Below are 112057 nucleotides of genomic sequence, written 5' to 3'. Positions count from 1 at the left end.
CGGCCTCCCCTACTAAAGCCCCTTCCTACGCGCGCATTTCGCCCGAAAATAGCACGCGTGGGGAGGGGCTTTTTTACGTATCTTGCTCAAAGGCCTTTTCTCGCTGGGTAGCCCCGCCGAGGCGGAACTAAAGGTCTGCAGATTGGTTTGCTTACTGGCACGCTGCCCAGCATTTCAGCTCATGAACTCCGACCAAGAACGTACCAATAAAATTGGGGCCGGCCAGCCCGCTTCCGCCTTTCGGCGCATTGAGGGGGTACCTCCGCTACTGCTGATGCTTTACCTGGGCATGGTGGGCATCGGGGTGTTATTTCTGATGCTGTTGGTAGCCTACGCCTACACCCGCGGGCAAAGCGAGGCACCCACCGGAATCTACCCGTTGCCGCGCTTCTTCTCCCTGAGCACCATCGTGCTACTGATTAGCGGGTATACCATCAACCAGTCGCGGCGGTTGTACGCTCAGGATGATTTGGCGGGTCTGGCTCGCTGCCTGGGTGCCACGCTGCTGCTAAGCAGTGTCTTCGCCGGGCTGCAGGTGCTGGGATGGCGCGAGCTGATGGCTCAGGGCGTACTGCTTGATGGGGTAGCTAGCGGCACGTTTATCTACCTGCTCTCAGCCCTGCACGTGGCTCACTTGCTGGGAGGGATGCTGTTTCTGTTGGCTCTGCTGCTGCGCACCCACCATGCTTCCCGCGACGCGGTGCGCAGCTTGGTGTTCATCCGCAACCCCTACCGCCGCCTGCAATTACGCATGATTACCCTGTACTGGCACTTTATCGATGTACTATGGGTCGTGCTGTTCGCGGCATTTCTGTTTCTGTATTAACCGGTGATGCTCCTGTACGTACAATACGTACAATAAAAAGCCCGGCACGTGCCGGGCTTTTTCGTGGAAGCGGGTGCGGCCAACGGGTTAGTTGGCAATAGTAACGGTGCCCTTATAGCGCTTTTTATCCGTGAATTCAATAAGGTAATAGTACACCCCGGCCGGCAGGCCCCCGCCGTCCCAGCGGAAGCTGCGGTTGGTGGTCTGGTACACGCGGCTGCCCCAGCGGTTAAAGATTTCGAGGTCGGCAAAACGGGAGTCGCAGAAATCCGGGGGCAGGTTGTTCTTGATGTTGTCCAGTTCGAAGAAGTCATTCTTCTCGTCGTGCTGGTAGGGGGTAATGATGTTGGGCGGCGTGAAGGCGGCCACCGGCGCCTGCTCTACCTCGAAGCGCACTACCCGCGCCTGAGGCTGCGGGCGGCAGGTGCTTTCCTGCAGCGTGAACGTCACCTCCAGCCCACCCCGGCGCACGGCCTCGCAGTCGGCTTCCCAGCGGAAGGTAGCCGCCGCCTGCCCATTGCCATTGCGGGGCGTGAAGCGCATCCCGGCTGCGGCCAACTCGAAGCCAGTGCCGGCTGCAGCCAGGGCAAGCGCATCATTATCCAGGTCCAGGCCCGTAAGCGTGGCCTCGTAGACGCCCCCCAGGGGGTACTTGATGACTACCGGCGTGGTACTGCCGGCCGCCACCGGCGGGAACGTGCTACTCAGGGCCGGCGGGCGGTTCTGGTAGTCAATCTGCACGGGAATGATGAGGCTCGTGGCCTGACGGTCGGCGCAGGGTGTAGCGGCGGCGGTAAACTCAAATTCGTACAGGGAGGCATCCACCGCCCGGCAGTCGACGCGCCAAGTAAAGCGTCCGGTTAGCTGATTGCCCGTCGGCACCTGGGTAAGCTGCGCGCCCACGGCCGCCGGCGTAAAGCCGCGGCCCGTCATTTCCAGCGTCAGGGGGTCGTTGTCGGGGTCGGTGCTGAGCACATCGAAGGTAATCAGGTCGCCGGGGCGGGCTCGCAGGGGCAGGGCGGCCGTGGTGCGTAGCAGGGGCGGGGCGTTGGGGTCGGGCACAGCAGTGAAGGCTACCCGCACGGTGTCGCGCTTGGGCAGGCTGCACCCATCGTCGGCCACTATCACATCCAGCAGATACACCTTGCCTTTGGTGTTGAAACAGGTAGGGAAGCACAACTGCGAAACCAGGGTATCCGGCGTGCCGGGAGCCCGCACCAGGCCCTGCAAAATGCTCAGGGTCGGCAGCGGGGCCGAAAAGTTTACCGGGCTCAGCGACAAGGTCAGGGCCGAGGTCGGGTCCGGGTCGGTAAACTTCAGCGTAAAGCAGCGGCCGGAAGTAGGAGTCAGGCGCAACGTGTCGCGGTCCGGCTGGTAGGCCTGGGCGCGGCCGGCGGCTTGCATCACTACCTTGGGGGGCGAGTTGGTGGGGCAGGTAATCACCTTAAGCTGAAAATCGCGCCGGGTCTCGCCCAGGCGCACGCCCTTCCGGTACTCGGTGCAGCGCACTCCAAACACAAATAGGCCCAGACGGGTAGGCTGCACTTCCAGGCGGCCGCTTAGGCGCCCGATGCTCAGGGTAGGGCGCCCCGGAATCTGATTGGTTGTGGAGAGGCTGTCGAGCCACTGCACAGGCCGGTACGGAGCCGGTTGGGCGCGGGCCGGCTTGGGCAGGTTAGTGTCGGAGTAGCCATTGAGAGGCGTTACCAAGTCGTACACCAAGGAGTCGCCGTCCGTGTCCTCGCCGCCGAAATTGTAGTAAAACAGCTCCCCCCGGCAGGCGTAGTCGCTCAGGGGCGGGAAGATGCGCGGGGTAGAGTTGCGAAAGGCCTGCCCGTTGCGCACCACGGGCGGGAACTCCAGGTAAAAGGTTTGGGCTGCCCCGCCCGGGTCGACAATGTTGCTGATGCCGTTGTTACGGCAGCAGCGCTCCACGGCCACGTAGTACCCGGCTGCGTGGCCGTAGAGCTGGCTGCTGAGCGTAATAACCCGCGTGTATACCAAGCGACGCGTAATCAGACTAGGGGTGGTGCAGGCCGGATTGGTGTAGCTGACCAGGGTGTTGTTGGTGAGCGGCAACACCACGTCCAGCATCCGACGGTTGGTGCCTTTCTCGAAGATGCTGGCCGTCAGGTCCGTATCCAGGGCTCCGGGTTGCCCGTTCACAGCGTCGAAGTATAGGTTAAGGCTGAGCTGGTACGTATTGCCAGACAGGTACTGCAAGTCCAGCTCGCCCCCTACAATGTGGGTAGCGCGGGCCGCGGGGGCCAGCAGGCACACCAGCCAGAGCAGCAGCCCTCCCCGGAAAAAGAAACTAAAAGTAGAAGTTGGCATTAGGCTGCGCCGCTTATCAATGAGCAATGACGAAAGATACAATGCCCACTGCTGCGGGTAGGGTGGCTGGCGCTATTTTTCTGCGCTGGCTGCGTATCTTTCTTTCCTGCTGGTGACTGATTAGTTGCCTGGCTGTCGGCTTCGCTTCTACCCGATCCTATGCGCCCTATCTACTTTTTCTTTCTTGCGGGACTGCTCTGGCTGAACTGCTGGCCGGTCGTGGCCCAGTTGCCCTCCTACGAGCCAGTTCCGGCCGACCTGACGGGCGCAGCGGCGGCGGCCTGCGCCCGCACCCACCAGCGGGCGGCCGCACCGCGCCCGCACTACGCTAGCCTGAGCCACCGCCAGAAGATGGCCCGCTACGACGTGAAGTACTACAAGCTGGACCTGCACCTGACCAACACCAGCCGCGACGTGAGCGGCATCGTGACCATCAAGGGGGAGTCCGGACCTCAGGGCCTCGACTCCCTGGCCTTTGAGCTGTATTCTACCCTGTTGATTGATGGCGTGTACCTGGACTCCAGCCCGGCGCTGGGTCTGCGGCGGCAAGGCCTGGGTGATGTAACCGTAGGGCTGCGCCAGCCGGTGGCGCCCAATACGCTGTTCACGGCCCAGATAGCCTACCACGGCACGGCTCCTAACGGCAACTCGGCCGCCATCGGCAATGCGTACAACACGCGGGTGGCGCCGGGCTTCAACGTCAGCACCACGTGGAGCTTGTCGGAGCCCTATAATGCCTATGAGTGGTGGCCCTGCAAGCAGGTGCTCACCGATAAGGCCGACTCTTCGGACGTATGGGTTACCACGGCGGCTACCAACAAGGTTGGTTCCAATGGGGTGCTTCGGGCCGTAACGCCCCTGCCCGGTAACCAGGTGCGCTACGAGTGGCACTCTCGCTACCCCATCAACTACTACCTGATTTCGGTGGCCGTGGCCCCTTACGTAGAGTATATCAACTACGCCACCCCCGTCGGCGGCCCGCGCATCCCCATTCTAAACTACGTCTACAACCAGAATGCGCTGAACTTTTACCGCACGGAAATCGACCGGACGCCAGGCTTTCTGGAAAACTACTCGGAACTGGTAGGGCTGTATCCATTTGCCGCAGAGAAATACGGACACAGTATGGCCCCCATTGGCGGGGGCATGGAGCACCAAACCATGACTACCCAGGATGGCTTCACCTTTACCCTGACGGCCCACGAGCTGTTTCATCAGTGGTTCGGTGATAATGTAACCTGCGGGGCCTGGCAGGACATCTGGCTCAATGAAGGATTCGCCTCCTACGGGGAGTACTTGTCGCTGAGCCGATTCTCTTCCGCTACGGCGGCGCGGCAGTGGCTGGATCAGGCCCACGCCTCCGCCCTGAGCCAGCCGGGGGGGAGTGTGTTCGTGCCCGACACCAGCAACGTGGGCCGCATCTTCGACTTGCGCCTCAGCTACAAAAAAGGGGCCGCTGTGGTACACCTGCTGCGCTACCTGCTCCACGACGACACTAAATTCTTCCGGGCCCTGCGCACCTACCAGAGCACCTACGCTGGCCGCACGGCCCGCACCCGCGACCTGCAGCGCATCTTCGAGGCCGAAGCCGGTCGCTCTCTGCAGGCGTTCTTTACCCAGTGGTTTCAGGGAGAAGGCTACCCCTCGTTTGCCGTGCGCTGGAACCAAGTGAACGGTACGGTGCACCTGTCTACCACCGAAACCGCGTCGATGCCCACCGTAACGCCTTTTTTTGATACCGAATTGGACTACCTGCTCACCTTCGCGGATAGCTCTACCCGGCTCGTGCGCCTGCACCAGAATCAGCCGGTCGCAACTTACCGCTTCCCCGAGTCGCGCCCCATTAGCAGCATCACCCTCGATCCGGAGCAGTGGGTGCTGAACGGCGTAGGCACCATCACCCGCGACGCCGACCTGATAACCGCCAGCCAGGGCGCCCGCACCGCGCTGCCGCTCACAGTATATCCTAACCCCTGCCGCGACCAGCTGCGCCTGGCCAACCTGCCGGCCCCGCGGGTACAGGCCGAAGTACTGGATGCTACTGGTCGTGTAGTGCTGCGCCAGCCGGTTAGTGCGGCGGCACCGGTGCTGTACACCCAGTCGCTGGCCCCCGGCCTCTACCAGCTGCGGCTAATAGGGCCAGCCGGCGAAGTAACCCGCGCCCGGTTTGTGCGGGAAGCTACTTAACAGCCCTCGTCTGGGAGAATAAAGCTGCCCCCAACGCGCCTGCCCAGTAGGCGCGTTGGGGGCAGCTTTATTCTCCCAGGTGTATTACATCCGGGTGTATTTCCCAATAAGCTTTTCAACCTCCGGCGGAGCAGCGGGGAGGTTAAACACGGCGTCAATCAACTCATCGAACGAGTGCGCCGGCGTGAAGATAGAGTCGGCGAATGGGTTACTAAGCAGCCGCAGAAAACCAGGCTGCCCGTTGATGCTCACCAGATCCAGTGTGATGTTGCCGAAGCGCTGGTTGCAGCGGCCGGTGCTGGTGCAGTCGTTGGGCTGGGGCTTGAGAAAATGCTTCTGCGTCGACTCCGTGTAGTGCTCATGCCGCACGGTCCGGTGGCTGGAAGCGCCCAAGTGGTAACCCAGGGCCAGAATTCGATCCCGGATAAAATCAAACAAGTGGCGAAAATTCCCGGGGCCGATGCTGGGGTCATAAAGGAAAACCGCCCCGGGCCGGTCCTTTTCCCGGGCCAGTTGCACCCGAAACTGGCTGTTTGGGAGGCCCGCCTTTTGATAATGGTACGCTTTGAAGTAGGGGGCCATCCAGTTCAGGTACACTTGCTGGGCAACCCACTGCTTCCGCTCCTGCTCTTCGGCCGCGCTGCGCTGCAGCGGCTGCCAGTCGGCAGAAGCGGGAGCAGAGCCAGAAAAAAGCCGTTTGAACAGATTCAACAAGGTAGTAAGGATGGGTTTCAAGAGTAACATCGCCTTCGGCAAATGGTTTCGGCTCTGTTGGGAGTAGAGGCCTGCCGCAGCCGGGCAGCAGCTTGCCATACCAAACAACGCACCATTTCCGCCGGGGCCCGAATAGAAAAGAACGGGCGGCACTTCCGCAGGAGTGCCGCCCGTTCTTTGCGCTAGTTTCTGCGCCGGAGCCTTATTTCACCCGGGTCCAAGTCTGCGACTTGCCAATCAAGGAGAAGCCGATGTAGCCTTTTACTTCCATGCTGTTGGCATTGAGCATTTTCATGTAGCAGGAGTAGGTTTTGCCGCTTTCCGGATCGTAGATTTTGCCGTCGTCCCACTTGTTGTCGCTGTCGTACTCGAAGCCCTGCATGAACACCAGGCCCAGGCGCGGCCGGCTGCGCAGCTTAGGCTCCGGGTTCATGGTATCGGTTTTCGGTTTGCCGGTTTTGGGGTCGTTCGGAACCGTTAGGCTCACAATTTTGCCGCAGAGCTTATCGCCGCACTTGTAAATCTCGAAGGTGGCCTTCTTTTCCGAATTCGTCCACACGCCCAGCGGTGAAAGAGACTGGGCCGAGGCTGTTCCCAGCAGGCCTAACATCATGCTTAGGCACAGGAGCAGAAATTTTTTCATGGTGATGAAGTGGTAAGTGGGATTTTCTGGGAAAAAGATAGAGGAAAACTCGGGAATAAGCGCGCACAGGCGCCTTTTCTGTACAAATGGCGAAGGCAACTTTAGGGCCAAGTTGTAGCCAAGGCTTTTTTGTAAAAATTCCGGAGAATAAAAAAGGCTGATGATCAGCTACATGGAAAAAATAGGCGTCCGGAGCCATAAATAATGGTGTTTATATTTTGAACCATCCCGCCGGGTTTTAACTTTACCTACCGTAGCGAGTGCTACAGCCCCCGTCAAGCAGCCCTAAGGTGCTGGGTAGCGCGGCCGGGGTTATGTCGGATCTAAAGAAAGGAGGTACAAAATGTCTAGTAGTCCCAACCAAATCCTGCCAAGCCTGTCGAATGTAGTCCGCTTCACCGCCGGACGCGCTTAACAACAGCTTTCGCGCGGAACTCACTCCCATTTGAGTAGTTCCCGCATTCTGGCAAGGTCTTACTGGTTAAGTGGATGATGGGGCTGTACCCCAGACTCATCGCTTGGTAAGATTTGAAGGATTAGATGCCCGGTTCGCCCAGCAGCCTCGCTTAGAGGACCTGCATAGGCGGCCGGGCATCGCTCTTTTATATAGTACAATATACAAGTGGTGAGTTTGCTGTTCTAAGAGCCTAACCCGCGCCGGTTGCGCGAATAGGACGTTAAACGGACCAGTTCACTATTGCACTAGGTTACCACCCCGCTACAGCACCCGGCGTACTTGCATGAAGCGCCGCTCATAATCAGTGCCTTCCACCTGGCTGATTTTTACGCCTGACTCGCGGCGGGCCGAGGAGGAATGCACGAAGCGCAGCGGTAGCTCACCGGGCTTGCTAATAACGATGCCAGCATGCCCAGGAGTAGTAGAGGTAGCTGCCGTGCCCGTAAACACCACAATGTCGCCGGGGCGGGCCTGGGTGCGCTCTACCGCCCGGCCGGCACTGATGAGCAGAGCCGTAGAGTGAGGCACCGGAATACGGTACCGTGCAAACACATAATTCACGAAGCCCGAGCAGTCGAAGCCGGTTTCGGGGGTGTTGCCGGCGTAGCAATAGTTCGTGCCCAGCTGGCGCAGGGCAAAGGCTACCACGCTGTCGGCGCGGGGAGTTGGTTTGTTGCTGATAACGTAGGCCGTGGCATGAATGGGCACCACCGCCGCCGGACGTAGCTGGGCCACGGGCGGCGGCACCCGGCGCGTCCAGAGGGCGGAGCCAAGGACGATGCCCACCAGCAGCAAGAAAACAAGCCAGACGTAGCGCATAACAACCGCGGAAAACACATGATAAAGCCGTGCTGCTTTCGTAACGGGGTAGGCGCGGTGCGGGTTCCGTACGGTTGGGCTGCGAGCAAGAGGGCAGGGGCTATTTTCGGGGGTATCTTGCAGCCTTGGGCGCTTTTCGCCGTTCTTTGGCGACTAGCAACCACTTTCACTTCCTCATCCCCTTACGAATGCTCCTGACTCGTACCCGCCATCTGGCGGTAGCGGCCCTCGGATTGGTGCTGAGCCAAGCCGGCTCGGCTGCCGCGGCGGCGCCCACCTTGCGCTATACCCTCTCGATGCCTGCGCCGCAAACGCATTACTTCGAGGTAGAAATGAAGCTCGACGGCTTCAATAAAGCTTATACCGACGTGAAAATGCCGGTTTGGGCACCGGGCTCCTACCTGGTGCGCGAATTCGCGAAGAATGTGGAAGGCTTCAAGGCTACGGCGGGCAGTGAGAAGCTGCGGGTAGAGAAAATGACCAAGAATACTTGGCGCGTGTATCACCCCAAGGCCAAAAGCTTTGCGGTGCGCTACCGGGTGTATGCCTTTGAGCTAAGCGTGCGCACCAGCTTCATCGATGCGGCTCATGGCTACGTCAACGGTACCAGCGTGTTTATGTACCCCGCCGATGGCAAGCAGCTGCCCAGCACCCTGGAGGTGCAGCCTGCCCAGGGCTGGAGCCAGGTAAGCACCAGCCTAAAGCCAGCCGGTGGCACCTTTACCTACCGGTCGTCGGGCTACGATGAACTGGCCGACTCACCCATCGAAATTGGTAACCAGAAAATTTACTCGTTCACGGCCAACGGCACGCCTCATACGGTGGCCATGTTCGGCGACCCGAAAGTGGACGAAGCGCGCCTGACCCGCGACATGCAGCGCGTGTGCGAGGAGGCCCAGAAGGTAGTGGGCCAGAACCCTCTGGACCGCTACGTGTTTATCGTGCACAACATCGACCGGGGCACGGGCGGCCTGGAGCATTTGTTCTCGACTACCCTCTCCGTGTCGCGCAACGCCTACTCGTCGGAAGCCGGCTGGAAAGGGTTTCTCGGGTTGGTGGCCCACGAGTACTTCCACCTCTGGAACGTGAAGCGCATCCGGCCCGTGGCGCTGGGGCCTTTCGACTACGACCAGGAAAACTACACCCGCATGCTGTGGGTCAGTGAAGGAGGTACCGAGTACTTCTCCAACCTGATTGTGCAGCGCGCCGGCTTCGTTTCGCCCGATGAGTACCTGGGCGACCTGAGCAACGGTATCAACCGCGTAGAAAATACCCCCGGCAACAAGCAGCAGTCGGCCGCCGAATCAAGCTTCGACGCCTGGATAAAGTACTACCGTCCTAACGAGAACTCACAGAATACCGGCATCAGCTACTACGATAAAGGCGAGGTGATTGGGGCCGTGCTGGATCTGATGATCATCAACGAGACGAAGGGCCAGAAAAACCTCGACGACGTGATGCGCTACCTCTACGACCGGTACTACAAGCAGCTGGGCCGGGGCTTCACCGATGAGGAGTATCAGGATGCCGTGGCCAAAGTAGCCGGTCGTCGCTTCGACGATTTCTTCCGCCGCCATGTGTACGGCGTCGAAACGCTACCCTACGAGCAAGCGCTAGGGTATGCTGGCCTGAAGCTGAATGTAACGCCAGCGGCGGCTACCGAAGCCAGCCTGGGCGCCAGCATCAGCCCGGCCGGTGGCCGCCAAACGGTTAGCAGCATAGTGCGCGAGGGTAGCGCCTGGCAGGGCGGCCTCAGCGTAGGCGACGAAATTCTGGCCGTAGACGGTGCCCGCGTAACCGACGATGTAAACCGCCTGCTGGCCGGCCGCGCTCCGGGTTCAACCGTGAAGTTCCTGGTCAACCGCGACGGCCAGATCAAGGAGGTTTCCTTCCCGCTGCTGGCTAACCCGCTGCGTCGCTACCGCATTGAGCGGCAGGCCAGCCCCACCGCCGAGCAGCAAACCGTACTTGCCAAGTGGCTACCGGTGCGTAAGTAAAATCTGAAGCCTTCGGTGGTCAATGCAAAAGCCCCAGCCTGGTAACAGGTTGGGGCTTTTTTGCTTCCAGTTATTCTGGCAAACCGCGCGCAACTGCGCAAGCCAAGTAGATAAGGGTTGGCCATGAATACGGGGTAGCAAACCTGCCGGGAAGAATACAAAGCAACTTCACGGCAAGGTTCTGAAAGTCATCCTTGGACAACTGCTATACCAGCAAAAAGGCCCTACTGACTAGCAGTAGGGCCTTTTGTATATAATGTAAACCTATTGTAGGGTTAGCGAATCCGCTTCAGGGCTACCTCTCGAACCGGCGTAATAACCAGCGGCACCTTTTCCACTTTCACCGAGCTGGTATCGAGGCCAAAGTACTTGTCTTCCGAAGCAATGAACTGCTTGATGTAGAAGTACGCCTGCATCACCAGCTTCTCCACCATGGGGAATTCGTTTTCAACCGAGAGGAACTTCTCCAGTACCACGAAGCGGAAGTCGCCGGTGACGTGCTGCTTGCTCAGGGACTCGTAGCGCGAGGTAATGTCTACCTCCTTGTTGCGCACCAGGTCCTCCACCACTTTGCGGAAGTACAGGTTAATGCGCTGCTCCACGCGGAAGCCCAGGCGGAACGTGATGCGGAATACGTCGTCGTGCGCCAGCTCCGTTACCTTGTACTCCATCGTGTACGGCTCGTCGGTAGTGTCTACGTGCACAAACCAGTAGATGTCGGCACGCTTCGGACGCTTCTGAAAAATGGAGTAGATAATCTTCGACTCAATTTCCGACTGGCGCTCCGCCGACGACATAAACACCAGGTGCGTGGCGTATTTTGATATGGATTCATCATTGGAAAGCTGCTTCAGCGCTTCCACGTACGGCTCAATTTTCACGAACTCCGTGAGGCGGCGCTTAATAAAGTAAGCCCGCAGCCACACGTACATCACCGATATCAGAGCCAGGCTGATGGCCACCGATACCCAGCCCCCGTGCGGGAACTTGATAAGGTTGGCTACCAGAAAGGAGCCTTCAATTACGCCATATACCACCACAAACAGCCCTACTACCGGCAACGGCACGCGCTTGTTGTGCAGCAGCCACATCGAGAGCAGGATGGTAGTCATGAGCATAGTAACGGTGATGGCCAGACCGTAGGCCGCTTCCATATTTTCGGAGCGGCGGAAATACAGCACCACGGCAATACAGCCTAGTAGCAACAAGCGGTTCATGCTCGGTACGTACAGCTGGCCCTTCACATCGGTCGGGTAGTTGAGGCGCACCTTGGGCCACATATTCAGGCGGATGGCCTCGGCTACCAGTGTAAACGAACCCGTGATAAGGGCCTGCGAAGCAATGATGGCTGCAATGGTCGCAATGCCAATGCCGATGAGCAGAAACCACTCGGGCATGAGGGCATAGAAGGGGTTACGCCCGCTTAGCTGCTCGCCTTGGTGGGCTATGAGCCAGCCGCCCTGCCCGAAATAGTTCAGCACCAGGCAAAGCTTCACAAATATCCAGCTGATACGGATGTTGCCTTTGCCGCAGTGGCCCAGGTCGGAGTACAAGGCTTCGGCCCCGGTAGTACACAGGAACACCGAGCCCAGGAGCCAGAACCCGCCGGGCCGGTTGGCCAGCATGTTGTAGGCGTAGTAAGGGTTAATGGCCTTGAGAATCTCGGGGTGCTGCAGAATGCCGTACAAGCCCAGGGCCGCCAGCATGGAAAACCACAGAAACATAATCGGCCCGAAGGCCTTACCTACGATCTGCGTGCCAAAGCTCTGAAGCAGGAACAGGGCTATTAGGATAGCAATGACGATGGGCACCGTCTGGATGTCGGGGTAGACTGCCTCCAGCCCCTCAATAGCCGATGATACCGACACCGGGGGCGTAATAACTCCGTCGGCGAGCAGGGCCGCACCCCCCACAATGGCCACCCCAGACAGCCAGGCGCCGCGCCGCCGTACCAGCGTGTACAGTGAAAAGATGCCGCCTTCGCCGTTGTTATCGGCATTGAGGGTCAGCATCACATATTTGATAGTGGTTTGGAGCGTGAGCGTCCAGAGCACGCAGGAAATGCCCCCGTACACGAGGTCGGGGTCGATACGCCCGGGTACAATGGCCTTCATCACGTACAGCGGCGAGGTGCCAATGTCGCCGTAGATGATGCCCAGGGCAATAAGCAAGCCGGCCGTGGAAATGGCGGTGTGCTGGTGTTTGGCGTCCATGTGAAGAATAAAGGTGTAAGGGTGTCGCTTTTTGACAAGCGGGGCCAAAGGTAGGACTTGGGCGCTAATGCTAAGCAGGAACTTTGCCGGGCTTACGCAGGCTCCCGCGAAAAGTGACAAGGCCTTGCACAAATCAGAGGGTAGCAGGAGGCTCCGGCTCCGGCCAGGCGGGCAACTCTGCTGCCTGCAACCAATAAGCAGCCTCGGTGGCAGCCTCCTGGTGGCGCTGCCGGATGCGGTGGTTGGCTTCCTGAGCCAAGTGCTGCCAGCTGCGGGCAGGACCAGAAAACGCGAAGTGGCGCGGCTCGCGGCCGGGCAGGTGCAAGCGCCAGCGGTTGGTTCCGCGGGCGCCCCACACCAACAGCAAGGCCCCGGCTGCCATGCCCAGCGCTGCGGATGTGGTATGGAGCCAGAACTGCAGGTAGCCGAGCATAAAACCGCACAGCACGAAGCCACCCAGCAGCACCCCCAGAAGCCACCGTACGGGCTGCACATCCACCCCGGCCAGCTCCCGCCAGCCAAATACCTCCTCGTTAATTTCCAGAGCCTCGTTGGTCAGGGCTACCCGTCCGTCTTCGCTGCGGAGGGTAGGAAACTGCTCCGGCGGGGGTGGGGGCACGGGCCGGAAACCCAGCTCCGGTGGAAGCGGCTCCGGTGCCGGGCCCGGCTGGGGTAAAGCAGCTAGGGGAGAGTTGGAAGCAGGAACCGGGGGCTCGGGGGCAGGAGAAGTGGAAGGCAGATCAGACATAACCGAAAAGGCCCCGCCGGCCGTGGCTGTCCGGACCCACCACGGGGTTGGAACAACAAACACGGGCCTCAGCGGGGCCTTGCTGGAAGGGTTAAACATAGGGCGTAAGGTAGGCAGCCAGCCCGAACAGCAGACGTATGCTGCCGCATTCGGGGTAGTAAGCTACCTGCCAGCCGGCCTAGTTGTTTACTTTTAGCAGCTCTACGTCGAAGATCAGGGCCGAATCGGGGCCAATGTCGCGGCCGGCGCCACGCTTGCCGTAGGCCAGGTCCGAGGGGATGTAGAGGCGCCACTTCGAGCCTTCGGGCATCAGCTGCAGTGCTTCCGTCCAGCCGGCAATTACCTGGTTTACACCAAAGGTAGCGGGCTGGCCCCGCTGATAGGAGCTGTCGAACACGTTACCATTGATGAGGGTGCCGTGGTAGTGGGTAGTTACTGAGGAGCGGGGGCCTGGCTTAGGGCCGTTGCCTTGCTGTAGTACTTCGTACTGCAGGCCGCTGGGTAGGGTAGTGATGCCGGGCTTGCCAGCGTTTTGTTGCAGGAAGGCTTCGCCTTCGGCTTTGTTGTTGCTCATGTCCGTGGGGTCTTGGTTGTCGTCTTCCTGGGATTCCAGCTGCTGCTGGAGCTGTTGCATGGCGCTTTGCATCTGCTCGGGCGTGAGGCGGCTGGGTTCTCCGCCCAGGGCCTCCTTCATGCTCTGGGCCAGCACGTCGATGTCCAGATTCAGGCCCTGCTGGGCGAAGTTGCGCGCCATGTCGCGCCCGATGATGTAGCTGATTTGCTCTTTCAAGCCGGTCAGGTTCATATAACCACTATTTTTCGCTGAAGTAGCTTCCGCTGGCTGTTTTCTGAGCCAGCGCAAACCCTTCGGCACGTGAAAAGGAGAGTAACCAGCGGCCCACTGCGAGCCGCTGTTGCTGTGAAGTACCGAAAACCGCCCGGAATGGATGTGGTTTTTTTCAAGGGCAGCGGCTAATGCCCTGATTTTGAACCTTAGTTTAGTAGCCCCCAAACGCAGCGAACCCCGCCGGAAGGGCGGGGTTCGACGAAAAACAGGCGCTGAGCCGGCTAGCAGAAATGTAGTTCTTCCTCGTCGCGCAGATCAAAAAACAGGTTCAAATCCCGAACCTGGGCTGCCAGAAAGCTCAACGAACCTAAGCCTCCCAGAACCAGCAGCGAAGAAATGGCAGCAGTGCTCTTTTTCATGTGGTATGTTCTATGTAGATAGAAATCAGTTTGTTGAGTGCAAATATACAACACCAAGGTTAAAAAATTGTTATGCAAGCATCATTTATTTACGCATCGGCGCAGTGCACGTACTTATCTGTGGGGTTGCCCTGTGCTCAGCGCGCCGTATTCGGTTCATAAAAAAAGCCCTGCCATAAAAGCAGGGCTTGACGAAGCGAGCGGGGAGCTTAGTAATAATGGTCCGGATGAATATCGTCGTCGTCGTGCAGACTGACGCCCAGATTCAGGTTCTGCAGTTGCCGCAGCCAATACGCCAGAGCCCCAAGGCTACTAGCTAGCAGGAGCAGCGAAGATAGTTTGGTGATGGTTCGCATGACGGGCAAAGGTTAGAAGGTGGCTGCCAGTGGAGGTACGTAAGTATAGAGATTTTTGAATTAATTCCGTCTGCCTCTTGGCAGGAGTAGGGACAGGTAGCAGGCTTCCGCTACCCTTCATATCACCCGCAACTCTACCCACGCCTAGCGGAAAAGTTCTTCGAGCTCCTTTTTCTCGCGGGCCGAGAGGCTATCAATGCCTTGGCGGCCAATCTTATCGAGCAGCTCGTCGAGGTCGGCTTGCTGGCGCTGGCGGCGGTCGTGGTATCGGTCCTCGGTGGTTTGGTACTCAGGTCAGGTTCACGCTTCAGGAACTTGCCCCAGAGCCGGTGGTTCAGTTTATTCTATGGGCCGCACCGGCAGAGGTACCCTAGCCTACTCTGGCTTATTCCGCCACCCCACAGCCGGGTTTGGCCGGGCAGTTGCCCCCGCTAGCCGCCGGCTTTCCCCGAGGCAGCGCATTGCTGTACCCGAATTTTTTCTGCTACCTCCACCATAGGGGCTACCCAAATGTCTTTCTCGTGGGCCTTAAGGTAGCGCAGCAACTGGCGGTGCGCTTTCAGTTCGACGTTCAGCCCGTGGCCGCCGCCTACCCCGTGAAACAGAAACACCAGCAGCGTATGCGACTGCTGAGCCTTTTTCACCAACTCGATCAGGTAGTCGCCCGACTGCCCGTTGATCATGTAGCTATCGACGTTGGCCAGGTCTACCTCCGCGGCCGTTTGCAGCCCACCCGTTACGCCCCGGGCGGCCACGAAATCGTTCTTCAGCTGCTCATAGAAGTAGACGCCCCCGATTTGCCGGTCGCCGCAGGGGTAGGCAAACGTGCGGGTGGCTTTGCCATCAATGGCATTGAGCAGCACATTAGCGGCCCGCACCTCACTCACGGCTCGGCTCACGGTGTACTTGCTCAGGTCATTGTCGGGCGTCACGAAGCTGCGGCCCGGCAGACTGCCGTCGCAGGGGTGCATGAGGGCGTGGTTGCCCAGCTCATGTCCGCGCTGGGCGGCCCGGCGCCACTCGGGCAGGCGTTTTGCCACCACCGGCGAGGAGCCAATCAGGTAAAACGTGCCCCGTAGCTTCACCGAGTCGAGGGCCGGCACCACATTGTCCAGGTCCACATCAATGGCGTCGTCGTAGGTAAGCACCACGGCGCACTGCTTGTTATTCCAGGCGGCGGTTTGGGCACGGCTAGGGAAGTTGCCTGCTAACAGGAGGATAGCCGCGAGGGAAAGAAGCCGGTAGTTGAGCATTGAAATAGAAAGTAAAGCAGTTCCTGGGACCACGCCTGCCAGCTGGGCTGCACCTGGCAGCTAGGAAATATACCGTGGGCAATACGTCAGTCATCAAAGATAACCAGGCGGCTTACTCCTTTACCTCGCTAACCTCCACGCGCCGGTTGCGGGCATCGGGTGAGGGGTAGAGGGGGCGGGCGTCGCCGTACCCTACGGTTAGAATGCGCTCGGCCGCAATGCCCGCTTTTACCAGGTACGCCTTCACGGCCTCGGCCCGCTGCTCCGAAAGCACCTGATTTTTCTGCGGCTCGCCAATCTTATCGGTATGGCCGGCTACGCGCAGCTTCAGGGTGGGGCGGGCCTGTAGCTGCGCGGCCAACTCGTTGAGGGCCGGTAGTCCTTCCGGCAGCAATTCCGGCGTGCCCAGCCTGAACAGTACCGTTGGAAGCACCACGGGGGTAGGCGCTACCACCAGAGCGGGCCTCCGGGTTACAGTGTCCAGACGAGCCGTATCGGGCCGGACGGGGGCCGGCGCCGGCCGGGCCGGGGTGCGAGTAGCTGGTGTAGGGGTGGGCTTGGCGCCGGTAACCTGAATGGTAATAGGCACCACTGCGCTTTGGCTGGTGGGGTAGTAGCCCTGGGTGAGGTAGAACGTAGTGGTTTTGCTGAGCTTGGTGCGGTAGGAGTTGCCCGTGGTTACGGGCTGCTTTAGCGCGGCATCGGCGTACCAGAGCACGTTGCGGCCCGATACCCGGATGGTGGTTTCGGCGTTGGCCCGTACTGTAGCGGCCGATTTCAGCGTAATGCGGTAAAGCGTAAAGGAGCCGAAGTCGCACTCCCCCACGGGGCGGTAGGTAGCACGACCCGTAAGCTTTTCCTGGGCGGGGTCGTACGTAAACGTGATGGAGCCGTCGCACCAGTAGTGGAAGGGAGAGCGGCCCGTCTCGTTGAGCTTGCGCACATGCTCCAGGCGCAGGCTGCTACCCGTGCGGACTGCCTGTACCTGAAACGAAACCGAAACACCAGGCCGGTCGCCGGCTTCCTGGTAGAGCACGCCAAATAAGCGGCCTCCTTTGCCTTGTTGTAGCCGCAGCTCCGCGGGCCAGGTATACTCCGACTCGCCGGTATCTTTTTCTACTCCCTGCCATATTCCCGTCAGCGACTGTGCCCGGACGGGGCCAAGCAACAGCAGCATCCCACCGCTTATCCAAATGCTGAGTTTCGTCATCATCCTGCATACACCTGCTATGCTCACCAGAGTCGAAGAACGCTGGCGTAAGTTGCGTGGCCGCCGATACTTCTGCTACCCCAGATAGGCCATGTCTTCCGCCGTCAGGTGTATATTCTGGGCGCCCAGGTTTTCCCGCAGGTGGGCCAGGGAAGAAGTGCCGGGGATGGGCAGAATCCAGGGCGAGCGGTGCAGCAGCCAGGCAATGTTGATCTGGGCCGGGGTAGCGTTGTGGCGGCGGGCTACTTCCCCTATTGCATCAAGCTGCTTGGGCAGCGCGTGCAGGAGGGAGAAGAAGGGAATCAGCGGAATCTGGTGCTGCTCGCACAGGTCCAGTACTTCCTCGCCACCGGGGTTGGCACCGTGCGGCAGCTGCACGGTAGTACGCTGGGCGTAGCTGTACATATTCTCGACGGTGGCAATGTCGCCCAGCTGCAAGCCTGTTTCCAGCTCCTCCCGCGTGACGTTGCTGAGGCCTACATGCAGAATCTTGCCTTCGCGCTGCATCTCGAACATAGCGCCCAGCTGCTCCTGTAGCGGCACCGGGCCGTGGCCCATCAGGCGCAGGTGCACCAGCTGAATCTGCTCCTGCCCGAGGGTGCGCAGGTTGTTCTCGATGCTGGTGCGCAGGTTTTCGGGCGTGTTGAAGGGCACCCAGCTTTTATCGGGCCGACGGGTGGCGCCTACCTTGGTGCATAGCACCAGATTTGAGGGGTAGGGATGCAAGGCCTCACGGATAAGCCGGTTCGTAACGTCCTCGCCGTAGTAGTCGGCCGTGTCGATGAAGTTGACGCCCAGCTCCACGGCAGTGCGCAGAATCTGCAGGGCTTCGGGGCGGTTGGCGGGCTCACCCCATACTTCGGGGCCGGTTAGGCGCATGGTGCCGTAGCCCAGGCGGTTGACGGTGAGGGGATGGGCAGAGGTTGGGGCGATGGTGAGGGTAGCGGGCATGAAAAAGGATAGGATAAGGAAGATAGTCTACTACAGGCTACTCTCGGTTTTGTTCTTTGAGTGCCTGCTGTAAGAATTCATATGGTGCTGTTAGAAAACGAATAGTAGAAGACTGTTCAATTGAGGGTAATAAACTTGCTAGCTCTGGCTGCCAGACGTATCCTTCCGCGTCAACGACCATCCAATTCCGTTCCTCGCATATCCTAAGCATTGCCGAGAGAAAATAACGTGCCTTGGTTAGGTCTCAGAAGTCAGTTCTAAATGAAAATTCCTGAATAGTTTGGTTCTGAGGAGCAACAGCTAGCCAGCAGTCATAGTCTTCATTCTGCTTGTCATCTCCTTTCCACTCCAAAAAGTTAAGACTACTCCAGTCAGAACGAGGTAATAAAAGATCAATCTGCTCTGCTAGTGGAGCCATAAGGAGCCGGTTATTGGACCACGCCTCCTCAATATTCCTGGCATTGGTGTACGTTTTATCAGGCAGATGTCTGTTTGACTGGAGAGCCCTTAGTGAGTACTGCCAGACTGCCATTTGAGCATATGCTATCACTATAATATAAGGACGAGGTTTACTCCTTATAGTACTCTTTGATAGGGTAGGAGCGAGTAGTACTCATCCAGCGGCCGTTGGTTTTGCGGCGGGTTTTTACCAGCACTTTTTCGCCGCCGCGGGCATCCTCTTCCAGGGTCATTACCTCACTCAGGCCCTTGCCGGGTACTACCTCGTACTCTGTGGTCAGGTGCCAGCAGCAGCCATCTTTCTGAAACGTGATGAGGCGCTTACGGGCCTTGTCCACCTGAAACATGCCCAGGTTGTCGGAGGCCAGAGCCGTTAGCTCGGCGCTGCGGATAAAGCGGCGGGAGCGGCTGGCGTACACATACACATCGTAGGAGGGGCCGTCGTAGCTGCTGTGGTTGCCGTTGCGGATGGCTAGGTCCTCGGTGCCGTCGAAGTTGAAGTCTTTAAAGATGAGCGGGCTCTGCTCCCCGTACAGTTCTATCGTGTTTACGGTGGGTTGCCGGCCAGGCGCATCGAGGTAGAAGGCAAGGTCGGCGGAAGTGAAGGTCTGGACAAGCTGCTTGGTTTGCTTGCTGTAGAGCTTAATGGTGCCTGCCCCTTCGCAGTGGTCATTGGTGCAGTCGGCAACTGTGATGGTGGCGGAGTAGCGCGCTGAGCCCTGAACTACGGTAAAGCTGCGCGGACCCGAGCCAGCGGGGGCCGAACCTAACATGAGAACAAGCAGAAGGGCACGAAGCATGAACAAGTGGACAGCTTAGCTACTGAAGTGGCGGGTAGTAAAATGCTGCTGCGCAACACTCAGAAATTCCTCTTTCGATAAATAGCGGTTCAAGAATTCTTCTAAGCTGCCCATAACAGTTATTTCCTCGAAGAAAACCTCATGATCGGTGCCGTAGACGGTTGGGTTTTGTGGCCTGGGGTCACTCAGGCAAACAAAATAATGATCAGGAAAGCCGTAAGAATAGCAAATGCAATTGAATTCCAGCGGGTCGGTTCCAGCCACAAGGAGGTGAAGGTCTTCGGGAGTTACCAAGCCCTCCAGTTCGCCGTAATCGGGTGTATTCGGAGTAAAAGGAGTAAAGCGGAAGTTGCGGAAGAAATCTTGCCCGTAAGGCAGTTCGTGGTCGGCGAAGAAGTGTTGTAGTAAGGCCTCGTAGAAGGCCGTAGCATCGGTGGCGTACAGCGCCGAGTGCCGCTGGTAGAATTCGTCGAGGCCAAAGGGCTGTTCGGCGTAGCTGCGGGGGTAGAGCGGGTGCGAAAACGCAGTGGCCTGCAGAAACTCTGATAGCGTGGCATTGGCCGCGGCCGTGGTGGTCCCGCCGAGGCGATGAATTTGCTGCCTGATTTCGGGTGTCATACGCGCGGTGGGTAGCCTGCAGAGCCTACAAGAAGGAAAACACAAGTATACCGAGCAAACCGGACGTTTAGTTGTCTCACTAGCTGAACCGATGGCGCAACTGACTGCAAGGAAAAGTTCTTAACGCCCTCTTTCTCGCAGCCAATCGATGAGTTTAATCAGCAGAATGACAGCGAAGAATACCGCGAAGAATCGGATCAGGTAATAGCCGGCGGCAAGCCCAACAGCAAACAGTATAGGGCTGTAATAGGCCAGAAATGATCCGTGTGCAGGTTTTACGATGGCTATGCCACCAATCATCAGGGCTTCAAATACAAGGGATATAAACAAGCCTATGCCCGTAATTTTAAACCACCTTTCATTAGAAGAGCTTGACATCTATAGATAGGCTAAAGGATGTGCCAGAGGATAGCAAAGCCGCCCTTCTCATTAAACTACTCTGAGCATGACGTTCTACCTTTTAGGAACGCGGACGTAGTAGTTCATGCTATCTGTTAGTCTATTCCGTCTTTTTAGTAGCCGTGCCGAGCCCGGCTCTGAATACGCTTTTCCCAGCGTTTGCGCTTGGGTGCGATGTAGCCGCGCAGGTACTTCTCCATGACCATCACAGCGCAGGGGGCGGCAGCTGTAGCTCCGAAACCGCCATTTTCGAGGTATACCGCTACGGCTATTTTGGGATTGTCAGCCGGGGCGAAACCCACGAAGGCAGCGTGGTCGTCGCCCTCGTCGTTTTGCACGGTGCCGGTTTTGCCGGCCACCGTAATGCCGACATCAGCAAGGCTGGAGGCATCGGCGGTGCCCCCCTTCTGCATCACAGCCACCATACCGGGCACTAAGGCCGCGAAGTGGGCGCTGTCGATGAGGGTATGGTGCTTTTGGCGGAAGCGGGGCAAGGGGCCATTTTCGCCCACACTGCGCACTAGATGGGGGCGGTAGTACCAGCCGCGGTTGGCAATGATGGCCGCCATATTGGCCATTTGCAGGCCCGTCATATTGATTTCGCCCTGCCCAATGCTGAGCGAATAGATGGAACGGTAAGTCCAGCCCCGGGTGCGGCGGGCTTTGTCGTAGTAGGCAGGGGTAGGGAGGAAGCCAGGGGCTTCGCGCGGCAGGTCCACGCCCAGCACCGAGTCAAGCCCAAACGAGCGGACGTAGCGCCGCCACTGGGCCAGGTTGGCGTGGCGGGCGGCTACGTTGTCCTGTACCAGACTATCGGGCACGCAGTCAATCAGGTTCTGCATCACCTGATAGAAATAGGGGTTGCAGCTGTACTTCAGGCCCGCCGTGAGGCTGTTGGCGGGCTTGTGGTGGTGCACGCAACTCACCAGTGACTGGTCGCAGCGGAAGGCCGTGGCGGGCGTGATGGCGCTCATTTGCAGGGCCACGGCAGCATTCACCAGCTTGAATACCGAGCCGGGCGGATTGGCCAGCATGGCGGGCCGGTTCAGCAGCGGCATGTTTTCGTGTTCCAACAGCTCGGCACGTACTCCGGCCTGGTCGGGGGCGGTAATGGTGGCCGGGTCATACACCGGTGCCGAGACGTAGGCCAGTATTTCCCCGGTACGTGGGTCGAGGGCTACCAAGTAGCCTTTGCGGTTTCCCATCAGCTTTTCGGCGTAGGCCTGTAGCTTCACGTCGAGGGTCAGGTGCAGGTCTTGGCCTTGCTGAAAGGTGGTGTCAGGTGCCCAAGTGCCGTGCTGCTGGCCCTTCGCATCTACCAAGGGGTGCAGGTAACCGTGGCGGCCCTTCAGCAGACCATTGTAGTAGGCCTCTACGCCGCCGTTGCGCAGGCGGTAGAACCGGCCACGGCGGTAGCGCTGGGCTTGGCGGTAGAAGGCTTGGGCCTCGGCGCTCAGGTAGCCCAGCACGGGGGCGCCGGCAGTAGTAGTGTAGGTGCGCTGGTGGCGTTCCAGCAAAGTCAGCCCGGATACTGTCGTGCTACTGTCGCGGCGGACACGCTTGGCCTCGGCGGCCGTGAGGCGGAGCTGCACCGGGGTTTGGGGGCGGGCACCGGGGTAGGGCAAGGCCTCCGCAATACGCCGCCGTACAGTAGTAGAATCCCAGCCCAGTAGTTGGCCTAGCGCTAGGGTATCGAGCGGAGGGCGACGCGGCAGCCTCAAGACAAATTGCAGGCGAGTATCTACTAGCACTGAATCGTTGCGGTCGAGGATACGTCCCCGGATAAGTGAATCGGCTATTACCACGCGGCGCTGGGTGTACACTTCGCCGGTTGCCGGGTCTTGAGCAGGAGTATGGGTGTTTTGGTCAGGTGAGGAGCAGGCGGCCAGTGCGGCCAAGGATGCCAGCAGAACCTTTCCCCAACGAATAAAAGCGGTACGCATGGGGTAAAGCTAGACAATTGCCCTGCTTCGAAGCCGGGCTTTTCGGCGAACAAGCCGGGTTACTGGATTGGTAGCGGGGCCGGTGGCGCGGTACTGTGAGATATCAAAAACACCGACCCACAAAAAACGCCGCCCAAAGTAATCTGGGCGGCGCGTAGGGCCAAGTCAGTAAGCGTGGCGTTTACTCGTCGAAATTACCGGGGCCCTGAGGGCCGCCGCCAAACATGAGGGCCATGGTTTTTAGGCCGATTTGGGCAGCGTCTTTGGCGTAGTCGAGCACGGGCGCGGTGGTGCTGATTTTCAGGTCCTGGTCGGTAACGGGTTTTACCTGTACGTTGGTAAACTCGTAGCGCATCTGCTGTTTACGCTCCTTATCGAAGTACACTACTAGGCGTGTAATACCGTGGGCCTCGTTCACGTACACTGGGTGGGCGAAGTTCAGGCTCTGCGGAATCTGCTTGGATGTCCACACGTCTAGCGCCACAGGCTTATTGGGTAGCTGGCCAGGAACGTCAGAAGGGGTCGTGTCGGCGCCGGGCTTGATGGTGTAAGTGGTTTTCTGACTGGGGTAGCCGGCTACCAGTTCCGTTTCGGTGGTAGGGCGCAGGGTGTAGTCGGTGGTCGTTACCACGATGCTTTGCCAGGTTCTCTCCACCGAGGCCGCGTCGTAAGTATAGTTCACGTTCTGGGGCGCCGACTGCGACGCAATGCGCAGCAGGCCCTTATTAGTAGCGTTGTTGAAATAGTTCTCGAGGTGGTAGGTGAGGGCGTCGGTGGTAGCGCGGACTTCCTTTCCCCGGCAATACAGGGTGCCTTTGCGGGGTAGCATCAGGGCCCCGATGGTCATGGCCGGGCTGGAGTTTTCAGCGGCGGCCTGCAACTGCATCTTCTCCGCCATGGTGAGGCTGGCGGCCAGTTGCTCCATCTGGCCCTTAATATTACCCTTGGCCGGATCAATCCGGTTGAGCAGCTTGTCATAAGGGTTGCCGGGCAACGATACGCGGGTGGTAATAATGCCCTGAGTGAAATCAGCCACAGCGGCTGGTGCCGCAGGTGAACCGGGTTGGTAACCAGCTGCGGCCAGCACTACCGTAAGTGGGAGCAGTGACCAAGCAAACGAACGGGAAAGGCGCATAAAGGAATGGAAGGAGGGGACGGTTTATGGCACCAAAACTATATATAAAATCCAGCAAGCAAACCCCACGCCTGCTCAGAGCATTCTGGCACCTTGCTGCGCACAATATTCCCTTTAAGCATACGGCCGACGACTTATTTGTCTGCTGATAGGCATAGATTACCCAATAAGAAAGGGCTTTTAGAAGCAAGCTGAACATCTAGTTGCTACTTAGGTTATCTGCTACCTGCCGTATCCTGATGAATCGTTCTACCTACGCTTCCGAGCTGTACAATCTGCCGCCCGTACAAACCAGTTCGGCGCAGGCCTGGCCTGGCTTGCGGGTGGAGCGCTACCAACTGGTCCCTGGCGGGGTGCCGGCGCATTTTCATGAGCAGCATCTGCTTCTGATTCATCAGGCAGAGGAGGGCGTTTACTCGCACCGTCAGCAGGGGAGCCGGGTAGATAAGGACCTGTTCCGGTGTGGCGACGCAGGCTTGTATCCGGCTGGCGAGTATGGTCCTTCGGCGTGGGATGGGCCAGCTGATATTATCAACTTGCACCTAGACCCTGATTGGCTGGAAACTCTCGCCCGCCAAAGTCTGGACCTAGTGCATTTCAACTTGCGTGAGCGGTTTCGGTTTGAGGATGCCCTGCTACCTCATTTGGGGCGGCAATTGCTGGCGGCAGCTGGGAGCAAGCACGCAGTAGGCCAGCTGTACCTGGAGTCGCTGGTGAATACGCTGGGCTACCACCTCATTGAGTACCATGCTACCTACGAGCGGCGCATTGTAGGCACCGGGGCGCGACTATCGGCGGCAGTCCTGGCCCGCATCGATGCGTATCTGGAGGCCTACGCGGAGCAAACCATTACGCTAGCGGCCCTGGCCGACTTAGCCAACCTGAGCGTCTTCCATTTCGCGCGGCGCTTCAAGCTGACTACTGGCCGCTCGCCCTACCAATATGCACTCGATTGGAAGATTAAGCGGGCTCAGCACCTTCTCCGCACCGGCGAGCTGCCTTTCGCTGCTATTAGTGATGCGCTTGGGTTTGCCTCGCCCGCCCACTTCTCTGCCGCGTTCAAGCGGGTAGTAGGCCAAAGTCCGCGGGAGTTTCAGCGCAGCTAGGCTAGGTCTGAACGTCGTGCTTCAAGTGTCATTCCAAGAACAAGCAAGGAATCTTTAGTCTTTTGGATTAAACCAGATTCATCGCTTCTCTTGGAATGACAATAGCAAGGATATGTAAGAAGTGAGCAAGAATTAGGCAGGGCGCCGGAGAGGGAGCGGGCAACTTTGCAGCACGCAAACAGGCAGTTGCCATTTGCTTCACCTCTAACCTCCTTTTTGATGCACACACTCACTTCATCAACTAGCAACACCCCAAGCACTGCGGCGGCAACAGAAGCGCCAGACATGTACTCCGATGCGGAGCTAGTGAAAAAGCTGCCCGGCTTTACGAATCACTACGTCACCGTCAATGGCATCCGGCTTCACTACGTGGAAGGGGGTAGCGGTCAGCCACTGATTTGCCTGCCGGGTTGGCCCCAAACGTGGTGGTCGTTCCATCCGGTTGCCGCTCAATTAGCCGAGCACTACCGCGTCATCATCCTCGACATCCGGGGTATGGGCAGCTCCGACAAGCCCGCCACGGGGTACGATAAAAAAACCATGGCCCAGGACGTGTACGCCCTAACGCAGCTGCTAGGCCTATCGAAAGTCGCGTTGATGGGGCACGACATTGGGGGCATGGTAGCCCTCAGCTTTGCCTTCAACTACCCCGATGCCACGGATAAGGTGATATTGCTCGATGGCAGCCACCCTACCGAAGGCATGCGGTACATGACCATGCTGCCCGCTCCCGGCACCTTCGAGGCCAAGATGGACGGCGACAACCCCTACATGTGGTGGATGGCGTTCAACCAGATCAAGAAGTTGCCTGAGCAACTGCTGGCCGGCCGTTTCCGCTACCTGCTCGACTGGCTCTTTAGCTACGTCATGATAGAGGAGCGCCACATGACAGAATTTGACCGAGAGGTATACGCCGCTGCGTATAACCACCCCGAAAGCATCCGGGCCGCTACCGGCTGGTACCAGACCTTTAATCAGGATATAGCTGATGCCAATACCTACCCCCGCTTGACTATGCCCGTGTTGGGCATAGCGAGTTACGTGGCCTACAACCACATGAACATGGGTTTACCCTACATAGCCGAAAATGTGCAAGTAATCGGGCTGCAGGATAGTGGACACTACATGTTCGAGGAAAAGCCGACCCAGGTGCTAGAGGCAGTGTTCAACTTTCTGTAGTAACCCGAGCGCGCCAACCGGCCCGCCCTACCGCTACGCCACCGCATTATTGCATGGCCTAGGCCTCTACGCTGACACTACTGACCGATTGCATCTGGGCTTGCCGCCGGAAGTACACGAAAAACGGAAGCCCTGTCAGAATGAGGCCTAGGCCTAGCAGCGACTGAGTTGGTTGCGTAATGAGCGTGTGCCCGGTGAAGGTAAGGGCGAAGAGAATGAGAAGAAGCTGCACGAAGGGGTAGCCCGGCACCGGGCCTGGTATGCGGCCCTGGCGCTTCATTTTTACCACGGCCACCGCCAGCAGGCCATAAAACAGGAAGGTGGCGAAAATGACTAGGTCGGTCAGGCGCTCAAAGGTACCGGAGATAATCAGCAGGCTGCTCCACGTAAAGGTGAAGGCCAGGGCGCGGTAGGGCGTGCGGTAGCGCGGGTGCACCGTCGCGGCCGATTGAAAGAAATACCCTTCCTGGGCCATGCGGAAATGCACGCGGGTGTGGGAAAGCAGCACCGAGTTGAGCGTGCCGAATACGCTCACCAGAATCAGAACCGTGACGCCCGTTTTGCCCCATTTGCCCAGCAAGGCCTCTGCTACCACAGCCGCTCCTATTTCGTTCGGGCCAACGGCTGCCAGCTGCGCGAGGGGTAGGGTGCGCAGGTACACGTAGTTGATCAGCACGTACAGCACAATGGCAATGCTTACCCCACCGATGATGGCGCGGGGTACATTTCGCCGTGGGTTTTTGATTTCACCCGTGACAAAGGAAAGGTCCACCCAGCCATCATAGGCCCAAAACACGCTGAGCAGGGCTCCAAAAAAGGCACTACCCAACGATACCTCCCGCACAGGTACTACTGCCGCCGTAGTGCCGCTCGTGTCCGGAGAGGTCAGAAACAAGCCCGCAAGGATGAGCAGGAGAATGCCCCCAATTTTGGCCGCTGTAAAGACGTTGCTTAGCCGCCCGCTTTCGCTCACGCCGCGGTAGTTTACCCAGGTAAGCGCGGCCGTGGTAGTAATAGCCAAGAGCTTAATGCCGGAGTCAGCAAAGGGATAAATCAGCCCCCCGATGGAGACGTGCGCCCAGGCCTCGGCTGGGTTGGGCAGGGGTAGCAGGGCGTTAACGGATTGAGCAAAGATGAAAGCCAGTGCCGCCACCGAAGCAGAGCCGATGATGGCGAAATCCGTCCACCCAAACAGGAAGGAGGCAAAATTGCCAAACGACAGCCGTAGGTACTCATACACGCCGCCTGATTCTTCGGTGAGTGAGGCCATGCCCGACAGGTTCAGGGCCCCGCAAATGGTCACCAGGCCCGCTACCACCCAAGCGGCCAGGATCCATTCTGCGCTTAAACCACTCTGCGCCAGCGGCACAATCTTCTTGAACACACCGGACCCAATCACGATGCCCGCTACCAGCAACGTGCCGCTTACTACTCCAAAGGCTCGAACCAGAGTAACAGGGGCGGCAACGGGTGGCTTTTCTGGATCTATCATGTTTCAAGGTAAACAGGTTTGCTACTGAGCGGCGCAATGTTGGTTTGCCGCACAGACGGCTAAGCAGTGCAGGCCCCAAGTCTTAAAAACTCCTAACTATGCGCGTAGCTAAACAGGCTGCTGCTGCCCGAAGTCGAGTAAGCGCCGGTGGTAATTAATCTGGCCCAAGTGATAGGCCAGATGAGTGGCCAGATGCACCAGGAAATATTCGGTCGATGTCTTCTGGTCGAAAACCAGGAGGGAGTATTCCCGCGCCAACATGTCGGGGTTTATCTGCTTTAGTGATACATCTACTCTATGGCTGGTGTCCTGTAGCATTTCCAGCAGCTCCAGCCGAGGAATATTTTTTAGCGAGAATTCTAATTCGCGGTGCCGGATATACGCTATACCACCAAGTTCAGCCCCTATATACGTATTCAGGTTGCCGACTACATGCAGGCATAGGTTGCCGGCCGAATTAGCTATACCTTTTTCAACGTGCCAAATTATGTGCTCGTCGTTGTACAAGGTAAGTTCCTGCTTCACCCGGTTCAGGTCACGTTGGAACAGGTGGCGGAGAGTATCAATCAGCATATACAGTAGGTCAATTGCTTGGACCAGCGCTTGGTTTTGCTTCAGTAGTCGCTTTAAAGGCTATATCCTCCCTGGGCACGATGCCAGCGGTGTCTCACTAGCTTGTCCAACGGCCCGAATGAAGGTAACTCAAACCTGCTCGGCTTCAGCTAAGGGTAGGCAACACGGCAGTAAGCAACCAGCGAGTATATCCTAGTACCAGCTAGTAGCCATGCCGGGCCCGGCTCTGAATGCGGGCTTCCCAGCGCTTACGCTTAGGCGCGATGTAGCCGCGCAGGTACTTTTCCATGACCAACGCGGCGCAGGGCGCAGCGGCATCAGCGCCAAAGCCCCCGTTCTCAATGTACACGGCTACGGCTATTTTAGGATTGTCGGCCGGGGCGAAACCCACGAAGGCGGCGTGGTCGTCGCCCTCATCGTTTTCTACGGTGCCCGTTTTGCCGGCCACCGTAATGCCGACATCAGCGAGGTTGGAGGCATCGGCCGTTCCGCCGCGCTGCATCACAGCCACCATGCTGGGCACCAGGGCCGCAAAGTGGGCGCTGTCGATGAGAGTATGACGCTTCTCGGTGAAGCGCGGCAGTGGCCCACCGTCCCCGACGCTTCGTACCAAGTGAGGAGGGTAGTACCAGCCGCGGTTGGCAATGATGGCCGCCATATTGGCCATCTGCAGGCCTGTCATATTGATTTCACCCTGCCCAATACTGAGGGAGTAGATGGAGCGGTACCGCCACCGAGTGGTGCCCCGGGCCTTGTCGTAATACTCAGGGGTAGGGAGGAAGCCTGGGGCTTCGCGCGGTATGTCTACCCCCAGCACGGAGTCGAGGCCAAACGAGCGGACGTAGCGCCGCCACTGGGCCAGGTTGGCGTGGCGGGCAGCTACGGTATCCTGCACCAGACTATCCGGCACGTAGTTGATGAGTTTCCCCATCACTTGGTAGAAATAGGGGTTGCAGCTGTACTTGAGCCCGGCGGTTAGGTTGCTGGGTGCCGGGTGGCGATGCACACAGCTGACGAGTTTCTGGTCGCAGCGGAAACCGGTAGCAGGGGTGATAGAACCTAGCTGCAACGCCACGGCGGCATTCACCAGCTTGAACACGGAGCCGGGCGGATTGGCGCGCATGGCCGGACGGTTGATCAGCGGCATGCCTTCCTGTTGCAGCAGCTTGGCACGCACCCCAGCCAGATCGGGCGCAGTAATGGTAGCGGGCTTGTAGATGGGTGCCGACACATAGGCCAGTATTTCCCCGGTGCATGGGTCCAGCGCCACCAGGTATCCTTTACGGCGGCCCAGGAGTTGTTCGGCGTAGGCCTGTAGCTTTATATCAAGGGTCAAGTGCAGGTCCTGGCCTTGCTGAAAGGTGGTGTCGGGTGCCCAACTGCCCTGCGTCTGGCCTTGCTCATCCACCAAAGGGTGTAGCGTGCCCCGGCGCCCGTTGAGGATGCCATTATAGTAGCCCTCTATACCACTGTTGCGCAGTTGGTAGAAACGGCCCCGGCGGTAGCGCTGAGCTTGGTTATAGAATGCCTCGGCCTCGGCTGCCATGTAGCCTAATGCATGGGCCCCCACGCTAGTAGTATAGGTACGCTGGCGGCCTTCGATTAGGGTGAGGGTAGGCCAGTCGCGACTTTTGCGGCGTACCCGCGCCGCTTCGGCTGCCGTGAGTCGCAACTGTACTGGGTAGCCCGCGGGGGCTTCTTCATACGGCAAGGCATCGGCAATGCGCCTCCGGATGGTAATGGGGCCCCAGCCCAGCAACTGGCCCAGCGCCAGCGTATCAAGCGGCGGGCGGCGCGGGAGCTTCAGGAGGTATTGCGGACGGGTGGCTACTAGTACCGAATCGTGGCGGTCGAGGATACGGCCGCGCTGCGGCACCTCGGGCTGCACGATGCGCCGCTTGGTATAAACAATGCTCGTATCGGGAGCCTGAGGCGGGATGTCAGTTTGCGGCTGTTGAAGTGAGGAACTGGTGACCAGCACCAAAAACACAGTAAGTAAACTCATTCTCCAAATTGCAAACAGGTAAAGCGCCCGGGGTACTCTACGCAGTTGCCGAGTTTCTAGATGTATTAGTCAATTGGTCAAGCATAGGTGATTAGCCCTTAATCAGCCAGGTGCACTGCTTGCCATACTACCTAGCTTACAACCTGTTCTAAACTCCCTCACGAAACGAAGCCAAGCGCACTTTGCTGGCTTATAATAACCAGGTAAGCTGCGCGATAAGAGTTACCTACAGGATATTGTCATTTTAGGCTTATACAGTCTGATTTGCTAGGCTTCAGCAGTGAGTTAACCAATACTTAATATTGCCTTCCTGGTTCACCCATAAGCGGCAGTTAAGTATTATTTAAGAACGATCTGCGCGGGAATGCTTCACGTTCTGTTTCGTAACAATTTTGTTTGTAACTGATTCGTATGATATTGATTTACAGGCTAATGATTATGTATAGAGAGTTGTGTCAGCATGCCTGCCTTTGTATAACGACAGGAATTGGATTTAGGGAATAGTAAGCGTTGAGCTTACTTCTTTACTGCAGGTGTTGAACAGATACTCTGAAAGTGTAAAATGTTGATAGTAAGCCCGGAAAGCAAAACAAATACATAGAGCTTATTGATGCCTACAGAGGCGAACAAAGTGAAATAGGGGCCGTTGAAATGGCTGAGCAAGAGACACTTGCTCTTGATCTTTTATTTTTCTGAGCTATGGAAACCGACGACCTAAAACAACTCATCAAAGATGGCCTATCGGCCCAGCAGGCCGGTAGCCAGGTGGCAGCCAAAGCCACCGACGAAATCCTCAACGATGCCAAGCATCCGGAGCTGAAAGCCGCTCTGCAGGAAGGCAACGAAACCGCCAAGCAGTGGGCCCAGCGCATTGAGCAAGCCCTTGCCGAAGTAGGCGGCGCCGAAAACCAGAACAATGAAATCCTGGAAGCTCACTACCGCGTGAGCAAAGAAATCCGGGCCAAAGCTACCTCCGACACAACGCGCGACCTGGGCATCATTGCCAGCGGCCAACTGGCCCTGCACTACTGGATTGCTTCCTTCGGCACGGTCGCCTCGTATGCCGCCTCCGCTGGCCTCTCGCAAACCGAGCAAAACCTGAAAGCCTGCGTGCAGGAAGCCAAACAGGCCGACGACAAGCACACCGACATCGCCCAGCGCATCCTCGCCGAGCAGGGCCAGCAATAGGATAGGCTGTCATCTCTGCAGCAGCCTTGCTGACCATAACACAACCGCGCCGCCTGGATAGCTTCAAGCGGCGCGGTTGTGTTTTTTGCGTTGTGGCCGCGAAGAATACCTACATAGACTGCGTTGCCTCCTAGCGGCGCGGTACCGGCTGGCCGCTGGGGCGACTGCATGAGGCTAACCAAGCAGAAATGCTAACCTGATAAAAAGCACCAAAGGCGTGATGCACAGACTTAGCCCTAACGCGTAGGCGAGAACCAGACCATAGCGTTTCTTAATTAGCGTAATTATCATCAATGCAGCATTAACTACGCTGCCAACCATGGCTAGGCAGCAAGCAACGGAGGCAGACGGATCATCGTGGGTAGCAATGCTCCAAACGAACATACCGACTTCTAGCGAGGCGCAGCAGATGTTGAAGATCAGCGCACCCGAGTAGGAGTGGAAGAACGTTCGAAAAGACATAGTTATCGTTTGATTCCGTTATAATAATAACCCCGACGCTTCCCCTGCTGTGCTTCTCTTTCGTAAGTACGACCCTACCCGCGCGGCCTGAATAGCTCTTGGTGGCGCGGTACCGGCTGGCCGCGGGGGCGGCTTAGGGAGGCTAAGGCTTCTTTGTCAGGGCTGGTTACGGGTTCCGTTGTGCCAAGCCCGCGTCAAATGATGCCAAGGTTAGACTAGATGCTGTCTTATTTCAAAGACGGCATCCATACTTTGTTTCATTACTTTTATAGCGTCATCTAGCCTAGTATTAGGCTTGTGCTTATCTGCAATGTATGCTTCCCACATGTCGATATAATTAGCTGCTTCATTCGGAGAAATTATATGCAGAGCTGCTAGAACGTCCGCTTGATCAAACCATAGGTCTTTTCTTGTTAGATAGTAGTCTAAGTACATTTTTAGATAGTCCTTGGACCGCTCGTCGTTATACATTGCTAGGGCTAATGCGTACCCAGAGCCTGCATAGCAAACTTCGCTTTTAAGAAGGTGTACCCCTATTATATCCTTTACTTCATCATAACATTTAATCGCAGCGAAGTAAGCGCCAGTAATCCTTGGACGCCAATCAAAGTCGCCTAGAAGTTGCATGGTTATGTCGCTTGTAATTTCCATTGACGCCAGAATGAAATTCTCAAGGGTCTGAGAGTCCAACCTGTTAATTGACGTCATGTAAAATGGAATTACCCACTTTTCGATAAACTCCTCCGTAATTTCTTCTTCGTTGCGGTATGCTTCAAGCTTTTCAAAAGGATTTCTATGCCTGACGGTTGCGCCAGCTACATGCAAGGCAAGTTCAGTAGCTTCATCAGCATGGTTGAATAATTTCTGCCAAAGCTTGGTAAAAGACATATGAGGGTCTGAACAAAAAACGGGTGCTACCTCAGCAAGGTAGCACCCGTTTCCATTCAGCCAAAGCAGCGGCCCCAGCTTACATATTTCGGCGGTACTGGCCGCCTACCTCAAACAGGGCATTGGTCACCTGGCCTAGGGAGCAGAACTTCACGGTTTCCATCAACTCCTCGAAGAGGTTGCCATTGGCTACTGCCACCTGCTGCAGCTGCTTCAGGCGCTGCTCGGTGGTGCCTTGGTTGCGGGCGTGCAGGTTCTGCAGCATCGTGATTTGATACTGCTTTTCCTCCTCCGTGGCGCGAATTACTTCGGCTGGGATGACCGTGGGTGAGCCTTTCGAGGAGAGGAAGGTATTTACGCCGATGATGGGATACTCGCCCGTGTGCTTGAGCATCTCGTAGTGCATGCTTTCCTCCTGAATCTTGCCGCGCTGGTACATGGTTTCCATGGCGCCCAGCACGCCGCCGCGCTCCGTAATCCGGTCGAACTCGGCTAAAACGGCTTCCTCCACCAGGTCGGTCAGCTCCTCGATGATGAAGGAGCCCTGTAGTGGGTTTTCGTTCTTGGCCAGGCCTAGCTCCCGGTTAATGATGAGCTGAATGGCCATGGCCCGGCGCACCGATTCCTCGGTGGGCGTGGTAATGGCCTCATCGTAGGCGTTGGTGTGCAGGGAGTTGCAGTTGTCGTAGATGGCGTAGAGGGCCTGCAGCGTGGTGCGGATATCGTTGAAGTCGATTTCCTGGGCGTGCAGGCTCCGGCCGCTGGTCTGGATGTGGTACTTCAACATCTGCGAGCGGGCGTTGGCGCCGTACTTCAGCTTCATGGCCTTGGCCCAGATGCGGCGCGCCACGCGGCCAATTACAGCGTACTCGGGGTCGATGCCGTTGGAGAAGAAGAACGACAGGTTGGGCGCGAAGTCGTTCACGTCCATGCCCCGGCTCACGTAGTACTCCACGAAGGTGAAGCCGTTGCTGAGGGTGAGGGCCAGTTGGGTAATGGGGTTGGCACCCGCCTCGGCAATGTGGTAGCCGGAAATTGACACCGAGTAGAAGTTGCGGACCTTCTCCTTGATGAAGTACTCCTGTACGTCGCCCATGAGGCGCAGGGCAAACTCCGTGGAGAAGATGCAGGTGTTCTGGGCCTGGTCTTCCTTCAGGATGTCGGCCTGCACGGTACCGCGCACTTGGCTGAGCGTGCGCGCCTTGATGGTTTGATACACATCGAGGGGTAGGACCTGGTCGCCGGTTACGCCGAGCAGCATGAGGCCCAGGCCATCGTTGCCGGCGGGCAGCTCGCCCTGGTAGCGGGGGCGCTCCAAGCCTTTCTCCTGGTAGATCTGGTTGATCTTGGCGTCAACCTCGCTTTCCAGACCCTGCTCCTTAATATACAGCTCACACTGCTGGTCGATGGCCGCATTCATGAAGAAAGCCGCCAGCGTAGCCGCCGGACCGTTAATAGTCATGGACACCGACGTGCTGGGGTTGGCTAGGTTGAAGCCCGAGTAGAGTTTCTTGGCGTCGTCGAGGCAGCAGATGCTCACGCCGGCGTTACCAATTTTGCCGTAGATGTCGGGCCGGTGGTCAGGGTCCTCGCCGTAGAGCGTCACCGAGTCGAAGGCCGTGCTCAGGCGCTTGGCCGGCAGGCCGGCCGACACGTAGTGGAAGCGGCGGTTGGTGCGCTCAGGGCCGCCTTCGCCGGCAAACATGCGGGTAGGGTCTTCGCCCTCGCGCTTGAAGGGAAACACGCCGGCGGTGTAGGGGAACTCGCCGGGCACGTTCTCCTGGAGCTGCCAGCGCAGCAAGTCGCCCCAGGCCGTGTAACGGGGGAGGGAAACCTTCGGAATCTGTTGGTTAGAAAGGCTGGTGGTGTGCGTCTGGATGCGGATTTCCTTGTCGCGCACCTTAAAGATGAACTCGGGAGCTTTGTAGGCGGCTACCTTTTGCGGCCAGGTCTCCAGGAGTTTCCAGTTTTGGCCGTCCAGCCGGAGCTTGACCTCCTCGAAGGTGCTCTCCAGGCCGGCGATGAGGTTTCCTGATCCGGGGGCGTTGCTGCCGTTCCCAGGGCCAGATCCTCCACCGGCGGGGTTACTTCCGAGGCTTTGGACGGCTCCGATGGCTTGCCGGATTCCGTAGAGCTGCTGAGCGGTGTCAGACTGTTTTTGAACCCACTGGTCATATTGGCGGTTGGTTTCGGCTATTTCAGAAAGGTAACGCGTGCGGTGAGGCGGAATGATATAAATCTTCTCCGAGTCCTCCTTGCTGGTTTCGAGCTGCGACGCAAACGGCACACCCGTCTTGGCTTCTACGGTTGCCAGCACGGCCCGGTACAAGCGGTTCATGCCGGGGTCGTTGAACTGGGAGGCGATGGTGCCGAACACGGGCATCTCGTCCAGGGGCTTATCCCAGAGCTGGTGGTTGCGCTGGAACTGCTTACGCACGTCGCGCAGGGCGTCGAGGGCGCCACGCTTGTCGAACTTGTTGAGGGCAATAACATCGGCGAAATCGAGCATGTCGATTTTCTCCAGCTGGGTGGCGGCGCCGTACTCGGGCGTCATTACGTAGAGGCTGGCGTCGGAGTGCTCAATAATTTCGGTGTCCGACTGGCCGATGCCCGAGGTTTCAAGGATAATCAGGTCGAAGCCGGCAGCCTTTACCACATCCACGGCATCCTGCACGTAGCGGCTCAGGGCCAGGTTGCTCTGGCGCGTGGCGAGGCTGCGCATGTACACCCGCGGCGAGTTGATGGCGTTCATCCGGATACGGTCGCCGAGCAGGGCCCCGCCAGTCTTGCGCTTGCTGGGGTCAACGGAAATAATGGCAATGGTTTTTTCCGGGAAGTCGAGCAGGAAGCGGCGCACCAGCTCATCTACCAACGACGATTTACCCGCGCCGCCGGTGCCCGTGATACCCAGAATGGGGGCCTTAAAGGTTTCGGAAGGGGTAGGGTCGAGGCGCTGGTCGTTGCCGGCTTCCGACTTCTGAAAGTCGGCGATTAGCTGGCCTTTCACGCGCTCAAACTCCTGGGGGAAGTTTTCAGCGGCAGATATCAGCCGGCCAATGCTGCGGGCGTCTTTCTCTTTTACGTGTTTCACTTCCCCGTTCAGGTTCTGGCCCGTAGGGAAGTCCGACTTCTGGAGCAGGTCATTGATCATACCCTGCAGACCGAGGGCCCGGCCGTCGTCGGGGGAGTAAATGCGGGTGATGCCGTAGCCTTGTAGCTCCTCAATTTCGGTAGGCAGAATCACGCCCCCACCGCCACCAAAGATCTTCACGTGCCCGGCGCCGCGCTCCTTGAGCAGGTCGTGCATGTACTTGAAGTACTCGTTGTGGCCGCCCTGGTAGGAGGTAATGGCAATGGCCTGGGCATCTTCCTGAATGGCGCAGTCGACGATTTCCTGCACCGAGCGGTTGTGGCCCAGGTGAATAACTTCGGCGCCGCTGCTCTGAATAATGCGGCGCATGATATTAATGGCGGCGTCGTGCCCATCGAACAGGGCCGCCGCCGTCACGATGCGGATGTGGTTCTGGGGCTTATACGGAGCTACGGGAGCTGCTTGCATAGCGCGGGGGAATTTGGGTGGATTTGGGGTAGCGAAGGTACGAAAAAAGCCCCGGCGGGGTGGCCTAGGGCTTTTGAAGGGAAGATTTTGCAGACCTTCGTTACATTCGATTCAATTTCTATTTATACCGAAGTTTAGAGTGAGTGAATTTCTAGCAGAGCTTGTAACCGAAATTGTCATCAAGGCTTTCTTTGGCCTAGTTGGTGGCTCAATACGTTGGGCGTTTTTCCGTGGGCTATTGGGTCTTACGAAACGCACGTATTTCGATTATCTAGATGATACATGTAGCAATGTGGTGGTTACACTGGTGCTACTATTTCTGCCGTGTATACTACTAGGAGCACTATAGCCATTCTCATCGCCGTATTACTTGCTGCCTAACCACCATGGAACAACGGAGCATTACGTTTCGTGAGGTTGAGCAGGTCGTAAAACGTATGCAAGGCCAACTGGCTTGGCGAAGCCGCGCTGGCAATGGTACTGGCTCAATTTTTACACTTCAATTCGGCCCAGCATTAGCCAAGAGTGAAACTCAAGGAGAGTTTTCCCTTATGGTGTACTGCGCTTGGCGAATTGTAGAAGGCGGTAAGATCATTTGCACATGGCGTGAAGATTCAGCATCCGTGTTGGCGGCCGTGCTCAGCGATTTCGAAGGGGCTGATGTCTCGAAAGTTACCCTTTCTGAATGGGGAGACCTCACAATCGATTTTAACATAGGCCGCTCTTTGCAAATCTGGAGTGACGCACAATCAGAATACCCTGAAAACTGGTCTGTAGGTTACCAAGGCAGCGGATATTATTCTGCGGAAACAGACCAAGGATTTCTTTATGAAATTAGCGACCCACAGGCAGCGAAGGGGTAATAAATTAAAAAAAACCCGGCGGGAAACGGGGAATTTTGTGAAAGGATGCTAGCGAGGTAGCTGCAGAGAACTAATTATAGAGGCTAACTCCTTTTTAACCAGCAGAGGAATCTTGTCTTTTGACCTGACAAGCTCACCTAGAAAGAAATAGCTTCCAGGTGTCAATACTAGTGAATCAGCAGCCTTTTTTACATGGGTAAATAGGTTCGCAGATATTTCCACATCATGCTCATATAGCTGTTGAACAATGATATCAAATGCACATCCATATTCGCCTACTGAAAGCATGTCTTTTGCATTGGCATAATCACGCGGCAGTAAACCCGCTTCATAGGAGGCTGCGAGCAACTGTGTGACTAACCGGTCACACCGCTTTTGGCGTTGATGCTCTTTCCACCATTTCCACATAATTACCATAGCTCTGCCGGTTGCAACTCGTGTTGAGCACGGCGTTCATTTCGTAGTTCAGGGTGTTAGTAGCAAAAGTCTCTTGGGGGCTAGGCCAGTAGAAGCTTAGTTGCAACTGGCCTAGAGTTAAATTACTCCGTCATTACGGTGAAGTACATGCTAGGCTGCATGGCGTGCACGGTCCAAGCGGCTTCGCTGTTCTCGCGCTCTACTACTACCTGTTTGGTCTCACGCATGACTGGAATAGAGAAATACTTAGCCCAAGGGTCTGTCTTCTCGCTTTGTAGCCACTGAATGGTAGCAAACACGGGGCGTGCTTCCAACTCAAGCATATAAGGGCGCAAGTCTACGGTCAGCCAGCCACGCTCCTTGTTGGTGCAGACAAGCTGGATGTCCTGCGACACTAACACCCGACCCGGGCGGCCCTGCTCTACGGCGTAGAGGTTCAAGCGGAAGCGCAGCTGCTCATAGGTATTAGTAGCGAAAAAGACGTGGAATTCCTCCAGATACGTGCGCTTGCTCGGCTTAAGTAGGGTGCCAAATTCCCAACCCCATTCATCATCCACGGTTTCTTTGCCGCTGGAGCCACCCATCCACAATATGTCGCCTTTCGTCTTGTTACGACCTAGCAAGCCCGGACGTACACGGTGATGCTGCACGGTCACTTCGCGCAACGCCTGCTCCTGGGGAGCTAGCCGGAACTCGCGCTGGCCGGCGGCCAAGGCACTTGGTACCACCACCTGGCGGTTGAACCCTACGCAGGAAACAATAAGCGTATCCTGCAGGCTGGGCAGGCGCAGCAAGTAGCGCCCTTGTTCATCGGCTACCGTGCCGATACCCCGGCCAGGAACCCCGAGGGTAGCAAAGGGTACTGGCTCCTTGGTTTGAGAATTTAGAATGCGGCCCTCAATGATGGTTTGTGCTTGCAGACCCAGGCTAGTGAGGCAAAAAAACAGAAGTAAGAAAAAGCGGTAAGGCATTCGGGAAAGGAAGGCAAGACAATGGCCACTGTTTTCGGATAAAACCAGCGGCCCAGGAAGGGTAGGCTGCCCATTCCGGTATTCCAGATCAGACGAGCACTACCAAGTGCTTAACGAACAAGGCCGCCCGGAAGCGGCCCTGTTGGCTGGCACGAAGATAGGACAAACTACTTGGCCGCTTGCTTTTCCAGGGCCTGTAGCAACTCATCGGCGGCTTTTTCAATATCCTGGTAGCCTTGTTGGGCGGCCCGCTCTTTGGCCGCAATCAGCCCGTCGCGGTGTACGGTTTTGAAGTCGCCGTAGGGGAAGTGGTAGCGGCCTTTGGTGTCCTCGCCCTTGCTAGTATCCTGGCCCAGGTGCCACTGGCCGTACTCGGTTATTTCGTGCTTCTCCAAAAACTTGTTTTCCTGGCTTGTATCGGGGTTGTGCTGGCCCCAGTGGCCTTCGTCGTTTTTAATTTTGCCGTCCTGGATCAGCTGCTTGGCAAACTTGATGGCTTCGGGATTCAGTTGCATGCTCATGAGGGGAAAGGGTGAGTGAACGGAAGAGGGTAGGGCGGGCTAGTACCGCCTAGATACGTACGCTTCAGGTTGCTTTCCGTTTAGGTTGAGCTCGGCTCGGCAGGCCGCCAAAAACGACACTTGCGCCCAGAACAAGACTTTACTTCTACACAAACTGATGGCCGCCGGCCCTACCCTCATGGCGGGCGTCAAGGTCGCGGTTAAGCTGGAAAGCCGCGCTGATGAGCGCCAGGTGAGTAAAGGCTTGGGGGTAATTGCCGATCTGCTGCCCCTGAGGCCCAATCTGCTCTGAGTACAGCCCCAGCGGACTCGCGAAACCCAGCAACTTTTCGAATAGCAGCCGGGCTTTGTCCAGCTCGCCGCCCCTCGATAGGTTTTCAATGTACCAGAACGAGCACATAGTAAAGGTGCCCTCCTCACCGGTCAGGCCGTCGGTTGCGCCGTCGGTGGCCCGGTAGCGGAACATCAATGAATCGAGCAGCAGCTCTTTTTCGAGGGTGCGCATGGTGGCTTGCCAACGCGGCTCGGCGGGGCTGAACATCCGGATCAGGGGTAGGAGCAGCACGGAGGCATCCAGTACCTGAGTGCCTTTGGCCTGCACGAACGACTGCCGCTGCTCGCTCCAGTAGTGCTCGTACACTTCCTGGTAAATCTCGTCGCGGATGCGGTGCCACTCCACCAGCGGGGCCGGAAACGACCGGTCACGGGCAATGCGGATACCCCGGTCCAGGGCTACCCAGCACATCATCTTGCCCGACAGAAACTCCCGGTCCTCGTCGCGCACTTCCCAGATGCCGTGGTCGGCCCGTCGCCAGTTTTCGGCTACGTAGTTCACTAACCGGCATACGTGCTGCCAGAAGTCGTAGGTAATAGCCCCGCCGTACTTATTGTAGAGGTAAATAGTGTCGAGCAGCTCCCCATAAATATCGAGCTGAAACTGCTGGGAGGCGCCGTTGCCAATGCGCACGGGTCGGGAGTCGCGGTACCCGCTGAGGTGGGTGAGCTCCTGCTCCGGCAGGTCGGAGGTGCCATCCACAGCATACATCAGCTGCAAGTCGCCGGCATCGGCCAGCTGCACGCAGCGGTCCATAATCCAGCGCAGAAACGCCTTCGATTCCTGCATAAAGCCGAGGCGCAGGAAGGCGTACATGGTAAAGGCGGCGTCCCGAATCCAAGTGTAGCGGTAGTCCCAGTTCCGGACTCCGCCCACGGTTTCGGGCAGCGAAAAGGTGGCGGCGGCTACGGTAGAACCGTATTGCAAGGAGGTGAGCAACTTAAGCGTAATGGCAGACCGCAGCACGGTTTCGCGCCAGCGGCCGATGTAGGTGCTGCTCTCCACCCAGTCGCGCCAGAAGCGGAGCGTATCCTGAAATGCGGCCTCCGTGTAGTGCCCCAGGTCGCGGGCAATGAAGTTGGGGTCGTTGGTGGGGGTAGCTTCAATCACGAAGCTGGCCGTTTCGCCGGCCTGCAGGCGCCAGCAGCCCTCCGCGTCGCCCGCTTCGGTGGCTTCAAACGGGTGGCTGCCCATCAGGCGGAACTGAAAGCCGTTGGGGCCGTCGCTCTGAAAGAGCAGGCTACCATCCGGCTGCGGCTGAACCTGGTGGGTAGTGCGGGCATAGTCGAAGCGGGGCGCGCATTGCATCCGAAACTCCAGGTGGCCCTTAATCACGCGAATGGTGCGTACTACGGCGCAGTTCTGCTCGTAGCGCTTCACGGGCATGAAATCCGTTAGCTCGGCAATGCCCTCATCGGTAAAAAAGCGCGTGAGCAGCACACCGGTATCGGGCAGGTACAGCTGCTTGCTGCGCACTTCCTTGTCCACGGGCTGAAGCCTCCAGAAGCCCCCGCGCTCCGCATCAAGCAAGGCCGCAAAGATGGTAGGCGAGTCGAAGCGGGTGAAGGGCAAGTAGTCCAGGGAGCCCACATTGGAAACCAGGGCTACCGTGTGCAGATTGCCAATCAGGCCGTAGTCTTCAAGAGGAAGGTATGCTGCCATGCAAGACCAAGCTACTGTTCAACTCAAGCAAGCTGCGCTGAAGCTGAGCAGGAGAGTGTTTAAAAGGAAAAGATGGGTAGTGCCGCCGGCTTATTGGCCCTGTAAAGCCCGAACGCCGGCTTCTGCCACCGCATGGTCGTCTTCCACGGTGCTGCCCGAAACCCCAATGGCGCCGAATATCTGCCCCTCGCTGTTGGTCAGAGGAATACCCCCCGGAAACGTAATCAGGCCCCCGTTGGAGTGCTCAATGTTGTAGAGCGAGCCGCCGGGTTGCGAGGCCTTGCCCAGGTCGCCGGTAGGCATGTCAAAGAACCGAGCTGTTTTGGCTTTCCGAATGGCAATGTCCAGGGAGCCCAGCCACGCATCATCCATACGGATAAAGGCCACGAGGTTAGCCCCGGAATCGACCACGGCAATGTTCATTTTTACGCCCATTTCAATGGCTTTTTCGTGAGCTGCCTGCACGGCCGTCTGGGCTTGCTTCAGGGTGATTCCCATTGTGGTAAAGAAGATAAGGTGGAGGTTGCTTTATCCCAACGGGATTACCAAAGGTTTGTTCGGCCCCGGCGGGTAGCAGCAACGGCGGGGAAAGAGAAGCTACCTGCGCAGATTAGGACACTGAGGCTAGGCTGCAGTGCTACGCTACGCCATCAGCCCTGAGGCAGGCGCAACTATAGAGTAAGCGACGCAGGTTGAAACCTGCTGAGAGGGTAGGTAATGGAAATGCCCTGCTGCCGGGGGCGCTGGTTAGCTTTTCCGGGCCGATTTGCCTACCTTCGCGGTTGCAAAAAACCGCCTCTAGTGAAGAACATTCGCAATTTCTGCATCATCGCCCACATCGACCACGGCAAAAGCACGCTGGCCGACCGCCTGCTGGAATTCACCCAGACCGTGGCCAAGCGCGATATGCAAGCCCAACTGCTCGACAACATGGACCTGGAGCGGGAGCGGGGCATCACCATCAAGAGCCACGCCATCCAGATGCAGTATCAGTACAAGGGCGAGCAGTACACGCTCAACCTGATTGATACGCCTGGCCACGTCGATTTTAGCTACGAAGTATCCCGCTCCATTGCCGCCTGCGAAGGGGCCCTGCTGATTGTAGACTCCTCGCAGGGCATTGAAGCCCAAACGATTTCGAACCTCTACCTGGCCATCGGCTCAGACCTGACGATTATTCCCGTCCTCAACAAAATCGACCTGCCCCACTCCATGCCGGAGGAGGTGTCGGACGAAATTGTGGACCTGATTGGCTGCGAGCGGGACGAAATTATTCCCGCCTCGGGCAAGGCCGGCATTGGCATCAAGGAGATTCTGGACGCTATCTGTGAACGGATTCCTGCCCCCAAGGGCGACCCGGAAGCGCCGCTGCAAGCCCTTATCTTCGACTCCGTTTTCAACTCCTACCGCGGCATTGAGGTTCTGTTCCGCATCAAAAACGGCACCATGCGCAAGGGCGACAAGCTTCGCTTCATGGCCACGGGCAAGGAGTACGGCGCCGATGAAATCGGGATTCTGGGCCTGAACCAGGAGCCCCGCCCTGAAATTGGCGCTGGTAATGTAGGCTACCTGATTTCGGGTATTAAAGAAGCCCGCGAGGTAAAGGTAGGCGACACCATCACGCACGTAGCCCGGCCCACTTCCGAAGCCATTCAGGGCTTCGAGGACGTGAAGCCCATGGTATTTGCCGGCATCTACCCCGTAGATACCACCGAATACGAGGAACTGCGTTCTTGCATGGAGAAGCTGCAGCTCAACGATGCTTCGCTGGTGTGGGAGCCGGAAACCTCGGTGGCCCTGGGCTTCGGCTTCCGGTGCGGCTTCCTGGGCATGCTCCACATGGAAATTGTGCAGGAGCGCCTGGAGCGCGAGTTCAACATGACGGTGATTACCACCGTGCCTTCGGTGCAGTTCCATGCCACCGGCACCAAAGACCAGCGCCTGACCATTAACGCACCGTCGGAAATGCCGGAGCCGAACATGATCAAGCTGATCGAGGAGCCCTACATCAAGGCCCAGATCATCACGGCGGCCGAGTACGTAGGGCCCATCATTACGCTGTGCATGGAGAAGCGCGGCATTATCAAGGGCCAAAGCTACCTGACCAGTGAGCGGGTGGAGCTGACGTTTGAGCTGCCGCTGTCGGAAATCGTGTTCGACTTCTTCGACAAGCTCAAGACCATTTCGCGCGGCTACGCCTCGCTCGACTACGAGCTGATCGGCTTCCGCGAGTCCGACATGGTGAAGCTGGACGTGATGCTGAACGGGGAGAAGGTAGATGCCCTGTCGGCTATTGTACACCGCAGCAAGAGCTACGACTGGGGCCGCCGTCTCTGCGAAAAACTCCGGGAGCTGCTACCCCGTCAGCAGTTCGAAATTGCTATTCAGGCCAGCATTGGGCAGAAAATCATTGCCCGCGAAACCGTGAAGGCTCTGCGCAAAAACGTAATTGCCAAGTGCTATGGCGGCGACATCAGCCGTAAGCGCAAACTGCTCGAAAAGCAGAAGGAAGGCAAGAAGCGGATGCGCCAGGTAGGCTCCGTAGAAATCCCGCAGGAAGCTTTCTTAGCTGTACTAAAAATCGATTAAGTCCAGAAACGCGCCCCAGCCGGGCGCGTTTCTTTTTTTGCCTTCTACTTTTCACCTCATACACTTCTTGACACGGCGTGCTATGAAAATTATAAGCGAATGCCCGAAGACCTCACCAAGAATTGTAAGAGCCTGGAGCAGTTAGAAAAAATCCGCAAAGGCCAGGAGCGTAAGTTCCGCTGGCGTGACGATTGGCCTGCCATGGAAAAAGCTTTACTGGCCGCTGGCGCCGCTGCCATTGCCACGCATGAAGACAAACCCAATCAGTTCTAACCCTCGTTTTGCAGCATGACCACTGCCCCCGCCGCCACTACCTACCGCCTCATCGACGGCAAGCAAACCGCCGAGGCCATTAAAGAAGAAATTGCCGCTGAAGTAGCGCAGCGCAGCGCTACCGGGCAGAAGGTGCCTCACCTGGCCGCTATCCTCGTCGGCCACGATGGGGGCTCGGAAACCTACGTGCGCAACAAGGTGCTGGCCTGCGAGCGGGTTGGCTTTGCAAGCACCTTGCTCCGCTACGAAGACGATATTACCGAAGCCGAACTGCTGGCTAAAGTAGAAGAGCTAAACCAAGACCCTGAAATTGACGGGTTTATTGTGCAGCTGCCGCTACCGCGCCATATTTCCTCGGAAAAGGTAATTGAAGCCATTCGGCCGGAAAAGGACGTGGATGGGTTCCACCCCATGAATATCGGACGTATGGTGGCCGGGCTGCCCGCGCTGCTGCCCGCTACCCCCTCAGGTATTGTAGAGCTGTTGCGCCGCTATGAGCTACCAACAGATGGCAAGCACTGCGTGGTAATTGGCCGGAGTAACATTGTAGGTACTCCGGTTAGCATATTGCTGGCTAAGAACTTAGAGCCTGGTAACTGCACAGTTACTTTATGTCACTCGCGCACTCAGAACCTATCCGAAATAACCCGTACAGCCGATATTTTGGTGGCGGCTCTGGGTCGGCCAGAGTTTGTGACAGCCGACATGGTTAAGCCTGGGGCGGTTGTAATTGATGTAGGCACTACTCGGGTAAATGACGCAACGAAGAAATCAGGCTGGGCCTTGAAGGGTGATGTAAACTTTACCGAGGTGGCCCCTTTGGCTTCCTATATTACCCCGGTTCCCGGGGGCGTAGGGCCCATGACCATTGCCATGCTCCTGCTCAATACCTTGCGGGCGGCCAAATCCGAAGTATATCCGAAGTAGCAGCTAGGCCCTGGTCGAACAACGGCAAGGTGGGGCTTTCAGTGGCTGGCTTACACCAGCACTTTATCCCGCAAAATCCAATTAAAACCGCCTCAGGCTTTTAGAATTCGGGGCCGTGTACTACTTTTAAAGTTGGGCCCTTGACTAGGCAGGCCAACCGCGTGAGCGGCTGGCCTGCCTCAGCAGCCCAATTTGTTGTTTTCAGAATACCGATTTTGCTGCACGAACTTCCTGTTACGTCGGCGGCTCCGGCCCAGGCGGCTGGGGCGCCAACCCTGCCCGTTATGGAGCAGTTTTATACCATCCAGGGCGAAGGCTACAACACGGGCCGCGCTGCCTACTTCATCCGTCTCGGTGGCTGCGACGTAGGCTGCGTTTGGTGCGATGTCAAAGAGTCGTGGCCCCTAGAGGCGCACCCGCGGCAGGCGATTACGCAGTTGGTAACGGCCGCAACCGTAGAGGCGGGACGCAACGTAGTTATTACCGGTGGGGAACCCCTCATGCACGATTTGGGCCCCCTCACTGCGGCTCTGCACGCAGCGGGCTGCCAGAACTGGATTGAAACCAGCGGTGCCTACCCCCTCAGTGGGGAGTGGGACTGGATTTGTGTATCGCCCAAGAAGTTCAAGGCTCCCTTGCCATCGGTACTGGCTGCCGCTCACGAGTTGAAAATCGTTGTTTTCAACAAAAGTGACTTTGCCTGGGCCGAGCAGCATGCCGCTCAGGTAGCGCCCACTTGCCGCCTGTACCTGCAGCCAGAGTGGAGCAAGGCCGGCGCTATGATGCCGCTTATTGTGGAGTACGTAAAAGCCAATCCGCAGTGGCAAGTGTCGCTGCAAACTCATAAGTTCCTCGATATTCCGTAGCGCCCTACCCGCCTATGCGCCGTTTGCATTTTGTTCCGTTCGTGGTGTTGTTGGCTGCAAGTGAAATGATGCCCGGGTCCGCAACAGCCCAGGCCAAGTTGAGTACTTCCAATACCAAAGCCCGTAACCTATGGGAGAAAGCGCAAGAGCAGGCCAAAGACCGGGACTTTACCAAAGCCATTGAAACGCTGAGCCAACTGAACCAGAAGTTTCCTTCGCTGGGGGAGCCCTACGTCATGAAAGGGTCCTTGCTGAAGGCTTTAGGGGAGAATCGGTCCGCTTTCGAGGCCTACCGCGATGGGGTAGCCAAGCTGCCCCTAGACCCCGCCCGGGCCAACGATTATTTTACCTTGGGTGAGTTGGCCATAAGTTTCGGGGAGTACACGACCGCCGCAGACAGCTACAAGAAGTACCTCAAAACGGCTACCAAAAGCACACGCAATGCCCCACGGGCCCAACGCCAGCTCCTTAACTGCGAGTTTGCCCAGAAGGCCATGGCCACGCCTACGGGTCTGCAGCCAGAGCGCCTGCCTGACCCGCTGAATACGTACCGTTTCCAATACTTCCCGGCCCTTACTGCTGATAGCCGCTTCCTACTCTTTACCGGCCGTCCCACCGCGGAAAGCGGGGAAGACCTCTTCGTGAGCCGACAAAACAAAGACGGCAGTATGGGCGCTCCGGCCTCCATTTCGCCGGCCATCAACACGCCTTACAATGAAGGCGCAGGTGCCATTTCCGGCGACGGAAAAACTTTGGTATTTGCTTCCTGCGACCGGCCGAACTCGGTTGGCAACTGCGACCTGTACATTTCCCGGCGCACGGGTAACACCTGGAGCAAACCTCAGAACCTGGGCCGCAACGTGAATTCAGCCGAATGGGATTCGCAGCCTACGCTCTCGGCCGACGGCCGCACCCTGTACTTCACCAGCACTCGCCGCGGGGGGAAAGGCCAGGAAGATATTTACGTTACTACCCTCGGGGCTGATGGAAACTGGAGCTTGGCCCGCAACTTGGGTGCCCCGGTGAACACGGCCGGCAAGGATATGGCCCCATTTATTCATGCCAGCGGCACTACCCTCTACTACGTCACGGATGGCTTGGTGGGCATGGGCGGGCTGGACGTGTACCGGTGCGAGCAGCAAGGCCCCAGCAAGTGGAGTACGCCACAGAACCTGGGCTATCCCCTCAATACATTTGAAAATGAGGCCTCCCTGTTTATCAGCTCTGATAACCGGCGGGGCTTTTGCTCCCGCTCCCGGGCCGCAGAATCGGGCGTGAAGCAGGAGCGTGACCGGCCGGTGGAACTGTTTGGCTTCGAGGTGCCCAAGGAAGTAAAGGCCCGCGAAACCAGTACCTATACCCAGGGTCGGGTGTTCGATGCCTTCACCAAGAAGCCGATCCAGGCAGACGTGCAGCTCTACGACCTGAACACCGATGAGTTGGTGCAGTACGTGGGTTCCGATGCCGAAAACGGGGAATACACCGTGGTGCTGAACGAGGGCAGGCAGTACGCCATGTATGCCGCCGCCGACAAGTACCTGATGAAAAGCCTGAGCTTCGACTACAGCGACAAACGGAGCTTTGATCCACTAACCCTGGATATTTACTTGGAGCCCGTGCGAGCTGGCCGCAGCATCGTCCTCAATAACCTGTTTTTCGACAGCAAGCAGTACGAACTGAAGCCTAAGTCCCGGACGGAGCTGAATCGCCTAATCGGGTTTATGAAGCAGTATCCGGATGTGCAGGTGGAAATATCCGGTCACACCGACGACATAGGCTCTGATGATGATAATCAGGTCCTGTCGCAAAACCGGGCGAAGTCGGTGTACACCTATCTGGTGAGCCAAGGAGTTAAAGCTACCCGCCTGCGCTTCCGGGGCTACGGGGAAACCAAGCCACTACTGCCAAACGACTCGGATGAACATCGGCAGCAGAACCGGCGCATTGAGCTACGGATTCTCTAGGCCCTCGCTCTCTATACAAGCCCGACTGTTACTACAGTCGGGTTTTTTTATTTGTAGTTTTTCTTTTTAATAAGATTATCACAAGTCTCATAGTCAGCCAAATAGTACATACAACTGAAAGTGTTTGAATAGAATAGTTATAAAAAATCTTTTTTTTATTAAATATTGAGTTTTATATTTGGTCATGCTCGCTTGCTTGGTCTTCTCGTTAAAACGGGTTATACAGTTATGTATGGCCAAATACCGCAAGGGTAGCTATTCTTGACTTTTTACACCTTTCACTTTCCGTCATTATGAAAAAAATTACTCTTTTTGCTGCCCTGCTCCTTGGAGTATCCGGCGTTACCTCGGCCAACTCGGAGCCTGATACCCCAACTACCCTGCAGGCGCGGGCTACGGCTTTGACCCGCTCTATCTCAGATAAGGCACGTCTAGATGAAGGGCAGTACCTGCGACTGAAACAGCTTAACCTGCACATGCTACTGGAGCAGGAAGATTTGAAGACGCGCTTTGCTGCTGATGCCGCCTCTCTGGACCAGCACCTAGCCGCGGCACAGGCACGCTACGAAAGTGACCTGCTGGCCCTGTTACGGCCCGCGCAACTCGCACTGTTCCAGCAAAGCCGTACCAGCATGACGGCCCTAGGAACCAACCCAAAGTAGGGTGCTAGCAAGCCAGGAAGCTCACTTCGCCCGGAGCTTCCTGGCTTTGCTCATCCAGGAAAAAAGCAAATGACATGATTTTGTTAAAATAGAATATCGGATATGTTATAGGAATGTTTTATATTCATCTACCTGCTATTGAAATGATTTTTCTTTTTGGTTTCCACCTTTACAACCCTACACCACTATGAAAAATGTATTCGCTTGCCTTGCAGTTGCCCTATTCGTTTCCGCAGGAACCGTTTCTTACGCCGCGCCCAGTGACGGGGGTAAGCTAACTACCCGCGCTTCCGAAATGACCCGTCGAATGGCGGAGCGTACCCGCCTCAGCGAAGGTCAGTATGTAAAAGTGCGCCAGTTGAACCTGCGCCTGCTGACTGAAATGTCAGAAGCCCGCAAGCAGTTTGGCTCTGACGTAGCCGGTCTCGACCGCGCTGTGGCCGATGTGCAGATGCGTTACGAATGGGACTTGGCTTCTATTCTGTGGCCTAAGCAGATGGCTGCGTATGACGACATGAAGCAGAACTTCACCGCTGTGAATTTGCGCTAATAGTCAGGCTAGTAGCTGCAGTTGATTTACGTACTGCCTGAACATAAAAAAGCCCGCTGAAGCGGGCTTTTTTATGTTCAGGCAGTACGCGCACTATGCTTAAGAGCGCTGGTCGAGGCTTACGTAGTCGCGCTCCGTTTCGCCCGTGTAGATCTGGCGGGGGCGACCAATGGGCTCCTTGTTCTCGCGCATCTCCTTCCACTGGGCAATCCAGCCGGGCAGGCGGCCCAGGGCAAACATTACCGTGAACATTTCCGTTGGGATGCCCAGTGCTTTGTAGATGATGCCTGAGTAGAAGTCCACGTTCGGGTAAAGCTTGCGCTGGATGAAGTACTCGTCAGTGAGGGCGGCTTGCTCCAGTTCCTTCGCAATTTTGAGCAGAGGGCTATCTTCCAGGCCCAGGGCAGTCAGCACTTCGTCAGCCGCCTTCTTGATGATGGTAGCGCGCGGATCGAAGTTTTTGTACACGCGGTGGCCGAAGCCCATTAGGCGGAACGAGTCGTTCTTGTCCTTGGCTTTGGCAATGAACTTGCTCGTGTCACCACCGTCGCGCTCAATGGCTTCCAGCATTTCCACCACCTCCTGGTTGGCACCGCCGTGCAGGGGGCCCCACAGGGCGTTGATGCCGGCCGAAACCGAGCCGTAAAGCGAGGCGTTGGCCGAGCCTACGAGGCGCACGGTAGAAGTAGAGCAGTTCTGCTCGTGGTCGGCGTGCAGGATGAGCAGCTTGTTCAGGGCGCTGACTACCACCGGGTTCAGCTCGTACTTTTCCGTAGGGAAGCTGAACATCATGTGCAGGAAGTTGGAGCAGTAGTCCATGTCATTCCGCGGATAGTTCAGCGGATGACCCATCTGGTTTTTGTAAGTCCAGGCTGCAATAGTGGGCAGCTTGGCCATCAGACGAATCACGTTCAGGTCAATTTCCTCCTTGCTCAGGTCTGGCGATACGCTTTCGGGGTAGAAAGCCGTCAGGGCGCAGATCAGCGAAGAGAGAATGGCCATGGGGTGGGCCGCCGACGGAAAACCGTCGAAGATCTTGCGCACATCCTCGTGCACCAGGGTATGCTTGGTAATCTGGCCCGAGAAGTCGGCTAGCTCCGCCTGAGAAGGCAGCTTGCCATAAATCAGCAGGTACGCTACTTCGATAAACGAGGACTTCTCCGCTAACTGCTCAATCGGGTAGCCCCGGTAGCGCAGAATGCCTTCCTCACCATCGAGGAAAGTGATGGCACTCTTGGTAGCGCCGGTGTTCTTGTAGCCCGAGTCCAAGGTTACATAGCCCGTTTGGTCGCGCAGCTTGCCAATGTCGAAGGCCTTTTCGTGCTCGGTGCCTTCAATAACGGGGAGAGAGTAGGACTTCCCGTCGAGGATCAGTTCAGCAGATTCTGCCATAAGCGTGGGGTAAAGGGTGGGGTTGCGGGGCGAAACTAAAGAATTACCAACTAGCAGTAAAACCCCGTGAGAGTTTGGCGCCTATACTACAATCCGACCCTAGTTGTTGTTTGAGTTGGGGTAAAACACAAAGAAAAGCGCCCCGCCCCATAAGTGCGGCATACAGGAGGTTTTTTTCCGCAACCCCGGGACATTTATGCTCTAATGAGGCGCTGATTGTTGCTGAATGAAGCTATACCTAGTTAGCAAACTTGTGGAAGGTAAGCCGCTTGGTGGTAACACTTGTTACTTGCCGATGCAGAACTGAGTAAAGATGCTAGTAAGCAGGTCCTCGTTGCCGATTTCGCCGGTAATCTGACCCAGAGCCGCCAAGGCGTGGCGCAGGTCGGCGGCTAGCAGCTCGGTGCCGGCGCCGGTGCTTAACCCCCCAAGCACGGCATCTAGGTGCTGGGTGGCCTGCTCCAGGCTGCGCGCGTGGCGCACGTTGGTAACGATGGTACTGGCTCCGGTGCGGTCCAGTCCATCCAAGCGCACGCGGGCCAGCAGTTCCTCGCGCAACTCCTCCAGCCCGTCGCCGCGGGCGGCGGCAATCAGCACCGTGCCGGGCCTACCCCGAAAGGCGTCCAACTCGGGCTCCGATGCCACATCCAGCTTGTTACCTACGGCTAATACCGACGTGCCAACCGGTAGTTGTAAAGCTTCAATCTCTGCTTCAAGTTGCGCGGGTGTAGTCGACGTACTATCAAAGAGATATACAACTACTGCTGCCTGTTGCACGCGCTTGAGCGTGCGCTCTACGCCAATGGATTCTACCACGTCGGTGGTGTCTCGTAGGCCGGCCGTGTCCACAAAACGGAAGCGAATCCCCTCAATACTCACCTCATCCTCAATTAGGTCACGGGTAGTGCCGGCAATATCTGACACGATAGCGCGCTCCTCGTTGAGCAGGGCGTTGAGCAGGGTGCTCTTACCGGCATTGGGGCGGCCCGCAATGACGGTGATTACGCCGTTCTTAATGACGTTGCCCAGTTCAAAGGAACGTAGTAGCCGGCGCACCAATGCCTGCACTTCCTGGAGTAACTGCACCAGGCCAGTACGGTCAGCAAACTCCACGTCTTCCTCCCCAAAATCTAGCTCTAGTTCCAGCAGGGCGGCAAATTGCACCAGCCGGCCGCGCAGGTCTTTCAGTTCCTGCGAAAAGCCTCCGCGCATCTGGCGCATGGCAACCTGGTGCGATAGAGCCGAATCGGCGGCAATCAGGTCAGCTACAGCCTCGGCCTGGGCCAGGTCGAATGCCCCGTGCAGGAAGGCGCGCTTGGTGAATTCGCCAGCTTCGGCCAAGCGGGCACCCCGGCGGGTCAGCAGGGCCAGCAGTTCCTGCACGATGTAGTCGGAGCCGTGAGTGCTGATTTCCACCACATCCTCGCGGGTATAAGAATGGGGCCCCCGAAACAGGGAAACGACAACCTCGTCAATGATGCGCTGCCCGTCACGGATGGTGCCGTAGTGCAGGGTATGACCGGGCTGGTCGCGCAGGCGCTTGCCTACGAACACCTCGTCGGTAAGCCGGATGGCATCGGGGCCCGACAACCGAACGAGGGCAATGGCTCCGGCGCCGGGCGGCGTCGAGAGGGCAACAATAGTATCGGAAAGCGAAGGGGGTAGCGCAACGGCCATGGCGGCGAAAACTGATTTCTGGCCGCAAAGGTACGGCTTCCCGGCTCGCGAAAGAACGATAGGCTAGAGCGGGATGCAGTACTTAATCCGTTACGAAAATATTGCGACTTACTTCCGCTGAAACAAGATATTCTTTAGAAGATATTATTCTGATTTCTAAAGAATTGTCAAACGTTATTTTATCTATTACTTCGAGATGCGTGCCAAGCTTTATGCCCACCTTATCGAGGTACTGCAGAAAGGCAGGGGAGGTATTCTTGACGGCCACTACCACGCCCTGGTCGCCGGGACGCAGGTCGGCGAGGAGGCGGTGCTGGGGACGGTGCAGCACGCCCTCGGCCGTCGGGATGGGGTCGCCGTGGGGGTCAAACTGAGGGTGGCCCAGGAACTCGTCGAGGCGGCGGATAAGCAGGTCGGAGTCGATGTGCTCCATCTGTTCAGCCACGTCGTGTACCTCATCCCAGTTGAAGCCTAACTGCTGCACCAGAAACACTTCCCAGAGGCGGTGTTTGCGGATGGTAAGCAGGGCCAGACGGCGCCCCTCGGCCGTGAGCGTTACGCCCCGGTAGCGGGTGTAGTGCAGTAGTCCTTTCTCCCCCAGTCGGCGCAGCATATCCGTCACGGAGGCTGCGCGCGTCTGCAGGGCCTCGGCCACGCTGTTCGTGCTGACTTCCTGACCCGGCTGGGCCTCAGCCAGCTTGTAAATGGCTTTCAGGTAGTTTTCCTCGGTGTAACTGGGCATTCGGTGGAATTAAGAATTAAAAACAAAGAAATAAAATGAGGTGACCCACCCGGATGTAGCGTCCGGTCAGTCACCTCATTTTTTACTTCTTCATTTTTAATGAAGCTAAACCTACCACTTAATCAGGGCCGAAGCCCAGGTGAAGCCCGAGCCGAAGGCGGCTAGGCACACCAGGTCGCCGCGTTGGATGCGGCCTTCCTGCACGGCCTCGCTCAAGGCAATGGGCACGGAAGCGGCAGTGGTGTTGCCGTAGCGCTGAATGTTGCTGAAAATCTTGCTATCTGGCAGGCCCATCTTCTGCTGCACGTATTGAGTAATACGCAGGTTGGCTTGGTGCGGAATGAGCATGTCGATGTCCTGAGGCTGGAAGCCGTTCTGGTCCAGGGCCTCTTTGATAACCTGCGGAAAGCGAACCACTGCGTGCTTAAACACGTTCTGCCCGTTCATGTAGGGGTACATATCCAGGTGGTTGTCGACCACGTACTCTACGCGCTTATTGCGGTTCGAGCCGGGCTCCTTCACAATCAGTTCCTCGGCGTGCTCCCCCTGGGAATGCAGGTGGGTGCTCAAAATGCCGTGGCCCTCGCGGGTGCTGGGGCGCAGCACTACGGCCCCGGCACCGTCGCCGAAAATCACCGACACGGCCCGGCCGCGGGTACTGATGTCGAGCCCCGAGGAGTGGATTTCGGAGCCCACTACCAGCACCGTATCGTACATGCCCGTCTTGATGAACTGGTCGGCCATGGACAAGGCGTACACGAAGCCCGAGCACTGGTTGCGCACGTCGAAGGCCGGAATGGGAGCCTGAATGCCCAACTCGCGCTGGAGCAGCACCCCCGAGCCGGGAAAGAAATAGTCTGGCGACAGGGTAGCAAATACAATCAACTGCACGTCATCGGGCTGCAGACCGGCCATTTCCAGTGCTTTACGAGCCGCATTGGCGCCCATGTTGGCCGTGGTGTCCTTACCTTCCTCAAACCAGCGCCGCTCCCGGATGCCAGTGCGTTCCTGGATCCACTCGTCGGTGGTTTCCATTAGGGTTGTGAGGTCGGCGTTCGTGACCACCCGGTCGGGCACGTAGTGGCCCACACCGGCAATTTCGGACATTCGGAGAGTAGTGTTCATCAAGGGGGGATTTGCGGGGCAATTAGGTCAGGAAAACGGAGCCGAAGGTAGAAAAATTCGGCGCTGCCCCGAAAACGGCCCGCAAAGGTCGAGAGTTACTGGATAGAATCCATGAGGTGGTGCAACTTTTCGGCCTCCGAAATCCAAAAGGCTTCCGCTGGGATGCCGTGGGGGTAGTATGCAGAGGCGTGAAGGGTGGCCGCCAAGGTGGCAGCCGGTGGATACTGCTCCTGCTGGAAGTCAAAGGTCAGCCCGGCCCCGTGCTGTTCAGTCAGCTTCTGCCACAACGGGTTAGGCGGCACCAGCAGGGGTAAGCCGTGGGCGAGGTATTCAAACAGCTTGGTCGGTACGCACCGGGCCGTACTCGGGTGGGGGCGATAGGGCAGCAGCCCCAGGTGGCTGCGTTGCATGGTGTCCACTACCTCGGCGTGGGGTACCAGCCCGGCGCCTCCAATCAGGGTCACGGCCCCTTGACTTTCCCGGACGGCCGCCAGCAGGCGCGGTAGCAAGCCCGGCTGCTGGCAGGCGCCGACAATCGTCAGATGGGCAAGGGGCCAGGCCGTACGCAGGTGTTGGGTGAAGCGGATGGCCTCCCACACTCCATTTAACTCCGAAACAGTGCCGGAGTACACCAAGTGCAAGGGTTCGTGAGGGGCCGGTAGGCGGCGCGGAAAGGCAGAGATAGGCGCTTCCGAGGGGTAGGGCTGGTATTTGTTTTCCAGCAGCAGCGTCCGTTCGGGGCGGGCGAAGGGCAGTTCCTCGGCGTAGCTGCGCTCGGCCAGCAACACCGCGGCAGCGCGCCGGGCCGCCAGGGTTTCCAGGCGGCGCACCAGCCCGGCCAGCAGGCGGCGGGCCCAGGCTGGGTATACCTGCTGGGTCAGAATGTTGAGGGCGTAGTTTTCGCGCACATCATACACAAAGCGCCGGCCGCGGCCCAGCACTTGCCAGAGTACCGTGAGGGGCAGCAGTTCCGGAGCGTGCACGAACACTACCTGCGGCTGTAGCTCCCGTAGCAGCCGCCAGTAGCGCCCCTGGGCTCTTAGCCGGTCAAGGCTCAGGCGCGTGCCCTTCAGCAGGGTGTGGGTGCGCAGGGTAGTGGGGAGTGAGGCCGGAGTAGGTGCCTGCCGGCCGGCTACATGCACCACCGTGCCAGAGCGGCTGGCCAAGGTGCGTCCGAACTTGCCCAGCATGCGGGTATCGTCGAGCGGTTTGAGCACCGAGGCTAGTAAAATGGTCAGGGGAGGCGGCATATTGCCCGCGAAGATGGTAAGTTTGCTTGTTAGTTGCCGGCGGAGAAGCGGTAGGAACCACGCTGTAGCGCGTGGCCCCAGGTCTTCGGTGCGGGCAGCCAACGTGAATCACCTGACAACCTGATTGTAGATGTCTGAACTCCAAACCCTGATTGAGGCTGCCTGGACCGACCGGAGCCTGCTGCAGCAAGCCGCCACCACGGAGGCCATCCAGCACGTAATTGAAGAACTCGATAAGGGCCGCCTGCGCGTGGCCCAGCCCGGCGCCACCGAGGGCGCCGACTGGCAGGTAAACGACTGGGTGAAAAAGGCCGTTATCCTGTACTTCCCCATCCGCCAGATGGAAACCATCGAAGTAGGACCTTTTGAGTTCCGCGACAAAATGCAGCTCAAAAGCAAGTACGAGCAGCAGGGTGTGCGTGTGGTGCCCCCGGCCGTGGCTCGCTATGGCGCTTACCTAGCTCCCGGTGTCATTATGATGCCGAGCTACGTGAACATTGGCGCCTGGGTTGGCGAGGGTACCATGGTTGACACCTGGGCAACCGTGGGCTCCTGCGCCCAGATTGGGGCCGGCGTGCACCTGAGCGGGGGCGTGGGCATTGGCGGTGTGCTGGAACCGGTACAGGCCGCCCCAGTTATCGTGGAAGATGGAGCCTTCGTAGGCTCGCGCAGTATCCTGGTAGAAGGCTGTTTCGTGGGGAAGGAAGCCGTAATTGGCGCCGGCGTGACCATCACCGGCAGCACCCGTATTATCGACGTGACGGGCACCGAGCCCAAAGAATACCGCGGCTACGTACCAGCCCGCTCGGTTGTGATTCCGGGCTCTTTGCCCAAGCAGTTCCCGGCTGGTGAGTACCAGGTGCCTTGCGCCCTGATTATTGGGCAGCGCAAGCCCAGCACTGACCTGAAAACGTCGCTCAACGACGCCCTGCGCGAACACAACGTGGCCGTGTAAGGCGTCGCCCTGCCCAGGGCAGTGGCAACTGCTGCCGCAACCTGAACCCCAAGAACCCTGGCCACTTTCCGCCAGGGTTCTTTTTTTCCACCGTCAGATAGAAGATATTGCGCAGCGGTGAGTAGTTCACTCACTGAAATTCCCCCGATTCTCTGCTTAATGAGTACCCACAAATCAGTTGTTTCCGCAGCCCAGGCTCGCGACGAAGTGCGTGACTACGTAGCCCAGGAATTAGAAATCAGCCCCGAACTGGTCCAGACCCGCGTGGCCTTCAACCGGGAATTACCCTGGGTAGACGGCCGCAAGCGCCCCTGCTTCCTGGTGGAGTGGGCTGAGCCTAACGGCCGCGACGGGGTGGCCATTGCCGGCCCCTACACCCACAATTTCTTTGAGTTTACCCGCGCCGACGCCTACCAGCTGGGAGCCCAGAATGCCTGGCGCCAACAGCTGCTAAACCTGTACGCGGGCTGCGAACTGGTAGTGCATGCCCGCCTCACCCAGCCCCTGACGGACGTACCGGACCCCACACGGCTGGCCATCATCCAGCAGACGCTGGAGGAGCGCACCAACTGGCGCATTGGCGTGAATGTGTCGCTGCGGGAATTTCTGCGCTTGGGCACCGATGAGTACTATATCTTCAACGGCAGCTGGATCTGGAATCCTCACTACCGATACTCCCACCTAAAGGGTTTTATCCCGTACGGTGAGAAAACGCTCATGGACTTGCCCAAGGGCCAGTTCATTCCGGTAAAGAACTTCTCACCTTTCGAGGCCATTCCGCCCTTGGGTGAGGATGGGGCCTACCCCGGCGAACTAGTAAGCTTTATCATCGTGAAGAACAACCAGATTCTGGAAACCCGCGGCCTCGACCTCTACGCCCGCACCCTTATGAATCATGTGGCTATGTTCTACGCCCTGGGCCGGGAGCATGGCCCTTTCCAAATTGATCTGATAGACCAGCAATAAGCAAACCTCCAACTACCCAAAAGCCCGCCCGGACAGCGTCCGGGCGGGCTTTTGGGTAGTTGGAGGTTTAGTGAACCTTGGCTTCAGGTTTCAGCTTATCGGCAAATACCTGCCGTACTTTATCTACTTTGGGCTTTACTACGAACTGGCAGTAGGGTTGCTGACCATTCTGGTTGTAGTAGTTCTGGTGGTAGTTCTCGGCGGCGTAGAACTTCTGGAGGGGCACAATTTCCGTCACTACGGGGTTGGGGAAAGCATGGGCCTCGTTGAGCTTTTTCTTGTAAGCCTCGGCCAGGCGGTGCTGCTCCTCGTTGTGGTAGAAAATGGCCGAGCGGTACTGCGTACCTACGTCGGCACCTTGGCGGTTGAGGGTAGTAGGGTCGTGGGTTTTCCAGAACACTTCCAACAACTCGGCGAAGGTAATTTTGCTGGGGTCATAGGTAATCTGGGCTACCTCGGCGTGACCCGTCAGGCCGCTGCATACTTCTTTATACGTGGGGTTGGCGATGCGTCCGCCGGTATAGCCCGACACTACCTTCTCGACGCCGTTGAGGTCCTGAAAGACAGCCTCGACGCACCAGAAGCAGCCGGCTCCAAAAGTTGCCTGTTCCATTCGTTGGGGTTTCGTAGTTGATGGCTTGGGAGTTGCCCGTTGCGCGGTGGCTGCCGTCAGCAGACCCATCCACAGCAACGCAGTTAATACAGCTCGTATCATACGGGTAAAAGGATTTTGAGGGCCGAAAAGTTTAGTAAATACGGTTGAGCTGTCATAAAAATACCCGGCCTTCCGTCGGGTGACAGAAAAGCCGGGTAGGAGGCAGAGGTAAGCGGCTACTGTGGCCTTACTTACGGAAACGTTCGGCCAGCACCAGGTCCTTGGTACCGTGGTTCCAGGTGTAGAAACCTTCGCCCGATTTCACGCCCAGGCGGCCGGCCGTTACCATATTTACCAGCAGGGGACAGGGGGCGTACTTCTGGTTACCCAGCCCCTCGTGCAGCACCCGCAGAATAGCCAGGCACACATCCAGGCCGATGAAGTCGGCGAGCTGCAAGGGGCCCATGGGGTGAGCCATACCCAGCTTCATGACTGTGTCAATTTCTTCCACGCCGGCTACCCCCTCGTACAAGCTATAGATGGCCTCGTTAATCATGGGCATCAGAATGCGGTTGGCCACAAAGCCGGGATAGTCGTTTACCTCAGTGGGCGTTTTGCCCAGCTCTCGCGACAGGTCCATTACGCGCTGGGTTACCTCGTCGGAGGTAGCATAGCCGCGAATAACTTCCACCAACTTCATCACCGGCACGGGGTTCATGAAGTGCATCCCGATTACCTGCTCAGGGCGCTTGGTAACGGCGGCAATTTTGGTAATGGAAATAGAGGACGTGTTGGAAGCCAGGATTGCGCCGGCAGGAGCATGCTGGTCCAGCTCCCGAAAAATGTTCAGCTTCAACTCTACATTTTCGGTAGCGGCTTCTACTACTAAATCGGCATTTTTTACGCCTGCTGCCACGCTGGTATGAGTCGTCAGGCGGCCAAGAGTAGACGTTTTATCGGCCTCCGAGAGGGTACCCTTGGCTACCTGACGGTCCAGATTCTTGCTTATAGTGGCCAACCCCTTGTCGAGGGCCGGCTGGTTAATGTCGATGAGGGCGACGGAAAATCCGTGCTGGGCAAACACGTGGGCAATGCCATTGCCCATGGTGCCCGAGCCAATAACGGCGACGTTACGCATGTGGAAAAGGGTGGTGGGTGAGGATGGTAAAAGCTACTACAAGCACTATGCAAAGCTACGTCAAACCCCAGCAGTACACCCACCCGCGTAAGAATTTATGTATTTATATACATAATTTATTGCTACTAAATAGTGGTCTGAAAGCTCGGAAAGTGGGTTTTAGGTCAGAATATAACCAAGCGCGGAAAAAAATATGAATATACAATAAACCTTTTGCAGGAAAGCCCGCGTACAAAACCGCAAATGACCATCCGGCTTGCCAGCATAACTGGCCCGCTGCCTGGAACCATCACCAAACTCTCCCTAACCATCCATCAACTCTCTCCTCTCCAATCATGGGTAATCTGCTGTATATCATCGCCGTCATTCTAATCATCATTTGGGCCCTGGGCTTCTTCGGAGTACTCGGCGGCGGCATTCAAGGCAACAGCCTGATTCACGTATTGCTCGTTATTGCTATCATCGCCATTCTGCTGCGCGTTATTCGCGGCGGGCGGGTAGTGTAACCAGCTCCTGCATTCCACTTGGTAGTGGAATTCTTTAGTCCGAAAAACGCAAAAAAGCCTGTCTCAACTGAGACAGGCTTTTTTGTTGAATCGTCATTTCTGACACCAGTTATTTCAGATCGAACAGGAAGCTGAAGCGGATGACAGGTTGCCCGTAGATGTCATTAATCCCGTCGTTGAAGTTGTAGAGCACCACAATATCGGCGGCGGCCCGGTCGCTGATTTGCTGGCGGTAACCGGCTCCGGCCAGTGGCGTCTTCACGGTGAGTTTGCCTTTATACAGTTGCCCCGTGTACTGGTCCTGATACAGGACTTCCGCCTTCGTGACTTCGTACTCCCCGTGGAGGAAGAACTGATTAAAGACCATGAATTGAGCAAATCCTTTCACCCCTAGGCTATTCGTTTTGATACCCTGGTAGCCCCGGGCCGAGTAGCTGTTGTAGGCGTAGGAAATACCCGGGCCGATGGCAAACTTCTTGGAGACGCGGTAGCCAATGGCCGGCGCAAGGCTGGCGCTGAACTGGTTGAACCCGTACAGGCTGCTGAAGCCTAGCCCGAAGTTGCTGTAGAGGAAGTAGCGCCGCATGGGTGGTTCCGGGGCGGCTACTCCCGGCCGCTGGGGTAGGTCGAGGCCGGAGGGGCGGCTGGGGTCGTAGGGGGCGTTGGAAGCCGGTACGCCCGGCTGAACCGGCTCGGTGGGGGCCGTGGGGGTAGGCTGGTACACGGGCGCCGGGGTGCGGGCGGGGGCTGCGCCGGGCGGGGCTGTGTTCAGCTGGGGCTTGGTGGTGCGGGTAGTGTCCGTTACCTGCGCCGAAACAGTGGGGGCCAACCCAAGGCTGGCCCCTCCAAAAATCATTAGGAACAGAAGTCGTTTCATATCGGGGTTACAACGTAACTACGAAACCAACTGATACATGCGTTGGCGCTGCGTCTTGATATTTTCGTCGGCCAGGTACTCCTCGTAGCTCATGCGCCGGTCGATGATGCCGTCCGGAGTCAGCTCAATAATACGGTTAGCCACGGTTTCCACTACCTGCAAGTCGTGGGAAGCAAACAGGAGCGTGCCATTGAACTCCTGCAGGGAGTTGTTCAGGGCCGTGATGCTTTCCAGATCCAGGTGGTTGGTCGGGTCATCGAGCACGAGCACGTTGCCGGCTTCCATCATCATCTTGGAGAGCATGCAGCGTACTTTTTCGCCCCCACTCAGTACGTTAGACTTTTTCTGCGACTCCTCGCCCGAGAACAGCATCCGCCCCAGGAAGCCCCGGATAAATGACTCGTCCTTTTCGGTGCTGTACTGGCGTAGCCAGTCCACCAGGTTCAGATCGGTGTTGAAGAACTCCGTATTCTCCTTGGGGAAGTAGCTCGGGGTAATGGTGGTGCCCCACTTAAAGTCGCCGGTATCGGGCTTGGCCTCGTTAAAGAGAATGTCGAAGAGGAGGGAAGCGGCGCGGTCATCGCGACTGATGATGGCTACCTTGTCCTTCTTGTCCAGCGAGAACGATACGTTCCGGAAAATAGTCTGGCCGTCGACGGACTTGCTCAGGTTTTCCACCGTCAGGAGCTGGTTGCCCGCCTCGCGCTCCGATTTAAAGGCGATGTAGGGATACTTGCGCGAAGACGGCTTGATGTCTTCCAGGGTCAGCTTCTGCAGCAGCTTCTGGCGCGAGGTAGCCTGCTTGCTCTTAGAAGCATTAGCCGAGAAGCGCCGCACAAACTCTTCCAACTCCTTGCGCTTGTCCTCGGTTTTCTTATTGGCCTCCTGGCGCTGGCGCAGGGCCAGCTGCGACGACTCGTACCAGAACGAGTAGTTGCCGGGGTACATGGTGATTTTCGAGAAATCCAGGTCAGCCATGTAGTTACACACCGCATCCAGGAAGTGACGGTCGTGGCTTACTACAATCACCGTGTTCTGGAAGGAGTCGAGGAAGTTTTCCAGCCACAGCACGGTTTCGGCGTCGAGGCCGTTGGTGGGTTCGTCCAGCAGCAGCACATCGGGGTTGCCAAACAAGGCCTGGGCCAGCAGTACCCGTACCTTATCGGAGGTACCCAGGTCGGCCATGAGGGTGTGGTGCTTGTCCTCAGCAATGCCCAGGCCCGAGAGCAACTCGGCGGCCTCGTACTCGGCGTTCCAGCCCTCCAGGTCGGCAAACTCTCCCTCCAACTGCGCGGCCCGCTCCCCATCGGCATCCGAAAAATCGGCCTTGGCATAGAGAGCATCCTTTTCCTCCATTACCTGCCACAGGCGCTGGTGGCCCATAATAACAGTTTGCAGCACGGGAAAAGCATCGGCGGCAAACTGATCTTGCTTCAGCACCGAGAGGCGGGCGCCCTTGGGCATATCCACCGAACCGGTGTTGGGCTCAATCTCGCCGGAGAGGATTTTCAGGAACGTAGATTTACCGGCTCCGTTGGCCCCAATGAGGCCGTACACGTTGCCGGGCATAAACTTGATGGTAACGTCTTCAAACAATACGCGCTTGCCGTAGCGCAGGCTTACGTTGGAGGTGCTGATCATAGCAAAAAAGTGCGGAGAAACGGTAAGAGTACCTAGGCGCTGCGGGAACAACAGCCGCGGCCCGTAAAAATACGCAAAATGCCCCGGCCCATCGGAATTCAACCCGGCGGATGTGCTAGTTCTGGAAAAAAAGCCAGCCTTTCGCACAACAAGCTGCTTCACAATGGGGTATAAAAAGCAAAGCACCCGTTGCTCGGGCCGGGCCTGACAGGCCGATTAAAAACGAAAATTCAGGGGACCGTAGTTCCCGGCTCTTTCCACGGAAGCACCTGTTCTTTTCACCACCTAGTTTCTCTTCTTTCTTACGTATGGCTACCACTCGCATTACGCCCGAAACCAATGGAATTCGCTACGGCCTTTTCACTTCCGTTGGCATGATTGTGTATTTTCTGATTGCCTCCCTGACAGGGTTGGCCGAGCGCATAGAGTTCAGTTTCCTGAACGGGGTGATTCTGGCCGTGGGCATCTGCCTGGCCATTGTCAACTACAAGCGCTACCGCCAGGACCGGATGCCGTACCTGCACGGTTTTGGTACGGGCATTATTACGGCCATGGTGGCCTCCGTGGGCTTCGCCTTTTTCTTTATCCTGTACGCCGGCGTACTTAACCGACAGATCATGGAGGGCATTCGTGCTGAGGATCTGTTTGGGTTTGACTTATCGGTGACCATTGCCTTCTTGGCCATTATCCTACAGGGTGCCATGGCTGGGGTGATTATCTCCCTGGTAGCTATGCAGTACTACAAGAGCCCCGACCACAAGCCTGTAACTGAAATAGAGTAACCGTATCTACAGCAAGGAAAGCCGGCCATAGCAGCCGGCTTTCCTTGCTGTAGAGCTATATAGCGAGAGTGTAATAAACATGACTATTCGTTTAAATTTTTATACAAAAAAGATATATGAGGCCGTTCTTGTGTTTTATTATGTATATATTTGTACTAACAAAAGAGCGGCAAACTGAATTTTTCCTACGGGATATTGGTTAGCTCAGCACTACCGTTTATACACCTGCATGCCTTACCGTTTTCATATGAAAACTCTGCTACTTACTTTTCTCTGCCTTGTTACTCTGAGCACTGCTTCGCTGGCTCAAAGGAAAGACCGTTATGCTGAGCGTCCGGGCGGGGATGAGGGCCCCTCATTGGAGCGGGTTGAAGAAGTAACCCGCTTGATGAGCAACCAGTTGCATTTGAATGAAGCCCAGTTTATTAAGCTGCGCGAAGTGAATAAGATCAAGCTGGCCCGGCTGGAGGAAATCCAGTGGCAGTACGCCAATGATCTGCCCCAGCGCACGGCAAAGCTTGCGGAACTGGAAGCCCAATACGAAACGGAGTGTGGCCGCATCCTGACTCCCTCGCAGCTTAGCCTCTTCCAGGAAGAGCAACGCCGCGACAGTGTTCCGACGCAGCCTGCCAACTCCAACGAAGGCGGGCTAGGCTAACAGCCTGCCTACTGGTATCTATAAGCAAAGGGCCCTTCCAACCACGGAAGGGCCCTTTGCATTTTCAGGAGCCGTGCAGATACGGACCAGTAACTTGGCGTTCCGAAAAAGGAGGGCGCCAGGGGATTACCGAGAAGAAAGGACGGGAAGAATAACTTCTGTGATGGTGCCGGTGGCGCCGCTGCGCAAGAGTACCCGAGCCCGGCCCGAGCGCGGGTGCCCGGTGGAGCATTGCAGCCCGGAGGCCACGTAGTAGATATAGACCTTGTCACTTTGTTCGCCCAGTTCCTCTTCATCGGGGTGGCCCAGCAGCCGGGTGATGTCGTTAACGCGGGCTCCATACAGAAGGTCCCGGTGTTTTTCCAGTACCGGTAGCAGCGCAGTCCGGCGGTTTTGGCAGCCGTAGGAATCAGTGCGCCAAGTGGCAGAATCAAAACCGGGTAGCTCGGGTAGGGAGTGCCCGCAGCCAGCCAGTAACCCGCTCAGCAGAAGGCATCCGGCAACTTGACGAAGAAGAAAGGGAACGGTTTGCACAAGCAAGAAGTTTGGCACCAGAGTGGTACTGAATGGAAGTAGTATTTTTGCTGTATGCGGAGGGCACAGGGCTACCTTCGCCTCCGCAAGTTACTTCGCCCCGACTGATTTAGCCGATGACGAACGTGTTGACCCGCGCTGCTGCATTTCTTCTGCTTACTGTTTTTTCCCTGCCAGCCTCCTGGGCCGCAGTTGCCTCGCCCCGCACGAATGCGCCGGCCGCCACAAGCAACTGGAGTGCCCAACAACGGGCCATGGTTACGGCTGCCTTTGAGCAGCATGTGGCCCTTTCCTATGTGCAGGCCGGGCTTACGGCCGCCGGCCTGTCCCTGGACGTGTACCGCCGCGCCCTGATTGGGTTTTATAGCCTGCAACAGCGGGGCACTGTCAGCAGCCACGCGCAGGTGTTGTCCATCATCGATTTTGGCCGCTCCAGCACACAAAAGCGCCTGTGGATTATTGATCTGGCCAAAGGAAAGCTGCTGCACCACTCCCTGGTTGCCCACGGCAAGAATACGGGCGAGGAGTACGCTCAGAGTTTCTCCAACCGGGAGGGTTCCGAAATGAGCAGCCTTGGATTCTACGTAACCGGTGCTACGTACCAGGGCAAGCACGGCCTGTCACTGAAGCTGAACGGGGTAGACGCCGGCTATAACACCAACGCCCTAACGCGGGCCGTGGTGGTGCACGGAGCCGATTACGTAAGCCAGCAGTTTATCCGGCAGCACGGCCGCCTGGGCCGCAGCCAAGGCTGCCCGGCGCTGCCTGTGGCGGATGCCCCGGCTATTATCCGCACTATCAAGGGCGGCACAGTACTCTTCGCCAACGGGCCTGCCAGCATCGCCTACCGCTCCGCTTGGCTTAGCCTGGACCCGGCCCTACTGGGGTTTGCCCGGAGCAAAGGCCTGCTGGACCGGATTAGTTAATATATAGGGCCCGGAGAAAACAGCCCCTGAGCACAGCTTCACAGAAAAGCCCCGCAGCTTCCGAAAGGTAGCGCGGGGCTTTATTGCATTCACCTCTTTGGTTAGCCAGAGGAAGGAGGCTAGGCCCGGTCGCCGGTGGTTTTAACCAGGTTGATGCCGGCAAAAAAGAAAATCAGCCCTACCAGGAACGGAACCAGGGAGTTCATTTTACTCAGGCCCAGCCCTCCAATCTGAAGAAAGCCCAGAGCACCGGCAATAATGCCCAGAATACCTAGGATGGTAAGAATGCTGCCGAAAGTGCGTTTCTGATTCATTGTGCGGGAGGTTGCGGTGGAGGAGAGCAGCCGGCTACTGGGGCTGGCTGGAATAGGAACTGATACGTATACTGCCCGTATTTAGGTTCTGCGCTGGCGGGCAACTCTGCCGTAGGCTTCGCGTTACAAAGCCAGAAAAGCCCTCGGCCTTTGTTTTTGCCCTATTCACTCCCTTTCCCAATCTCCAATCATGAGAGGAAACCTTCGGTACATAATTGCGCTGGTTATGGCAGCCTTTGCCTTCATCCCGTACTACTGCAACACGCAGAAAAATGAAGTAACCGGCGAAGTACAGCACGTAGATATGTCGGCCGACCAGGAAATTGCCCTGGGCTTGCAGGCCGCCCCGGAAATGGCCCAGCAGTACGGCGGCATCCACCCCGACCGCCAGGCCGGAGCTGCCATTGAGCGCATCGGCCAGCAGATTGTGCAGCGCACCAAGGTTAGCCAGAGCCCCTACAAGTTTCAGTTTCACCTGCTCGCCGACGAAAACACCATCAACGCCTTCGCCCTACCCGGCGGGCAGGTGTTCATTACGGCGGGCCTATTGAAGAATCTTAAAACTGAAGGTCAGGTGGCCGGCGTGCTGGCCCACGAAATCGGCCACGTAGTAGGGCGGCACTCGGCGGAGCAGATTGCTAAGTCGCGCCTGACGCAGGGCCTCACGGGCGCCGCCGCCATCGGCCTCTACGACCCAGACCGCCCCGCTACGATGGCCAGTGCCGCGGCAGCCGCCATGGTTGGCAAGCTGCTTACTCTGCGCTACGGGCGCGAAGACGAACTCGAGGCCGACCGTCTGGCAGTTGATTTCACGCCCTCCGCTGGCTATGACCCCCGGGCTATGATTCAGGTGATGGAAATTCTGGAGCGCGAAAATCACGGGGGCGGTCCGCCGGAGTTTCTCAGCACTCACCCCAACCCCGGCAACCGAATTGAGGAGCTGCAACGGGACATTGCGGAGGATTTTCCGCAGGGGCTACCTGCTGGGCTGAAGCCGTAACCGCGCCGCCATAAAAACTTGCTGCCATAGCCGACCTTAGGTCGGCTATGTGCGTTTCAGGGCTAGCCGGCTCTGGTACTGCTACCCTGAACCGGCCCTCCGAACCTTCTACCTGCGCCCCATGCCCCCCGCTGTTTCTCCTGTGCTTCGCCACTTGCTGTTCGTGCTCAATCCTATATCCGGCGACATTGATAAATCGGCCCTGGAAGCCACCATCACCCAGTACTGCCAGGAGCGAGGCCGCACTGCCGAGTTCTTTCATACCAGCGGCAACGATGACTTAGCCCAACTCCAGGCGTACCTGCAGACTCACCCCTACGATGCGGTATTCGCGGCTGGTGGCGACGGCACGGCCAGTTTGGTAGCCGAAGCGCTGACGGACACTGAAATTCCGCTGGGCATTATTCCGCTGGGCTCCGGCAATGGGCTCTCGAAGGACCTGGGCATTCCGCAGGAGGTGGAGCCGGCCCTGCGCCTAACCTGGGACTTTGAGCTTACCTCAGTGGATACCTTGCGGGTAGGAGGCAAGTTTTCGGCTCACTTGGCCGATTTAGGCTTTAATGCCCTCATTGTGGAGCGCTTCGACCAGGGCGAAGCCCGCGGGCCGGCTGCCTACGTGCGGATTGCCACCCAGGAGTACGCCAGCTACGAGCCTGCTACCTACCTTATTGAAACCGACCTGGAAACCTGGCAAGGACCGGCTTTCATGCTAACCATTGCCAACGCTACCACCTTCGGTAGCAACGTTATCATCAACCCCGACAGTGAGCTGGATGACGGGCAGTTCGAGCTATGTCTGATAGAGCCTTTCCCAAACACGGCAGCGCCGGGGCTCCTCTACCGCCTTTATACCAGCGCCTTCGATGCCTCCAACTACACCCGCCGCATGTGTTGCCGCCGGGCCCGCATCAGCGTGCCAGGGAAGCAGCAGGTACTGGTGCAGATTGACGGGGAGCCGCACCATCTGCCTACGCCAGTAGACGTGACGATACACCCGCGCAGCCTGTGGGTGCTCCGGCCTGCGCTGCACGCTGCCTCAGAGTAAGGGCTGAGCTACCTGGGAAGAACTAGCTGGCTCGGATGGTGGGGTAGCCGCTTCGGGCGCATTCTGGAGCCGTAACCGGAATACCTCGTCCTGACCAGGCTCCAGGGTGCGTAGCCAAGCCTCCCGCTGTGGGTATATATCAAGGCTGAAAAACCCTTTGTGTTCGTGCACGAAGGTTGCCCGGCCGCCTTTCTGCACAAACGCGGTTTTACTGCCCGAGCCGCTTACCAGATAGTGGCCGCCTTTATACGCAAAATACTGCAGGTTATGGTCGTGGCCAGCAGCGTAAAGCACGCCGGGAAACTCGTGGAGTACGCGCAGCAGACGGCGGCGCATCTTGCGGTAACGGGGGTGGGCCATATCCTCTGCTGCGCCTACTACTTTCCGGTAGAGAGGCAGCAAGGAGCCAATGATGGGCAAGGGCACGTAGGCCTGCTTGTGCACGGTGGTAAGCGGAAATACGTGCTGTTTCGCTGTAAACTTACCTCCGTGCAGGGCGTTGGAGTACAGCGGATGATGCCCGGCCACTACCACGCGTTGATGCCGGTTGGCCTCAAGCAGGCGGCGCAGTTCCTGGAAAGGAGCCTTGGCATCGGCCGCAGGACGAACCCCGCGCTGTACCCACCACTGCGTATTCAGCACGATGAGCAGCAGGTCGGGGGCTAGCTGCAGCGAAACCGGGCCCGGGTGTCCGTCAACTGGCAGATAGTACGCCTGGGGCAACTGCTCGCGCACGTACGCTTCCTGGCGGCGCAAATACTCCCAGCCGTCGGGGCGGCCCTTGTTCCAGTCGTGGTTGCCGCTGAGGAACACCACAGTGCCCTGAAACTGCCGCAATACGTCTAGCAGGGCAGCAAAGCGGGCTTCCGCCGCGGCCCGTCCGGGGTGCTGCGGGGCAGGCAGCCCGGTTGGGTACACATTGTCGCCGAGGATGATGACCGTGCCAGCCGGTCCGGTTTGCTGCTGCCAGCCGGCCAGCAGGTTCAGAATGGGGTCGGTGCCATCCGTAGCCACGGCGCCCGGGTCGCCGAGGAGGGCCACGCGGTGCAGAGGGGCACCCGTGGGAGGAAGCTGTTGGGCCCAATTATTATGCGCGGGTGCTACGTAAGGCCGGCGCCGATACTGGCGCTCCTGGTAAAAGCGGCGCAGCAGCCAGCCCAGCCCCCCGAGGGCAAGGGCGCCGAGCAGATAAAGCAGAAGGGTAGAGGTAGACACCGGCAAAGCAATATAGTTAGCTGTACTATACGCAACTGCCGGCGGCGTGTCCGACAACCACGGATCAAGGCTCGGAAAAAACGAAGACTGGCCCAGGGGGTTCCTAAAAATTAGGGGGCGTAAGGTTTTTGAAGTGCCCGTTCAGACGGGCGCGCTCCTTAAGCCGCTCGGTTTCTTCCAGCACCGGCAGCACGCGCAGCAAGTGCGCAAATACGCGCTGCTGCCGCTCGGCCTCGCTGGCGGCTTCCAGCAGCTCGTATTCCTGCTCCGTGCTCATCCCCAACTGATGGGCAATATCATAGACTCGAAAATTAGTGGGTAACTCCACCAGCAGGCGCCGCAGGCCCAGCAGGTCGTAGAGCTGACGTAGCAGGGGGCGGGTTTGCTCCCGCAAGTCGGGGTCCGGGGTGTTATCGTCGGGAAGGGTTTCTACCTCAGCGCCGGCGTAAAGCTTGCCCGGTAGCTGGCGGTAGAACTCCTGCACCCGAAACAACCCCACGGCCCGCGTCCGGATGTCCATTTCCCCCGAGGGGTACGTTTTTTCCACGCCCATCAGCTGCATTTCGGTGCCCAGGGTGCTGACGCTGGCGTTGAGGTAGGGCGGGATGCCAAAGGGAATGTCTCGGGCTAGGCAGTCGTGAATAAGCTGGCGGTAGCGGGGCTCGAAGATGTGCAGGTTGAGCTTCTCGCCGGGGAACACAACGAGGTTCAGGGGAAACAGGGCCAGGGTGCGTGTCATACGGAAAGTAACTGGGTAGAAGGTGAAATGTAAGCCGCAACGAGTGCTGTTCGTGCCTGAGGGCTGAAATCTGCTACTTTTGCTTTGAAGCTGCGGCTTTGGTTTTTCCCTTACAAGTTAGTTACTGCTTTCGTGACAGATTACAGGCAAGCGGCCCGCCGGGCCGGGCGCGTGGCCCTGCAGGTGGCGGCCGCCCTCTTCCTGACCTCGGTGGCCTGGGTACTGGTATACCGGTGGGTAAGCCCGCCAGCTACCTGGCTCATGCTCGACCGGCGTGCTCACGCTCCGGTGGGGCTGGGCTACCACGGCATCCGGGAAGATAACCGCCGGATCAGCTACGCCTTCAAAACCCTTGACGAGGTGTCGCCCCACCTGCCCCTAGCCCTGGTAGCGGCCGAAGACCAGCGTTTCCTGCTTCACCACGGCTTCGATGGCGATGCCCTATTGAAGGCCGCCAAGTCCAACTTAAGCGGGGGCAAGCAGCTGCGGGGCGGCAGTACCATTTCCCAGCAGGTAGCGAAAAACGTGTTTCTGTGGTCGGGCCGCAGCTACGTGCGCAAGGCTGCGGAGGCCTATTTCACCCTGCTCATTGAGCTACTCTGGAACAAGCGCCGCATTATGGAAATGTACATGAATGTGGCCGAAATGGGCGACTGTATTTTCGGGGCCGAGGCGGCTTCGCAGCAGTACTTCCATAAGTCGGCGGCCCGCCTAACGCCGGCCGAGGCCGCTCTGCTGGCTGGAGTGCTACCCAACCCGCTGCGGTTCCGGGCCGCCAACCCCGGCCCCCAGGCCCGGGCCAAGCAGCGACGGGTAATGCGCAACATGCGTCGCCTGGGCGGCACAACCTACGTGCGGACCCTGATGGATAAGTAAGCAGCTACTAGCACCAGAAAGTACACTGCCCGCCGGCCGGAAGGTATTCCGGGGGCGGGCAGTGTATCTTCCGGCCATGAAGTATTCCGTTATTCCGCTGGTGGCCTGCGGGCTGCTGTTGGGCTGCGCTACCGCCCGGCCCGGTGCTACCCCCGCGGCCGCGGCGCGGCAAGCCATTACCCAAGTGCTGCACACCCAAACAGCTGCCTGGAACCGTGGCGACGTGGCCGGGTTCATGCAAGGCTACTGGCAAAATGATTCCCTGGTGTTCATTGGCAAAAGCGGCCTGACCTACGGCTGGCAGCGTACCCTCGACAATTACCGTCGCAGCTACCCCTCCGCCGAGGCTATGGGCCAGCTCAATTTTTCCGCCCTGCGCATTCAACCCCTCAGCCCCGACGCCGCCCACGTAACCGGCCGCTGGCACCTAACCCGCCCGAGCCAGGGCGACCTGCAAGGACACTTTCTGCTCGTTTTCCGCCGTATCAATGGGCAGTGGGTGGTAGTAGCCGACCATTCTAGTTGAGTATAGAGATGATGAATCCGTGAAACGGGGTGGCTGTTCTAGTAACAGGGCTTTACGCAGCTTTGTGCCCATAGAATGGGCACTCCCCGTTTCACGGGTTCACCAGCTCACTTCATTACCGGCTCGCCGGTGCCTTCGCCATCCAGCTCGGTATCGTCGTCCGCCGATTCGTCTTTTTTCTTTTCCTGCTCCACAGCCGGAATGGCTTCCTGGAAGATCAGGCCGGAAGCGGCGGCATGCTGGGCCGCCTCCACGGTATCCTGCACCAGTAGCATTTCCACTTTGTCGGAGCGAAGTTCTTCAGAGACTTGCTCAACTAGTGCAGCGCGGTCGGGACGGTTTACGTCGCGGATGTAGATGGCCAGGATGCGGCCGGGGTGGCGGCGCACTACCTCGCGGTAAATGTTAGCATCTTCTTGGCCTGAGTCGCCGATGAGCACGAAGGGCAGCGTGGGGTAGGTGAGCAGCAGGTTGTCGATTTCCTTGAGCTTGTGGCCGTGGTGCTCTGAGGCATCGGTGCTTTGCTTGCGCTTCAGGGCCATATCGCGCAGCAGCAGGGGGCCGGGCGGAATGTCGTTCAGGCTCAGGAAGTCCTCCAGTAAGTCATACAGGTTCCAGGGCGAGCTGCTGACGTAGAAGAAGGGGTTGTTGCGCTTGCCGTTGCGGCCCAGCTGGAGCTGCCGGTAAAACTCGGCTACGCCCTTGAAGGGGAGGCGGGAGCGGGCGTTGCGCAGCAGCACCGTGCGGGCCATGCGCAGCAGATCCGTAGCCGACGTTTGGATTACCGTATCGTCGAGGTCGGAAATGATGCCGTACTCAGCATCGGCCGGCGGAATAAGCACCATGGCTTGCGTACCCAGAGCCGGGGGCGTGGGAAAGGGCGCCGGCGCCTGGCGCAGCAGCACATCCACCGGGTACCACAGAAAATCAATCGGTTCGGGCAGCCGCTGGGGCTCCAGGTTCAGGGTAAAGTAGCCTTCTTCGTCCGTCACTACCAAGTGGTCAGTGCCGTCGGCGGGGCGCACGCTCACCTGAGCACCGCTGATTTCGTTGCTGTCGAAGCGCCGGTACATATTCAGCAGGTTGTGCCAGCGCGAGTCGGTGGGGTCTGGCTCCCCAATGCCCTTGTCGGTGAGCAGGCGGCCCTTTACATAAAGGCGGCTGGTGGTACCGTAACTGCGGTAGGAGAGCAGCTGAAGCGGTTGCAGGAGCCCGAGGCGGGCCCGGGCCCGGGTGAGGGCGTCATCGGCCCGTTCGGCCCAGCTGCTGAGTTTGTCGAGGAGTGGCATCGAGCGTAAAGAAAGCGGAAAAGCGAAAGCTCTACCTACGCAGGCCTACCCGGCGCGAGTTGCGGACAACTTCCGATTAGCTCCGCAATAGGCACAAAAAAGGCCTCCTGCTGGTGTAGGAGGCCTTTTCTTGGCTCGGTAGTTCCGGCTTACAGCGCGCTCTTGAGCGTGTTAAAGTCGTTGCTGGCCGCCGTGCGGTTGCGGCAGCCCAACTGGTCGGCCTTGGTTTGGATGTTCTGGATGCGCGAGCCGGGGTTGGGGTGGGTACTCAGGAACTCGGGCGGGGAAGCCTGGCCATCCTGCTCGGCCTTGATGAAGAAGCCAGCGGCCCCGTCGCAGGCGTAGTAGTTGGTGCCGTTCAGGTACTCCACTGAGTAAGTGTCGGCCTCGGTTTCGTAGTCGCGGCTGAACTTGAGCTGGCCCAGGCTGGAGGCTACATCCACCAGCGTATTCTGGTTTTCGCCCAGCAGCAAACTCAGCAGCACGCTGATGCCGTACTGGTTCTGGAGCTGGCGGGAGGTGTGGCGGCGGTCGGCGTGGGCAATTTCGTGGCCCAGTACCCCAGCCAGTTGGGTTTCATTATCGAGGTACTTGATCAGGCCCGAAAACACGTAAATGTGGCCGCCGGGGGTAGCAAAGGCGTTTTGGGTCTGATCGTCGCGGATGATCTTTACGTCCCAGGGAAAGTCGTTGCGGTACTGCAGCTTGCCGTTATCGAGCACGCGGGTGACGATGCGGCCCAGGGCGGCGTAGGCGGTGGGGTTACTGCCAGGTTCTAGCAGCTGGCCCTTGGCCCGGTAGGTTGAGTCGGTTTGGGCGGCTACTTTTTCGCCGAGGGCTTTGTCGTCTTCCACCGAGAAAAGCAGCACGCCGTCGCCGTCTTTAGAGCAGGAAGATACGGTGCCCAGGGAAGCAACAAGGCCGGCAAGGAGCCAGGGTTTGAGCAGAGAACGACGCATAAAACGCGGAAATGTGATAAGTGGAAAGAAGAGCACTACGGGCGCTGTCAAGAAAAAACAGTGCCAGAACCCGCGCCGTGCTAACGGGCCGGCCGCCGCAGATGTTGCCCGGCGTGGGGTTTCGGCCACCTTCCGGGAGGTAGCTGCCGGAGTATCAGCGGAGAAAAACGTAGTGGCCGGGCTGTGGCTTGCCGCGAAAAAATAGCTGGCTGCTGAGCCTACGGCCGCCAGGCTAGCACAGCCGCGCCGGGACCTCACCATTTCTGACTGTAGCACGTAGACAGGAGCCCGTGGGCTACTGTGGCGCATGGACCTCTGAATAATCTGCAATGTCAACTCCTGCTACCCCTCGCCCTAAAACCCGCAAAAAGAAGTTAGAGCCTCTGGAGGAGGCCCACATTCTCTATAAAGACCCCGCCCGGCAGGCTGAGCTGGCGGGCTTGCGCTACCTCACCGATACCAAGCCGGGCCTGACCCGAGTAGCCACCAAAAACGGCGAGTTTCGCTACCTCACGGCCAAGGGAGAGCCTGTGGAAGACGAGAAAACTCTGGCTCGCATCCACAGCTTCGTGATTCCGCCGGCCTGGACGGACGTCTGGATTTCGCCCTCGCCCAACACGCACCTGCAGGTGACGGGCCGCGACGCCAAGGGCCGCAAGCAGTACCTCTACCACGCCGCCTGGGACCAGGCCCGGGCCCTGACCAAGTTCAGCCGCCTACGAGCTTTTGGGGAAAAGCTGGCCGACTTGCGCCAGCAGCTTTACCAGGACCTGGCCCGCCCGGCTCTCGATAAGCGCAAAGTGGTAGCCCTGGTGCTAACCTTGATGGACCAGTCGTTTATGCGGGTGGGCAACAGGGAATACGCTAAAAAGAACAAAACCTACGGCCTGACAACCCTGCGCGACAAGCACGTGCAGGTGAGTGGGGCCGATGTGCGCTTTAGCTTCGTGGGTAAGAAAGGAGTGCCCCACGACCTGACTATTCACGACCGGAAGCTGGCCCGCCTGGTGCAGAAGTGCAAGGAAATTCCCGGGCAGCACCTGTTTCAGTACTACGCCCCCGATGGGCACCGCGAGGAACTGGAATCGGGCGACGTGAATGAGTACCTGCACGAGGTAACCGGCCTAAACCTGTCGGCGAAGGACTTCCGGACCTGGGGCGGCACCGTGAAAATGGTAGAAGCCCTGGAGCGCGTCATTGACGAGGAGCCCAGTTTCCCGAAGCCTAAAACCCTGAAACGCGCCCTGAAGGATGTAGCCGGTAACCTGGGCAATACGCCCACGGTCTGCTCCAAGTACTACATTCATCCTCAGGTAGTGGAACTGTTCAACTCCGACCAGCTCATTGACTACCTGCGCCGCCACGACGCGGACCCTGCCGAAAACGACCTGCTCACACCCACCGAGCATATGGTGCTGGAAATGCTCCGGGAACTGGAGATAGAAAAGTAGTGGGTTAGTGAAGCAAGGGCTTAGTGCTTGCCAAGCCCCAGTGGCACGACACAATTCCTCTACGAAGTAGCATTGTGCCGCCGGGGCTTGGCGAATAAACCAGTGCTGGTTATTCAGCATTTAGCCGGCCCTACCGTCCGGAGCCGTCCCGGTCGAAGGCGTGGGAGACGACGCTGTGGTCCGTGCGGTCCTTGGTTTCGGGACCGGGTACCAGTTCGTTGTTGCGCCGGGTGTCAAAAAAGCGGGTCCGCTTGCGCCAGCCCGCTACCCGCGACGAGTCCTGAAGCAGGTCGGAGCCAGGCCCGCCGTATATGTTCAGGAACGGGGAGTGGCGAACCTCTCCGGAAACGATAAATTCGTCTTTGCCATGCAAGCCGTGCAGGGCTACCGTACGTGTGTCGGCGGGGTTAAAGCGCCGCTGATACAGCAGGCGAGGTACCCCGCTACGCTCTTCGGGCACCTGGTACACCGATACCACCGTGGCCGTATCATTACGACGTTCTACCACAAAGCGCTCGGCCTGATCAGTGCCCGCGACTACCACGTGCCGGGCCTTCAAGCGGTAAAACTCTGTAGCAGCGTCGGGAAGCTCAGTGCGGCGTGCGCGTAGGGCCGCCTCCATCGCCGCGCCTTCCTGGTGGTATACCTCCCTGGGCAACCCCTGGCGCACGGCCCGCGCAATAACCTCGTCGGTAAGGCGGGCCTGCAGGTCGCGAGCTGTCCGATCATATACTTGGCGGGGCACTCCGGCCAAGGCCCGCTCATCAATAAAGGCTGCATTGCGAGTGTACCCCTCAATGCTCTGGTAGCGGGGGCGGAATGTCCGGAACTTACTGACTGCTTTGCTGGCCACCCAGGAAATAAGGCCATCATCAAACCGGAAGAAAACCTGGTCCCGGTCCTGGGGTACGGGGCGCCAGAGGGTACGGCCATCGGGCTGGGGGTAGGCGGCCCAGCTCCACTGGCCTTCGTGCCGGTCCCAGTCGCCCAGCCAGATATCCAGCAGTCGGGCCCGCAGGTAAGCCTCGCCGTCAATCTGGTGGCGGGGGTTGGCATAGCGCGCCGTGAGCATATCATCGGACTCTTCCAGGGCCGCGGCCCCTGCTACCGGCCCCGCAATGTTCTCCTTACCCTCGAATTTCTCTTCCAGCAAGACCACCTTGCCCCGCAGTCGCTCAGACGCTTCCCCCAGGCCTTGCTCATCGGGCCGGACGTAGTAGGCGCGGGGAGTGGTATGCGGCACGCCGGCTGCTTCCGCCAGGGGCGGTACCACAAACGCCCCGTAGGGCATTCCGGCCGACGTAGCGTCGCGCACAGCCTGCAAGATAAAGCCTTGGCGGAGTACTTTCGGCAGGGTGCGGTAGGGGTCTTTGTCGATGCTGCGAAGGGCGTAGCCGCGGCCCGAAGGAGTCACCAGAGTCATGCTGGTCGTCTGGAAGCCGCCGCCCAGCTTGCCAAATTTCACCCCGCCGACTACTACGCTCTCGGGCTTGAACACGGGCAGCGTGACAGGTTGTACCCAACTGGGCCGGTGGTGCGTGCCGAGCAGCACCCGCCCCAGCGGCCCGCGGTGGTAGTGGCGCCCGGCCGTGACGCGGGCACTGTCGGCGCCGGTGGGAAGCGGCGTGGTAAACTCAACGCGGGCATCGGGTTGAAAGTAGGTTTCCCGGCCGCAGGCAGCGGCGGAGAAGAGCAGAAGCGTGAGGTAGCGAAGATTCATGCGGGGCGGAATACGCGGCTAGGCTCCTTGAACGCAACTTATCAGGAAAAGTACGTGCTCCACAGTACAACCGCCACCGGGCGGTTTGCGCTATAAGGGCAGCGGTCCGCAGCCGGGTCGTAGTTTCTGGTCGTTGTAACCTGTTGTTTTCCGTGCGTTTCTCTTCCCGCGTGTTCCTGCCTGCCGGTGCGTCGACTGGCGGCCTGGTAGCCGGCCTGTTGCTCATGTCTTGCTCGGCCCCGGCCCAACGCGCGGCCTCTGTTCCCGCGGCCATCAGCCCCGACTCCACGGTGCGGGTAGCGGCGGGGCCGCAGTACGAGCGGAGCGCCCTGTACCGGTTTTTCTGGGGTACGCACTACCGGGCCCTCTGGGCCCTGCCCGTCACGGCGCCCGTGTTTAACCTGCGCACGGCCGTACCCGGCGGCCTGGTGCCCATCCGGGAAGGAGGCTCGTTTCAAACCAAGAACCTGCGGCTGGTGGACCGCAATGGCACGCAGTATGTCTTGCGCTCTGTGGACAAGGACGCCACCAAGGCCCTGCCGGAAAGTTTGCAAAGCGGCCCCATCGGGAGCCTGATGAAGGACCAAACCAGCGTTATTCACCCCTACGGCGCCTACATTGTGCCCCCGCTGGCCCGGGCGGCGGGGGTGTACTCCACCAACCCCCGGCTGGTGTACGTGGCCGACGACCCCGCCCTGGGTGAATTTCGGGCGGGGTTTGCCAACGCTTTGTACTTGTTTGAGGAGCGGCCCGAGGGCGACCAGCGGGCCGTCAGCAGCTTTGGCTACTCCACGCTGGTAGAAAGCTCCCGCAAAGTATTCACCAATCTGGTGGCAAGCAGCCGGTTCCAGGTAGATGCCCGGCAGTACCTGCGCAGCCGCTTGTTCGATATGTGGCTGGGCGACTGGAGCCGCCGCGAGGACCAGTGGCGCTGGGCCAGTTTTCCCTCGGCCGACGGCGGCACTGTGTACCGGGCCATCCCCCGCGACCGGGACCATGCTTTTTTCAAGTTCGATGACGGCCTGCTTACCCACATCATTGGCTGGGTGAAATCCAACTACCAGAGCTTCCACGAAACTATTCGGCTCTCCGATGTGGAAGGCCTCAACAAAGCTGCCCGCCCGATGGATAAGTCGCTGCTGGCCTACCTTACTCAGGACGATTTCCGGCAGATTGCCGATTCCCTGCGCGGGGCTCTCTCTGATCCGGTAATTACCCAGGCGCTGGCCGTCTGGCCCCGGGAGGTACAGCAACTGGCTGCCTCCGAGTTCAGGCAGAAACTGCGCCGCCGCCGCGACCAGCTGCCAGCTGTGGCGGCGAAGTTCTATGCCCTGTTGGCCCAGGATGTGGAGTTGCCCGGCACGGATGAGGCCGAGCGGTTTGTAATAGAAGCCGTCGGACCCCGACAGGTGCGGGTGCAGGTCTTTCGTCTTACGCCACAGGGCGCAACGCTGATTCATGAACGCCTGTTTAGCAGTCCGCAAACTCGCTCGCTTAAACTGTTTGGGCTGGGGGGGAATGATGCCTTCGAGGTGCGTGGCGACCCAGATCCGCACATAAAGATTGGAGTGTATGATGGCGCCGGACAGGATTTGCTGGAAATCACGGCAGCTCCACCCAAACCTCGCAACCGCCTGACTGTGTATGATAGCGGCGACGGCAACACATTGCGCCTGGGTAAAACTGACGTAGAGAAATATGAGCCGCGGGCCGATGAGTTTGACGCTGCTGGCTGGCTTCTGCGCCACCGGTTGTACTAATGCAGCGCACTCAGCAACCTAAGCTGGCAGGCCTCTACCCACATTACTATCCAAGGGTAGTGCGGCGGCACTCCTACGCTCAATGCAGGCCGTTTTAGAAGGGGGACTGGACGCCGTGGCTACCAAAGCAAGGTTTTCGGTGTAAAGCAGGACGCGTGGCGTCTCCAACCACCAGAAGACAACAGGCCCCTCTCCCGGTACAAGCCTACAACGCCGATTTAAACACCTTTACGTGGTCTTTGTGCTCAGTCCGGAGGTATTGCCGGATAATCTGCTGCACATCCTTATTATCATTATAGCGGGTAATAGCATCCTTGAAGTCTGTGAGACGGCGCGCGGAAAAGCTTTCATCCACGTAGCCAAAGCCCAGGTAGCGGCCATTTTCCACTACTACAATGCTTTTTTCATCGGGACGGCGGCCCCGCCCCGTAATGACAAAGGAGCCGTGCTCGTAGGTAAACGACTCAATGGCGGCTTCTACCCGCTGGTTGTATTCCTCAGCAGGCTCCAGGCCGATACAGGCTCCTTTGCAACGGTGCACCTGGTAGTCGAAGCAGGAACCCGTGGTTTTGTACAGGTCGCACAGCTTCTGGCACAAATTAAACTTGGCTACCTTGTGAAACAGGAAGCCCTTGGCCTTGTACTGGTTGCCCAAGGCAATCAGCGGGTGCGACTCGGCGTGGTCATTGGCCCGGCCGTAGTACAGGTGCTTGTAGCCATTCTCGTCTGTGCGCAGGAAAATGCCGGCCGGAAACACAGAGCGGCGCTGGGCGCGGTTATATAGCGGCTTCATCCGCTTGATTTCGTGCGACTCGTAGAGCAGCGCTACCAGCTCAGAGCCCGTCAGCTCCCAGGTAATGTCCGAAATGGAATTCTTGAACTCCAGGCTCTTGCGAGACTTGTAATCAACGGCGAAGTGCTGCTGAATGCGCTTGTAAATGTTGATGCTCTTGCCTACGTAGATAACCTCTCCCTGCTCGTTGTGGAAATAGTACACACCCGCTTCCTGGGGTAGGGAGGCCACCTTTTCCGGAGTGATGTTGGGCGGGAGCAAGGCCGTGCGGATGGCTTCTTGCACGGCTTTCACCTTGCGGGCCGAGGGCTGCTTGGCCGCTACTGCAGTGCCCGCCGCTGCCGGCCGCCGACCGGCCGGAGCGTTGGCATCCACCGCCGCCAGCGTCTCGGCCGGGCTCAGGCCGGGAGTCTGAAGGGCTTCTTCCTGCTGACTAATCTTAAGTAGCCGCCCAAACAAAATGGCCGTAGCCGCAGCGTCGCCGGTGGCCCGGTGCCGGTCGTTGAGCGGAATGCCAATGTTCTGGCATAGCTTGCCCAAGCTATAGCTGGGCTGCCCTGGCATCAGGGAGCGGCTCAGGCGCACGGTGCACAGCGTTTTGCGGGAGTAGTTGTAGCCCAGGTCGGCAAACTCCTTTTTCAGGAAAGAATAATCAAACCGCACGTTGTGGGCCACAAACACGCAGCCTTCCGTAATTTCCACAATGCGGCGGGCTACCTCGTGAAACTTAGGCGCATCACGCACCATGTCATCGGTAATACCGGTAAGCTGGGTGATGAAAAACGGAATGGGCCGTCCCGGATTCAGCAGGGTGCTGAACTCATCCACCACTTTCTCCCCATCGTGGATATAAATGGCTATTTCCGTGATGCGGTCCTGGGCGGGCTGCCCGCCAGTAGTTTCAAGGTCGATGATAGCGTACAAACGAGAGGCGAAATCGGGTAAACGAACGTGCTAATGAAATTGGTAACAAAGATAGCCCCCCGGAAGGTTGCAAACGGATTATGCTCTTCTACCCGATGTAAGTTGAGCCGCGCCGGAAAAGAAAAAGCCCGCTTTAAGCGGGCTTTTTGTAAGTCAGGGAAACAGAAGCAGCTTAGCGCGTGCCTTTCTGCTGGGTAACCCAGTTTTTAGCCGATAGAATCTCGCCGTGCTGCTTTTGAATCACATTGCGGGCTTCGGCGGGCAGCTCCGTTGAGCGCAGAGCCGTTTCATACGATTGCAGAGCCGTTGCGTCGCCGGTTTCGCACTCACCCAGAATAGCAGCGTCGTCTTGGCCCGTAATGGCCGATTTGATGTTGATCCAGCCGCGGTGCACGGCGGCGGCAGCATCAGCTACCAAGCCTTCTACCGTATTTTCCTCTTCGGGATTGATGCCGTACTGGCTGGCGTGCTGGCTAAGCTCGGAAGCAAACTGAGCGCGCTGCTGGCTGAATTGGCTAAGCTTCGACTTCAGGTCGGGGCTGCTCACACCTTCGGCGGCTTCCTGGTAGCCTTTAGCGGCCGTTTTATTGATTTCTACGAGGTCGTTGTACGCGCGGGCAGCTTCGCCGGTAATAGAGGCCATGGTGCAGAATTTTTAAGTGGATGGTAAGGAGTTCTAATACTGCCACGAGCGCAGCAGTTGGGCTTGTATACCCTGCCTGGCCGGTGGAGGTTGCCACGAAAGGATTATAAAATTTCGGTTATCAGTGCAGATTCGGTAGATAGGGGCAAAAAAATCCCCGTTAGCCAGGGCCAACGGGGAGACGAATGTAGTAGCCTACCAGCGTTTTAGCTGGCTTTGCCGGTCACGCGGCCCCAAAGGCGGCTTAGCAGGCCGGGTTGCTTGGTTTCCGGCTTGGTAGAGTCTTCGCCTTCGGCCGTGTCGCCGAGCAGGAAGCCCCAGGGCTCCGTCACCTTGTTGGCATCCAGCACCACTTTAATAACGGCCATAATTGGAATGCTCAAAATCATGCCCGGCGTGCCCCACAGCTCGTTGCCCAGAATCAGGGCCAGGATGGCGGCCAGCGGATTAATGCTCACCTGCGAGCCGGTAATCATGGGCGTAATGAAGTTGCCTTCCAGAAACTGCACCACCACGAACACCCCGATTACCAAGGCGGCCTGTACAACGGAGCCAGTTTCCACCAGCGTAATAATGGCCGGGATGGTAGCTCCAATCATGATGCCGATGTAGGGAATAACGGCCAGTACGGAAGCAAAAATGGCGAAGAACACGGCAAACTTCACCCCCAACGCCACCAGCCCGATTCCGTTGAGCACGGCCACAATGATAATCACCTTTACCAGGCCCGAAATGTAGGCCTGCACTACCGTCTGGATGCTGTCCACGGTGTGGAGCACGGCCGTCCGCTTGTCGGGGGCCACAAAGCGGAACATGAACTGCCGCAGATGGTCGCGGTAGAGCAGCAAGCAGAAGATGTAGATAAACACCTGCAGAATGTTGCTCAGGGCCGAGGTAGTAGTATTCAGGGTAGTACCCAAATACGTGCCGCCCGACTTCTTCAGGGCCTTCAAAGTCGAGTCTTTTACTTCCTCAATGCTCATGGGCTGGTAGCCAAACCGCTGGTGGGCCCATTCCTGGGCGCTGTTGAAGAACTCCACCGTTTTGTCCTGCAGCTTGGGTATCTCCGTTTTGAACTGCGCCAGCTGAGAGCCAAAGCCGAGCACAATGCCCGCTACTACCAGCACTAGCAGCAACAAGCACACGATAATAGCCAGTATCCGGGGCAGCCCTCGCAGTTCCAGCCACCGGCAGATGGGCAGTAGCAACAGGGAAAAGATGCCGGAAAACACGAGGGGTAGCAGCACGTCGTCCAGCACGCGTAGGGAGTACACGAGCAGCACGGCCCCAAGCATGAGGAAAGCGAACTGAACGACAGGCGCCTGCTTAACCTCGGGGTTGGGCTTATGGCCGGAAGGCGGCAAATGGTGTTGGGAGGCAGGAGGAAACATATTGCTAATATAATTGGGAAGTTAAGGTGGGTGTCAGCAAGCGCAGTACGGGTTTTTAGCAGGTTTGCCGGGAACAAACTCGCCTGCCGCTGGGTTGAAAAAGAAAATTTTGCTAACTTAGCTAGCGAAAGAAAAGCGCGGAAAAGGCCAATTTTCTGCGTTATTTTACCTCGAATTTTGAATACTGAATTGCATGGCTGACGAACAAGTACCCGCCGCTACCCCCGACCACGGCTACACCGAAGACAGTATTCGCTCCCTGGATTGGCGCGAGCATATTCGTCTGCGGCCGGGTATGTACATTGGTAAGCTCGGCGACGGCTCCAGCTACGATGATGGCATTTACGTGTTGGTGAAGGAGGTTATCGATAACTCCATTGACGAGCACGTAATGGGCCACGGCCGCACCATCGATATCAAAATCTCCGACAGCCGGGTGCAAGTGCGCGACTATGGGCGTGGCATTCCCCTGGGCAAGGTGGTGGAGGTAGTAAGCAAGATCAATACGGGCGGTAAGTACGACTCCAAAGTCTTTCAGAAGTCAGTAGGCTTAAACGGGGTCGGGACCAAAGCGGTTAACGCCCTCAGCAATTACTTTCTGGTGCAGAGCGTGCGCGACGGGCTGATGAAGTCGGCGGAGTTTGCGCAGGGCATCCTCACTAATGACCCCAAGCCGGTAAAAACCTCTCAGCGCAACGGCACGCTGATGACGTTCCAGCCCGACGACTCCATTTTCCGCAACTACCGCTTCATCCCGGAGTACCTGGAAAATCAGATCTGGAACTACGTCTACCTGAACGCCGGGCTGACCATCAATTTCAACGGGCAGAAATACTACTCCGAGCACGGTCTGCTGGATTTGCTCTCCCGCAAGATTGACGAGGAAAGCCGGCGCTACCCCATCATCCACCTCAAGGGCGAGGACATTGAGCTGGCCCTGACCCACGGCAGCGACTACGGCGAGGAATACTACTCCTTCGTGAACGGCCAGTACACCACCCAGGGCGGTACGCACCTGGCCGCTTTCCGGGAGGCCGTGGTGAAAACCGTGCGCGAGTTCTACAAGAAAGAGTACGACGCGGCCGATGTGCGCAGCTCCATCGTGGGCGCTATTTCGGTGCGCGTACAGGAGCCCGTGTTCGAGTCGCAGACGAAAACCAAGCTTGGCTCCCTGAACATGGGCCCCGACGGCCCCACCGTGCGCGGCTACATCGTCGACTTTGTGAAGGAGTACCTCGACAACTTCCTGCACAAAAACCCGGCTACGGCCGATGCCCTCAAAAAGCGTATCGAGCAGAGCGAGCGGGAGCGGAAGGATATGGCGGGCGTGAAGAAGCTGGCCAACCAGCGGGCCAAAAAAGCCAACCTGCACAACCGCAAGCTCCGCGACTGCCGCTTCCACCTGGGCGAAACCAAGGAGGAAGAAAAGGCCCTACTCACTACCCTCTTTATTACTGAAGGTGATTCTGCTTCGGGCTCCATCACCAAGAGCCGTAACGTGGAAACGGAGGCCGTTTTCTCCCTGCGCGGCAAGCCCCTGAACTGCTTCGGGCTGAAAAAGAAGATTGTCTACGAGAACGAGGAGCTGAACCTGCTGCAGCACGCCCTCAACATCGAGGAAGGCATCGAGAATCTGCGCTACAACCGCGTGGTCATTGCTACCGATGCCGACGTGGACGGCATGCACATCCGGCTGCTCTTGCTCACCTTCTTCCTGCAGTTTTTCCCCGATTTGGTGCGCAACGGCCACGTGTTCATCCTGGAAACGCCCCTGTTCCGCGTCCGCAACAAGAAAACGACCATTTATTGCTACAACGAGCAGGAAAAGCAGGCTGCCATGCGCCAGCTCGGCCGCAACCCCGAGGTAACCCGCTTTAAAGGCCTGGGCGAGATTTCGCCCGACGAGTTCGGCAAGTTCATCGGCGACAACATCAAGCTGGAGCCCGTGATTCTGCAGTCCGACCGCTCCATTCAGCAGGTACTGAACTACTACATGGGCAAGAATACCCCGGCCCGTCAGGAATTCATCATTGAAAACCTGCGTTTGGAGAAAGATCTGGTAACGTCGGACGTGCTGCCGGTGGAAGAAGTAGCCGAGGCCGACTTAGCCTAGGGGCCCCGCGCACCCAGGCACCCGCCGGAAGTTTAACCTTCTGCTTTTCCTGAAGGCAGGAGAGAGGTACAAGAACAATAATTGTGGCGAGTGCCACCCCCACTGTGTCAGAAGAGACAAACCCCCACGACCCGAACCACGAAGAGCAGCCGGAAAATATTTTCGGTGCCGGCGACTCTTTCGAGTTCGGGGCTGAGCCGGCCGCGCCGGCTGCTGCTACCCCCTCTGAGGAAGATACCGCGCAATCGGTGGTAAGCGAAACCGGCGAGCTGCTGCTGGCTGAGTCCGGCGCCGAGGTAGAGGCCGTAACCGAGCCGGAGCCCGTAACGGAAGAAACTGAGGAAGAGCCCAAGTTTGCCCCCGGCGAGACCATCCACGACGTGGCCACCGTGAACGGCATGTACCAGAACTGGTTTCTGGACTACGCCTCCTACGTGATTCTGGAGCGCGCCGTGCCCGCCATCGAGGACGGCCTCAAACCCGTGCAGCGCCGCATTCTGCACGCCATGAAGGAAATGGACGACGGCCGCTTCAACAAAGTCGCCAACGTCATCGGCCAGACCATGCAGTACCACCCCCACGGCGACGCCTCCATCGGCGACGCTATGGTGAACCTGGGCCAGAAGGACCTGTTGATTGAAACCCAGGGCAACTGGGGCGACATCCGCACCGGCGACGGCGCAGCCGCGCCCCGCTACATCGAAGCCCGCCTCAGCAAGTTCGCTCTCGACGTGGTGTTCAACCCCGACATCACGGAGTGGCAGATGAGCTACGACGGGCGCAAGCGCGAGCCTACCACGCTGCCCGTGAAGTTTCCGCTGCTGCTGGCCCAGGGGGTAGAGGGTATTGCCGTGGGCCTGAGCACCAAGATCATGCCCCACAACTTTCGCGAGTTGTGCAAGGCCAGCATCGACGTGCTGCGGGGCCGCGACATTGTGCTCTACCCCGACTTTCCGACCGGCGGCCTCTGCGACGTGACCAACTACAACGGCGGCCTGCGCGGGGCTAAAATCCGTTTGCGCGCTACCATAGAAAAGGTCGATAAGACCCTGCTCGTCATCCGCGACATTCCGTACGGCACCACCACCACGGCGCTGATGGAAAGCATTGTGAAGGCGTCGGAGGCCAATAAAATCAAGATCAAGAAGGTAGTCGACAACACGGCTGCCAACGTGGAGATTCAGGTGCACCTGCCCGCAGGTGTCTCGCCCGACCTCACGATGGACGCGCTGTACGCTTTCACCGACTGCGAAATCAGCATCTCGCCCAACACCTGCGTCATTATCGACGAGAAACCGCGCTTTGTGGGGGTAGAGGACATGCTGCGCCTGAGCACCCAAAAAACAGTGCGTCTGCTGGAGCGGGAGCTGGAAATCCGCCAGGAAGAATTGCAGGAAAAGTGGCACTCGGCCTCGCTGGAGAAGATTTTTATTGAAAACCGCGTCTACCGCAAAATTGAGGAGTGCGAAACTTGGGAGGACATTCTGCACACCATTGATGCCGGCCTGAAGAAGTTCGTGCGGGTGGAAGGGGAGAAGCAGAAAGCCAACGACACTCGTATTGTATTGCGCCGGTCCATCACGGAGGATGACCTCACCCGCCTGACGGAAATCCGCATCAAGCGCATCAGCAAATACGACGGCTTCAAGGCCGAGGAGTACATCCAAAAGCTGGAAACGGAGCTGGCCGAGGTAGCCGATCATCTGGCCAACCTCGTCCGCTACGCCATTCAGTACTTCGAAGGGTTGCTGAAAAAATACGGCCAGAACCGGGAGCGGAAAACCCAACTGCGCACCTTCGATGTGGTAACGGCCCAGAAAGTAGCCGTGGCCAACCAGAAGCTCTACGTGAACCGTCGCGACGGTTTTGTGGGCTACGGCCTGAAAAAGGATGAGCAGGTGGAGTACATCTGCGACTGCTCCGACCTGGACGACATCATTGCCATCAAGCGCGACGGTACGTTCGTGGTGACCAAAATTGCCGAGAAGACCTTCGTGGGCAAGGACATCCTGCACGCCGGCGTCTATAACAAAAACGACGACCGGCTGGTCTACAACATGATTTACCAGGACGGGGCCTCGGGCATTAGCTTCGCCAAGCGCTTCCTGGTAACAGGCATTACCCGCGACAAATCTTACGACCTGACCAAGAGCACGAAGGGCACCAAAACGCTCTACCTGACGGCCAACCCCAACTCCGAGTCGGAGATTGTGAGCGTGCAGCTTTCGGATAAGGCGCCGGCCCGGGTCAAGCAGTTTGACTTCGACTTTGCCGAGTTGGCCATCAAAGGCAAGGGCTCCATGGGAAACATTGTCACCAAGCAACCCATCAAGAAGGTTACCCGCAAAGCCGTGGGCGACTCGACCCTGGGCGGGCGGGAAGTGTTTTTCGACAGCGTGGTGGGTCGCCTCAACCACGCCGGCCACGGCCGCTACCTCGGCGCCTTCGACACGGACCACACCATTTTGGTGGTGTACAAGGATGGCAGCTACGAGCTGAAGTCGCCCGAGCCGGCGCACCACTTCGATGTACCCAACATTCTGCTGCTGCGCAAGCTGGAGCCCGACACCGTTATCAGCAGCGTGTACGTGGAAGGTGAGTCGAAAACGCACTACGTGAAACGCTTTAAAATCGAGACTAGTACCCTCGACAAGCGCTTTACCTTTATTTCCGAAACTAAGGGCTCGAAGCTGCTGTGCGCTACCTGCCACCCTGAGCCGCAGGCGGAGGTGAAGCTGCAGCGCGACAAGAAAGCCGACAAGGAAACCGAGCAGTTCCTTCTGCACGAGTTTATTGACGTGAAGGGCTGGAAGGCCATGGGCAATAAGCTCAACTACTTCAAGATTCACGCCGTGGCTCTACTTACCGACGAAGGTCCTGAGCCAGAGCGCAAAGCTATGAAGAAGAAAGCCGGCCCGGCTACCATTCCGCGGCCGGCCGCTGCTACCCCCGAGCCAGCAACCGTAGAGCCGCTGCCGGAGCTTACCGGCCCGGTGGATATATCCGAAGCTGACATTGCGCAGGCGCAGGCGGTGCTAAAAACGCCGAAGTCGCAGCTGAAGCTGTTTTAAGGGTAGCTAGTACGCACACAAAAGGCTAGTCCAGCTTGGGCTAGCCTTTTGCACGTCCAGGACGCGGCGGACCTATGCCTCTTGCATTTACTCAACCTGTACCTTTGCTGCTCATGCGGCGTTTGTTTCATCATGTATGGGTAGGACTGCTGCTGGTCCTGGGTCTGGTAGGGCCCGCACCAGTGGCGGCACAGTCGGCAAACCCGGCGGCGGACGTTGCCCAAGCGCCTACTGTCACGGAACTGCTAGCCCAGGCGCGCGCCCTGCAGCTGCAATACCACGAGTCAGAAGCATTGGCCAAATACGAGCAGGCCTTAAGCAAAGCGCCGGCCACCTACGAGGCTCTGTGGCAGGCCGCCGTGCTCAGCGTGCGGATTGGGGGCCGCTACACCGACGAAACGCGGAAGTCAGCTTACTTTGCCGCCGCCCGCCTCTACGCCAGTCGGGCCCTGGTAGTGCGGCCCGACGGCCCGGAGGGGCACTACGCCGAGGCATTAACACTGGCCAACCAAGCAACCCTGTTCACGGCCCGGGGCCGGTTGCTGGCTTACCGTGAGATGCGGGCGCACGTGTTCCGAGTTGTGGAGCTCTGCCCAGAGTGGGCCGAGGCTTGGCAGCTGCTGGGGCGCTGGCACTACCGCGTCGACCACTACACGGTACTGGAGCGGCTCTTCAGCCGTTTGTTCCTGGGCGGAACGCCGGCAGGAGCCAGTACGTTTCAGGCCATCGATGCACTACGTCGGGCGCACGAGCTGGACCCTCACCGCATTCAGTACGCCTACGATCTGGCTCGCGTGTACCTCAACCGCAGCCAGCAGACCCGAGCAACGGCCGTGCTGCAGGAAGCCGTGGCCCTAACGCCCGTCACGGCCGATGAGTTGGAAATCAGCCGCCGCTGCCGCCGTCTGCTGGAGCAGCTGAACCGCAAGCTGCGGCGGCAGATCAGCCGCCGGGTCAAGAAACTGTGAGCATGCCTCGTTTTCCAGGTGCGGCCCCGGCCTGGACTGTATCTTTGCCTCCTGATCATTTCCTGTTCTCCGTGCGTTGTCTTGGTTTTTTGCGCTCCTTACTGTTTCTGGCCGCTGGCCCCGCCGTTGTGGCTGGCTGTGCTGATGCCCCTGCCGAGCGGCCGGAAACCATGGTAAACCTGCGCACGGTGCAGGGTGGGCCCAAAATTCAGGCTGAGGAGTTAGATGGCGCTATTGCACGTCAGCCCCGCAATGCCTCCCTGTACGCCCGCCGGGCGGCTTTCCGGCTGGATGCCGGTCAGGCGGAGGCAGCCCTGCGTGATATCAACCAGGCCCTGGAGCTGGACGATGCCCCGGGGGAGTTTTACTTTGTCAAAGCGCGGGCCCTGCGGGCGCGGGGTAACATCAAATCGGCACTGGCTGCCACCACAGAGGCCGCTCGCCGGGGCTTTGCGTCCTCTGACCTAAACTTGTTGGTAGGGGAGATGCACCTGGCCTCCCGCCGTTACCAGGACGCGCTGGACCAGTTAGACCGGGCCCTGCAGCAGGAGCCTGACGATGCGGCGGCTCTTTTCTACAAAGGGGTTGCCTACATTGGCCTGCAGGATACGCTGCAGGCTCTGGACTACCTGCGCGCCAGCCTGGCCCGCGACCCGCGCCAGCCCGAAACCCTGCATCAGCTGGCCTTTCTATCCAACGCCTTTCGGCAGCCCGCCCAGGCCGCCGGATACGCCCGCCGTGGCTTGAAACTAGCCCCCACTTACGGTCCGCTCTGGTATGATTACGGCCGGCAGTTTGAGCTGCAAAACCAGCCCGACAGCGCCACCCGCATCTACGCCCGCACGGTGCAGCTGGACACAACCTTCTACCGGGCCGACTACCGCTTGGCTCTGGTAGCGTTCAAGGCCCGGAAGTACGCCGAGGCAGTGCCGCACCTGCAACGGGCTCTGCGCCGGGCTCCCCGGCTGGCCGGTGCCCGCCAGATGTTAGCCGAGAGCCTGGAGAGCGTGGGCCGCTGGCCGGAGGCTGCCGAGCAGTACCGCCTGCTGGTGGCGGAGAATCCGGGCAATCGGCACTGGACCTATAAGGCGTGGAAGGTAGGCAACCGTGCCAAAGGAGTTATCGTCACGGAAGCCCCACGACCGGCCGTGGAAGCTGTGGAGCCCATTGTAGTAGAGCGCCCGGGGATTTAGGCCTACTGAGATAATGTGATGGGGAATGGGTGAGTTGCCGTTCAGCTAGCCCGGCTAGGGCGGGTCGAACAGCAACTCACCCATTCCCCACCTCACTATTTCCCTCTTTCTGTAACTTGCGGGCTCACGGCTGTTTGTATAGCCACTACTCATCCAACGTATGTTGAATATCACCCTCCCCGACGGCTCGGTGCGCCAGTTTGTAGATGGCGCCACGGGCTACGACGTTGCCGCTGGCATCAGCGAAGGTCTCGCCCGCAATGCCCTTGGTGTGCGCATTAACGGCGAAGTGCGCGATTTGCACCGCCCCATTGAACAGGATGCCAACGTTGCTATCCTCACCTGGAACGACCCAGAAGGCAAATCTACCTTTTGGCACTCGTCAGCTCACCTGATGGCCGAAGCCCTGGAAGCCCTGTACCCTGGCGTAAAGCTGGGCATCGGCCCCAGCATCGAGAACGGCTTCTACTACGACATCGACCTGGGCGATGGCCGCAGCATTTCCACCGACGATTTGCCCGAGGTAGAAAAGAAAATGCTGGAGTTGGCCAAGAAGAAAAGCCAGTATACCCGCCGCGAGGTAAGCAAGGCCGACGCCGTTGCCTACTTCACCGAGAAGCAAGACCCCTACAAGCTGGATTTGCTGGAGCGCCTGGAAGATGGCTCCATTACCTTCTATACCCAGGGCGACTTTACGGACCTTTGCCGCGGGCCGCACATCCCTGATACCAGCCCCATCAAGGCGGTAAAGCTGCTCAACGTGGCGGGCGCTTACTGGCGCGGCGACGAGAAGAATAAGCAGCTCACCCGCATTTACGGCATTACCTTCCCCAAAGCCAAGGAGCTGACCGAGTACTTGGAAAAGCTCGAGGAAGCCAAGCGCCGTGACCACCGCAAGCTAGGCAAAGAACTAGAGCTATTTACTTTCTCGGAGAAGGTAGGCGCTGGCCTGCCCCTGTGGCTGCCCAAAGGCACCGCCCTGCGCGAGCGGCTGGAGCAGTTCCTGCGTCGGGCCCAGATGAAAGCCGGTTACCAGCCCGTGGTAACGCCCCACATCGGGGCCAAGGAGCTTTACGTCACGTCGGGCCACTACGAGAAGTATGGTGCCGACTCCTTCCAGCCCATTAAGACGCCGAATCCGGGTGAGGAGTTTTTCCTCAAGCCCATGAACTGCCCTCACCACTGCGAAATCTACCGCAGCAAGCCCCGCTCGTACCGCGACTTGCCGGTGCGCTTGGCCGAGTTTGGCACGGTGTACCGCTACGAGCAATCAGGAGAACTGCACGGTCTGACCCGCGTCCGGGGCTTTACCCAGGATGATGCGCATATTTTCTGCCGCCCCGACCAGGTAAAGGAGGAATTTTTGAAGGTAATTGACATTGTACTCTACGTGTTGAAAGCCTTGGACTTCCCAGAGTTCACCGCCCAAATTTCCTTGCGTGACCCGGAAAACAAAACCAAGTACATTGGCTCTGATGAGAACTGGGCCCGCGCCGAAGCGGCTATTCAGGAAGCCGCGGCTGAAAAAGGTCTGAATACGGTAACAGAACTGGGCGAAGCGGCCTTCTACGGGCCGAAGCTTGACTTTATGGTGCGCGACGCGCTGGGCCGCAAGTGGCAGCTAGGAACCATTCAGGTAGACTATAACCTACCTGAGCGCTTCGAGTTGGAGTACGTGGCTCCGGATAATTCCCGGCAGCGCCCCGTAATGATTCACCGAGCACCGTTTGGCTCATTGGAACGTTTCGTGGCCGTGCTCATTGAGCACTGCGGGGGTAACTTCCCGCTTTGGCTCTCGCCCGAGCAATTCGCCGTGCTGCCGATTTCGGAGAAATACCACGATTACGCCCAGCAGATCTACGACCGTTTGCAAGCAGCCGAGCTGCGCGGCCTAGTGGACCACCGCGACGAGAAAATCGGCCGTAAAATTCGTGACGCGGAAGTGTCGAAGGTGCCGTACATGCTTATCGTAGGGGAAAAGGAGCAGGAGAACGGCGTGGTTTCCGTGCGCAAGCACGGCGAAGGTGACCTAGGCTCCATGCCCGTGGAAGAATTTATCCGCGACTTTCAGCAAAAGATTGCAGATATGATGGACGGTAAGTAGCCAACGGGTTTCTGGCCGGTTCCGTTGGCTTGCCAGTAAGGGCCACTCCTAGGCCAGGAAACACCCTCTATTACCTTCACAAGCCCTTTTCTCTACACCAGAGAAAAGGGCTTGTTGCATATTTTAGGGTAGGTCTCGCCTAACTACCCTTCGTCAAAAGAGCTTTATCAGGTCAGATAACGGTTCAGAAAAAGCAATTTTATATAGCCATTTTTGAGCATGTGGAAAAAATGACGGATATTCGCCCGCTGATTGAACCTGCGGACGCGTTTCTGCGTCCTGTCAATCCAAGCCAGAATTCGATTTTCACCTTAAGGAGAACCAGCCATAGCTACCCCAAACCGCCGCTATATCCCTCGTGCTCAAGTCGAGGAGCCGTTTAAAATCAACCAGAAGATTACGGCCCGAGAAGTTCGCCTCGTGGGCGACAATGTTGAGCAGGGCATCTACTCCATAGAGCAGGCCCGTCGCATGGCCCAGGAGCAGAACCTCGACCTCGTGGAGATTTCCCCCACGGCTGTCCCGCCCGTGTGCCGCGTTATTGACTACTCGAAATTTAAGTACGAGCAGAAAAAGAAAACCCGCGAACTGAAGGCTAAGCAAACGAAGGTAGTCATCAAGGAAATCCGTTTCGGACCCAATACTGATGACCACGACTTCGCTTTCAAGCTCAAGCACGCACAGGAGTTCCTGAAGGAAGGGGCCAAGATTAAGGCCTATGTGCATTTCGTGGGCCGGAGCATCGTCTTCAAGGAACGAGGCGAGATTCTGTTGCTCAAGTTTGCTCAAGCCCTGGAGGATTTGGGCAAAGTAGAGCAACTGCCCAAACTGGAAGGCAAACGCATGTTCCTGTATCTTGCTCCTAAAGCTGCCGCTCCGACCAAAGCGAAACCTGCCGGCTCGAAAGAAGGTGGCAAGGAGACAGCGGATGCTAGACCTGCAGCCGCGGATAAGGCATCAGAATAGCATTTTCGGAACTTCGGTTCTTTTTTGAGCTGGCGCACCGGCCCTAGGCAGCCGACCGCCGCAGTGTTTCACCATTTATTACCACCACAATGCCGAAAGTAAAAACCAAGTCCGGCGCCAAAAAGCGTTTCTCGCTGACCGGTACGGGCAAAGTAAAGCGCAAGCACGCTTTCAAAAGCCACATTCTGACCAAGAAGACCACCAAGCAGAAGCGTGCCCTCACGCATGTTGGTCTGGTTAGCTCGGCCGACATGAACCGCGTGAAGGATATGCTTGCCATCTAGTGAATTAAAAATTACGAATTACGAATCAGAGGTACAGGTGCTTCCGCACAGTATATCCCTGATTTTTAATTTATAGTTTTTAATTTTAAATTTTTCACCAGGCGTCCGGCTGAAACGAAGCTGCGGTAGTGAACCCGCCGCCGGCCGCCAAAAAAAACTGGTTATGCCAAGAAGTGTAAACCACGTGGCCTCGCGCCACCGTCGGAAAAAAGTGATGCGTTTGGCGAAAGGCTACTATGGCCGTCGCAAGAACGTATGGACTGTTGCTAAAAATGCGGTTGAGAAAGGTCTGCTCTATGCTTACCGCGACCGGAAAGTTAAGAAGCGCGAATTCCGCGCCCTGTGGATTCAGCGTATCAATGCGGGTGCTCGGGAGCATGGCCTGTCCTACTCACAGCTCATGGGTGGTCTGAAAAAGGCTGGCATCGACCTGAACCGCAAAGTACTGGCTGACCTCGCCTTGAACCACCCCGAAGCCTTTAAAGGCATTGTGGAAAAAATTAAGTAAGCATAGCTTTATAGAAAGCTATCCTGCTTGTACGGAGAAGCGCCTGACCTTTCTAGGGTCAGGCGCTTCTTTGCTTATAAGCTAGAGCAGCGGAAACTTGTTTCATACGTCTTCAGGCGGGGTAGGAAGCAGACGTTTATTGGTTAGTAATTCGATAATTAACTGCTTATCAGCTACTATACCTTCCAACTCTTTAATTCGGCTCTGGCATAGGGCTAGTTCCTGCTTGCAAGACTCCAATGGTGAGGCGTATGGTTGGGGTTGTTCTTCAGCAACGCTGAGAGACCCGGCTGTTACTGGTGGTAGGGAAGCATACTGTGGAATTCCAGTGCTGGTTTCTGTGGACGCAGGAAGTAGGGGGGAGCCTTCGCCTGTTATAAGCCAGTGGCTATTTACCCGCGGGAATGCAGCAATGATTTTCTGGATGGTTTTAAGAGTAACCCCGCTCTGCTTAGGGCCAGTGAAACCATTGAGAGTCTGGGGCTTCATATCCAGCTTGGCTGCAAAAGCAGAAGGCTTGAGCCGGAGCAACTCCATTAGCTTGAGCAACCGGTTTCCGAACGGCTCAGGGGTAGTAGCAGCGGGCGACGGAGAAAACATGCTAAAGGATGGAACGAGGGATTTGGTAGAGTTAATATTTAAGGTAAATTGCGTACATATAGTGAGGCATTTACCTTAAATATTGGGAAAACCTACAAAATATTGCGCAAATGGAGCAACCGACTGCACATCATGCGAGGCGTAAAGCCGGCGTAATGCGTCTCCCTACCCAGGGAAATGCTCTTTGGATTGCCTATCAACAGCTTTCCAGAGAGCAGCAGCGCAACTTGAAAGATGCTATTCAAACTCACCGCTTCACCTTCAATACATTTCTCTACGATACAGCTCTGGACCGCCCGCTTGACCTAGTCCCATTTGGAAGGTTAGATTTTTATTGTTCATTTTTTGCGACTCTTGGCCAGAGCGGTACTGATTTTTTCGCCATAGCCCGGCAAGAGCGGGAAGAACTACCCGGCTTTATTCCAGTGCAAAAACGTGAAGAAGGATCCTGATAGCCCTTATACTGTGGCGCAGGCGTTGGCAATTGTCTTTGGAGCACCCCCTTTCACCAGCGAGTATCCTACAGAAGAGATACGGCAAGTATTAAGCGGCCTGCTCGGCCGGGCGCTGGCCAGCGAAGAGGTGCTGCAGGCGCTTAATCAGGTGCCCTTTGCCATAGCGCGTCAGCGAAAGAAAAAGAAGATTCTTGTGTGGCATTTTACTCATGTACCGGCCACGTGGCAGTAGCTGGTACGCATCTTTTATATATTCTATGTGCTATATTGTATAGTGTAAATGCTGTGGTGAAATGAAAGAAGGGTAGGCTTACTATCCTTCTTTCTGTTTTGGTGCCCACAGTATATAGTTGTTCCCGGGCCGCGCAGAAAGGTAGCTTGTCCGATCAGAGAGATACTTGCTTTCGTTGGGGGACCGTGGCCTTTGTTCAGCAATACAGCCAAACTGTGCAGCCAAATGCCATTTGCGTCCACCACCTTTACATGACCATCGGACTGGTTGTTCTACTCTCCTTTCCGGAGGTATGCGCAGCTGTCCGGGCGCGTACTGGCTAAGCAAATTCCTGATTGGACAGGCCGCTTGCCAGTTGAGGAGTCAGATAAACTAGTTCTTTCACGCCCAGAACGATACAGAAAAGCCCCGGTTTAGAGGCCCAAGTTCTTTCGTCGGAAAGAACACGACACGATAGCAGGACTGTGATATATCGGATTAAAATGATTTAATTTGGCTCGTTAGCTCAACGGTTAGAGCGCTGAGTTAACAGTGTTTGCAATACACGTTAAAAGCCTCTCCCTTCTAGGGGGAGGCTTTTTGCTGGCTATACTGAAAAAGTTGCTTCCTCGATATACTCGTGGCGGTTCGCTTGGGCTCTGCTGCAGTAGGTATCAGCGGTTTTGCTACCTTCAGCGCATTATTCCCATCGTTAGATTCTACTACGCACTATGAACCGTACCCTCCGTTATTTAGCAACTGTCGCCATCCTCTACCACAGCAGCGGCACAGGGGCCATGGGTTGCGCCGCCTACCGCTCCCTGGGTGAAAGGAGAAATATTCAGCTCTACAGGGTTTCTTACGCTGCAAGTAACGGGACCCACCAGCGTGTGGGCAGCAATTGGTCGGCAACGACCCCAATCTCAGGGATACGGTGAGGTATACGTAACCACCGATGAAGGACACACGTGGCAGTCGCGTACTCTGACTGCCAGTAGTACTACCTATGGCTCCTACTTACATGACGTATGGGTAGTGGACAACGAGACGGCCTGGGCAGTTATCGAAAACCGGAATATATCTGATAAGGAGGCTCGGGAACTGCGCAAAACTACCACTGGTATCACGGGCTTTACTCAAGTGCCGAACCCGGCTGGCCCGCAGCTACGCTTCATCCGGGCGTTTTCCGCTTCTATAGCAGTAGCCGCAGTGGCACCGCTGCCGGGCGGCGCCACCTGGCCCTTTCTGCGCACCACGGATGGGGGACAAACCTGGGTGCCGGTGGCTCAGGCACCTATTGCCTTGGCCAGCGATGAGCCGGGAGAAGCCGTAGTACTAGGCAACCACTTATGGATAGCCACCCGGAGTGGGCAGGTGCTGCACACAGCCGATGCCGGCCAAACGTGGACTAGTAGCCCTACCGGCCTGGGAACTGAGTTGAGAGGCGTGGCTTTTCAGGATACACAACGAGGTCTGGCCTATGGTGGCACGCGGCTAATGAGCACCATGGATAGTGGACATACTTGGATACCGGTTACGTATACCGGCCCGGCTCGCACTACCCATCTGATAGCCGTGCCCAACGCTGTGGGCAGCTACCTAAGCGTTGGGGACTCCTACAACTCTACGGCTGGCCCAGCCTTATCCACCGACTATGGCCTGACGTGGCGCCAGCTAGAAAGCACCATGCGGCACAGTAAACTAGCTGCCAGTAGCCCTACCCGGGTGTGGGCCTCGGAGGTAGCGGAGATAAACAGCCAGGCCGGAGGCCTGGTGCGCTATGCCAGTATCCCGCTTGCTACCCGCCAAACAGGGCAGAGCGAATCTTTTGTATACCCGAACCCAACGACCGGGCAAGTATATCTACCTGCGGCGGGTCCTTTCCACTCAGCCGTTATATACGATGCCCTTGGCAAACAACGCCGGCTGATTTCGTTGGAGCAGCACATTTCTGCGCATACCTTGCAGGAGCTAGGTCCCGGTATCTACGAGGTATTGCTGCTGGGCAACCGCCAGCGGCAAAGCGTCCGGCTTGTCGTCATACGTTAGCCTAGCACGTGCTAGAGTGAGGCTTTGGGAGAGCAGTTGGCCCAGTCAATTGCTCTCGTGTCCGCGCTAGGTCTGCTGGCCTGCCACGCTGCGCAAAGGTTCCTGCACGCTGGCGAAAGAGCTGCGTAAGTATTTCCCAAGCCATCAGCAGACGCTGTATTACCTTTGGCGTCCACTTAGCCAAGTGGCTATTTCCCAGGTTCGCCAGCAAGAAGGAGGTAAAGCCGTGATGTAGGGGCTACGCCCTGGAGCACCTCTCGGAGTACCTGTTGGCAGAAGCGCACTGCATCCGCCTGGGGCATACGGTGGCTTGTGGAGGAAAAAACAGGGCTGTGGTGGAACCGGTAACAGGTAGGGGCAATACAAATGGGCAACCGGCAGAGTGCAAGAAAGTTGGTCCATAATTTAGCCAAGCTTTCTGCGGCTACCATCCGAGGGACGCTATTCCTTTCGCATCTTAGCCCTCAGAGTGAAGAACCATGTTCACTTCGCCAGATATTGTGCGTGCTTTTAACGTCACAAATCCGACCTGTTCTTCCTTTCGACAGAGATGCGAAACTGTCACCTTACCTTATCATTCACCTATTCCTTTACTTGTATGCAAATATTCCTTCGTTCTCTGGCCGTAGCTGCTGCGCTGACCGTCAGTGGCAAAACCTCTGCCTTTACACCCGTCTGCCCCAAGCCGGAGCACCGGGCAACCTCCTACGTCGATTACCAAAACGGCTATGCCCAGGGTAAGCGCGAAACTGAGCAAAATAAGTGCATTGACGGCGACCGGTTTCAACAGAACTATTACACCTATCGTCAGCGCGTCGAGTTAAATCTGGCCTATGCCTCCACGCAGGAGGAGTACGATTATTACCAGGGCTACTTAGATGGGATGGAAGAAGGCTATAACACGCCGGTGATGTGCGGTAGCCCCGGTGGGGGTGGTGGAACAGGTTCTGGAGGTGGTACTGGCCCCGGCGGCGGCCCGATTGTCCCGATACTTGATTAAGCACAAGCAAAAGCCCCGGCTCACGTCGGGGCTTTTGCTTGTGCTTAACGGAAGGAAAGGTGCGCTACAGCCTCCGAGCCTTCCCGACTTCTCTTTAGCCGGTGGTAGCCTTGCGACGTTCTGCTTCCGCTTTTACAGCGGCCTTGAAGTCCTCATGGCCGTGCAACTCGGGATAGGCCTTCCAGACAGAGCCCGGGGCATCTCCCTGGCGTAAGCGGTTCAGGGCGTCCGTGAACAGGCTGGCTTCTGTGTGCTGCGGGGCAGCCTTTGCTTCTGCAGTTAACTGCTCGGACTCTTCCTCCCCAAAGAAACCGTGTTGATAGAGGCCAGTGAGTTTTAGCACTGCGCGGCTGAGCGCCCGTTTTTCCGCGGTTTCCGCGAAATAGCTGTTCTTGCAGTTCTCAGGTACGGCGCTGCCGTAGGTTTCTACGGTAGCCTCGTCCATCTTCGCTACTGCTTTGATGACTGCGTACTTGGGTTCAAGCTTCAGGGCTTTGTAGCTAACCTGAATGCCATAGTGAGCTTGCACCTTCTCAATCCCGGATCGGGTCAGGATGGTGTAGTGCTGGTGCTGAAAGACATCTTCCTTAATGAGGCCACACTCCTTGTAAAGGCTATTGAGCTTGTCGGCTTTTGTGGCGGGAGCTTGTTTAGGCATAGCAGTCTAGGGGCAGATGAGTAATGGGTGGATGTCTACCTCTTCAGGGGAATGTACTCCCTACGGTCAGAGGTGCTCAGGCGTTAGGCTGAGCCTAATGCTGCGTGCCTCTCTAGGAGCTATACCTTCTGGGGTGAGCATGAACAAACTCATTACAGAAAGCAGTACATCCAGCGCGCTCAATGCTATACCGAAGGTGAGGTAAGCGTATTTTGCTGTTCCCTAAACTGTCCTCTGAGAAAACGAAAAAGGCCTTTCTGCAATAGAAAGGCCTTTTTTTGTAGCGGGGACGAGAGTTGAACTCGTGACCTCAGGGTTATGAATCCTTAAGTTACTGGTTTCATGTGGTTTAATATGTGGTCAGGCTTGCTTTAATCGGGGTTTTTGGCGAAATTATCAGTGCGTTTCACCCACATCAAAGCAGGTCAAACCAGCCTTTGTTGTACCACTGTTGTACCCATGTCCGTCAAGATCGTTCTCCGCAAAAAGCCCAAAACTGACGGCTCAATGCCGCTTTGCATCCGCATCACGCGTGACCGCAAATCTTCTTACGTGTACTTGGGCCATCATGTGCAGGAAAAAGATTGGGACGCCAAGGGCCAGCGCGTCCTGAAGTCGCACCCCAACTCGGCGCGTCTGAATAACCTGCTGATCAAAAAGCTGTCGGAGGCGACGGACAAATCAATTGAGCTGGAGACGGTCAAAGTGGACGTGAGCAGCAAGGCTGTTAAGCAGAAGATTAAGCCGAAGCACGGTGCCACCTTCGCGCCCCAGGCCGACCAGTATTTGGAGAATCTGAGCGCCACCGGCAGGTACAACCAGTTTGTGGCCGATAAACCCCGCGTGGAGCGCTTCAAAGCGTTCGTTGGCGGTGATACAGCCTTTGCCGATATCACGCCCGCTGTGCTGGCTAAATTCCGCGTGTACCTAAAAGCCACGTTCGAGGTTAAGGAGCGCACCATCATCAATCACCTAGTGGTTATCCGCTCGGTATACAGCCAAGCGATGAAAGCCGAGCTGGTGGACCGCAAGCATTACCCGTTCGGCAAGGACAAGACCAAGATCAAATATCCGGAGAGCGTCAAAATCGGCCTGTCACAGGACGAGGTGACCGCCTTGGAGCAGGTGGAGTTGGTGGAGCCGTTCTATCACCACGCGCGCAACCTGTGGCTGATCTCGTTCTATTTCGCCGGCATGCGGGTGTCGGATCTTCTGCGCCTGAAATGGAGCGATATCCGCGACGGCCGCTTGCACTACCAGATGGGCAAGAATGACAAGGTGGGGTCGCTCAAAGTGCGGGAAAAGGCGTTACGGTTGCTGGCTGAATATGACCGCGACCACGAGTTGATCTTCCCGGACCTACGCGAAACAGATATGAGCGACAAGTACGCCAGCCAGCGCCGGATATCGTTCACCACGGGGCGCGTTGACAAGGTGTTGCGCAAATACATCAAGGAGCGGGCCGGCATCAGTGGTGCCCTGACGATGCACATGGCCCGACACACCTTCGCCCAGCTGGCTGGCGACAAAGTGCCCCTGCAGATGCTACAGAAGCTTTACCGGCATAGCAACATCACTACAACCATTGGGTATCAGTCCCACTTCATCCACAAGGATGCTGACGCGGCGCTGGATGCGGTGTTGGGAACTTGAGCCAGAGAAAAAATAATTGGCTGGACTTTAAAACTAACAGGAGTCGCTGACCCTATAATATTAAAATAAACGACACATTATGACGACACAACAAGTAGAGCAGCTGTATAAGACCGTAGAGGAGTACAGCGTGGTGAAAAAAGCCCACATCAAAGAAGTTCACGGTGCATTAGCTTGGGCGGAAAGGTATGGGGTACCATATTGGGACCTCAACCAAATTATTAAAGACCTCGAACGGGATTTGTTCTCAACCACTGAGCGTCAAGACTTTATAGACATTGTTGAGGAATCAAAAGTCAACAGCGTTGTTGAGAGGCACTTGACTGAGGCATTCTCTCAATACTTTTTGAAGAATTAGGAAGAACCATCTAAATAGGGAAGCGTCCTCATTGGGGCGCTTTCTTTTTTATCTTGCCTGGCGTGACGGGCTGCGCCCGCACATTCTGTTTTCGGGAAAAGAAATTAATACGATGGCTGAGAGAAAAACCTTTAGCGACACAGGCAAGCAAATCATGCCCTGTGTGATGGCAAAGACACGGCACGCGCTTGGTGTCACAGTTAAGAGGCCGACTAACAAGAAGTATTGCCCAGAGCCTTATTGGGTGCGGGTGGTCCATGAGATGGCGGCGCACCACGGCATCACATCGCAGGTCAAGATTGACGAGGCTATTAGGAAGTATGGCGAGTATATCGTTAAAAAGGTGTAATTGCTATTGTTGCACATTTATTTTTGAGCGCCGAAAGAGAATATTCCAGAGCGTCGTTTTGTGCTACGCCTTTCAAGGGAATCTAGTAGTAGCTTTTTAATTCTATTGTTAAGTTGACCGTTTATATCATTAACAGTATTTAGTTTGCTGGTAACTGAAATCATATCCTCTTTCTGCTTTGAGTTTAATGAGTCGATGTAGTGTATGTATTTTATTAAATAGTTTATTGAATCATTTCTGCCGCTTGCTGGTACTGTTAACGAATTTGTTCCATTTTGTTCTGTACCAATGGGCGGTCTCCGATAGATTATTTTTTCTTTAAACAATGTATCCTTTCTTTCAATAATACAGGTATCCTTTCTCTTATTTATTCTATCTAAATCTTCATTAAATTCCCGCAAGTTGCCTGCGAGGTTATCAGATTTGTTTAGCGCTATAGATAAGCCGCTTTTTATATTATTTTGTTGCTGTCTAACGGCTGTAGAGAAATAAGTTATGATAACTATATTAATTATAATGCCAAAGTATAAGGCGAAATTAATAATTTCATGCTTGGTATATTTGGCAGGATTATTCATTACTTACCTATTTTATTTGATTTCAGATGTAGTCTGAACATTGCTAGGGTTGTTAGGTGTGTTCCCTTTAAGAAGAACATCAACTTGACCCATAGTGCGGTTTAAGTCTTTGTCCATTTTATCTAAAGAGGTTTCTAATTTTGCTACAGATGTTTTTAAAGTTGGTACGTTGTCCGTTAAATCTTTTATTGCCGAATACGCATATGAAGTTGTCACTACACATGTGCAGAAGAAAATTATGACATTGAATGTTGTTACAATGGCGCTTCTCTTACTTTCCTTAGAATTTAGCCATTCTTCGTAGCCGACAATAATCTTTTTGATATCTTCTGCTTCCAGATTCATGGTATTTTTTTTATGTGTTTCAACTATTCAATTATGGATTCCTGATTGGCATGCAGAGGCCTGCTTTATCATACTTAAATTATATGTTATTTAGTTAATATGCAAATGCTTGTCGCTTACCTATGAACTGCTGCGTGTCGATGGTTGACGTGCGTAGATTGTTGGTTTACAGTAGAGTAAACAAGGGAGGCAACGTGACAGCAGACGAATTCAGAGCAGCTAGACTAGGAATCGGTCAGGACACGCAGCAACTGGCCGATGCTGTAGGCTTGAGCCGCCAAACGGTGAGCATGATGGAGAACGGCAAGCGCGGTATATCACAAGTGACCAAGCAAAAGCTGATACCGTTGATTGACAGCCACATCAAGGAATTGCGAAAAATAAGGCGAAAGCTAAAAAATACCTGTTGACATCAGCGTAAACACCTGATACACTGATTATATCAACAACAGGGGAATAACGTGTCACAAATCTTAAAACACCTCTGCACTTGCAACGGCGCCGGATGGGTCCGCCAGAATGATAATTGGGATTTCTGCACAGCTGGTTGCCCAACGCCGCAGCCAAGTGATTTCACCCAGCCGCCGAAGCAGCCGCTCGGTGTAGTGGCCCAGATCAAGCAGTGGCAGCAGTTGAAGAAGGTGGGTGCGTGATGGCCGAAACAGAGCACACACCGGGGCCCTGGAAAATTTTGGCAGAAGGATGCGATAAGCCTTACATAAGAATTCGAGGCTCTCGGCTTGGTGGTCGTTTTAAAATTGCCAATGTGCTGACGCCGGTTTATGAAGGAATGCTTTCCAAAGAAGCTGAGGAAACTCGCGCCAACGCTCACCTGATCGCTGCCGCGCCAGATTTGCTGGAAGCTTTGAAGGGCTATATCTCTTTGCGCGATAAAAAACTCGCTATAAAATATTCGGACGAAACCACAACTGAAGCAGAAAAGGCGCAAATCAGAAAGGCTGTTTCGGACAACATTATCGCTTTGTTGGTTCATGACGACAAAGCCCGCGCCGCCATCGCTAAAGCCACCCAGCTAGAAAAGCCCTAACCCATGATTACCGAAAGCGCCCTGCAATCCGCACTCGACTACTTTGATAACAAAGACGGCGTTGCCACCAAGGACGCTTTTCGGCAGAATGCGGAGATGCTGTCGATCATTATTCATGCTGCGCGCAATCTCTTGGAGTTGGGCCAGGATAACAGCGTCATCGTAACCGACTACATACCCAATCGGGACATGATTGAGGCAGGCCGCACCGTTCTGCATGATGAAGACTATGATAACGAGGGCACCAAGCTTGTAGCGCTTTTTGCCACCATGGCGCGGCAGTGTTACTTAGACGACCGCTTGCCTATCCCTGACGATGACGATCAGAATATGTTTATGAGAAAACCCAAGGGACCGCAACCCGGCCCGTTATTGAATTAGGAGAGATGAATTGCCCCAAAATGAAGCACAACAACGATTAGCAAACAGCCTGTTAGAAATGGTCCAGTCCGGCCGGCCACCGTGGCGCCAGCCGTGGGAGGGAGGCAACGGCTCACCGTTCTCCTTGCCGCGCAACGGCACCACCGGCAACCGGTACAACGGCTTCAATATTCCTATACTGTGGGATGCTGCCGACAAGAAAGGCTACCAGACGCACAATTGGGCCAGCTATAAGCAGTGGGCCGAGCAGGGCAAGCAGGTCCGCCGCGGCGAGAAAGGCACCCAGATCGGCTATTACAACACCCTGATCAAAGAGGACGGCGACGACGAAAAGAAGATCCCGTTCCTGCGCGTGTCGTCGGTGTTCAACGAACAGCAGCTGGAAGGCTTCAAGCCGCCGCAGATCATCGAGCGCCCCAGCTTGGTCGAACGCCTGGATAACGTGGAGCAGTTCATCGGCAACATCGGCGCTGATATCCGTTACGGCGGTGAGCGGGCCTTTTACAGCATCACGGGCGATTATATCCAGATGCCGCCGAAGGTGCTGTTCATTTCATCCAAGCACCAGACAGCCACCGAAGGATTTTACTCGACGGAGCTGCACGAGCTGGGCCACCTGACCGGCCACAAGAGCCGCTGCGACCGGCAATTCGGCAAGCGCTTTGGGAGCGAGGCTTATGCCTTTGAGGAACTGGTCGCGGAAAACTGCTCGGCTATATGCTGCGCTGAACTCGGCATTACCGACGGCCCACAGCCGCACCACGCCGATTATCTGGCCAACTGGATGGAGATGGGCAGGCTCGACTCGACCATGTTCATGAAGGCATGGAGCGAGGCAAGCAAAGCTTTTGCCTGGATGGAAATGCAGCAGACCAAGGGCGAAATGCTGAACACGATTAGTAAGGCCGTAGGAGGGCCGAGATTATGACCCGCACCCCCGAACAGACGACCGATTTATTGCCGTTAACTCTTGCGTTTCTTGCAGATGTAGAACAGGAGACGAAACGCGCACGGGCTAAATTCCCGCTGAACCGACATAAGCTGGCAGCCTTTACCGAAGAAGCTGGCGAAGTAGCGCAGGCATTCCTTGAAAACCACTACGGTGACAAGGCGGCGATTGAAGTTTGGAAGGAGTGCGTTCAGGCGGCTGCAATGGCTTTGCGCTGCGCTGTAGAAGGAGATCATTCATTTGATTATAAACCGCCCTCCATCGACACCCGCGCACCCGCCGCAGCAATGCCCGAATTGATGGGGGATGATGTGCTGCATATTTCAGCGAAAGACCTGAAATCATGGATCGTTTCAGCGCCGTTTATTAAAGCATCGACTCAAGAACAGCTTTATAAAACCATCACCGAACTGGCTGCGCTATCCCAACCACGCCCCGTGACCGATGCGGAGACACAGGCGGCTTTTGAAGCCTGCCACAAGATTTTCAATATAGCTTCTGGTGATGAGTTTCATGACTATACGTTTGGTGCAATAAACGGCAACTTGAAAACAATCCGCCGCGCCCTGTCAGGGATGGCTGTGGCCAGAGAGGCTTTTACTGAGCACGTCGAGGCTTTAAAAATCTTGATTGACAAATTCAACGACAAGGAAAGCGGCGGATTGCCTCGCGCTTATATGTTCGCTTGGTTGTCCCATGATGCGCCAAAGCTTCTCGCAGCCATGCAGAACGGGGGCGGCGAATGACCAACATTTTCCGAAAAGCCAAGGCCCGCGTAGTTGCCGACATCATCAACCAATCCCAGCCTATGGAGAGAAAATGATGTCCCTTATCGGAGCCTTGGGCGCACCCGGCACAGGCAAAACCACCGCCATGCTGCAAACAGCCTATTACTTCAAAATGATGGGTGTGGCCTGTGAATTTATGCCGGAGCCGGCCCGTTACGTCATTGACACGCTCGGCTATGCCGACCAGGCGCTTATCGCCCGACTGGAACAGGAAAACATCGACCGGGCCAAGGCGCACCCTGACCGCATTTTTCTGACCGATAGCGGCATTTATCACGGCCAGTTCTACGGCGGGCCGGTTCATGGTGCCCAGGATTACGACCTTGTGGTGTATTTTGATGAACGATACAGCACCGGGCCGGACAGTGGCCGCATCCACACCCCGGAGCAGTCGGACGTTATCAGTGAGCGCATGGCCGAGTTTGCCCGCAACCTGCCGAACTGCGTAACAATAAGTGAGTTGAGAGGCCAGAAACCGCAGAAGTTGGTGTTACGATGAACGACGCAGCCACTATTCTTAAGATGATCAAGGAAGTTTCGCCCAATGACGTGCTGAAACTCTATGAAATTGATACCCGCGTGTGGGTGTGGCTGCAGGGCTATGAAGTCAGGTCGGTGAAGCCGACCGTAGGGGATGATATCGGCGGGCTGACTTTTCGCTACCACAAGGCATTTACCGCAAAGGATAAGGGCAAGCCACTGTCACGGAATCTGATGATTGACAGCGAGGCGCGGTTCTATCCCAACGGGGACCTGTTAAAGCGCTTCACGACTAGCCGGGACGCGCTAAAGATCATCCGGCCTTACGAATACCTGCTTCACATGACGGAGCATTACGACGGGTCTTTTCAGTGCGTCATGACGGCCAAGGATGACACGCACCGCGAGGAATCCCCTATACTTTTTAAAGAAGAATTGGCCGAGCTATGCGCCACAATGCAAGTGATTGCACATAAGCGTCAGCAGCTACTGAACACCGAGGTAAGCCGTGCCGCAGATCAAAAGCCTTAGCCCCCGCATCAAAGACAAAGGTTGCCTAACGGAGATTGCCAGGCGTAAACTGACGCGTCGGCTGTGCGAAGAATACCTGCAGCAGGCGTTCATCCTGCCCAGCAAGGCCAATGTGCTGGCATTCCGTAATGATGCGGGCGGGCATGAGCTGTACTATCGCAACCATGAGCGCCACAAAGACTATAAAGGCAGAATAGGGCCAGAAGGCATTAGAACGCTGCCCGCTGCCCCTATTCTTGAAAGGATTGATCTGTACGTCTACGCCCACTTTTGGGACTTCCTGACGCATCTGCACGTCAACGGCCTACAGCCAGACGCCACCTACATCATCACCAACGGCCTTGTCACCGAAGCGGCACAGTATGCGGTAACGGCGCTGGAACGGGCGCGGCGTGTGGTGGTATTTCCATACGATAGCCAGGAGCATGATTTTCTTGCCGAGTTGGATGCAGATCATGTGCCAGTGGGGGTATGGGGTGAAAATCTAACCGAAGCGCTGATGAAGCCGGATGGCCATTTCAAGTTAAAACAGGCCATGAGCGCACCCGAACGGCAGAACGACCACACGCACGCGCAAAGCTTCACCATGCGGGTTAGGCCGCAATAGAAGCACCGCCTTTGTGATACGGGTTTTCATCGTAGTGACCGGCGACGTCAGGCATCGCCAGGTAGGGAATTTTTGGGCAAAGCACCGTGGGGCGTCTATCGACCTGAATGATCATCATTTCCTCCGTTTCGGCGCGCACCTCATCGGGTGTCAGCAGAGGACGGGCCGTGACGTTTACTGGCTGACCCGATTCTTTATTATACGTGTGAAACGTCTCATTGCCGATCGAGCGTGAGACATACTCCGCCGTGAAATTGTCGTTGACCCCGACGTATTGCCGGACCGACGTGTTGGCGATGAAGTTTTCCCAGTTGTCGCGGTACAGGTTTTTTAGCTGGGGCAGCGATTGCGCGATCATCCAGAAGGTGATGTTGAATCCTGCCGCCGCCGCCATGCCGAACTCGCTGATTTCCTTCAATGGCCCCAGCGAGGGAAATTCATCCAGGATAAAGGTGACGCGCAGGTTATGGTTGCGGACCGTGGCCTTGATCGATGTGGTTACCACCAGGCGCAGCCATTGATAGTGCGACTTGAGCTTGTCGGCCGGGATGATTACGTACAGGACGGTGCTGCCTTTGGTCAGGTCGTTGACGTTGAAGCTGGATTTAGTCAGGGAGCGCTGCAACGCTGGCGACTTGAGAAAGTCGGTGTGATGCAAAGCCGTCGCCATGACCGATCCGAACATTTTGTCATTGGCCATCATGCCTTCGATCTCGTTGCCGGTGGCGCTGATGATCTCGTTGTCGCTGACCTGCATTTTGGCGACCAGCTCAATCCATTCCTTGGGGTCCAGTCGCAGCAAGCGCCACAGGTCGATCAGCGTGCCGCCCGTTGGTTGCAGGTGCATGATCAGGGCGGCGATGATGGAGCGGGCACGGTTGGCCCAGAAAGGATCGCGGTCGTTCGGGTTGTCCGGCACAATCATTTCGGCCAGCATCATGGCATCGTCGGCCAGCTCGTCGCCGGGTTTCAGGATGTCCATGGGGTTGAAAGTGGCCGCTTGCTTGGTGTTAACGCCCCAGGGGTCAAGTAGCAGTACGTCCATGCCCTTTTCTTTTTGATATCGCCCCGTGATTGCCGCGTTTTCCCCTTTGGGGTCTATGATCACCATTGAGCCGAGGTTTTCGGTGCGGTCCAACAGGGCGGGAATAATCAAGCTTGTTCCCTTGCCAGAGCGTGTGGAGCCCACGGTCAGAATATGGCCTTGCTTTCGGTATCCCATGTTGCCGCCGATGAACAAGCCAGGGGCTTCGGATAGGTCCAGCATATCTGCTTGCGTGCCAATGCGGGCCGATCCGTGGCGACCGCGCTCAATGGCGATGTTGTGTTCTTTGGCCTGCCATCGTTTGAAGATGAAAAATGCCAGCACGCTAAAGACTAGGTTAAATCCTAAATACGACAACACTCCTTTGGTTGCAGCTTGGGTGGTGAACATGGCTTCGGCAGCATTTTTCAGGAACCACACGGCCAGGCCCAGCAGCACCCAGGTAAGCACCGCAAATAGCACCATGCCGGCGACGACTATGGGTGGCATGTTGGTCATGTCGGGCCGACCGTTGCCCCGGATGAAGCGATTGTAGCCGCGCACGTATCCCCAAAGAGCACCGGCCATGGTGATGGGGGTGAAGAACAGGCCGGAAGCGATCACGACCATTTTTGCAAGCGAACCCGGAGTCTGCTTGTTTTGCAACAGCGCGTAGATGTTGCCTAAAGAGAGTGTTGCCATGACATTTGGGGTTAAGTGATGAGCCCGAAATATTGACAACCTGATTTGACAAAAACAAGAGCTGCCATTCAATCGGCATGGCACGTTAAGCCTCTTATTGGATTTAACGGTGAACGCAGTCCCGGAGCAGGTGTCAGCATGAGGCATCGCCCAGCCGGCGCGAACGACGGTTGGCAAAGTGTGTTTTTATACACATAAAAACGTTTTTATGTGTATGATTATCAGCCAGTAAAATATATACTGCGTTATGGGACGGCCGAAGAAAAAAAATTCTGAAAAACTTTTGCACCGCTTCGATTTTATGCGGACCGAGAAGATGGTTCGCAATCACGAGCGCATGGCAAAGGCGAAAGGCATCAGTCTCAGCAAGGTGCTGCAGGACTATCTGGAAGACGGCGGCGGCGTGTCACAGACAGCCTTCAAAACCATGGATGAACTGACCAAGCTGAACGATTTTTTAGAGAATCTTACCTTGGACAAAAAAGACCTTGAGGCCATACGGTTCGAGATCAAGCGGATCATTTTCTCTCTGGTGAAGCAGTATGTTGATTAAGGCTAACACTCGCAAAGACCTGAAAGGCCGGCATAGCTACTTGCTCAAAAACCGGCAAAATGACCGCGCCGAGGTGATGGACATTCGCGGGACCGTGTTCGATGACGATCACGAGCTGGCGTTCAAACAACTTGGCGCCATCACGACAAAACACAAAAAGCCGTTCCTGTCGGTCAGCATCAATCCAGCGAAGGGCTACGACCAGGCCATGACGACCGAACAGTGGATGCGTAGCGTCGAGATAGTTGAGCAGCGCCTCAATTTGACTGGCCAGCCCCGCATCGTCGTGCTGCACGAGAAGAAGGGCGAGGACGGTGAGCCGCGCACGCATATTCACGTTGACTGGCGGCGTGTCAAGAACGGCAGCCTGATTTCCGATAGCAACATGCGATACAAGCTGGTGCAGGCTAAGAAGGAAATGGAGCTTGAGTTCGGCCACGCCCGGACCAAAGACTACGACCGCCAGGATTATGCCATTGCCGAGCGCGTCAAGAAAGAACGCGAGGCTCAAGGCCGCATGGCCCAGAAAGAAAAGGCCGCCGAGTTCGCTCAAAACCGCCCGGATGTTGTGAACCGAGAGATGGATGCCGTCGAGCGCATGTTGAAGGTTAAGCGTCAGCAGGAGAAAGAGCGAAACCGAGGGTTGGAGCGTTAGCGCCAGTCGTCTGCGTATTTATTCGACTTGCCCTGATTGCATGACCAGCAAAGGACTTGCAGGTTGGAAAACGTCAGGCACAGCTTTGGGTATCTGGAACGGGGCTTAATGTGGTCCACCTGAATAGCTACGCCATCTTTTCTAGTCCGGCCGCAGCATTGACAACGCGCACCGTATTTGCGCAAGACACGGTACCGAAGGGCTAGCCAAGCATCCGTCTGGTAGAAATCTGGTCGTTTGGCGAAACGCTTTGCCTGAAATCCCCACATCTACTGCCCGCACGCCTTCTGAAATGCAATCACTTTGGCGCGGTAGGTGTTGGCTTCGGCTGCGTAGGCTCTAAGCCATTGAGTGCTGATTCCATTTTGTCCTGCATGTCTGGTCCGACCGGCTGCATGAGCGTTGCCGGTATTGCGCCCTGTAGGCACGATGCATGCGGGTGTGAGCAGGCGGCTAGCGGCAAGGCGATCAGCAATAGCAGTAAGGTCATTTTGCAGGCCACGGTCAATCTCCGTCGTTTTCTGTTGCAGGGTGACGCACTGGCTTTCCAGTGAGGCTTTTTGTTCGCGCAGGGCCTTTTCGCCGCGACTTTCCTGTACAGACTGACCGATATTGTACCCCGCACCGAAACCGCCCACCAGGGCTAAAAAACATATGCACAACCAGAATTTCCATGATATCCCCATTAGTTTATTACCCCCTTCAAACATAGATCGACCTCAGCTTTGCGGCGGGTAATCAGACCTGAGCAACCATTCTTTTTGATCCGGCAGTCCTTGCCGCCCGCCGTGTACCAATTCATCATGGCCCGACAGCCTGCAGACCCATTACCCGCGTTGATCTGCTTAAGAGCCGTGGATGACCTGAAGCCATTGATACCAATGTTATAAGCGAAACTGGTGCAAGCGGCAAGCACTTCCGGCGACACGTCCGCTTTAATGGCGGTGTACACCTGGCTCATGAACTGATAGGTGCGGTTTTTAGTCATGGTATCGCACTCAGCCTTGGTCTTTCTGTCACCCGGTTTTACCCCTAGCGTTTCGCCATGGCATATAGTCCACACACCCGCCACATCCTGGTATGCCCGCAGGCGTTCACCCTCTTTGCTGGTGATAAAGGGGACTGCGATGAGCAGCGCCGCGCCGAACATGGCGGCCATGCTTTTAGCCTTAGTGGAATTCTTATTGGGCGTCAGCGCCATTGTGAATGACCTCCTGAATAGCGCCCCAGTGGGTCAACATCCAGCCCGCAACCGTGGAGCCAAAACCGCAAGCTGTTGCCAGAATGCCGATAAACCATTTGCGGCGCCGATGCCCTTCCTCGATGGAAGAAATGCGTTTCTCATGGTCGTCGGAGATTAACTTGACCATGTTGTGATCCTTGGTCAGCTCTTTAATCTCGCTCTCAAACTGCGTCATCCGAATGGTGCTGGCTTGTTGAGCCTCTCGGATGATCGTCACGGTGTCCTTGGTATCGGCAACCATTTGTGTATTTCGTCCCAAGGTATCGCTCATGGCGATCAGGATGGGATAAAGGTCAGGCTGTGGGGTTTGAGAGCCAGGCATTATTCACTACCCCTGAATGCGGCCAGAAAGCCGGTTAAACAGATTGATGGTCGGGTTTCCGAAGGTTGCTGTTCCTGATGCGTTGCCGGTGCGGCCCAGGTGGGTAGCGTAATTATAGCCCTCGTTCAAACCTTGTTTCTGCACCGTTACGGAAGATGATCCTACGGTCTGACCGAACATGTACGACACGTCGTTTTCAGGGTTCGTACCATTGAAACCGATCGCAGCAATCGAGAAAAATCCACCGCTGTTATACATGCCGCCTGTAATCGACATTTGCACGGTGTCGTCGGACCAGCAAAGAAATTCGTTTCTGATCTCCGCGTTTAATTCAACTGGCGTTGTGGATACGGTGGTTCTTGCGGCGGTAAATGCCCCGGACGTATTGATCGCGCGACGATTAAACCAAGAAATCACGAAACGTTGTTGCTCGGTGTCCTGCCAGGCCGGTCCGGCAATCGTCCGCGCCATGCCGACCAGCGTCCGGGTGGAATCACCGGTTTTGATTTCGACGCCGGTCGTCGTGTCGGTGCTGTGGCCCGTTGTGGATGCCTCCAAAGCAACGATGCCGCCCCCGGCCATGTAAGCGTAAATGAAATAGGTCGTGGCCGCCGTCAGACCGGTTGGGGCTAGAACGACCCCTGCCGGAATGCTTCTCTGCACTCCGTCAATGGTCAGCTTATTGCCGTTGTAAGGTAGGAGCACCAGGTTTGCTCCGGACTTAATCAGGCGGCACTGGCCGGCAGGCGCTAACTCAGGCGTCGTAAACGGCATCAGCAACTCGAATGCGTTGGACGATGCTCGATAAACGGCATGGACTAACATTCCCGCTGTGATAGCGCCAGCCGGAATGTCAGCTCCCTTAAGCTTGGCTGCCTTCGCGCCCAGGCCATTCACGTTGATGGTCATAGCACCGGTATTGGCGACCGAGGCAAAGAAATAAATGGGTGCCCCGTCAGAATAACCGATAGGGGTGTAAGGCAGCGTTACCGTCTGCGCGTTGGCCGAGCCACCCCCTATACCATAACCTTCCGTAAAAAACAGGCCCTCGTCGCGGGTAGTCAGGCCGGATGCCGCAATGGATCCAATTACGTTCTTGGTACCCGCGCCAAAGTTGACCGCCGCGTTATTGTTGCTCGACTTTAGTACAGAAGCGCGGGTCAGGGTATTCGGCGTCCCCACATTGACGGTACCGATGCCAATTTCCCAGTTCTGGACCACGCCCGCGCTGTCGCCGTCGTTTATTTGATAGAACACTTTAGCGCCGTTTCCGGCCGCCGCGAATGACTGAAAGCCTTGTTGCGCTCCTTGTAGGGTGATCTGGCCGGTGCCTGTGCTTTGGGTGGTTTCAAAAGCGCGATCAAGCGGCTTAATGGTCATATTTTGATTTCCTTGCGGGTACGCATTACGGAGAGGATTTTATTGATGGTTTGGCCCTGGCTGTTCATTGTATTGTTCAGCGCCCCAAGATTCAGCACGCCGCCGAGGCTGATAGAAACTGCCTCGCTCACATTAGAGATGGGTTCAGACGGGGCTATTTCCAGCGCTGCAACCCGGCCTTTCACTGCATTTAACTGATCAAGAAAATCGTTTTGCGCGGCCAGGAGGCTTTCAAGTTGCGTATTCATCGCGGCCACCGTCGAGGCCACGGCCACTGTTGCCAGGGATTCGATAATCTCGTTGATCTTATTGACCATGATCATCGTGCGCTGAGCGCCATTGCCTTGCTGGCCGGCCCGAAAAGCGGGAGTGGTGTACTGCGTTTTATCAATCTTGCTAATGGTCACGGCAACAACTCCTCGACCCGAAACTGGCGACTGAAGCGGTCAAAGCTGGTAGCTACGTTGGGGTTCATGGCCTCGATAGTGCCATAAATAGCCGTGAATTGTAAGTGGGAAATATCGTCCGGCTTGGGCACAAACAACACGTCCTGCGTGGTGCCCACCAGCTTATCGAGTGGGTATAACTCGCTAAAAACCTCGTCCTCGGTCAGGTCTTCTAGGTTCCAATCCGCAAAGCGCCACTTCTTCTGCTTGCGCGGCACCCGGTCACCACTCGTGGTGCGGTATTTCTCCGATGGGTCGATAAAACCTTGTTGGAAGCCATAAACCATGTTGTAGGACGGTTGGAAGGCATTGGATACATATACCCGGCCCAACTCGATATAAGCGGCGGCAGGGTCAGTGATTTCAATCCTGCAGTAGCGATAAGTGATGGGAGCGCCCAGAAAAAGCAAAAACAGGCTCTTGTCGAACTGTTTAGGCCCAGTGACAAGCGGGAGCGTGCCGCTGTCGTAAGTTGCCCCGCCCAACGTATCCGATGCCGTGACGCGGACGGTGCCACTCTCTGAACCATTATGCCCCATCAAACCAACCAGGTTAAATGCCTGCGCCGTGGTCAGGTCGATGTCCAACACGCATGCCGAACCCAGCACGCGGTACACTTCCTGCAGGGACTGTTGCTTGAGATTGTCGATCGACAAATCCCCCGCGCCGGTCGGGCCGGTAATCGTCGCATTGTCGGAGAGCGCCCCCGTGGCCAGCAGCATCCGTTCCATATTACCCCCACAGCGTCAGCACGGTC

General features: G+C 57.0%; 110 protein-coding genes and 2 pseudogenes (1 of these 112 cut by a window edge). 51 read left to right on the top strand and 61 right to left on the bottom strand.

Annotation, left to right across the window (positions count from 1 at the left end):
• The first annotated feature begins 181 nt into the window (after window positions 1-181).
• Window positions 182-826 carry a cytochrome c oxidase subunit 3 gene (locus K3G63_RS05265; RefSeq protein WP_220613022.1) on the top strand — a complete coding sequence of 215 codons (645 nt, stop codon included), beginning with the start codon at window positions 182-184 and terminating at the stop codon, window positions 824-826.
• 87 nt (window positions 827-913) lie between these two features.
• Here the strand turns inward: K3G63_RS05265 and K3G63_RS05260 are convergent, their stop codons facing one another.
• A complete protein-coding gene (locus K3G63_RS05260; protein ID WP_220613021.1) occupies window positions 914-3160 on the bottom strand; it encodes a gliding motility-associated C-terminal domain-containing protein in 2247 nt (748 codons plus the stop codon).
• A gap of 159 nt (window positions 3161-3319) precedes the next feature.
• Between K3G63_RS05260 and K3G63_RS05255 the strand changes: the two genes are divergently transcribed.
• Entirely contained in the window at window positions 3320-5347 is a 2028-nt protein-coding gene (locus K3G63_RS05255) for a M1 family aminopeptidase (protein WP_220613020.1), read from the top strand.
• A gap of 84 nt (window positions 5348-5431) precedes the next feature.
• On the opposite strand, the gene K3G63_RS05250 is transcribed toward K3G63_RS05255, so the two are convergent.
• The 3 genes from K3G63_RS05250 to K3G63_RS05240 form a co-directional block, all read right to left on the bottom strand.
• Window positions 5432-6082, bottom strand: coding sequence for a hypothetical protein (locus tag K3G63_RS05250; RefSeq protein WP_220613019.1), 651 nt, complete (start codon window positions 6080-6082; stop codon window positions 5432-5434).
• Between the two features lie 181 nt (window positions 6083-6263).
• Entirely contained in the window at window positions 6264-6704 is a 441-nt protein-coding gene (locus tag K3G63_RS05245; RefSeq protein ID WP_220613018.1) for a DUF2147 domain-containing protein, read from the bottom strand.
• A gap of 718 nt (window positions 6705-7422) precedes the next feature.
• Entirely contained in the window at window positions 7423-7980 is a 558-nt protein-coding gene (locus K3G63_RS05240) for a C40 family peptidase (RefSeq protein WP_220613017.1), read from the bottom strand.
• Window positions 7981-8168: 188 nt separating this feature from the next.
• Here K3G63_RS05240 and K3G63_RS05235 point away from each other — a divergent pair, with 188 nt between their 5' ends.
• Complete coding sequence (locus tag K3G63_RS05235) at window positions 8169-9977, top strand: M61 family metallopeptidase (protein ID WP_220613016.1); 1809 nt, start codon at window positions 8169-8171, stop codon at window positions 9975-9977.
• Window positions 9978-10252: 275 nt separating this feature from the next.
• On the opposite strand, the gene K3G63_RS05230 is transcribed toward K3G63_RS05235, so the two are convergent.
• The 14 genes and pseudogenes from K3G63_RS05230 to K3G63_RS05170 all read right to left on the bottom strand — a co-directional run bounded on the left by K3G63_RS05230 (window position 10253) and on the right by K3G63_RS05170 (window position 23268).
• Window positions 10253-12190: a KUP/HAK/KT family potassium transporter gene (locus K3G63_RS05230; protein WP_220613015.1), complete on the bottom strand. Its 1938-nt coding sequence runs from the start codon at window positions 12188-12190 to the stop codon at window positions 10253-10255.
• A 133-nt stretch (window positions 12191-12323) separates the two neighbouring features.
• Complete coding sequence (locus tag K3G63_RS05225; protein ID WP_220613014.1) at window positions 12324-13037, bottom strand: hypothetical protein; 714 nt, start codon at window positions 13035-13037, stop codon at window positions 12324-12326.
• A 79-nt stretch (window positions 13038-13116) separates the two neighbouring features.
• Entirely contained in the window at window positions 13117-13743 is a 627-nt protein-coding gene (locus K3G63_RS05220; RefSeq protein WP_220613013.1) for an FKBP-type peptidyl-prolyl cis-trans isomerase, read from the bottom strand.
• A gap of 263 nt (window positions 13744-14006) precedes the next feature.
• Window positions 14007-14144: a hypothetical protein gene (locus tag K3G63_RS05215; protein ID WP_220613012.1), complete on the bottom strand. Its 138-nt coding sequence runs from the start codon at window positions 14142-14144 to the stop codon at window positions 14007-14009.
• Between the two features lie 209 nt (window positions 14145-14353).
• Window positions 14354-14500: a hypothetical protein gene (locus K3G63_RS05210; protein WP_220613011.1), complete on the bottom strand. Its 147-nt coding sequence runs from the start codon at window positions 14498-14500 to the stop codon at window positions 14354-14356.
• Between the two features lie 144 nt (window positions 14501-14644).
• Window positions 14645-14773: pseudogene (locus K3G63_RS23150) on the bottom strand (DUF6576 domain-containing protein); the annotation flags it as partial.
• Between the two features lie 158 nt (window positions 14774-14931).
• Window positions 14932-15753, bottom strand: a complete 822-nt coding sequence (locus tag K3G63_RS05205) for a polysaccharide deacetylase family protein (RefSeq protein WP_220613010.1) — start codon at window positions 15751-15753, stop codon at window positions 14932-14934.
• Window positions 15754-15865: 112 nt separating this feature from the next.
• A complete protein-coding gene (locus tag K3G63_RS05200) occupies window positions 15866-16966 on the bottom strand; it encodes an OmpA family protein (protein WP_220613009.1) in 1101 nt (366 codons plus the stop codon).
• 72 nt (window positions 16967-17038) lie between these two features.
• The gene (locus K3G63_RS05195; protein ID WP_220613008.1) at window positions 17039-17914 is read right to left on the bottom strand and encodes an aldo/keto reductase; all 876 of its coding nucleotides are present in this window, start codon (window positions 17912-17914) and stop codon (window positions 17039-17041) included.
• A gap of 569 nt (window positions 17915-18483) precedes the next feature.
• On the bottom strand, window positions 18484-19173 hold the full coding sequence (locus K3G63_RS05190) for an XAC2610-related protein (protein WP_220613007.1): 690 nt from the start codon (window positions 19171-19173) through the stop codon (window positions 18484-18486).
• Window positions 19174-19188: 15 nt separating this feature from the next.
• Entirely contained in the window at window positions 19189-19791 is a 603-nt protein-coding gene (locus K3G63_RS05185) for a hypothetical protein (protein ID WP_220613006.1), read from the bottom strand.
• Window positions 19792-19911: 120 nt separating this feature from the next.
• Window positions 19912-20169: a hypothetical protein gene (locus K3G63_RS05180; protein WP_220613005.1), complete on the bottom strand. Its 258-nt coding sequence runs from the start codon at window positions 20167-20169 to the stop codon at window positions 19912-19914.
• A 134-nt stretch (window positions 20170-20303) separates the two neighbouring features.
• Window positions 20304-22133: a penicillin-binding protein 2 gene (locus K3G63_RS05175; RefSeq protein ID WP_220613004.1), complete on the bottom strand. Its 1830-nt coding sequence runs from the start codon at window positions 22131-22133 to the stop codon at window positions 20304-20306.
• Between the two features lie 181 nt (window positions 22134-22314).
• Entirely contained in the window at window positions 22315-23268 is a 954-nt protein-coding gene (locus K3G63_RS05170; RefSeq protein ID WP_220613003.1) for a hypothetical protein, read from the bottom strand.
• A gap of 239 nt (window positions 23269-23507) precedes the next feature.
• Here K3G63_RS05170 and K3G63_RS05165 point away from each other — a divergent pair, with 239 nt between their 5' ends.
• Complete coding sequence (locus K3G63_RS05165) at window positions 23508-24374, top strand: helix-turn-helix transcriptional regulator (protein WP_220613002.1); 867 nt, start codon at window positions 23508-23510, stop codon at window positions 24372-24374.
• Between the two features lie 219 nt (window positions 24375-24593).
• Complete coding sequence (locus K3G63_RS05160; RefSeq protein ID WP_220613001.1) at window positions 24594-25553, top strand: alpha/beta fold hydrolase; 960 nt, start codon at window positions 24594-24596, stop codon at window positions 25551-25553.
• Window positions 25554-25611: 58 nt separating this feature from the next.
• On the opposite strand, the gene K3G63_RS05155 is transcribed toward K3G63_RS05160, so the two are convergent.
• From K3G63_RS05155 to K3G63_RS05145, 3 genes are all read right to left on the bottom strand, one after another.
• On the bottom strand, window positions 25612-27045 hold the full coding sequence (locus K3G63_RS05155; RefSeq protein ID WP_220613000.1) for an APC family permease: 1434 nt from the start codon (window positions 27043-27045) through the stop codon (window positions 25612-25614).
• Between the two features lie 108 nt (window positions 27046-27153).
• Window positions 27154-27618 (bottom strand): DUF1572 family protein, encoded by a 465-nt coding sequence (locus K3G63_RS05150; protein ID WP_220612999.1) that lies wholly within the window; start codon window positions 27616-27618, stop codon window positions 27154-27156.
• Between the two features lie 202 nt (window positions 27619-27820).
• Window positions 27821-29623, bottom strand: coding sequence for a penicillin-binding protein 2 (locus tag K3G63_RS05145; protein WP_220612998.1), 1803 nt, complete (start codon window positions 29621-29623; stop codon window positions 27821-27823).
• A gap of 699 nt (window positions 29624-30322) precedes the next feature.
• Between K3G63_RS05145 and K3G63_RS05140 the strand changes: the two genes are divergently transcribed.
• Window positions 30323-30811, top strand: coding sequence for a ferritin-like domain-containing protein (locus tag K3G63_RS05140; RefSeq protein ID WP_220612997.1), 489 nt, complete (start codon window positions 30323-30325; stop codon window positions 30809-30811).
• Between the two features lie 174 nt (window positions 30812-30985).
• Here the strand turns inward: K3G63_RS05140 and K3G63_RS05135 are convergent, their stop codons facing one another.
• The 3 genes from K3G63_RS05135 to K3G63_RS05125 form a co-directional block, all read right to left on the bottom strand.
• Window positions 30986-31273, bottom strand: coding sequence for a hypothetical protein (locus K3G63_RS05135; RefSeq protein WP_220612996.1), 288 nt, complete (start codon window positions 31271-31273; stop codon window positions 30986-30988).
• A gap of 210 nt (window positions 31274-31483) precedes the next feature.
• Complete coding sequence (locus tag K3G63_RS05130) at window positions 31484-32161, bottom strand: DUF6000 family protein (RefSeq protein WP_220612995.1); 678 nt, start codon at window positions 32159-32161, stop codon at window positions 31484-31486.
• 79 nt (window positions 32162-32240) lie between these two features.
• Entirely contained in the window at window positions 32241-35720 is a 3480-nt protein-coding gene (locus tag K3G63_RS05125) for a methylmalonyl-CoA mutase family protein (protein ID WP_220612994.1), read from the bottom strand.
• Window positions 35721-36106: 386 nt separating this feature from the next.
• Here K3G63_RS05125 and K3G63_RS05120 point away from each other — a divergent pair, with 386 nt between their 5' ends.
• A complete protein-coding gene (locus K3G63_RS05120) occupies window positions 36107-36583 on the top strand; it encodes a hypothetical protein (RefSeq protein WP_220612993.1) in 477 nt (158 codons plus the stop codon).
• 48 nt (window positions 36584-36631) lie between these two features.
• Here the strand turns inward: K3G63_RS05120 and K3G63_RS05115 are convergent, their stop codons facing one another.
• The 5 genes from K3G63_RS05115 to K3G63_RS05095 form a co-directional block, all read right to left on the bottom strand.
• Window positions 36632-37000 (bottom strand): MafI family immunity protein, encoded by a 369-nt coding sequence (locus K3G63_RS05115; RefSeq protein ID WP_220612992.1) that lies wholly within the window; start codon window positions 36998-37000, stop codon window positions 36632-36634.
• A 122-nt stretch (window positions 37001-37122) separates the two neighbouring features.
• Window positions 37123-37971, bottom strand: a complete 849-nt coding sequence (locus K3G63_RS05110) for a carboxypeptidase-like regulatory domain-containing protein (protein ID WP_220612991.1) — start codon at window positions 37969-37971, stop codon at window positions 37123-37125.
• 167 nt (window positions 37972-38138) lie between these two features.
• Complete coding sequence (locus K3G63_RS05105) at window positions 38139-38492, bottom strand: hypothetical protein (RefSeq protein WP_220612990.1); 354 nt, start codon at window positions 38490-38492, stop codon at window positions 38139-38141.
• Window positions 38493-38637: 145 nt separating this feature from the next.
• Entirely contained in the window at window positions 38638-40488 is a 1851-nt protein-coding gene (locus K3G63_RS05100; RefSeq protein ID WP_220612989.1) for a glycoside hydrolase family 15 protein, read from the bottom strand.
• Between the two features lie 90 nt (window positions 40489-40578).
• Window positions 40579-40986 carry a heme-binding protein gene (locus K3G63_RS05095; protein WP_220612988.1) on the bottom strand — a complete coding sequence of 136 codons (408 nt, stop codon included), beginning with the start codon at window positions 40984-40986 and terminating at the stop codon, window positions 40579-40581.
• A gap of 303 nt (window positions 40987-41289) precedes the next feature.
• On the opposite strand from K3G63_RS05095, the gene lepA reads away from it, so the two are divergent.
• The 7 genes from lepA to K3G63_RS05060 all read left to right on the top strand — a co-directional run bounded on the left by lepA (window position 41290) and on the right by K3G63_RS05060 (window position 48319).
• Window positions 41290-43077, top strand: coding sequence for a translation elongation factor 4 (gene lepA, locus K3G63_RS05090; RefSeq protein WP_220612987.1), 1788 nt, complete (start codon window positions 41290-41292; stop codon window positions 43075-43077).
• Window positions 43078-43176: 99 nt separating this feature from the next.
• The gene (locus tag K3G63_RS05085; protein ID WP_220612986.1) at window positions 43177-43350 is read left to right on the top strand and encodes a hypothetical protein; all 174 of its coding nucleotides are present in this window, start codon (window positions 43177-43179) and stop codon (window positions 43348-43350) included.
• A gap of 15 nt (window positions 43351-43365) precedes the next feature.
• Entirely contained in the window at window positions 43366-44277 is a 912-nt protein-coding gene (locus K3G63_RS05080; protein ID WP_220612985.1) for a bifunctional 5,10-methylenetetrahydrofolate dehydrogenase/5,10-methenyltetrahydrofolate cyclohydrolase, read from the top strand.
• A gap of 215 nt (window positions 44278-44492) precedes the next feature.
• Window positions 44493-45143, top strand: coding sequence for a 7-carboxy-7-deazaguanine synthase QueE (locus tag K3G63_RS05075; RefSeq protein WP_259404269.1), 651 nt, complete (start codon window positions 44493-44495; stop codon window positions 45141-45143).
• A 14-nt stretch (window positions 45144-45157) separates the two neighbouring features.
• Entirely contained in the window at window positions 45158-47107 is a 1950-nt protein-coding gene (locus tag K3G63_RS05070; RefSeq protein WP_220612984.1) for an OmpA family protein, read from the top strand.
• Between the two features lie 293 nt (window positions 47108-47400).
• Window positions 47401-47769, top strand: a complete 369-nt coding sequence (locus tag K3G63_RS05065) for a hypothetical protein (RefSeq protein ID WP_220612983.1) — start codon at window positions 47401-47403, stop codon at window positions 47767-47769.
• A 295-nt stretch (window positions 47770-48064) separates the two neighbouring features.
• Window positions 48065-48319, top strand: coding sequence for a hypothetical protein (locus K3G63_RS05060; protein WP_220612982.1), 255 nt, complete (start codon window positions 48065-48067; stop codon window positions 48317-48319).
• Window positions 48320-48418: 99 nt separating this feature from the next.
• Here K3G63_RS05060 and K3G63_RS05055 read toward each other — a convergent pair whose 3' ends face one another.
• The 5 genes from K3G63_RS05055 to K3G63_RS05035 form a co-directional block, all read right to left on the bottom strand.
• Window positions 48419-49711 (bottom strand): citrate synthase, encoded by a 1293-nt coding sequence (locus tag K3G63_RS05055; RefSeq protein WP_220612981.1) that lies wholly within the window; start codon window positions 49709-49711, stop codon window positions 48419-48421.
• Window positions 49712-49996: 285 nt separating this feature from the next.
• Complete coding sequence (gene mnmE, locus K3G63_RS05050; RefSeq protein ID WP_220612980.1) at window positions 49997-51388, bottom strand: tRNA uridine-5-carboxymethylaminomethyl(34) synthesis GTPase MnmE; 1392 nt, start codon at window positions 51386-51388, stop codon at window positions 49997-49999.
• 82 nt (window positions 51389-51470) lie between these two features.
• Entirely contained in the window at window positions 51471-52130 is a 660-nt protein-coding gene (locus K3G63_RS05045; RefSeq protein ID WP_220612979.1) for a metal-dependent transcriptional regulator, read from the bottom strand.
• Between the two features lie 111 nt (window positions 52131-52241).
• Window positions 52242-53255, bottom strand: coding sequence for a 3-oxoacyl-ACP synthase III family protein (locus tag K3G63_RS05040; protein ID WP_220612978.1), 1014 nt, complete (start codon window positions 53253-53255; stop codon window positions 52242-52244).
• A gap of 95 nt (window positions 53256-53350) precedes the next feature.
• Window positions 53351-54505: a glycosyltransferase gene (locus K3G63_RS05035; RefSeq protein WP_220612977.1), complete on the bottom strand. Its 1155-nt coding sequence runs from the start codon at window positions 54503-54505 to the stop codon at window positions 53351-53353.
• 130 nt (window positions 54506-54635) lie between these two features.
• On the opposite strand from K3G63_RS05035, the gene K3G63_RS05030 reads away from it, so the two are divergent.
• Both K3G63_RS05030 and K3G63_RS05025 read left to right on the top strand, forming a co-directional pair.
• Window positions 54636-55460 carry a 2,3,4,5-tetrahydropyridine-2,6-dicarboxylate N-succinyltransferase gene (locus K3G63_RS05030; RefSeq protein WP_220612976.1) on the top strand — a complete coding sequence of 275 codons (825 nt, stop codon included), beginning with the start codon at window positions 54636-54638 and terminating at the stop codon, window positions 55458-55460.
• A gap of 159 nt (window positions 55461-55619) precedes the next feature.
• Complete coding sequence (locus K3G63_RS05025; RefSeq protein WP_220612975.1) at window positions 55620-56426, top strand: hypothetical protein; 807 nt, start codon at window positions 55620-55622, stop codon at window positions 56424-56426.
• Between the two features lie 67 nt (window positions 56427-56493).
• Here K3G63_RS05025 and msrA read toward each other — a convergent pair whose 3' ends face one another.
• The gene (msrA, locus tag K3G63_RS05020; RefSeq protein WP_220612974.1) at window positions 56494-57039 is read right to left on the bottom strand and encodes a peptide-methionine (S)-S-oxide reductase MsrA; all 546 of its coding nucleotides are present in this window, start codon (window positions 57037-57039) and stop codon (window positions 56494-56496) included.
• Window positions 57040-57268: 229 nt separating this feature from the next.
• Window positions 57269-58159 (bottom strand): 3-hydroxyacyl-CoA dehydrogenase family protein, encoded by an 891-nt coding sequence (locus K3G63_RS05015; protein ID WP_220612973.1) that lies wholly within the window; start codon window positions 58157-58159, stop codon window positions 57269-57271.
• Window positions 58160-58494: 335 nt separating this feature from the next.
• On the opposite strand from K3G63_RS05015, the gene K3G63_RS05010 reads away from it, so the two are divergent.
• Entirely contained in the window at window positions 58495-58665 is a 171-nt protein-coding gene (locus tag K3G63_RS05010; RefSeq protein ID WP_220612972.1) for a lmo0937 family membrane protein, read from the top strand.
• A 109-nt stretch (window positions 58666-58774) separates the two neighbouring features.
• Here K3G63_RS05010 and K3G63_RS05005 read toward each other — a convergent pair whose 3' ends face one another.
• Together K3G63_RS05005 and K3G63_RS05000 are read right to left on the bottom strand one after the other, a co-directional pair.
• Window positions 58775-59542 carry a hypothetical protein gene (locus tag K3G63_RS05005; RefSeq protein WP_220612971.1) on the bottom strand — a complete coding sequence of 256 codons (768 nt, stop codon included), beginning with the start codon at window positions 59540-59542 and terminating at the stop codon, window positions 58775-58777.
• 18 nt (window positions 59543-59560) lie between these two features.
• Window positions 59561-61183: an ABC-F family ATP-binding cassette domain-containing protein gene (locus tag K3G63_RS05000; protein WP_220612970.1), complete on the bottom strand. Its 1623-nt coding sequence runs from the start codon at window positions 61181-61183 to the stop codon at window positions 59561-59563.
• A 308-nt stretch (window positions 61184-61491) separates the two neighbouring features.
• Between K3G63_RS05000 and K3G63_RS04995 the strand changes: the two genes are divergently transcribed.
• On the top strand, window positions 61492-61965 hold the full coding sequence (locus K3G63_RS04995) for a DUF4199 domain-containing protein (protein WP_220612969.1): 474 nt from the start codon (window positions 61492-61494) through the stop codon (window positions 61963-61965).
• Window positions 61966-62212: 247 nt separating this feature from the next.
• On the top strand, window positions 62213-62623 hold the full coding sequence (locus tag K3G63_RS04990; protein ID WP_220612968.1) for a hypothetical protein: 411 nt from the start codon (window positions 62213-62215) through the stop codon (window positions 62621-62623).
• Between the two features lie 126 nt (window positions 62624-62749).
• On the opposite strand, the gene K3G63_RS04985 is transcribed toward K3G63_RS04990, so the two are convergent.
• Window positions 62750-63157, bottom strand: a complete 408-nt coding sequence (locus K3G63_RS04985) for a hypothetical protein (protein ID WP_220612967.1) — start codon at window positions 63155-63157, stop codon at window positions 62750-62752.
• A gap of 116 nt (window positions 63158-63273) precedes the next feature.
• Between K3G63_RS04985 and K3G63_RS04980 the strand changes: the two genes are divergently transcribed.
• Window positions 63274-64083, top strand: coding sequence for a murein L,D-transpeptidase catalytic domain family protein (locus K3G63_RS04980; protein WP_220612966.1), 810 nt, complete (start codon window positions 63274-63276; stop codon window positions 64081-64083).
• Window positions 64084-64202: 119 nt separating this feature from the next.
• Here K3G63_RS04980 and K3G63_RS04975 read toward each other — a convergent pair whose 3' ends face one another.
• Window positions 64203-64397, bottom strand: a complete 195-nt coding sequence (locus K3G63_RS04975; RefSeq protein WP_220612965.1) for a hypothetical protein — start codon at window positions 64395-64397, stop codon at window positions 64203-64205.
• A 190-nt stretch (window positions 64398-64587) separates the two neighbouring features.
• On the opposite strand from K3G63_RS04975, the gene K3G63_RS04970 reads away from it, so the two are divergent.
• Window positions 64588-65397, top strand: coding sequence for a M48 family metallopeptidase (locus K3G63_RS04970; protein ID WP_220612964.1), 810 nt, complete (start codon window positions 64588-64590; stop codon window positions 65395-65397).
• Window positions 65398-65518: 121 nt separating this feature from the next.
• A complete protein-coding gene (locus K3G63_RS04965; RefSeq protein ID WP_220612963.1) occupies window positions 65519-66442 on the top strand; it encodes a diacylglycerol kinase family protein in 924 nt (307 codons plus the stop codon).
• On the opposite strand, the gene K3G63_RS04960 is transcribed toward K3G63_RS04965, so the two are convergent.
• Together K3G63_RS04960 and K3G63_RS04955 are read right to left on the bottom strand one after the other, a co-directional pair.
• Entirely contained in the window at window positions 66434-67657 is a 1224-nt protein-coding gene (locus K3G63_RS04960; protein WP_310794559.1) for a metallophosphoesterase, read from the bottom strand. The two genes, K3G63_RS04965 and K3G63_RS04960, sit on opposite strands and share 9 nt — an antisense overlap.
• Window positions 67658-67760: 103 nt before the next feature.
• Entirely contained in the window at window positions 67761-68396 is a 636-nt protein-coding gene (locus K3G63_RS04955) for an LON peptidase substrate-binding domain-containing protein (RefSeq protein ID WP_220612962.1), read from the bottom strand.
• 132 nt (window positions 68397-68528) lie between these two features.
• On the opposite strand from K3G63_RS04955, the gene mtgA reads away from it, so the two are divergent.
• Window positions 68529-69272 (top strand): monofunctional biosynthetic peptidoglycan transglycosylase, encoded by a 744-nt coding sequence (gene mtgA / locus K3G63_RS04950; protein ID WP_220612961.1) that lies wholly within the window; start codon window positions 68529-68531, stop codon window positions 69270-69272.
• Between the two features lie 76 nt (window positions 69273-69348).
• On the top strand, window positions 69349-69798 hold the full coding sequence (locus tag K3G63_RS04945; protein WP_220612960.1) for a DUF4440 domain-containing protein: 450 nt from the start codon (window positions 69349-69351) through the stop codon (window positions 69796-69798).
• Between the two features lie 107 nt (window positions 69799-69905).
• On the opposite strand, the gene K3G63_RS04940 is transcribed toward K3G63_RS04945, so the two are convergent.
• Both K3G63_RS04940 and K3G63_RS04935 read right to left on the bottom strand, forming a co-directional pair.
• Window positions 69906-71087 carry an App1 family protein gene (locus tag K3G63_RS04940; RefSeq protein WP_220612959.1) on the bottom strand — a complete coding sequence of 394 codons (1182 nt, stop codon included), beginning with the start codon at window positions 71085-71087 and terminating at the stop codon, window positions 69906-69908.
• A 149-nt stretch (window positions 71088-71236) separates the two neighbouring features.
• Complete coding sequence (locus tag K3G63_RS04935; RefSeq protein WP_220612958.1) at window positions 71237-72046, bottom strand: M48 family metalloprotease; 810 nt, start codon at window positions 72044-72046, stop codon at window positions 71237-71239.
• Between the two features lie 329 nt (window positions 72047-72375).
• Between K3G63_RS04935 and K3G63_RS04930 the strand changes: the two genes are divergently transcribed.
• Window positions 72376-73497, top strand: a complete 1122-nt coding sequence (locus K3G63_RS04930) for a DNA topoisomerase IB (RefSeq protein WP_220612957.1) — start codon at window positions 72376-72378, stop codon at window positions 73495-73497.
• 130 nt (window positions 73498-73627) lie between these two features.
• On the opposite strand, the gene K3G63_RS04925 is transcribed toward K3G63_RS04930, so the two are convergent.
• Entirely contained in the window at window positions 73628-75217 is a 1590-nt protein-coding gene (locus K3G63_RS04925; protein ID WP_220612956.1) for a hypothetical protein, read from the bottom strand.
• A 152-nt stretch (window positions 75218-75369) separates the two neighbouring features.
• Between K3G63_RS04925 and K3G63_RS04920 the strand changes: the two genes are divergently transcribed.
• Entirely contained in the window at window positions 75370-76977 is a 1608-nt protein-coding gene (locus tag K3G63_RS04920; RefSeq protein ID WP_220612955.1) for a hypothetical protein, read from the top strand.
• Between the two features lie 205 nt (window positions 76978-77182).
• Here K3G63_RS04920 and K3G63_RS04915 read toward each other — a convergent pair whose 3' ends face one another.
• The 3 genes from K3G63_RS04915 to K3G63_RS04905 all read right to left on the bottom strand — a co-directional run bounded on the left by K3G63_RS04915 (window position 77183) and on the right by K3G63_RS04905 (window position 80728).
• The gene (locus K3G63_RS04915; protein WP_220612954.1) at window positions 77183-78694 is read right to left on the bottom strand and encodes an exonuclease domain-containing protein; all 1512 of its coding nucleotides are present in this window, start codon (window positions 78692-78694) and stop codon (window positions 77183-77185) included.
• Between the two features lie 172 nt (window positions 78695-78866).
• Window positions 78867-79337 carry a PA2169 family four-helix-bundle protein gene (locus K3G63_RS04910; RefSeq protein ID WP_220612953.1) on the bottom strand — a complete coding sequence of 157 codons (471 nt, stop codon included), beginning with the start codon at window positions 79335-79337 and terminating at the stop codon, window positions 78867-78869.
• Between the two features lie 206 nt (window positions 79338-79543).
• A complete protein-coding gene (locus tag K3G63_RS04905; protein WP_220612952.1) occupies window positions 79544-80728 on the bottom strand; it encodes an AI-2E family transporter in 1185 nt (394 codons plus the stop codon).
• 193 nt (window positions 80729-80921) lie between these two features.
• Here K3G63_RS04905 and K3G63_RS04900 point away from each other — a divergent pair, with 193 nt between their 5' ends.
• The 8 genes and pseudogenes from K3G63_RS04900 (at window position 80922) to rplT (ending at window position 91935) form a co-directional block, all read left to right on the top strand.
• Window positions 80922-82841, top strand: a complete 1920-nt coding sequence (locus K3G63_RS04900) for a DNA topoisomerase IV subunit B (protein WP_220612951.1) — start codon at window positions 80922-80924, stop codon at window positions 82839-82841.
• Between the two features lie 104 nt (window positions 82842-82945).
• Entirely contained in the window at window positions 82946-85912 is a 2967-nt protein-coding gene (locus K3G63_RS04895; protein WP_310794558.1) for a DNA gyrase/topoisomerase IV subunit A, read from the top strand.
• Between the two features lie 113 nt (window positions 85913-86025).
• On the top strand, window positions 86026-86880 hold the full coding sequence (locus K3G63_RS04890; protein ID WP_220612950.1) for a hypothetical protein: 855 nt from the start codon (window positions 86026-86028) through the stop codon (window positions 86878-86880).
• A gap of 89 nt (window positions 86881-86969) precedes the next feature.
• Window positions 86970-88073 (top strand): lipopolysaccharide assembly protein LapB, encoded by a 1104-nt coding sequence (locus tag K3G63_RS04885; protein ID WP_220612949.1) that lies wholly within the window; start codon window positions 86970-86972, stop codon window positions 88071-88073.
• Between the two features lie 160 nt (window positions 88074-88233).
• Window positions 88234-90177, top strand: a complete 1944-nt coding sequence (gene thrS / locus K3G63_RS04880; RefSeq protein WP_220612948.1) for a threonine--tRNA ligase — start codon at window positions 88234-88236, stop codon at window positions 90175-90177.
• Between the two features lie 327 nt (window positions 90178-90504).
• Window positions 90505-91062: pseudogene (gene infC / locus K3G63_RS04875) on the top strand (translation initiation factor IF-3); the annotation flags it as partial.
• 170 nt (window positions 91063-91232) lie between these two features.
• A complete protein-coding gene (gene rpmI, locus K3G63_RS04870) occupies window positions 91233-91427 on the top strand; it encodes a 50S ribosomal protein L35 (protein ID WP_110979185.1) in 195 nt (64 codons plus the stop codon).
• A gap of 163 nt (window positions 91428-91590) precedes the next feature.
• Window positions 91591-91935 carry a 50S ribosomal protein L20 gene (gene rplT, locus K3G63_RS04865; RefSeq protein ID WP_183404002.1) on the top strand — a complete coding sequence of 115 codons (345 nt, stop codon included), beginning with the start codon at window positions 91591-91593 and terminating at the stop codon, window positions 91933-91935.
• A gap of 102 nt (window positions 91936-92037) precedes the next feature.
• On the opposite strand, the gene K3G63_RS04860 is transcribed toward rplT, so the two are convergent.
• Complete coding sequence (locus tag K3G63_RS04860) at window positions 92038-92535, bottom strand: hypothetical protein (protein ID WP_220612947.1); 498 nt, start codon at window positions 92533-92535, stop codon at window positions 92038-92040.
• 110 nt (window positions 92536-92645) lie between these two features.
• Here K3G63_RS04860 and K3G63_RS04855 point away from each other — a divergent pair, with 110 nt between their 5' ends.
• From K3G63_RS04855 to K3G63_RS04840, 4 genes are all read left to right on the top strand, one after another.
• Window positions 92646-92987, top strand: coding sequence for a hypothetical protein (locus tag K3G63_RS04855; protein WP_220612946.1), 342 nt, complete (start codon window positions 92646-92648; stop codon window positions 92985-92987).
• The gene (locus K3G63_RS04850) at window positions 92971-93222 is read left to right on the top strand and encodes a hypothetical protein (RefSeq protein ID WP_220612945.1); all 252 of its coding nucleotides are present in this window, start codon (window positions 92971-92973) and stop codon (window positions 93220-93222) included. Before K3G63_RS04855 ends, K3G63_RS04850 begins: the two co-directional genes overlap by 17 nt.
• 804 nt (window positions 93223-94026) lie before the next feature.
• Window positions 94027-95250, top strand: coding sequence for a T9SS type A sorting domain-containing protein (locus K3G63_RS23025; RefSeq protein ID WP_220612944.1), 1224 nt, complete (start codon window positions 94027-94029; stop codon window positions 95248-95250).
• A gap of 598 nt (window positions 95251-95848) precedes the next feature.
• Window positions 95849-96250 (top strand): hypothetical protein, encoded by a 402-nt coding sequence (locus K3G63_RS04840; RefSeq protein WP_220612943.1) that lies wholly within the window; start codon window positions 95849-95851, stop codon window positions 96248-96250.
• Between the two features lie 94 nt (window positions 96251-96344).
• Here K3G63_RS04840 and K3G63_RS04835 read toward each other — a convergent pair whose 3' ends face one another.
• The gene (locus tag K3G63_RS04835; protein ID WP_220612942.1) at window positions 96345-96908 is read right to left on the bottom strand and encodes a hypothetical protein; all 564 of its coding nucleotides are present in this window, start codon (window positions 96906-96908) and stop codon (window positions 96345-96347) included.
• A 459-nt stretch (window positions 96909-97367) separates the two neighbouring features.
• Here K3G63_RS04835 and K3G63_RS04830 point away from each other — a divergent pair, with 459 nt between their 5' ends.
• The 3 genes from K3G63_RS04830 to K3G63_RS04820 all read left to right on the top strand — a co-directional run bounded on the left by K3G63_RS04830 (window position 97368) and on the right by K3G63_RS04820 (window position 99268).
• The gene (locus K3G63_RS04830) at window positions 97368-98561 is read left to right on the top strand and encodes a site-specific integrase (RefSeq protein ID WP_220612941.1); all 1194 of its coding nucleotides are present in this window, start codon (window positions 97368-97370) and stop codon (window positions 98559-98561) included.
• Between the two features lie 79 nt (window positions 98562-98640).
• Window positions 98641-98919: a hypothetical protein gene (locus K3G63_RS04825; protein ID WP_220612940.1), complete on the top strand. Its 279-nt coding sequence runs from the start codon at window positions 98641-98643 to the stop codon at window positions 98917-98919.
• Window positions 98920-98950: 31 nt separating this feature from the next.
• Window positions 98951-99268 carry a hypothetical protein gene (locus K3G63_RS04820; protein ID WP_220612939.1) on the top strand — a complete coding sequence of 106 codons (318 nt, stop codon included), beginning with the start codon at window positions 98951-98953 and terminating at the stop codon, window positions 99266-99268.
• A 17-nt stretch (window positions 99269-99285) separates the two neighbouring features.
• On the opposite strand, the gene K3G63_RS04815 is transcribed toward K3G63_RS04820, so the two are convergent.
• Together K3G63_RS04815 and K3G63_RS04810 are read right to left on the bottom strand one after the other, a co-directional pair.
• A complete protein-coding gene (locus K3G63_RS04815) occupies window positions 99286-99846 on the bottom strand; it encodes a hypothetical protein (protein WP_220612938.1) in 561 nt (186 codons plus the stop codon).
• 12 nt (window positions 99847-99858) lie between these two features.
• The gene (locus tag K3G63_RS04810; protein WP_220612937.1) at window positions 99859-100191 is read right to left on the bottom strand and encodes a hypothetical protein; all 333 of its coding nucleotides are present in this window, start codon (window positions 100189-100191) and stop codon (window positions 99859-99861) included.
• 140 nt (window positions 100192-100331) lie between these two features.
• Between K3G63_RS04810 and K3G63_RS04805 the strand changes: the two genes are divergently transcribed.
• From K3G63_RS04805 to K3G63_RS04770, 8 genes are all read left to right on the top strand, one after another.
• The gene (locus K3G63_RS04805) at window positions 100332-100601 is read left to right on the top strand and encodes a helix-turn-helix transcriptional regulator (protein WP_259404357.1); all 270 of its coding nucleotides are present in this window, start codon (window positions 100332-100334) and stop codon (window positions 100599-100601) included.
• Between the two features lie 212 nt (window positions 100602-100813).
• Window positions 100814-101239 (top strand): hypothetical protein, encoded by a 426-nt coding sequence (locus K3G63_RS04800; protein WP_220612935.1) that lies wholly within the window; start codon window positions 100814-100816, stop codon window positions 101237-101239.
• Between the two features lie 3 nt (window positions 101240-101242).
• Window positions 101243-101620 (top strand): hypothetical protein, encoded by a 378-nt coding sequence (locus K3G63_RS04795; RefSeq protein WP_220612934.1) that lies wholly within the window; start codon window positions 101243-101245, stop codon window positions 101618-101620.
• Between the two features lie 10 nt (window positions 101621-101630).
• The gene (locus tag K3G63_RS04790) at window positions 101631-102548 is read left to right on the top strand and encodes an ArdC family protein (RefSeq protein ID WP_259404267.1); all 918 of its coding nucleotides are present in this window, start codon (window positions 101631-101633) and stop codon (window positions 102546-102548) included.
• A complete protein-coding gene (locus tag K3G63_RS04785) occupies window positions 102545-103315 on the top strand; it encodes a hypothetical protein (RefSeq protein ID WP_220612932.1) in 771 nt (256 codons plus the stop codon). The genes K3G63_RS04790 and K3G63_RS04785 overlap by 4 nt, the downstream gene beginning before the upstream one ends.
• 73 nt (window positions 103316-103388) lie before the next feature.
• A complete protein-coding gene (locus K3G63_RS04780) occupies window positions 103389-103856 on the top strand; it encodes an AAA family ATPase (RefSeq protein WP_220612931.1) in 468 nt (155 codons plus the stop codon).
• Complete coding sequence (locus K3G63_RS04775) at window positions 103853-104368, top strand: hypothetical protein (RefSeq protein WP_220612930.1); 516 nt, start codon at window positions 103853-103855, stop codon at window positions 104366-104368. Before K3G63_RS04780 ends, K3G63_RS04775 begins: the two co-directional genes overlap by 4 nt.
• Window positions 104346-104975 carry a hypothetical protein gene (locus K3G63_RS04770; RefSeq protein WP_220612929.1) on the top strand — a complete coding sequence of 210 codons (630 nt, stop codon included), beginning with the start codon at window positions 104346-104348 and terminating at the stop codon, window positions 104973-104975. The genes K3G63_RS04775 and K3G63_RS04770 overlap by 23 nt, the downstream gene beginning before the upstream one ends.
• On the opposite strand, the gene K3G63_RS04765 is transcribed toward K3G63_RS04770, so the two are convergent.
• Complete coding sequence (locus K3G63_RS04765) at window positions 104962-106701, bottom strand: type IV secretory system conjugative DNA transfer family protein (protein WP_220612928.1); 1740 nt, start codon at window positions 106699-106701, stop codon at window positions 104962-104964. The two genes, K3G63_RS04770 and K3G63_RS04765, sit on opposite strands and share 14 nt — an antisense overlap.
• Window positions 106702-106948: 247 nt before the next feature.
• Here K3G63_RS04765 and K3G63_RS04760 point away from each other — a divergent pair, with 247 nt between their 5' ends.
• Window positions 106949-107254, top strand: coding sequence for a hypothetical protein (locus K3G63_RS04760; RefSeq protein WP_220612927.1), 306 nt, complete (start codon window positions 106949-106951; stop codon window positions 107252-107254).
• Window positions 107244-107909 (top strand): relaxase/mobilization nuclease domain-containing protein, encoded by a 666-nt coding sequence (locus tag K3G63_RS04755; RefSeq protein WP_220612926.1) that lies wholly within the window; start codon window positions 107244-107246, stop codon window positions 107907-107909. Before K3G63_RS04760 ends, K3G63_RS04755 begins: the two co-directional genes overlap by 11 nt.
• Here the strand turns inward: K3G63_RS04755 and K3G63_RS23145 are convergent.
• The 8 genes in view from K3G63_RS23145 to K3G63_RS04715 are tightly spaced (at most 57 nt apart) and all read right to left on the bottom strand, a layout consistent with a single transcriptional unit that may run on beyond the window.
• Window positions 107906-108178 (bottom strand): HNH endonuclease signature motif containing protein, encoded by a 273-nt coding sequence (locus K3G63_RS23145; protein ID WP_220612925.1) that lies wholly within the window; start codon window positions 108176-108178, stop codon window positions 107906-107908. The genes K3G63_RS04755 and K3G63_RS23145 overlap by 4 nt on opposite strands.
• Complete coding sequence (locus K3G63_RS04745) at window positions 108179-108619, bottom strand: hypothetical protein (RefSeq protein ID WP_220612924.1); 441 nt, start codon at window positions 108617-108619, stop codon at window positions 108179-108181.
• Complete coding sequence (locus tag K3G63_RS04740) at window positions 108595-109068, bottom strand: lysozyme (protein ID WP_220612923.1); 474 nt, start codon at window positions 109066-109068, stop codon at window positions 108595-108597. Before K3G63_RS04740 ends, K3G63_RS04745 begins: the two co-directional genes overlap by 25 nt.
• A gap of 22 nt (window positions 109069-109090) precedes the next feature.
• The gene (locus K3G63_RS04735) at window positions 109091-109423 is read right to left on the bottom strand and encodes a hypothetical protein (protein ID WP_220612922.1); all 333 of its coding nucleotides are present in this window, start codon (window positions 109421-109423) and stop codon (window positions 109091-109093) included.
• A gap of 57 nt (window positions 109424-109480) precedes the next feature.
• Window positions 109481-110854, bottom strand: coding sequence for a hypothetical protein (locus K3G63_RS04730; protein ID WP_220612921.1), 1374 nt, complete (start codon window positions 110852-110854; stop codon window positions 109481-109483).
• Complete coding sequence (locus K3G63_RS04725; RefSeq protein WP_220612920.1) at window positions 110851-111261, bottom strand: hypothetical protein; 411 nt, start codon at window positions 111259-111261, stop codon at window positions 110851-110853. Before K3G63_RS04725 ends, K3G63_RS04730 begins: the two co-directional genes overlap by 4 nt.
• Entirely contained in the window at window positions 111258-112031 is a 774-nt protein-coding gene (locus K3G63_RS04720; protein WP_220612919.1) for a hypothetical protein, read from the bottom strand. The genes K3G63_RS04725 and K3G63_RS04720 overlap by 4 nt, the downstream gene beginning before the upstream one ends.
• Window position 112032: 1 nt before the next feature.
• On the bottom strand, window positions 112033-112057 hold the 3' end of the coding sequence (locus K3G63_RS04715) for a hypothetical protein (RefSeq protein WP_220612918.1). The gene runs 1646 nt beyond the window's last position; 25 of the gene's 1671 nt are visible here — the last part of the coding sequence; the start codon falls outside the window, past its right edge; it ends in the stop codon at window positions 112033-112035.

Origin of the sequence: Hymenobacter sp. HSC-4F20 (genome assembly GCF_019599275.1) — a bacterium.
Classification (GTDB): domain Bacteria; phylum Bacteroidota; class Bacteroidia; order Cytophagales; family Hymenobacteraceae; genus Hymenobacter.
Note: the sequence above shows the minus strand (reverse complement) of the source record. Positions and strands in the feature narration are given on the sequence as shown.

Bases quoted from the DNA above. Each gene is read 5' to 3' on its own strand.
- K3G63_RS05265 (WP_220613022.1), top strand. From the start codon at position 182: ATGAACTCCGACCAAGAACGTACCAATAAAATTGGGGCCGGCCAGCCC.
- K3G63_RS05260 (WP_220613021.1), bottom strand. From the start codon at position 3,160: ATGCCAACTTCTACTTTTAGTTTCTTTTTCCGGGGAGGGCTGCTGCTC.
- K3G63_RS05255 (WP_220613020.1), top strand. From the start codon at position 3,320: ATGCGCCCTATCTACTTTTTCTTTCTTGCGGGACTGCTCTGGCTGAAC.
- K3G63_RS05245 (WP_220613018.1), bottom strand. From the start codon at position 6,704: ATGAAAAAATTTCTGCTCCTGTGCCTAAGCATGATGTTAGGCCTGCTG.
- K3G63_RS05240 (WP_220613017.1), bottom strand. From the start codon at position 7,980: ATGCGCTACGTCTGGCTTGTTTTCTTGCTGCTGGTGGGCATCGTCCTT.
- K3G63_RS05235 (WP_220613016.1), top strand. From the start codon at position 8,169: ATGCTCCTGACTCGTACCCGCCATCTGGCGGTAGCGGCCCTCGGATTG.
- K3G63_RS05230 (WP_220613015.1), bottom strand. From the start codon at position 12,190: ATGGACGCCAAACACCAGCACACCGCCATTTCCACGGCCGGCTTGCTT.
- K3G63_RS05225 (WP_220613014.1), bottom strand. From the start codon at position 13,037: ATGTTTAACCCTTCCAGCAAGGCCCCGCTGAGGCCCGTGTTTGTTGTT.
- K3G63_RS05220 (WP_220613013.1), bottom strand. From the start codon at position 13,743: ATGAACCTGACCGGCTTGAAAGAGCAAATCAGCTACATCATCGGGCGC.
- K3G63_RS05215 (WP_220613012.1), bottom strand. From the start codon at position 14,144: ATGAAAAAGAGCACTGCTGCCATTTCTTCGCTGCTGGTTCTGGGAGGC.
- K3G63_RS05210 (WP_220613011.1), bottom strand. From the start codon at position 14,500: ATGCGAACCATCACCAAACTATCTTCGCTGCTCCTGCTAGCTAGTAGC.
- K3G63_RS05205 (WP_220613010.1), bottom strand. From the start codon at position 15,753: ATGCTCAACTACCGGCTTCTTTCCCTCGCGGCTATCCTCCTGTTAGCA.
- K3G63_RS05200 (WP_220613009.1), bottom strand. From the start codon at position 16,966: ATGATGACGAAACTCAGCATTTGGATAAGCGGTGGGATGCTGCTGTTG.
- K3G63_RS05195 (WP_220613008.1), bottom strand. From the start codon at position 17,914: ATGCCCGCTACCCTCACCATCGCCCCAACCTCTGCCCATCCCCTCACC.
- K3G63_RS05190 (WP_220613007.1), bottom strand. From the start codon at position 19,173: ATGCTTCGTGCCCTTCTGCTTGTTCTCATGTTAGGTTCGGCCCCCGCT.
- K3G63_RS05185 (WP_220613006.1), bottom strand. From the start codon at position 19,791: ATGACACCCGAAATCAGGCAGCAAATTCATCGCCTCGGCGGGACCACC.
- K3G63_RS05180 (WP_220613005.1), bottom strand. From the start codon at position 20,169: ATGTCAAGCTCTTCTAATGAAAGGTGGTTTAAAATTACGGGCATAGGC.
- K3G63_RS05175 (WP_220613004.1), bottom strand. From the start codon at position 22,133: ATGCGTACCGCTTTTATTCGTTGGGGAAAGGTTCTGCTGGCATCCTTG.
- K3G63_RS05170 (WP_220613003.1), bottom strand. From the start codon at position 23,268: ATGCGCCTTTCCCGTTCGTTTGCTTGGTCACTGCTCCCACTTACGGTA.
- K3G63_RS05165 (WP_220613002.1), top strand. From the start codon at position 23,508: ATGAATCGTTCTACCTACGCTTCCGAGCTGTACAATCTGCCGCCCGTA.
- K3G63_RS05160 (WP_220613001.1), top strand. From the start codon at position 24,594: ATGCACACACTCACTTCATCAACTAGCAACACCCCAAGCACTGCGGCG.
- K3G63_RS05155 (WP_220613000.1), bottom strand. From the start codon at position 27,045: ATGATAGATCCAGAAAAGCCACCCGTTGCCGCCCCTGTTACTCTGGTT.
- K3G63_RS05150 (WP_220612999.1), bottom strand. From the start codon at position 27,618: ATGCTGATTGATACTCTCCGCCACCTGTTCCAACGTGACCTGAACCGG.
- K3G63_RS05145 (WP_220612998.1), bottom strand. From the start codon at position 29,623: ATGAGTTTACTTACTGTGTTTTTGGTGCTGGTCACCAGTTCCTCACTT.
- K3G63_RS05140 (WP_220612997.1), top strand. From the start codon at position 30,323: ATGGAAACCGACGACCTAAAACAACTCATCAAAGATGGCCTATCGGCC.
- K3G63_RS05135 (WP_220612996.1), bottom strand. From the start codon at position 31,273: ATGTCTTTTCGAACGTTCTTCCACTCCTACTCGGGTGCGCTGATCTTC.
- K3G63_RS05130 (WP_220612995.1), bottom strand. From the start codon at position 32,161: ATGTCTTTTACCAAGCTTTGGCAGAAATTATTCAACCATGCTGATGAA.
- K3G63_RS05125 (WP_220612994.1), bottom strand. From the start codon at position 35,720: ATGCAAGCAGCTCCCGTAGCTCCGTATAAGCCCCAGAACCACATCCGC.
- K3G63_RS05120 (WP_220612993.1), top strand. From the start codon at position 36,107: ATGGAACAACGGAGCATTACGTTTCGTGAGGTTGAGCAGGTCGTAAAA.
- K3G63_RS05115 (WP_220612992.1), bottom strand. From the start codon at position 37,000: ATGGTAATTATGTGGAAATGGTGGAAAGAGCATCAACGCCAAAAGCGG.
- K3G63_RS05110 (WP_220612991.1), bottom strand. From the start codon at position 37,971: ATGCCTTACCGCTTTTTCTTACTTCTGTTTTTTTGCCTCACTAGCCTG.
- K3G63_RS05105 (WP_220612990.1), bottom strand. From the start codon at position 38,492: ATGAGCATGCAACTGAATCCCGAAGCCATCAAGTTTGCCAAGCAGCTG.
- K3G63_RS05100 (WP_220612989.1), bottom strand. From the start codon at position 40,488: ATGGCAGCATACCTTCCTCTTGAAGACTACGGCCTGATTGGCAATCTG.
- K3G63_RS05095 (WP_220612988.1), bottom strand. From the start codon at position 40,986: ATGGGAATCACCCTGAAGCAAGCCCAGACGGCCGTGCAGGCAGCTCAC.
- K3G63_RS05085 (WP_220612986.1), top strand. From the start codon at position 43,177: ATGCCCGAAGACCTCACCAAGAATTGTAAGAGCCTGGAGCAGTTAGAA.
- K3G63_RS05080 (WP_220612985.1), top strand. From the start codon at position 43,366: ATGACCACTGCCCCCGCCGCCACTACCTACCGCCTCATCGACGGCAAG.
- K3G63_RS05070 (WP_220612984.1), top strand. From the start codon at position 45,158: ATGCGCCGTTTGCATTTTGTTCCGTTCGTGGTGTTGTTGGCTGCAAGT.
- K3G63_RS05065 (WP_220612983.1), top strand. From the start codon at position 47,401: ATGAAAAAAATTACTCTTTTTGCTGCCCTGCTCCTTGGAGTATCCGGC.
- K3G63_RS05060 (WP_220612982.1), top strand. From the start codon at position 48,065: ATGACCCGTCGAATGGCGGAGCGTACCCGCCTCAGCGAAGGTCAGTAT.
- K3G63_RS05055 (WP_220612981.1), bottom strand. From the start codon at position 49,711: ATGGCAGAATCTGCTGAACTGATCCTCGACGGGAAGTCCTACTCTCTC.
- mnmE (WP_220612980.1), bottom strand. From the start codon at position 51,388: ATGGCCGTTGCGCTACCCCCTTCGCTTTCCGATACTATTGTTGCCCTC.
- K3G63_RS05045 (WP_220612979.1), bottom strand. From the start codon at position 52,130: ATGCCCAGTTACACCGAGGAAAACTACCTGAAAGCCATTTACAAGCTG.
- K3G63_RS05040 (WP_220612978.1), bottom strand. From the start codon at position 53,255: ATGAACACTACTCTCCGAATGTCCGAAATTGCCGGTGTGGGCCACTAC.
- K3G63_RS05035 (WP_220612977.1), bottom strand. From the start codon at position 54,505: ATGCCGCCTCCCCTGACCATTTTACTAGCCTCGGTGCTCAAACCGCTC.
- K3G63_RS05030 (WP_220612976.1), top strand. From the start codon at position 54,636: ATGTCTGAACTCCAAACCCTGATTGAGGCTGCCTGGACCGACCGGAGC.
- K3G63_RS05025 (WP_220612975.1), top strand. From the start codon at position 55,620: ATGAGTACCCACAAATCAGTTGTTTCCGCAGCCCAGGCTCGCGACGAA.
- msrA (WP_220612974.1), bottom strand. From the start codon at position 57,039: ATGGAACAGGCAACTTTTGGAGCCGGCTGCTTCTGGTGCGTCGAGGCT.
- K3G63_RS05015 (WP_220612973.1), bottom strand. From the start codon at position 58,159: ATGCGTAACGTCGCCGTTATTGGCTCGGGCACCATGGGCAATGGCATT.
- K3G63_RS05010 (WP_220612972.1), top strand. From the start codon at position 58,495: ATGGGTAATCTGCTGTATATCATCGCCGTCATTCTAATCATCATTTGG.
- K3G63_RS05005 (WP_220612971.1), bottom strand. From the start codon at position 59,542: ATGAAACGACTTCTGTTCCTAATGATTTTTGGAGGGGCCAGCCTTGGG.
- K3G63_RS05000 (WP_220612970.1), bottom strand. From the start codon at position 61,183: ATGATCAGCACCTCCAACGTAAGCCTGCGCTACGGCAAGCGCGTATTG.
- K3G63_RS04995 (WP_220612969.1), top strand. From the start codon at position 61,492: ATGGCTACCACTCGCATTACGCCCGAAACCAATGGAATTCGCTACGGC.
- K3G63_RS04990 (WP_220612968.1), top strand. From the start codon at position 62,213: ATGAAAACTCTGCTACTTACTTTTCTCTGCCTTGTTACTCTGAGCACT.
- K3G63_RS04980 (WP_220612966.1), top strand. From the start codon at position 63,274: ATGACGAACGTGTTGACCCGCGCTGCTGCATTTCTTCTGCTTACTGTT.
- K3G63_RS04975 (WP_220612965.1), bottom strand. From the start codon at position 64,397: ATGAATCAGAAACGCACTTTCGGCAGCATTCTTACCATCCTAGGTATT.
- K3G63_RS04970 (WP_220612964.1), top strand. From the start codon at position 64,588: ATGAGAGGAAACCTTCGGTACATAATTGCGCTGGTTATGGCAGCCTTT.
- K3G63_RS04965 (WP_220612963.1), top strand. From the start codon at position 65,519: ATGCCCCCCGCTGTTTCTCCTGTGCTTCGCCACTTGCTGTTCGTGCTC.
- K3G63_RS04955 (WP_220612962.1), bottom strand. From the start codon at position 68,396: ATGACACGCACCCTGGCCCTGTTTCCCCTGAACCTCGTTGTGTTCCCC.
- K3G63_RS04945 (WP_220612960.1), top strand. From the start codon at position 69,349: ATGAAGTATTCCGTTATTCCGCTGGTGGCCTGCGGGCTGCTGTTGGGC.
- K3G63_RS04940 (WP_220612959.1), bottom strand. From the start codon at position 71,087: ATGCCACTCCTCGACAAACTCAGCAGCTGGGCCGAACGGGCCGATGAC.
- K3G63_RS04935 (WP_220612958.1), bottom strand. From the start codon at position 72,046: ATGCGTCGTTCTCTGCTCAAACCCTGGCTCCTTGCCGGCCTTGTTGCT.
- K3G63_RS04930 (WP_220612957.1), top strand. From the start codon at position 72,376: ATGTCAACTCCTGCTACCCCTCGCCCTAAAACCCGCAAAAAGAAGTTA.
- K3G63_RS04925 (WP_220612956.1), bottom strand. From the start codon at position 75,217: ATGAATCTTCGCTACCTCACGCTTCTGCTCTTCTCCGCCGCTGCCTGC.
- K3G63_RS04910 (WP_220612953.1), bottom strand. From the start codon at position 79,337: ATGGCCTCTATTACCGGCGAAGCTGCCCGCGCGTACAACGACCTCGTA.
- K3G63_RS04905 (WP_220612952.1), bottom strand. From the start codon at position 80,728: ATGTTTCCTCCTGCCTCCCAACACCATTTGCCGCCTTCCGGCCATAAG.
- K3G63_RS04900 (WP_220612951.1), top strand. From the start codon at position 80,922: ATGGCTGACGAACAAGTACCCGCCGCTACCCCCGACCACGGCTACACC.
- K3G63_RS04890 (WP_220612950.1), top strand. From the start codon at position 86,026: ATGCGGCGTTTGTTTCATCATGTATGGGTAGGACTGCTGCTGGTCCTG.
- thrS (WP_220612948.1), top strand. From the start codon at position 88,234: ATGTTGAATATCACCCTCCCCGACGGCTCGGTGCGCCAGTTTGTAGAT.
- rpmI (WP_110979185.1), top strand. From the start codon at position 91,233: ATGCCGAAAGTAAAAACCAAGTCCGGCGCCAAAAAGCGTTTCTCGCTG.
- rplT (WP_183404002.1), top strand. From the start codon at position 91,591: ATGCCAAGAAGTGTAAACCACGTGGCCTCGCGCCACCGTCGGAAAAAA.
- K3G63_RS04860 (WP_220612947.1), bottom strand. From the start codon at position 92,535: ATGTTTTCTCCGTCGCCCGCTGCTACTACCCCTGAGCCGTTCGGAAAC.
- K3G63_RS04855 (WP_220612946.1), top strand. From the start codon at position 92,646: ATGGAGCAACCGACTGCACATCATGCGAGGCGTAAAGCCGGCGTAATG.
- K3G63_RS04840 (WP_220612943.1), top strand. From the start codon at position 95,849: ATGCAAATATTCCTTCGTTCTCTGGCCGTAGCTGCTGCGCTGACCGTC.
- K3G63_RS04835 (WP_220612942.1), bottom strand. From the start codon at position 96,908: ATGCCTAAACAAGCTCCCGCCACAAAAGCCGACAAGCTCAATAGCCTT.
- K3G63_RS04830 (WP_220612941.1), top strand. From the start codon at position 97,368: ATGTCCGTCAAGATCGTTCTCCGCAAAAAGCCCAAAACTGACGGCTCA.
- K3G63_RS04825 (WP_220612940.1), top strand. From the start codon at position 98,641: ATGACGACACAACAAGTAGAGCAGCTGTATAAGACCGTAGAGGAGTAC.
- K3G63_RS04815 (WP_220612938.1), bottom strand. From the start codon at position 99,846: ATGAATAATCCTGCCAAATATACCAAGCATGAAATTATTAATTTCGCC.
- K3G63_RS04810 (WP_220612937.1), bottom strand. From the start codon at position 100,191: ATGAATCTGGAAGCAGAAGATATCAAAAAGATTATTGTCGGCTACGAA.
- K3G63_RS04805 (WP_259404357.1), top strand. From the start codon at position 100,332: ATGGTTGACGTGCGTAGATTGTTGGTTTACAGTAGAGTAAACAAGGGA.
- K3G63_RS04795 (WP_220612934.1), top strand. From the start codon at position 101,243: ATGATTACCGAAAGCGCCCTGCAATCCGCACTCGACTACTTTGATAAC.
- K3G63_RS04785 (WP_220612932.1), top strand. From the start codon at position 102,545: ATGACCCGCACCCCCGAACAGACGACCGATTTATTGCCGTTAACTCTT.
- K3G63_RS04780 (WP_220612931.1), top strand. From the start codon at position 103,389: ATGATGTCCCTTATCGGAGCCTTGGGCGCACCCGGCACAGGCAAAACC.
- K3G63_RS04775 (WP_220612930.1), top strand. From the start codon at position 103,853: ATGAACGACGCAGCCACTATTCTTAAGATGATCAAGGAAGTTTCGCCC.
- K3G63_RS04765 (WP_220612928.1), bottom strand. From the start codon at position 106,701: ATGGCAACACTCTCTTTAGGCAACATCTACGCGCTGTTGCAAAACAAG.
- K3G63_RS04760 (WP_220612927.1), top strand. From the start codon at position 106,949: ATGGGACGGCCGAAGAAAAAAAATTCTGAAAAACTTTTGCACCGCTTC.
- K3G63_RS04755 (WP_220612926.1), top strand. From the start codon at position 107,244: ATGTTGATTAAGGCTAACACTCGCAAAGACCTGAAAGGCCGGCATAGC.
- K3G63_RS23145 (WP_220612925.1), bottom strand. From the start codon at position 108,178: ATGTGGGGATTTCAGGCAAAGCGTTTCGCCAAACGACCAGATTTCTAC.
- K3G63_RS04745 (WP_220612924.1), bottom strand. From the start codon at position 108,619: ATGTTTGAAGGGGGTAATAAACTAATGGGGATATCATGGAAATTCTGG.
- K3G63_RS04740 (WP_220612923.1), bottom strand. From the start codon at position 109,068: ATGGCCGCCATGTTCGGCGCGGCGCTGCTCATCGCAGTCCCCTTTATC.
- K3G63_RS04735 (WP_220612922.1), bottom strand. From the start codon at position 109,423: ATGAGCGATACCTTGGGACGAAATACACAAATGGTTGCCGATACCAAG.
- K3G63_RS04730 (WP_220612921.1), bottom strand. From the start codon at position 110,854: ATGACCATTAAGCCGCTTGATCGCGCTTTTGAAACCACCCAAAGCACA.
- K3G63_RS04720 (WP_220612919.1), bottom strand. From the start codon at position 112,031: ATGGAACGGATGCTGCTGGCCACGGGGGCGCTCTCCGACAATGCGACG.